This is a genomic window from Pseudoalteromonas luteoviolacea NCIMB 1944 (assembly GCF_001625565.1).
Classification (GTDB): domain Bacteria; phylum Pseudomonadota; class Gammaproteobacteria; order Enterobacterales; family Alteromonadaceae; genus Pseudoalteromonas; species Pseudoalteromonas luteoviolacea_F.
In genome coordinates this window covers 57,672-173,014 of the sequence record NZ_AUXS01000097.1, presented here as the reverse complement: position 1 = coordinate 173,014, position 115,343 = coordinate 57,672, and the positions used below count along the sequence as shown (strand labels likewise).

General features: G+C 42.5%; 88 protein-coding genes and 1 tRNA gene (2 of these 89 cut by a window edge). 43 read left to right on the top strand and 46 right to left on the bottom strand.

Features of this window, described 5'->3' with window-relative positions:
* Both N483_RS25755 and N483_RS25750 read right to left on the bottom strand, forming a co-directional pair.
* Nucleotides 1–858, bottom strand: the 5' portion of a protein-coding gene (locus N483_RS25755) for a tryptophan halogenase family protein (RefSeq protein WP_023400423.1). It extends 639 nt beyond the left edge of the window; 858 of the gene's 1,497 nt are visible here — the first part of the coding sequence; it begins with the start codon at nucleotides 856–858; the stop codon falls past the left edge of the window.
* Between the two features lie 74 nt (nucleotides 859–932).
* The gene (locus N483_RS25750) at nucleotides 933–3,734 is read right to left on the bottom strand and encodes a TonB-dependent receptor (RefSeq protein WP_023400422.1); all 2,802 of its coding nucleotides are present in this window, start codon (nucleotides 3,732–3,734) and stop codon (nucleotides 933–935) included.
* A gap of 655 nt (nucleotides 3,735–4,389) precedes the next feature.
* Here N483_RS25750 and N483_RS25745 point away from each other — a divergent pair.
* Nucleotides 4,390–6,012 carry an alpha-glucosidase family protein gene (locus N483_RS25745; protein WP_023400421.1) on the top strand — a complete coding sequence of 541 codons (1,623 nt, stop codon included), beginning with the start codon at nucleotides 4,390–4,392 and terminating at the stop codon, nucleotides 6,010–6,012.
* 40 nt (nucleotides 6,013–6,052) lie between these two features.
* On the opposite strand, the gene N483_RS25740 is transcribed toward N483_RS25745, so the two are convergent.
* The 7 genes from N483_RS25740 to N483_RS25710 all read right to left on the bottom strand — a co-directional run bounded on the left by N483_RS25740 (nucleotide 6,053) and on the right by N483_RS25710 (nucleotide 14,584).
* Nucleotides 6,053–7,510, bottom strand: a complete 1,458-nt coding sequence (locus tag N483_RS25740; RefSeq protein WP_023400420.1) for an EAL domain-containing protein — start codon at nucleotides 7,508–7,510, stop codon at nucleotides 6,053–6,055.
* Nucleotides 7,511–7,791: 281 nt separating this feature from the next.
* Nucleotides 7,792–8,091 (bottom strand): integration host factor subunit alpha, encoded by a 300-nt coding sequence (gene ihfA, locus N483_RS25735; RefSeq protein WP_023400419.1) that lies wholly within the window; start codon nucleotides 8,089–8,091, stop codon nucleotides 7,792–7,794.
* A 2-nt stretch (nucleotides 8,092–8,093) separates the two neighbouring features.
* The gene (gene pheT, locus N483_RS25730) at nucleotides 8,094–10,481 is read right to left on the bottom strand and encodes a phenylalanine--tRNA ligase subunit beta (RefSeq protein WP_023400418.1); all 2,388 of its coding nucleotides are present in this window, start codon (nucleotides 10,479–10,481) and stop codon (nucleotides 8,094–8,096) included.
* Nucleotides 10,482–10,494: 13 nt separating this feature from the next.
* Nucleotides 10,495–11,475 carry a phenylalanine--tRNA ligase subunit alpha gene (gene pheS / locus N483_RS25725; RefSeq protein ID WP_023400417.1) on the bottom strand — a complete coding sequence of 327 codons (981 nt, stop codon included), beginning with the start codon at nucleotides 11,473–11,475 and terminating at the stop codon, nucleotides 10,495–10,497.
* An 84-nt stretch (nucleotides 11,476–11,559) separates the two neighbouring features.
* Nucleotides 11,560–12,264 (bottom strand): DnaA regulatory inactivator Hda, encoded by a 705-nt coding sequence (hda, locus tag N483_RS25720; RefSeq protein WP_023400416.1) that lies wholly within the window; start codon nucleotides 12,262–12,264, stop codon nucleotides 11,560–11,562.
* Nucleotides 12,264–13,322 carry a DUF2066 domain-containing protein gene (locus tag N483_RS25715; protein ID WP_023400415.1) on the bottom strand — a complete coding sequence of 353 codons (1,059 nt, stop codon included), beginning with the start codon at nucleotides 13,320–13,322 and terminating at the stop codon, nucleotides 12,264–12,266. Before N483_RS25715 ends, hda begins: the two co-directional genes overlap by 1 nt.
* 74 nt (nucleotides 13,323–13,396) lie before the next feature.
* Nucleotides 13,397–14,584, bottom strand: a complete 1,188-nt coding sequence (locus tag N483_RS25710) for a GGDEF domain-containing protein (RefSeq protein WP_023400414.1) — start codon at nucleotides 14,582–14,584, stop codon at nucleotides 13,397–13,399.
* Between the two features lie 160 nt (nucleotides 14,585–14,744).
* Between N483_RS25710 and N483_RS25705 the strand changes: the two genes are divergently transcribed.
* From N483_RS25705 to gloA, 4 genes are all read left to right on the top strand, one after another.
* Nucleotides 14,745–16,244, top strand: a complete 1,500-nt coding sequence (locus tag N483_RS25705; protein ID WP_023400413.1) for an ethylbenzene dehydrogenase-related protein — start codon at nucleotides 14,745–14,747, stop codon at nucleotides 16,242–16,244.
* Nucleotides 16,241–16,918, top strand: a complete 678-nt coding sequence (locus N483_RS25700; protein WP_023400412.1) for a DUF1566 domain-containing protein — start codon at nucleotides 16,241–16,243, stop codon at nucleotides 16,916–16,918. Before N483_RS25705 ends, N483_RS25700 begins: the two co-directional genes overlap by 4 nt.
* 5 nt (nucleotides 16,919–16,923) lie before the next feature.
* Complete coding sequence (locus tag N483_RS25695; RefSeq protein WP_023400411.1) at nucleotides 16,924–18,873, top strand: pre-peptidase C-terminal domain-containing protein; 1,950 nt, start codon at nucleotides 16,924–16,926, stop codon at nucleotides 18,871–18,873.
* Nucleotides 18,874–18,947: 74 nt separating this feature from the next.
* Entirely contained in the window at nucleotides 18,948–19,388 is a 441-nt protein-coding gene (gene gloA, locus N483_RS25690) for a lactoylglutathione lyase (protein WP_023400410.1), read from the top strand.
* Nucleotides 19,389–19,419: 31 nt separating this feature from the next.
* On the opposite strand, the gene N483_RS25685 is transcribed toward gloA, so the two are convergent.
* The 4 genes from N483_RS25685 to N483_RS25670 form a co-directional block, all read right to left on the bottom strand.
* Entirely contained in the window at nucleotides 19,420–20,139 is a 720-nt protein-coding gene (locus tag N483_RS25685; RefSeq protein WP_172642418.1) for a transporter substrate-binding domain-containing protein, read from the bottom strand.
* Nucleotides 20,140–20,254: 115 nt separating this feature from the next.
* Nucleotides 20,255–23,044 carry a collagenase gene (locus tag N483_RS25680; RefSeq protein ID WP_023400408.1) on the bottom strand — a complete coding sequence of 930 codons (2,790 nt, stop codon included), beginning with the start codon at nucleotides 23,042–23,044 and terminating at the stop codon, nucleotides 20,255–20,257.
* Between the two features lie 262 nt (nucleotides 23,045–23,306).
* Complete coding sequence (locus N483_RS25675) at nucleotides 23,307–23,621, bottom strand: hypothetical protein (RefSeq protein WP_023400407.1); 315 nt, start codon at nucleotides 23,619–23,621, stop codon at nucleotides 23,307–23,309.
* A 155-nt stretch (nucleotides 23,622–23,776) separates the two neighbouring features.
* Nucleotides 23,777–25,252 carry a metal-dependent hydrolase gene (locus tag N483_RS25670; RefSeq protein WP_023400406.1) on the bottom strand — a complete coding sequence of 492 codons (1,476 nt, stop codon included), beginning with the start codon at nucleotides 25,250–25,252 and terminating at the stop codon, nucleotides 23,777–23,779.
* A 318-nt stretch (nucleotides 25,253–25,570) separates the two neighbouring features.
* On the opposite strand from N483_RS25670, the gene N483_RS25665 reads away from it, so the two are divergent.
* The 5 genes from N483_RS25665 to N483_RS25645 all read left to right on the top strand — a co-directional run bounded on the left by N483_RS25665 (nucleotide 25,571) and on the right by N483_RS25645 (nucleotide 32,173).
* Nucleotides 25,571–26,293: a metal-dependent hydrolase gene (locus tag N483_RS25665; RefSeq protein ID WP_023400405.1), complete on the top strand. Its 723-nt coding sequence runs from the start codon at nucleotides 25,571–25,573 to the stop codon at nucleotides 26,291–26,293.
* A 148-nt stretch (nucleotides 26,294–26,441) separates the two neighbouring features.
* Nucleotides 26,442–27,857: an alanine/glycine:cation symporter family protein gene (locus N483_RS25660; protein ID WP_023400404.1), complete on the top strand. Its 1,416-nt coding sequence runs from the start codon at nucleotides 26,442–26,444 to the stop codon at nucleotides 27,855–27,857.
* Between the two features lie 215 nt (nucleotides 27,858–28,072).
* A complete protein-coding gene (locus tag N483_RS25655) occupies nucleotides 28,073–29,083 on the top strand; it encodes a CobW family GTP-binding protein (RefSeq protein WP_023400403.1) in 1,011 nt (336 codons plus the stop codon).
* Between the two features lie 136 nt (nucleotides 29,084–29,219).
* The gene (locus tag N483_RS25650; protein ID WP_023400402.1) at nucleotides 29,220–31,676 is read left to right on the top strand and encodes a M1 family metallopeptidase; all 2,457 of its coding nucleotides are present in this window, start codon (nucleotides 29,220–29,222) and stop codon (nucleotides 31,674–31,676) included.
* Nucleotides 31,676–32,173: a DUF6702 family protein gene (locus tag N483_RS25645; RefSeq protein WP_023400401.1), complete on the top strand. Its 498-nt coding sequence runs from the start codon at nucleotides 31,676–31,678 to the stop codon at nucleotides 32,171–32,173. The genes N483_RS25650 and N483_RS25645 overlap by 1 nt, the downstream gene beginning before the upstream one ends.
* 60 nt (nucleotides 32,174–32,233) lie before the next feature.
* Here the strand turns inward: N483_RS25645 and N483_RS25640 are convergent, their stop codons facing one another.
* Nucleotides 32,234–33,619: a fibrinogen-like YCDxxxxGGGW domain-containing protein gene (locus N483_RS25640; RefSeq protein ID WP_023400400.1), complete on the bottom strand. Its 1,386-nt coding sequence runs from the start codon at nucleotides 33,617–33,619 to the stop codon at nucleotides 32,234–32,236.
* Nucleotides 33,620–34,002: 383 nt separating this feature from the next.
* Between N483_RS25640 and N483_RS25635 the strand changes: the two genes are divergently transcribed.
* The 5 genes from N483_RS25635 to N483_RS25615 all read left to right on the top strand — a co-directional run bounded on the left by N483_RS25635 (nucleotide 34,003) and on the right by N483_RS25615 (nucleotide 43,070).
* Nucleotides 34,003–34,079, top strand: a tRNA-Pro gene (locus N483_RS25635).
* 257 nt (nucleotides 34,080–34,336) lie between these two features.
* Nucleotides 34,337–34,537 (top strand): tetratricopeptide repeat protein, encoded by a 201-nt coding sequence (locus N483_RS25630; protein WP_036976703.1) that lies wholly within the window; start codon nucleotides 34,337–34,339, stop codon nucleotides 34,535–34,537.
* An 856-nt stretch (nucleotides 34,538–35,393) separates the two neighbouring features.
* Nucleotides 35,394–38,057 carry a hypothetical protein gene (locus N483_RS25625; protein WP_063383414.1) on the top strand — a complete coding sequence of 888 codons (2,664 nt, stop codon included), beginning with the start codon at nucleotides 35,394–35,396 and terminating at the stop codon, nucleotides 38,055–38,057.
* A gap of 22 nt (nucleotides 38,058–38,079) precedes the next feature.
* Nucleotides 38,080–42,174, top strand: coding sequence for a DUF637 domain-containing protein (locus N483_RS25620; RefSeq protein ID WP_023400396.1), 4,095 nt, complete (start codon nucleotides 38,080–38,082; stop codon nucleotides 42,172–42,174).
* A gap of 5 nt (nucleotides 42,175–42,179) precedes the next feature.
* Nucleotides 42,180–43,070: a hypothetical protein gene (locus N483_RS25615; RefSeq protein ID WP_023400395.1), complete on the top strand. Its 891-nt coding sequence runs from the start codon at nucleotides 42,180–42,182 to the stop codon at nucleotides 43,068–43,070.
* 213 nt (nucleotides 43,071–43,283) lie between these two features.
* On the opposite strand, the gene N483_RS25610 is transcribed toward N483_RS25615, so the two are convergent.
* The 4 genes from N483_RS25610 to N483_RS25600 all read right to left on the bottom strand — a co-directional run bounded on the left by N483_RS25610 (nucleotide 43,284) and on the right by N483_RS25600 (nucleotide 46,538).
* Nucleotides 43,284–43,646 (bottom strand): VOC family protein, encoded by a 363-nt coding sequence (locus N483_RS25610; protein WP_023400394.1) that lies wholly within the window; start codon nucleotides 43,644–43,646, stop codon nucleotides 43,284–43,286.
* Nucleotides 43,647–43,793: 147 nt separating this feature from the next.
* A complete protein-coding gene (locus N483_RS25605; RefSeq protein ID WP_023400393.1) occupies nucleotides 43,794–44,672 on the bottom strand; it encodes a CPBP family intramembrane glutamic endopeptidase in 879 nt (292 codons plus the stop codon).
* 140 nt (nucleotides 44,673–44,812) lie between these two features.
* Complete coding sequence (locus N483_RS27170) at nucleotides 44,813–44,971, bottom strand: hypothetical protein (protein ID WP_023400392.1); 159 nt, start codon at nucleotides 44,969–44,971, stop codon at nucleotides 44,813–44,815.
* A gap of 439 nt (nucleotides 44,972–45,410) precedes the next feature.
* A complete protein-coding gene (locus tag N483_RS25600) occupies nucleotides 45,411–46,538 on the bottom strand; it encodes a DNA alkylation repair enzyme (protein WP_023400391.1) in 1,128 nt (375 codons plus the stop codon).
* A 457-nt stretch (nucleotides 46,539–46,995) separates the two neighbouring features.
* On the opposite strand from N483_RS25600, the gene N483_RS25595 reads away from it, so the two are divergent.
* A complete protein-coding gene (locus tag N483_RS25595; RefSeq protein WP_023400390.1) occupies nucleotides 46,996–47,316 on the top strand; it encodes a hypothetical protein in 321 nt (106 codons plus the stop codon).
* 80 nt (nucleotides 47,317–47,396) lie between these two features.
* On the opposite strand, the gene N483_RS25590 is transcribed toward N483_RS25595, so the two are convergent.
* A complete protein-coding gene (locus N483_RS25590; protein WP_023400389.1) occupies nucleotides 47,397–49,040 on the bottom strand; it encodes a hypothetical protein in 1,644 nt (547 codons plus the stop codon).
* A gap of 227 nt (nucleotides 49,041–49,267) precedes the next feature.
* Here N483_RS25590 and N483_RS25585 point away from each other — a divergent pair, with 227 nt between their 5' ends.
* Both N483_RS25585 and N483_RS25580 read left to right on the top strand, forming a co-directional pair.
* Nucleotides 49,268–49,966, top strand: a complete 699-nt coding sequence (locus N483_RS25585) for a response regulator transcription factor (protein ID WP_023400388.1) — start codon at nucleotides 49,268–49,270, stop codon at nucleotides 49,964–49,966.
* Complete coding sequence (locus N483_RS25580; RefSeq protein ID WP_023400387.1) at nucleotides 49,963–51,228, top strand: sensor histidine kinase; 1,266 nt, start codon at nucleotides 49,963–49,965, stop codon at nucleotides 51,226–51,228. The genes N483_RS25585 and N483_RS25580 overlap by 4 nt, the downstream gene beginning before the upstream one ends.
* Nucleotides 51,229–51,364: 136 nt before the next feature.
* On the opposite strand, the gene N483_RS25575 is transcribed toward N483_RS25580, so the two are convergent.
* A complete protein-coding gene (locus N483_RS25575) occupies nucleotides 51,365–51,790 on the bottom strand; it encodes a hypothetical protein (protein WP_023400386.1) in 426 nt (141 codons plus the stop codon).
* Between the two features lie 368 nt (nucleotides 51,791–52,158).
* Here N483_RS25575 and N483_RS25570 point away from each other — a divergent pair, with 368 nt between their 5' ends.
* Entirely contained in the window at nucleotides 52,159–53,283 is a 1,125-nt protein-coding gene (locus tag N483_RS25570; protein ID WP_023400385.1) for an FAD-dependent oxidoreductase, read from the top strand.
* 489 nt (nucleotides 53,284–53,772) lie between these two features.
* On the opposite strand, the gene N483_RS25565 is transcribed toward N483_RS25570, so the two are convergent.
* The 3 genes from N483_RS25565 to N483_RS27645 all read right to left on the bottom strand — a co-directional run bounded on the left by N483_RS25565 (nucleotide 53,773) and on the right by N483_RS27645 (nucleotide 56,799).
* A complete protein-coding gene (locus N483_RS25565; RefSeq protein ID WP_063383413.1) occupies nucleotides 53,773–55,464 on the bottom strand; it encodes a nucleoside recognition domain-containing protein in 1,692 nt (563 codons plus the stop codon).
* Nucleotides 55,464–56,585 carry an NAD(P)/FAD-dependent oxidoreductase gene (locus N483_RS25560; protein ID WP_023400383.1) on the bottom strand — a complete coding sequence of 374 codons (1,122 nt, stop codon included), beginning with the start codon at nucleotides 56,583–56,585 and terminating at the stop codon, nucleotides 55,464–55,466. Before N483_RS25560 ends, N483_RS25565 begins: the two co-directional genes overlap by 1 nt.
* 88 nt (nucleotides 56,586–56,673) lie before the next feature.
* The gene (locus tag N483_RS27645) at nucleotides 56,674–56,799 is read right to left on the bottom strand and encodes a hypothetical protein (protein ID WP_269201491.1); all 126 of its coding nucleotides are present in this window, start codon (nucleotides 56,797–56,799) and stop codon (nucleotides 56,674–56,676) included.
* An 86-nt stretch (nucleotides 56,800–56,885) separates the two neighbouring features.
* Between N483_RS27645 and N483_RS25555 the strand changes: the two genes are divergently transcribed.
* Nucleotides 56,886–57,935, top strand: a complete 1,050-nt coding sequence (locus N483_RS25555) for a hypothetical protein (protein WP_023400382.1) — start codon at nucleotides 56,886–56,888, stop codon at nucleotides 57,933–57,935.
* A gap of 704 nt (nucleotides 57,936–58,639) precedes the next feature.
* Here the strand turns inward: N483_RS25555 and N483_RS25550 are convergent.
* Nucleotides 58,640–58,966, bottom strand: a complete 327-nt coding sequence (locus N483_RS25550) for a phage virion morphogenesis protein (RefSeq protein ID WP_023400380.1) — start codon at nucleotides 58,964–58,966, stop codon at nucleotides 58,640–58,642.
* A gap of 77 nt (nucleotides 58,967–59,043) precedes the next feature.
* Here N483_RS25550 and N483_RS25545 point away from each other — a divergent pair, with 77 nt between their 5' ends.
* The gene (locus tag N483_RS25545) at nucleotides 59,044–59,454 is read left to right on the top strand and encodes a TraR/DksA family transcriptional regulator (RefSeq protein WP_023400379.1); all 411 of its coding nucleotides are present in this window, start codon (nucleotides 59,044–59,046) and stop codon (nucleotides 59,452–59,454) included.
* Between the two features lie 48 nt (nucleotides 59,455–59,502).
* On the top strand, nucleotides 59,503–60,711 hold the full coding sequence (gene zigA, locus N483_RS25540) for a zinc metallochaperone GTPase ZigA (protein WP_023400378.1): 1,209 nt from the start codon (nucleotides 59,503–59,505) through the stop codon (nucleotides 60,709–60,711).
* A gap of 52 nt (nucleotides 60,712–60,763) precedes the next feature.
* Here zigA and N483_RS25535 read toward each other — a convergent pair whose 3' ends face one another.
* Nucleotides 60,764–61,156: a hypothetical protein gene (locus N483_RS25535; RefSeq protein ID WP_023400377.1), complete on the bottom strand. Its 393-nt coding sequence runs from the start codon at nucleotides 61,154–61,156 to the stop codon at nucleotides 60,764–60,766.
* Nucleotides 61,157–61,398: 242 nt separating this feature from the next.
* Between N483_RS25535 and N483_RS25530 the strand changes: the two genes are divergently transcribed.
* The 6 genes from N483_RS25530 to N483_RS25505 all read left to right on the top strand — a co-directional run bounded on the left by N483_RS25530 (nucleotide 61,399) and on the right by N483_RS25505 (nucleotide 69,938).
* On the top strand, nucleotides 61,399–63,957 hold the full coding sequence (locus N483_RS25530) for a serine protease (protein ID WP_023400376.1): 2,559 nt from the start codon (nucleotides 61,399–61,401) through the stop codon (nucleotides 63,955–63,957).
* 369 nt (nucleotides 63,958–64,326) lie between these two features.
* Nucleotides 64,327–66,393, top strand: coding sequence for an LruC domain-containing protein (locus N483_RS25525; protein ID WP_023400375.1), 2,067 nt, complete (start codon nucleotides 64,327–64,329; stop codon nucleotides 66,391–66,393).
* A 9-nt stretch (nucleotides 66,394–66,402) separates the two neighbouring features.
* The gene (locus N483_RS25520) at nucleotides 66,403–66,924 is read left to right on the top strand and encodes a hypothetical protein (protein ID WP_023400374.1); all 522 of its coding nucleotides are present in this window, start codon (nucleotides 66,403–66,405) and stop codon (nucleotides 66,922–66,924) included.
* Nucleotides 66,925–67,516: 592 nt separating this feature from the next.
* The gene (locus N483_RS25515; RefSeq protein WP_063383412.1) at nucleotides 67,517–68,311 is read left to right on the top strand and encodes a substrate-binding periplasmic protein; all 795 of its coding nucleotides are present in this window, start codon (nucleotides 67,517–67,519) and stop codon (nucleotides 68,309–68,311) included.
* Nucleotides 68,312–68,464: 153 nt separating this feature from the next.
* On the top strand, nucleotides 68,465–69,484 hold the full coding sequence (locus tag N483_RS25510) for a fibrinogen-like YCDxxxxGGGW domain-containing protein (RefSeq protein ID WP_023400371.1): 1,020 nt from the start codon (nucleotides 68,465–68,467) through the stop codon (nucleotides 69,482–69,484).
* Between the two features lie 271 nt (nucleotides 69,485–69,755).
* On the top strand, nucleotides 69,756–69,938 hold the full coding sequence (locus N483_RS25505) for a hypothetical protein (protein WP_155250782.1): 183 nt from the start codon (nucleotides 69,756–69,758) through the stop codon (nucleotides 69,936–69,938).
* A gap of 71 nt (nucleotides 69,939–70,009) precedes the next feature.
* On the opposite strand, the gene N483_RS25500 is transcribed toward N483_RS25505, so the two are convergent.
* Genes N483_RS25500 through N483_RS25480 form a run of 5 tightly spaced genes read right to left on the bottom strand, consistent with a single transcriptional unit; the run spans nucleotide 70,010 to nucleotide 75,611 of the window.
* On the bottom strand, nucleotides 70,010–71,044 hold the full coding sequence (locus N483_RS25500; protein ID WP_023400369.1) for a sugar phosphate isomerase/epimerase family protein: 1,035 nt from the start codon (nucleotides 71,042–71,044) through the stop codon (nucleotides 70,010–70,012).
* Between the two features lie 16 nt (nucleotides 71,045–71,060).
* Nucleotides 71,061–71,978: a myo-inosose-2 dehydratase gene (iolE, locus tag N483_RS25495; RefSeq protein ID WP_023400368.1), complete on the bottom strand. Its 918-nt coding sequence runs from the start codon at nucleotides 71,976–71,978 to the stop codon at nucleotides 71,061–71,063.
* A gap of 59 nt (nucleotides 71,979–72,037) precedes the next feature.
* The gene (locus tag N483_RS25490) at nucleotides 72,038–72,541 is read right to left on the bottom strand and encodes a D-sorbitol dehydrogenase (protein WP_023400367.1); all 504 of its coding nucleotides are present in this window, start codon (nucleotides 72,539–72,541) and stop codon (nucleotides 72,038–72,040) included.
* Nucleotides 72,538–73,692 (bottom strand): ferritin-like domain-containing protein, encoded by a 1,155-nt coding sequence (locus N483_RS25485; protein ID WP_023400366.1) that lies wholly within the window; start codon nucleotides 73,690–73,692, stop codon nucleotides 72,538–72,540. Before N483_RS25485 ends, N483_RS25490 begins: the two co-directional genes overlap by 4 nt.
* Nucleotides 73,689–75,611, bottom strand: coding sequence for a GMC family oxidoreductase (locus N483_RS25480; protein WP_023400365.1), 1,923 nt, complete (start codon nucleotides 75,609–75,611; stop codon nucleotides 73,689–73,691). The genes N483_RS25485 and N483_RS25480 overlap by 4 nt, the downstream gene beginning before the upstream one ends.
* 433 nt (nucleotides 75,612–76,044) lie before the next feature.
* Between N483_RS25480 and N483_RS25475 the strand changes: the two genes are divergently transcribed.
* From N483_RS25475 to N483_RS25465, 3 genes are all read left to right on the top strand, one after another.
* Nucleotides 76,045–77,481, top strand: coding sequence for a glycoside hydrolase family 15 protein (locus N483_RS25475; RefSeq protein ID WP_023400364.1), 1,437 nt, complete (start codon nucleotides 76,045–76,047; stop codon nucleotides 77,479–77,481).
* Nucleotides 77,482–77,829: 348 nt separating this feature from the next.
* Nucleotides 77,830–78,660 carry a Zn-dependent hydrolase gene (locus N483_RS25470; protein ID WP_023400363.1) on the top strand — a complete coding sequence of 277 codons (831 nt, stop codon included), beginning with the start codon at nucleotides 77,830–77,832 and terminating at the stop codon, nucleotides 78,658–78,660.
* 38 nt (nucleotides 78,661–78,698) lie between these two features.
* Nucleotides 78,699–80,354, top strand: a complete 1,656-nt coding sequence (locus tag N483_RS25465) for an alpha-keto acid decarboxylase family protein (RefSeq protein WP_023400362.1) — start codon at nucleotides 78,699–78,701, stop codon at nucleotides 80,352–80,354.
* 84 nt (nucleotides 80,355–80,438) lie between these two features.
* Here N483_RS25465 and N483_RS25460 read toward each other — a convergent pair whose 3' ends face one another.
* Complete coding sequence (locus N483_RS25460) at nucleotides 80,439–81,671, bottom strand: DEAD/DEAH box helicase (protein ID WP_023400361.1); 1,233 nt, start codon at nucleotides 81,669–81,671, stop codon at nucleotides 80,439–80,441.
* 143 nt (nucleotides 81,672–81,814) lie between these two features.
* Here N483_RS25460 and codB point away from each other — a divergent pair, with 143 nt between their 5' ends.
* Entirely contained in the window at nucleotides 81,815–83,044 is a 1,230-nt protein-coding gene (gene codB / locus N483_RS25455; protein ID WP_023400360.1) for a cytosine permease, read from the top strand.
* Here the strand turns inward: codB and N483_RS25450 are convergent.
* Together N483_RS25450 and N483_RS25445 are read right to left on the bottom strand one after the other, a co-directional pair.
* Nucleotides 83,023–83,751 carry a hypothetical protein gene (locus N483_RS25450; RefSeq protein WP_023400359.1) on the bottom strand — a complete coding sequence of 243 codons (729 nt, stop codon included), beginning with the start codon at nucleotides 83,749–83,751 and terminating at the stop codon, nucleotides 83,023–83,025. The genes codB and N483_RS25450 overlap by 22 nt on opposite strands.
* A gap of 9 nt (nucleotides 83,752–83,760) precedes the next feature.
* Nucleotides 83,761–84,369 (bottom strand): hypothetical protein, encoded by a 609-nt coding sequence (locus tag N483_RS25445; protein WP_023400358.1) that lies wholly within the window; start codon nucleotides 84,367–84,369, stop codon nucleotides 83,761–83,763.
* Between the two features lie 440 nt (nucleotides 84,370–84,809).
* Between N483_RS25445 and N483_RS25440 the strand changes: the two genes are divergently transcribed.
* The 4 genes from N483_RS25440 (at nucleotide 84,810) to N483_RS25425 (ending at nucleotide 90,497) form a co-directional block, all read left to right on the top strand.
* Nucleotides 84,810–87,437 carry a TonB-dependent receptor domain-containing protein gene (locus tag N483_RS25440; protein WP_023400357.1) on the top strand — a complete coding sequence of 876 codons (2,628 nt, stop codon included), beginning with the start codon at nucleotides 84,810–84,812 and terminating at the stop codon, nucleotides 87,435–87,437.
* A 138-nt stretch (nucleotides 87,438–87,575) separates the two neighbouring features.
* Entirely contained in the window at nucleotides 87,576–88,439 is an 864-nt protein-coding gene (locus N483_RS25435; protein WP_023400356.1) for a bile acid:sodium symporter family protein, read from the top strand.
* Between the two features lie 563 nt (nucleotides 88,440–89,002).
* Nucleotides 89,003–89,869 (top strand): hypothetical protein, encoded by an 867-nt coding sequence (locus tag N483_RS25430; protein ID WP_036976700.1) that lies wholly within the window; start codon nucleotides 89,003–89,005, stop codon nucleotides 89,867–89,869.
* Between the two features lie 214 nt (nucleotides 89,870–90,083).
* Entirely contained in the window at nucleotides 90,084–90,497 is a 414-nt protein-coding gene (locus N483_RS25425; protein ID WP_023400353.1) for a hypothetical protein, read from the top strand.
* A gap of 208 nt (nucleotides 90,498–90,705) precedes the next feature.
* Here the strand turns inward: N483_RS25425 and wrbA are convergent, their stop codons facing one another.
* The 3 genes from wrbA to N483_RS25410 all read right to left on the bottom strand — a co-directional run bounded on the left by wrbA (nucleotide 90,706) and on the right by N483_RS25410 (nucleotide 93,625).
* Nucleotides 90,706–91,302, bottom strand: coding sequence for an NAD(P)H:quinone oxidoreductase (gene wrbA, locus N483_RS25420; RefSeq protein WP_023400352.1), 597 nt, complete (start codon nucleotides 91,300–91,302; stop codon nucleotides 90,706–90,708).
* A gap of 437 nt (nucleotides 91,303–91,739) precedes the next feature.
* The gene (locus N483_RS25415; RefSeq protein WP_023400351.1) at nucleotides 91,740–93,071 is read right to left on the bottom strand and encodes a dihydroorotase; all 1,332 of its coding nucleotides are present in this window, start codon (nucleotides 93,069–93,071) and stop codon (nucleotides 91,740–91,742) included.
* Between the two features lie 65 nt (nucleotides 93,072–93,136).
* Nucleotides 93,137–93,625 (bottom strand): Fur family transcriptional regulator, encoded by a 489-nt coding sequence (locus N483_RS25410; RefSeq protein ID WP_023400350.1) that lies wholly within the window; start codon nucleotides 93,623–93,625, stop codon nucleotides 93,137–93,139.
* A 160-nt stretch (nucleotides 93,626–93,785) separates the two neighbouring features.
* On the opposite strand from N483_RS25410, the gene N483_RS25405 reads away from it, so the two are divergent.
* Nucleotides 93,786–95,165: an alkaline phosphatase PhoX gene (locus N483_RS25405; RefSeq protein WP_036976698.1), complete on the top strand. Its 1,380-nt coding sequence runs from the start codon at nucleotides 93,786–93,788 to the stop codon at nucleotides 95,163–95,165.
* 73 nt (nucleotides 95,166–95,238) lie between these two features.
* Here the strand turns inward: N483_RS25405 and N483_RS25400 are convergent, their stop codons facing one another.
* The 5 genes from N483_RS25400 to N483_RS25380 form a co-directional block, all read right to left on the bottom strand.
* Nucleotides 95,239–95,754 carry a PepSY-associated TM helix domain-containing protein gene (locus N483_RS25400; protein WP_023400348.1) on the bottom strand — a complete coding sequence of 172 codons (516 nt, stop codon included), beginning with the start codon at nucleotides 95,752–95,754 and terminating at the stop codon, nucleotides 95,239–95,241.
* An 8-nt stretch (nucleotides 95,755–95,762) separates the two neighbouring features.
* Nucleotides 95,763–97,643 carry a TonB-dependent receptor gene (locus N483_RS25395; RefSeq protein ID WP_023400347.1) on the bottom strand — a complete coding sequence of 627 codons (1,881 nt, stop codon included), beginning with the start codon at nucleotides 97,641–97,643 and terminating at the stop codon, nucleotides 95,763–95,765.
* Nucleotides 97,644–97,836: 193 nt separating this feature from the next.
* Nucleotides 97,837–101,109: a VPS10 domain-containing protein gene (locus N483_RS25390; RefSeq protein ID WP_023400346.1), complete on the bottom strand. Its 3,273-nt coding sequence runs from the start codon at nucleotides 101,107–101,109 to the stop codon at nucleotides 97,837–97,839.
* Nucleotides 101,110–101,467: 358 nt separating this feature from the next.
* Nucleotides 101,468–102,475 carry a protease SohB gene (gene sohB, locus N483_RS25385; protein WP_023400345.1) on the bottom strand — a complete coding sequence of 336 codons (1,008 nt, stop codon included), beginning with the start codon at nucleotides 102,473–102,475 and terminating at the stop codon, nucleotides 101,468–101,470.
* A 279-nt stretch (nucleotides 102,476–102,754) separates the two neighbouring features.
* A complete protein-coding gene (locus N483_RS25380; RefSeq protein ID WP_023400344.1) occupies nucleotides 102,755–105,208 on the bottom strand; it encodes a VolA/Pla-1 family phospholipase in 2,454 nt (817 codons plus the stop codon).
* A gap of 251 nt (nucleotides 105,209–105,459) precedes the next feature.
* Between N483_RS25380 and N483_RS25375 the strand changes: the two genes are divergently transcribed.
* A complete protein-coding gene (locus N483_RS25375; protein ID WP_023400343.1) occupies nucleotides 105,460–106,203 on the top strand; it encodes a YciK family oxidoreductase in 744 nt (247 codons plus the stop codon).
* A gap of 68 nt (nucleotides 106,204–106,271) precedes the next feature.
* On the opposite strand, the gene rluB is transcribed toward N483_RS25375, so the two are convergent.
* Genes rluB through rnm form a run of 5 tightly spaced genes read right to left on the bottom strand, consistent with a single transcriptional unit; the run spans nucleotide 106,272 to nucleotide 110,046 of the window.
* A complete protein-coding gene (gene rluB, locus N483_RS25370) occupies nucleotides 106,272–107,132 on the bottom strand; it encodes a 23S rRNA pseudouridine(2605) synthase RluB (protein WP_023400342.1) in 861 nt (286 codons plus the stop codon).
* Nucleotides 107,129–107,716, bottom strand: coding sequence for an SMC-Scp complex subunit ScpB (scpB, locus tag N483_RS25365; RefSeq protein ID WP_023400341.1), 588 nt, complete (start codon nucleotides 107,714–107,716; stop codon nucleotides 107,129–107,131). The genes rluB and scpB overlap by 4 nt, the downstream gene beginning before the upstream one ends.
* A gap of 50 nt (nucleotides 107,717–107,766) precedes the next feature.
* A complete protein-coding gene (locus N483_RS25360; RefSeq protein ID WP_023400340.1) occupies nucleotides 107,767–108,573 on the bottom strand; it encodes a segregation and condensation protein A in 807 nt (268 codons plus the stop codon).
* 2 nt (nucleotides 108,574–108,575) lie between these two features.
* On the bottom strand, nucleotides 108,576–109,196 hold the full coding sequence (locus N483_RS25355; RefSeq protein ID WP_023400339.1) for an L-threonylcarbamoyladenylate synthase: 621 nt from the start codon (nucleotides 109,194–109,196) through the stop codon (nucleotides 108,576–108,578).
* Between the two features lies 1 nt (nucleotide 109,197).
* On the bottom strand, nucleotides 109,198–110,046 hold the full coding sequence (gene rnm, locus N483_RS25350) for an RNase RNM (RefSeq protein ID WP_023400338.1): 849 nt from the start codon (nucleotides 110,044–110,046) through the stop codon (nucleotides 109,198–109,200).
* Nucleotides 110,047–110,550: 504 nt separating this feature from the next.
* Here rnm and N483_RS25345 point away from each other — a divergent pair.
* The 5 genes in view from N483_RS25345 to trpB are tightly spaced (at most 10 nt apart) and all read left to right on the top strand, a layout consistent with a single transcriptional unit that may run on beyond the window.
* Nucleotides 110,551–112,131, top strand: coding sequence for an anthranilate synthase component 1 (locus N483_RS25345; protein WP_023400337.1), 1,581 nt, complete (start codon nucleotides 110,551–110,553; stop codon nucleotides 112,129–112,131).
* A complete protein-coding gene (locus N483_RS25340; RefSeq protein WP_023400336.1) occupies nucleotides 112,121–112,705 on the top strand; it encodes an aminodeoxychorismate/anthranilate synthase component II in 585 nt (194 codons plus the stop codon). The genes N483_RS25345 and N483_RS25340 overlap by 11 nt, the downstream gene beginning before the upstream one ends.
* A gap of 8 nt (nucleotides 112,706–112,713) precedes the next feature.
* A complete protein-coding gene (trpD, locus tag N483_RS25335) occupies nucleotides 112,714–113,718 on the top strand; it encodes an anthranilate phosphoribosyltransferase (RefSeq protein WP_023400335.1) in 1,005 nt (334 codons plus the stop codon).
* On the top strand, nucleotides 113,711–115,075 hold the full coding sequence (trpCF, locus tag N483_RS25330; RefSeq protein WP_023400334.1) for a bifunctional indole-3-glycerol-phosphate synthase TrpC/phosphoribosylanthranilate isomerase TrpF: 1,365 nt from the start codon (nucleotides 113,711–113,713) through the stop codon (nucleotides 115,073–115,075). The genes trpD and trpCF overlap by 8 nt, the downstream gene beginning before the upstream one ends.
* Before the next feature lie 10 nt (nucleotides 115,076–115,085).
* Nucleotides 115,086–115,343: the 5' end (the start) of a tryptophan synthase subunit beta gene (trpB, locus tag N483_RS25325; RefSeq protein ID WP_023400333.1), read on the top strand. Its footprint extends 924 nt past the window's final position; the window shows 258 of its 1,182 coding nt (coding positions 1–258); it begins with the start codon at nucleotides 115,086–115,088; its stop codon lies beyond the right edge, outside the window.

The window sequence follows — 115,343 nt, the reverse complement described above, 5'->3', positions numbered from 1 at the left end:
CGAAAATACATACCCGTTCCCAACTCTGTGTTGCAATGGAATTTGCCATTGCCAACCGGCTTCTTTAGCAATAGCACGCGTATAAGGCTTAATATCGCCATCGAGCTGCTCACTGGGTAACGCCCAAGCGCTATCACAAGGAAGCCAATGTGACCAATCCTCAAACCCAACATTCAATGTCTGCTCAATTAACAGTCCTTTAAGTCCACTACAATCTAGATACATATCTGCACTATGGCGCTCATCATTTTCCATCACGACTTCTGTAACATACCCTGTTTTTGGATCTGTTAAAACTTCAATGATTTTCCCTTCGACTCGCTTAACCCCTTGATTTTGAGAGTGTCGACTTAATAGCTTGGCATATAGTCCCGCATCGAAATGATAGGCATATGTCAGACCTGGTAACTGCGTATTTGGGATCTGCTGAAGATGTGCAAACCGGTTTGCCTGTGCCGCTTGAGTATTTAAAGAGTATTCAGCCAAAGACTCCGTTAGCCCTTGTTGCTTTGCTTTGAGCCAAACTTGAAAAAAATCACAAAAAGGAAAGCTTTTTCCTAACTCACCAAAGGCATGCATGTATCGGCTATCTTGATATCCCCACCCTTCAAACTCAATTCCTAACTTATAGGTCGCTTTAGTTTGTTCGATAAAAGTGCGCTCATCTAGACCCAGTGCAGCATTAAAGTTCACCATTGGCGGAATGCTGGCTTCACCAACTCCAACTGTGCCAATGTCATCAGACTCAATCAACGTGATGTTGATTTGATCTTTTAGAATACGCTTTAGTAGCGAAGCACTTAACCAGCCAGCTGTGCCGCCGCCAACAATTAACACATTTTGAATTCGCTTAGTCATTCTCACCTCTTTGGCAAAAAAAAGCCTTATCGCTACACGACAAGGCTTTTTCTATTCTCAAGTCAAATCTCTACTTAAAACTTGTAACTTGCGCCTAGCAAGAATACTCGTCCATAGTCTTGATAATCTCTAATTTGTAGATGATTGTCACCAGATAAAGAAGTGAATGGCTCTTCAGTGATATTCTGAGCCTGTAAAGTCACAGCTAATCCTTCTAGAGACTTAAAGCCCGCCTCTCCGAAATCATACCCAATCTGTGCATCCCAAATTGTCTCACCTAGGATATCAACCTGCTCCGTCTTAAAGCCTGTTCCATACACATCGCCTTTAAAATCTGAGCGTTTACGCATGCTAGTTCTAAATTGGAAACCATTGTTTTCGTAGAAGAAGGTCAGGCTCTGAACTTTTTCTGACAAACCTGGCAACTTAAACTCTTCACCATTGTGATCTTCCACGTCTTGGTGGATTCGAGTATGACTCGCGATTAAACCAAAACCCTCTAAACTGCTGTGGATTAAAGTAAATGGGAATGTCACAGCAGCTTCGTAGCCCCACAAGTTTCCGCCGCCGCCATTGACTTTAAGCTTACGTGTTGCAGTTGGATTCTCCGGAACTAATCCCGTTTTAGGATTAACAACACCCGTTAGATCTTCTTCAGTGTTCGCATCAAAGATCCAGTTATTAAGATCTTTGTAAAAAGCACCTACTGAGAAATAACCTTCTGAGTGGTAGTAGTTTTCATAGGTTAAATCAAAACCATCAGCCTCTTTTGGCTCAAGCTTCGGGTTACCACCTGTGATCTCCCAGAAATTACCATTGTCATCCGGAACATCTCTATACGATCTGATGATAGATGAGTTCATTTCTGACATTTTCGGACGCGAAATGGTTTTTGCGTAGCCAAATCGTAGCATTTGCTCATCATCAATGGAGAGAGACAAGTTTAAGCTTGGTAACACATGGCTGTAATCATGATTTTCACGGCTGTCTTCAAGTACAACTTGACCACTACTATCAACGCCTGCTTTTGCACCCTTGGTTTCAACTTCAGTTTTGACATAACGTAGGCCTGCATTACCCTTTAACGGCATGTCAGCTACTTCCATGTCAATATTCGCTTGTACAAATGCAGCTGTCACTTCTTCGCTCACAGACCAAGTTCTTGCGGCATGGCTTGTATCCGTTAGGCTTTCAGCAAGCAATGAGAAGTAACCATCCGCGACCATTGCACGCGAGTCATAGGCTATCATGTCGCCCATACCGATGAAGTCCAGATTTGCAGTACCCAAGCGATACTGATCTGGCACTGTCAATAGACCTGTATTATCTGGATACGAGAAATCCTTTAAAGTCATAAAGTAACCTTCAGATACTTTTGACTTTTCACGATCTTTGTAAGAAACACCTGCTTCTACTGAGCTAATGTAATCGTTATCTAATGCATGTTTTGCAGCAAGCTTAAGTGCATTAATTTCGTCCTCTAATACAGGGGCATTAATGAAACCATCTTGCAAGGTATTTTGGAACGGGTGATCCTGCACATTTGTACCGTACTTTTCGTTAAGCGCTGTGCTGCTTCCCCAAGACAACGGCCCACCCACTTTGATTAAGTCGTAATCACTGTAATCCAGCTCATGAGTAAATTGTGCTCCGGTGTTGCCATCATTAAAGGTATAACCGATATTGTCAGCAGCACCACGCAAATCACCACGACCAGTGCCAGAGTAACTCTCTAAGCTCCAAATTTTGTTTTCAACGCTAGAGTGACTTAAGTCAACTTCAATCGTAGTTGCCTCTGTCAACTCATAAGTTGCATTGAAGCCAAATGCCTGCATTTCAGCGTCTTTAGACTCGTAGTCATTACGTACAACTGCTCTTTGGCCTTCCGTTATTGCACTGGTAATAAAGCCAGAAGCTTCGTCTATCGACACACTTTGCGGGTTCAGCAGACCTTGGCCCCAAGCAAAAGGAATTTCAATACCGCGTAAAATTTTATCTTCTTTAAAATCGATGTAGAGCGCGTCAAACACCATAGACAGCTGTTCATTTGGTGCAGCTTCAAAAACAAACATCACAGAGTCACGTTCAAGCGTTGTCGAGCGAACAAATGGCTTTGCCCCACCTAATATTGAGTATTTTTTGCCATTCTCTTCAAACTCAGGGTAGCCCCACGAATTCCAACGTTTTTCTTGGTTAGGTGACGAGCTCGTCGTCAATGCTAGTGCAACACCATATTTGTCATCGGCAAACTGGTCAATGTATGAAAAAGTGCCACGTACACCCGAGTCATCCGCATCTGGGTTAAGCTTGCCCAAATCAGACTTTTCATAAAGTGCATTAACTTGTAATACTCGCTCGTCCATACTCAAAGGACGCACTGTCTGCATATCAATAACACCCGCGATCCCTTCTGCTTCAAGGTTCGCACTCGGCGTTTTATAAACGGTTACACCGCTCATAATCTCTGATGGGTATAAATCAAACTCCACACCACGGTTATCATTAATTGATACTTGCTCGCGACCATTGAGTGTGGTTGCACCTTCATTCTCACTAAATCCACGTACCGTCACTTTATTTGAACGACCGTCTAGTCGTTGTGATGTAAGACCTGGTAGGCGTGCGATTGATTCTGCTATTGAAGAGTCTGGTAGTTTGCCTATGTCTTCTGCAGAAATAGACTCTACTACCTCAGATGAAAAGCGTTTTGTATTGATTGACTTTACAACACTTGCACGGAAGCCGCGTACTTCTACAACTTCCACTTTCTTTTGGTCATTTTTTACCGATTCTTCATTTTGCGCAGCAATTGCATGATTGCTTAAACCCGCAGTAACGAGTGCCAAGGTCAACATACTTGGTTTGAACGTAGACATAATGTTTTATCCCAATTAGCTTTTTATACGTCGCTTTGATGTTATTTATTCAATACAGATATTGATTCTAAAGCTGCAAAAATAAATTCATTTGACGTTAATTTTGTTGTCACCCGCCATATTAGCGCTGTGACTGAGCTGGTCACAACTTTATGCATACGTATTCAAATAAAGATGAACAGCCATGCTCCTTAAAAAAGCGACCTTTTAAAATATATAACTCCATGCTTTTGCTAACTTTATTTGAAAAACATCCAAATTTAACAATTTAAGCAATGCATTCAATTATATTTTACAAGCTTGTAACTCATGTACTGAGCGCACAGGGAATGACACAAAAAATAGCACGTAGATGTGCGTTGAATAAATGAATATTAAATTGGTATTACCAATTTAAGCATATCTAAAGCCCATTATGCCTGATATCTAACATTCGTAACTATAAATTGGTAAAGAAGGTTAAGTAAATGACCTTTTGCCTGATATTTGTCAAAAAAGAATAGATTTTCACATGCATACGTATGCAGTTTTTTTACTCAAATGCATGCATGCCGTATGCTTTTCGACAATATTAACGACCAGAACCACTTTATATAGCCGGTTTAAAACCACGCAATTAAAAGTGGCTTCACTGCACATAGCTGGAGAATCGTGCATGGCTCAAAACGAATGGTGGAAAGGTGCGGTCATTTATCAAGTGTACCCACGCAGTTTTAATGACACCAAAGGTGACGGTATTGGCGACCTAAACGGCATCATCGAACGTCTTGACTACATTAAGTCATTAAATGTCGATGCTATTTGGATATCCCCTTTCTTTAAATCACCTATGAAGGACTTTGGATACGATATTAGTGATTATCGCGATATCGATCCCATGTTTGGCTGTATTGATGATTTCGACAACCTGATTGAGCAGGCACATCAACGTGATATAAAAATCATAATCGATCAAGTGCTTAGCCACACATCAAACGAACACCCTTGGTTTGTTGAAAGCCGTCAAAATAAAAAGAATGATAAATCTGACTGGTATGTATGGGCTGATGCAAACCCTGATGGCAGCCCTCCTAATAACTGGCTGTCTATTTTCGGTGGTGTTGCATGGCAATGGGAACCTAGAAGGTGCCAATACTATTTGCACAATTTCCTAACTGAGCAACCAGACTTGAACTTCCACAACCCTGACGTGCGCCAAGCCGTGTTAGACAATGTCAAATTCTGGTTGGACAAAGGTGTTGACGGGTTCCGTTTGGATGCCATCAATTTTTGTTTTCATGATCAAGAGCTCAAAGACAACCCAGCTAAACCTGAACACCTTAGACAGGGCCGTGGTTTTAGTGAAGACAATCCATATGCATTCCAATATCACTACTACAATAATACTCAGCCTGAAAATCTAGATTTTATGGCTGAGATCAGAGCACTATTAAATGAATACCCAGGTACAGTCAGCCTTGGCGAAATCTCTTCTGAAGATTCGCTTAAAACAATGGCAGAATATACCTCTGGTGGTGATAAGTTGCATATGGGGTATAGTTTCGAGCTACTTACCAATGATTACAGCGCCAAATACATTCGCGAAACGGTCTCGCGATTAGAGTCCGTAATGACCGAAGGTTGGCCGTGTTGGGCGTTTAGCAATCACGATGTTGAACGGGTTGCTAGCCGTTGGGCTAATAATGGTAAAACAGTTGATACTCAACAGGTAAAAATGCTAACAGCCCTACTTGGCTCACTGCGTGGCAGCGTGTGCATGTACCAAGGGGAAGAGCTTGGACTTGGCGAAGCCGAAGTGGCCTTTGAAGATCTACAAGACCCTTACGGCATCACTTTCTGGCCAAACTTTAAAGGTAGAGATGGTTGTCGAACGCCAATGCCATGGTCCCACGCGCAAACCCACGCGGGCTTTACCGATGGCAAGCCTTGGCTGCCTGTTGCACAACCACATTCTCTCGCGTCCGTAGATATTCAAGAGCAAGATCCAAACTCAACACTCTCTCAATATCGCGCATTTTTAGCGTGGAGGAAAACACGTCCGGAACTGCTAACAGGCACAATCGAGTTTATTGAAACAAGTGAGCCTGTGTTAGCCTTCTATCGCACATTAGGCGACACCAAACTGCTATGTTTATTTAATTTAGCGGAACAAACGACTGAATTTGTTGTCGAACAAAGCATTAAGGACAGCATGGATGACCTTGCCCACCATACCGGTGAGCTAAAAGCAGGTAAAGTAACCCTGCCCGGTTACGGTTGCTATTTTGCATCTATTTAACACAGATGACCCCTAAAGCCCCTTTTTGGGGCTTTCTCAATTATCTATCCTCCAGTGCTAACTGATTTTTAAAGGTTTCTATTCTGAGGGCTTTAAAGTAATACCATCCTTGATGTACAGACACGCCGCGCACTTTTAGATACTTAGCTTGTAGTTCAGTCTCAACTCCTTCAGCTATGAGCTTTTTGCCTAACTTTTCAGCCATTTCTATCACCGCATTCAATACTGGCGACTGTAGGTTATCAAGCCCAATAGACGCCACAAAACTCTGATCTATCTTTAATAAATCGATTGGAAAGCTTTGTAAATATTGCAGGCCACAATACCCAGTACCAAAGTCATCTATGGCGATTTCGACTCCGAGATCAACCAGTTGGTGTAATACTGATTTAATTTTTGCTTGAGACAACATGTCCCGCTCTGTCAGCTCAATGGTAAGACGAGGAAATATTTCTTTGGCTTCACACAATTTTTTTATATAACTTGGGCAGCCCAACAAAAAACCATTGACGTTAAATGACACTTTAAAATTTGGATTAGCCACTAAAATAGGCCTCAGATCGGCAATGGCTCGGTCAATTTGATACAGAGACATCTCTAATATGGTTCCATCACGCTCTGCTTCAGGAACGAAATAAGCGGGACCAAGTTCACCTTCTAATGGATGCATCCACCGGATCAGCACCTCAGCGCCAACTATGTGTTGATTATGTGCATCGACCAAAGGCTGATATACATTGAATAGCTCATCACGATTTATCGCACTTAGCAGCAATACCCGACTACTTAGAAGGCGCTGATCATAGTAATTGAGCAGCAATACCAACCCAACCCACGAAATCACATACATTAAGCACAATACAACCAGCCACATTGGGCTCGGAGTGAGGATACGTCGAGTACTCTTGCTCACAATAACAGATAGTTGAGGCACATTTTTAAATGGCTGTATGTACATAAATTTGCGTGACTGATCATCAAATCCCCCTTCAAACTCACTGCTTTGAGATGATGGAAAGAGGCTGTGGCCCAGTGGCAAGCTATATCGACCTTGCAAAAATATTGGCACACCAGAGTCGCTGTCAACGATGGCAATATAATCTAATTCACTATATTTACTTAGATGCAAAAGGTCATTGATCCAATCTGTCGGCAATAACGCATTGACTTCATACCCATCATGGCGAGTTCTAGCGAGCACAAAAGCGGAGACCTGTAAAAATTCAGAAATGATGGGGCCATGATACCGCAGCCCTCTTTTTTTAGGCGGCTCTTCAATGAACATAGGTGAAGTCAACACGCCAAATGAATTACACACCAACTCACCTTTAGGTGTCACAATACCAATTTCACTGATTGCTGGGTGCTTAAAGACAAACTGCCTCATTCGTCTGATAGTGGTATCGGAACATGTTACATCAATACTGTCTGACTGGCGCAAGAATGTATCAACGCTATCTAACTGTGAGCCGAAGTCAATGAGTACTCTCTGTGCCATGGACCTGACATCCGCTTTTTCTGACTCAGTGTGTTGGATATAAATAAAAGTAGTGAGAAGACCAAAAAGAAATGAGCAAATCAGCCAAGAAACAACAATATTTTTTGTGCGGCTTGTCCAACCAGATACTCTCTGACGCAATTCACATTTCCAAGCTGATAGGGGTGACGAAAGTGTAGATTCTTATTATTACCAATATATGACAAAGGGTTTACCCTTGCGAGTAAACCCTTTGAGGGAAGCCTCAATTACCCAGCATTAAATGCCAGTAACTTAGCTTATTACAGGTTTTTGCTTGTGCCTACTTCAACACGAGTTTTTAACTTCTGTCCTGGTCGAAAAGTTACAACACGCCTTGCAGAAATAGGTATATCTTCTCCAGTTTTTGGGTTCCGACCCGGACGTTGTTTCTTATCACGTAGGTCAAAATTGCCAAAGCCAGAAAGCTTTACCTGCTCTCCATTTTCAAGCGCTGAGCGGATTTCTTCAAAAAACGCTTCAACTAAGTCTTTGGCATCCTTTTTATTTATCCCCAGTTTTTCAAATAGGTGTTCAGCTATGTCGGCTTTAGTAAGCGCCATATCTAGTCCCTCAACGATGCATTAAATTGTTTGGCCAATTCGGCCACGACTCTGTCTACAACTTCATTGATATCTTTCTCTTCGAGCGTTTTATCAACGTTTTGTAGGGTTAGGGCGATGGCTAAACTCTTATAATCGGGTTCAATACCTTTGCCCTTATACACATCGAATAAGTTTAGGTCAACTAATTGATTTCCGCCAACTTTCTCAATGCTTTCTAAAATATCGCCTATTTTTACATCATCTGCAACTAAAATAGCAATATCTCTGCGATTTGATGGAAATTTTGAGATACTAACGGCTTCTGGCAGCTTTCTTTGTGCAATTGCATCAACTTCTACCTCAAAAACATACGCTGTATCATTTAGTTCTAACGATTTTTGTAGTTGAGGGTGTATCGCGCCAATAAAACCTACTTTTACGCCATCAGCATAAATTGCCGCTGACTGACCAGGATGTAGTCCATCACTCGCTTCTGCTTTAAAGCTAAATCTAGCAGGGTCATTACAAACTGCAAGTAATGCTTCAACATCGCCTTTAATATCAAAGAAATCAACCTTGCGGCTTTCAATGCCCCAGTGCTCATTATGCGTATTGCCGTAAACGATGCCGCCAAGTACCGCACTTTGACGTACGCCATTTTCTGCACTGTCATCTTTAATGAACTTTAAGCCATGCTCAAAGAAACGAATACGCGATTGCTGACGATTTTGGTTATAAACCAATGCATTGACTAAACCAGGCATTAAGCTCACACGCATTGCAGACATTTCTACTGAAATTGGGTGAGGTAGCACAAGTGCATCACTGCTAGGGTGAAGAAGTGCCTGTTTCTTAGGGTCTACAAAACTATAAGTAATGGCTTCTTGATAACCTCTGGCAACTAATTCATTGCGAAAACGCGCTACTGGTACTGATGCTTCTTGGTGATCAGTCATTTTAAGTGCCGCTGTCGGCGCAACATTTGGAATGTTGTTGTAACCGAATACACGTGCAACTTCTTCAATTAGGTCTTCTTCAATGCTGATATCAAAGCGATAGCTTGGTACCTGTGCTTGCCATTGACCAGACTCAAATGACACATCTAAACCAAGGCGAGTCAAAATGTCCGTTACCTTAGAATCTTCGATATGATAACCAATTACGCGGTCTAAACGTTCGCGACGTAGCGCTACCGACTTAGACGCAGGTAAGTCTGCCTCAGATACAGCTTCAACCACAGGGCCTGCTTCACCGCCTACAATCTCTAGTAACAGTGCTGTAGCACGCTCCATTGCATCACGTTGCAATTGATAGTCAACACCACGCTCATAACGGTGCGACGCGTCAGTGTGTAATCCATAGCTACGCGCTTGACCAGCAATTGCTAATGGATTGAAAAATGCGCTTTCAAGCAGAATGTCTTTAGTACCTTCTTTCACACCCGATGCCTCACCACCGAAAATGCCCGCCATCGCTAGCGCTTTTTCGTGATCTGCAATCAATAATGTAGAAGTGTTTAATTTAGCCGTATTGCCATCAAGCAAGACTAGCTCTTCATTTTGCTGCGCTTTACGTACCTTGATTCCACCAGAAATCGCTGCAAGGTCAAATGCATGCATTGGATGTCCAAGCTCAAGTAGTACGTAGTTCGTCACATCAACAACTGGGTCAATAGAACGAATGCCAGAGCGGCGTAGTTTTTCAACCATCCACAGAGGTGACTCAGCATCAAGGTTAATGCCCTTGATCACACGACCTAAGTAGCGAGGACATGCATCGCTATCTACCAGCTCAATCTCTACTTTGTCGTCAATCGTTGGTTCAACGGTGTTGATTTCAATTTCTTTAACGTCAACACCATTTAACACACCAACTTCACGTGCTAGACCTTTTATGCCTAAACAGTCACTGCGGTTTGCCGTTAAATCAACGTCAATAGTAACGTCATCTAACTGAAAATACTCGCGAATACTTTGACCAATAGCCGCATCTGCCGGTAACTCTAGAATGCCGTCAGAGCTCTCAGCCATGCCCAGCTCTTCAAATGCACATAACATACCGTGTGATGGCTGGCCTCGTAGCTTTGCTTTTTTAATTTTGAAGCCACCAGGCAAAACAGCGCCAACTTTGGCAACCGCAACTTTTAAGCCTGCACGACAGTTTGCAGCACCACATACAATGTCTAATAACTCTTCTTCGCCGACATTCACTTTTGTTACGCGCAGTTTATCAGCGTCTGGGTGTTGACCACATTCGACAACCTCACCAATCACTACACCGTCAAAATCGCCTGCTACTGGGTCAACACCGTCTACTTCTAAACCCGCCATAGATAGCTGTTCAGATAGAGCATCCGTATCGATAGCTGGATTAACCCATTCTCTTAGCCACTTTTCACTAAATTTCATTTTTGGTTCGCTCTTATCTGAATTGGTTTAGGAATTTTAAATCGTTTTCGAAGAATGCACGTAAATCGTTCACGCCATAACGCAACATTGTTAAGCGCTCAACGCCCATACCAAAGGCAAAACCAGTGTATTTTTCAGGGTCAATGCCAACCGAACGCAATACATTTGGGTGCACCATACCGCAGCCCAATACTTCTAACCATTTACCATTTTTACCTTTAACATCAACTTCTGCTGATGGCTCTGTAAATGGGAAATACGATGGACGGAAGCGAATTTCCATGTCTTCTTCAAAGAAGTTACGTAGGAAATCATGCAAGATACCTTTCAATTCAGTAAAGCTCACATTCTCATCAACCATTAGGCCTTCAACCTGATGGAACATTGGCGTGTGTGTTTGGTCGTAGTCATTACGGTAAACACGGCCAGGAGAAATAATGCGAAGTGGCGGCTGCTCTGCTTCCATAGTACGGATCTGAACACCACTTGTCTGCGTACGTAACACTAACTTTGGATTAAAGTAGAACGTATCGTGGTCAGCACGCGCTGGGTGATGCTCAGGAATATTCAAAGCATCAAAGTTATGGAAATCATCCTCAATTTCAGGACCAGATTTCACGGCAAACCCGAGCTCACCAAAAAATGATTCAATACGCTCAATCGTGCGAGTTACCGGGTGTAGTCCACCAGCTGGTGCTGCGCGGCCTGGTAAAGTCACATCGATGGTCTCTGCTGCAAGTTTTTGCTCTAGTGCGGCGTTTGCAAGTGCTTCACGCTTTTCGTTAATTGCAGTTTGTACCTGGTTTTTCGCTTGGTTAATTACTTGGCCTGCTTCTTTGCGTTCTTCAGGCGCTAGCTTGCCTAGGGTTTTTAGTAGCCCAGTAATCTCACCTTTTTTACCAAGGTAGTTAACTCTGACTTCCTCAAGTTGCGCAATCTCACTCGCACTTGAAACGGCTTCAAGCGCTTGCGCTAAAATATTCTCTAAGTTCATTCTATACCTGATCTGGTTGAGGTAATTTGCCTTTTCTGAATCAGTTATGATAACTGAAAGATAGGGCTAGATTCTAGCCCAAATTCACAGCTTTAGGGTGGCTTTTATAAAAGGAATGGTAAGTTTTCGCTGTGCAGCCATAGATGCATGGTCTAACTTGTCTAAAACATCCAACAATGCGCGCATATCTCGACTTAATCTGGTCAGTAAAAATCGAGCACATTCGTCACTTAATTCAAGCCCCCGCATGTTCGCACGCTTAACCAATGCTTCAGCTTTATCATCATCACTCATCGAACGAATTTGAAACGTGGTCCCCCAAGTAAGGCGCGATTCTAAATCCGGCAGTGTAATATTGAGCATGTTAGGTAGTAAATCGGCGGTCATAACAAGACACTTTCCAGCCTCGTTAAAACGGTTAAAAAAATTAAATAGTGCTTTTTCCATCGCGTCATCACCAGCGACTAAATGAACATCATCTATGCAAACAACATCCAATGCATCTAACCCTTCCAGCACATCCGGGCCAAATTTAATTACTTCACGCAGCGATAACAAAATAGTTGAGAGCCCGAGCTCCTGCGCATGAATACATGTTGCGTACAACAAATGCGATTTGCCAGAGTCAGCTAAACCGCACAAATAAGTAAACTGAAAGTCTTTTTGAATATCACTGAGTGCTTTTTTTAAATGTGTTACTTCCAGTGATTTTTCACCTCCAAAATAGGAGGTAAAGGTTTCATCATCAGGCAAAGTAACAGGTAAAGCTAACTGCATAGGATCTAACATTATTGCTGCCCTACCCAGCTGTACCTTAAATTCGAGGAGCTTACCACTTGGTGAAAGGCTCGTGGGTCAACATAAACCTCAAAAGATTGCTCCAATTTGAGTGACTTTTGCAAATCTGATACCGACGATAAATGTTCTACTTCAAACTGCACTTGTTGTTTGTTGCGATAAATCACATCGACGCTATTTACTGTACTAATGGTCAATAACTCTCTTTTAGCTCGTTCTATTTTGTCAAAGGTCCTTAGCCCATCCACAGTGATCACTGTGCTGTTCGTCGCATATGATTTAGTTGGGTCAATAATATATTCGCTCGCCAACGCAGCTGACATGTCGTTGACCATGGCGATAAGTAGTTGTTGTTTATCGCCAACCAGTTGCACCGATTCAAACATATCCGCGTCTGTATAACGCCAATCTAATTGCCAACTGCTTGAGTTCGGTTGTTTGAAAAGACGTCCTGTGATCACCCGCTCTGCGTTGTAACGCGCCGATGCCGCTTCAACAGGCTCTGAGAAATTTCCCCACACCTCTGCAATTCCAACTTGAGCGCGATCAGTTAGATCCATCAGTGGCACAACCACTGGGATCCCCCACTCCGCTGCTGTGTCGTATATTAGACGCTCTAACTGCGGATAACTTTCTTGCGTGACAAAGTCTCTTCGTAGGTTGTCTTCGATGACGAGCCAAATAGCAATTAGTGGGCGTCTATTTCCCCACAAGCCAAAGCCGCTTTCTCGAACTAAATTCTCAACTTTTTCAGCTTCAAATCGCACTCGGATCTTAAGTTCTTGGTTGCTGTGCTCTATGTACTCATACTTGAGCATATAGTCAGAGATCCGCCGCTTACTTTTTTTGATCAAAGGGTGATTGCTGTGTCCCGCCTTGCCCGTGAGCTTTTTAATTACTTGATCAAGGGCATCTTGACTCGCTTTCGCTCTGGTCGCACGGGTTTTATCATCCACCACAAGCGTTGCTTCATATAGATCTGTTACTTCTATCGCGATCGCGGATCCGCACATCCAAAATAGACAAATTAAGAAGAGTTTTTGTGCCATTAGCAACCATCTAAACAAAAATAAAGTTTGATCCTAATGCAATCATACACGCTGGTAAAGCTGTGGCGATACATTTACTTGGCAAAATAGATCTGATTTTTCCCTCTGCCTTTTGCTTCGTATAGGGCAAGATCCGCATCATGGATTAATGCCTGAGCATCAAATGATTGATTAATGACTGATGCAATACCAATACTGCACCCACACTGCACCTCAATACCCGAGTCTAATTTAATTGGTGCAGAGAGTGATTGTAACATGCGTTCAGCAAGTAAAGTCAGTGACTCGCGCTCTATTTGTTCTGTCAACATTACTACAAACTCATCACCACCTAATCGGCAAATAAAGTCGTAGCTTCTCAATGTTTGAATTAAACGATCACTTACCGTTTTGAGCACAAGATCGCCACTTTGATGACCATGGTTATCATTTACAGGCTTAAAATCATCAAGATCTAGATATAAAATATAAACTAACGTGTCATTACGCTGTGAACGTGCTGACAGTCGCTCCAACTCCTTAAATAAGTACTTTCGATTGGCAAGTCCCGTAAGGCTATCATGCAAAGAGTCATGCTCTAATTGTTGTTGGAGTGATTCCCTGACTTCTATTTCGTGTTCCAATTTGTTTAAGCTTTCTTTTAACTCTGAGGTGCGCTCTTGCACTTTCACTTCCAACTCAGATTGGTAATTTTGCAACGCTCGATTGGCCTCAATTAAGGCCTGTTGATTATTGAATGCATCAAGCGCTGAGGAGATCACATGACTAATGGTGTACAGCACGTCCACAATCATTCCCGAATATTCATTTTCTTTTCGATAAGACTGAATAATAAACGCGCCAAGATGTTGATTGCGGTTAACTAGCGGAAAACAAAGCCACTGCTTTGGCACCGAGCCCAGTATGCTGACCTCATTTGATTCAATTAACTGCTCTATGTCTTTTTGTTTAAAATTACATACCTTGTGAGACTTTAACGCAAATGCAGTCAACGAGTGCGAAATATCGTCTAAGGACAGATTATCCAGCTCTTCTGCTTGAATATCATCTTTTACATCGTGAAAGTATGGGAAAGATAAACGGCCATTCTCTTGATATAAAACAACATAAAAATTATCTGCGTAGGTTACTTTTTGTAAGATGCAATGAATATCCAATAAGAAGCGTTGAATTGAATCAGATGTATTCAAACACGCTACTATGTCCGTCATGCTATCGATCACATAGCCGCTATCTACAGCCTCTACAGCTATTTTTTCCATCGCGTATCCCTCTGTAACTTGTTGACGCTATTCACTAAGCCTAACTGCTCAAAGTTTAGTCAAAACTTTAACCTTTTGCAGTATTTGAAAAATGACACATTTATGTAAACATTGTAATTTACACTAAATTTACAAAAACAATAATTATATGAACACCTTCATGGACCGACAAACATTCATTGTCTTGCATGTGGTTGCCATTCTTGTGGTTATCGGCAACATCATAACAGGCTTTAGAATTGCCATCATTAGTCAAGATTGGTTAACACCTATCTCTGTCTTGTTACCGCAAGGTGAGATGCATATATGGCATCTGGGCTTTGCAGTGGGTATTACACTCCTAATTATATACTACGTTTGCTATTCCATTCGTAGCCCCTTGCGAAGCTATCCTTCAACATATCACAAATTGATCAACTACCTAGGTTATATCGCACTGCTGTCTGCTACGCTATCTGGTTGGTGTATTTGGGCAAATATTTACAGCCAAATTTTTCGGCCTATCCACCAAATTGCAATGTGGCTGATGATCGCCTATTTCGTTTTGCATGCGTGGATGTACATATTGCAAAAAGGTCGTACCGTACTGTCAGTATTACTTCCTAAACGCTTAAATTTGCGCCACTGCAGTGGGATAGTCTGCTTGGTCGCAGTTGGATATTTTATCCATACGTTGACCCTAAATGCCAGCCATCAGCTAAATGTATTAACCATTGAAGATTCGGTACTCATCGACATTGATGGAAAAGCCAATGAACCTCAGTGGCAACAAGCTCCCACCTTTACTGTGACTACCATAGGTGGCGCAAACTTTACCGATGGTGCAACGCAAGTGTCCATAAAAGCGCTGGCAAATCAATATGAGAGCTACTTTCTGATATCTTGGCTAGATGAGTCTAAAAGTACCAATCACTTACCCTTGCTAAAAACAGACAATGGTTGGCAGGTACAGGAAAATGGCTTTTATCGATTTGACGAGCGCACCTTTTACGAAGATAAATTTGCAGTGATGCTTTCAAGTGGATGCGAAATCGCTGGAGACAAAACCTTTCATTCTGGCGATAAGCCAATCAAAAACAAGCCTAAAAACTGGCACGGCAAAGGTTATCACGCCAGCTTAGACGGCCATGTTCGTGACTTATGGCACTGGAAGGCGGTTAGGACCAATGACATGTACCTAGCCGATGATAATTTTATAGGTCCACCTAGTGAGCACCTCAAGGGCAAGCGCAGATACTCAGCAGGATATCAAGCAGACGGAAAAGAAAGCGGTGCTTATGTAATGAATTGGCAATGGTACAGCGCCAAAGGCATATCGCCAAAACGCTTGCCTAATACGCCGCAATCACACCTAGAAGTACTGCCTTGGTTTGGCTCTAAACCCTATCAGGAAACACAAGATACCTATCCAGTTGGTACTTTTTTACCTTCCGTTTTGTATCGTTCTAATCGATTTGAAGGCGATCGAGCTGACGTTCGAGCCCGAGGGGAATGGTCTAACGGGCGTTGGACGCTGGAACTAGTTAGAAAACACAATACTCACTCTCAGTATGACATTCCACTGCAAACAGGCACATGTATGTGGGTATCGGCGTTTGATCACGCACAAATTGCGCATACACGCCACATAAAAGCAATCAAGCTGAGGTATTCACTGTGATCCGAAGACTCATACTATCCGCCATAATCGTTACCCTATTCATCGGTATTTGCTTATTGCCGCAAGCTCAACCCAAATTGAGCCAACATAAACGCTTTACCAAAGTGACCTATGACGGTGTACACCTCTCGCCTTGGCAGGGCCCTTGGGCCTGCGTATTAGATAAACAAAATCAATTATTGTGGGAAGTAAAAACTGACAACGAAAGCATCCATGATGGTTATTGGACTTACTCTTGGTTTGATGGCGTGCAAGGGAAGCGCAACTTCGGTGACTGTTACTATGAACCCGATCGCTGCGATACCAGCGATCTGATCCGTCGCACCAATGAACAAACACTCTGTGATCAAAGTAATTGGCGATTGCCCACGGCCACCGAGCTTAGCAGCTTAATTCAAAACCCAACATCGCCGGCTCAACCTCATATCGCCAATGACTTTTTTATTCACATCAAACAGGGAGACTATTGGACATCCGAACATAATCAGCCTTTGCCAAAGCAATATCGACAGAAAGGGGTTGGCGCTACCGCAATTAACTTTCATTTTGGTAAGCGCTATACACTCCCATATCGAAACGCCGCATTTGTGATGCTGGTCGCAGATCTACCAGCAGCAAATACTTCACCGCAGATAAGTCGTCGCACAACTATTACACAACATAAACAGGAATAAGCACTATGAGAGCGCTTTATTTAGGCCTCACGTCAACGATACTCATGGCAGGTACCAGCTATGCTGGTAGTGATTATCATCGTATTATTTGGGATGGAAACCCGAGTAGCCAAGCTACTATTGGATTTACGCCTGCCGGCGGGTCAAACCATGTCGTCAAATATGGCACAAGTACAAACGAGTCCAGCTGGACAACCAAATCGGTAACCGCTAGCCATACCTTTGACGGCAGTTTAAGTAGCCAATTTGTCAAACTAACTGGGCTGCCTGCTGACTCAGCCATCTATTATCGTGTCTGTGATAGCACAGGATGTGGCCAGCACTTGTGGTTTAAAACTGCGCCAAATACAACATCAACTGGCTTTGTTGCCATAGCTGGCGGTGATACTCGCACCGGTTGGACAACACGTCGTGCCGGAAATCAAATGGTCGCGAAAATTCGTCCCCTGTTCATTATGCACGGTGGTGACTACACCAATGCCAACTCAGCTTCAGAGATGAAAGAGTACCTCAAAGATTGGCAACTGACTTTCTCTAGTGACCAAATCGGCGGACAAAGTTATAAACGAGTTTACCCATTTATTGCCACCCATGGTAATCATGAAGACGATAACTACAAAACGTTATGTCAAGTATTTGGTGTCGATTATGATAGCGATGGTCAATGTACCAATAAGGACACCTATGGCGCATTTAATGTGACCAATCTCTTACGTGTTTATACGTTAAATAGCCAATATAAAAACAGCGGCTGGTCAAGCTATGCGACAGCCATGAACAATTGGCTAAAACAAGACTTACAAAGCCAAGGTGGCAATGCTAAATGGCGCGTCGCGCAATACCACAAACCTATGTACCCGCACTATTCAGGCAAGTCGGACAACACCATTTTACATACTTGGTGGGCAAACAGCTTTTTCGACAATGCAATGAACTTAGTGGTTGAATCAGATACCCATATCAACAAAATTACCGAAGCGTTAAAACCTTCGGGCAGCAACTTTGTCAAAACCACAACCGGCGGTACAGTTTATGTTGGAGAAGGTAGTTGGGGAGCACCAGCACGCTCAGCCAATGACCCAAAATCATGGACCATTGACCTTGCAAGCATACAGCAATTCAAAGTTTTGTCCGTTACCCCGTCAAAAATGGAAGTGAGAACTGCTCAGTTTGCTTCTTCCACGAATACTTTGACTCGCGAACAACGTGCTGCGGATCCTCTTGCACTGCCAAGTAACGTAAACTGGTGGTATGCAAGTGGGCTAGGTGACGTATTACCTCTGGTGCAAAGTGCAACAGGATTATCTATCATTGATACACCAGATAAACCGCTTCCCAATGTGCTTGAAAATGACGTACCTGCCACAGGTTTGAGCGGAGCAAAAGGCAGCAAAGTCATTTACACCATGGACGTGCCAGCCAATGCTAATCAATTGTCTTTCACATCCAGCGGTGGAACTGGTGATGTCGACATGTATGTTAAGTTTGGCGCAGAGCCAACAACATCCAGTTATGACTGTCGTCCATATAAAGATGGTAATAATGAGTCTTGTACTATCTCAACAGTTCAAACTGGTACTTATTATGTCATGCTTAATGGATATGCCACGTACAGTGGTGTTTCTTTGGTTGGCTCCTATAGCACAGTAACTAACCCGGGTAACAAGCAGCAATGGACAGGTCTTTCAGCGAACAAATCTAATTGGAACTTCAAAACTTTTGAAGTACCCGCAGGGGCCAGTAAGCTCACAGTTAAAATTAGTGGTGGTACGGGGGATGCCGATCTGTATATTCGCTTAAACAGTCAACCTACTACATCAAGTTATGAGTGCCGCCCTTACGAAAATGGTAATACTGAAACGTGTACCATTACCAACCCTGGTGCGGGCACATGGCACTTAGGTGTTAGAGCGTATGAGGCATATAGTGGCGTAACACTCAGCGCTGAATATTAATCAAAGCACAATTTGCCTCTTGTGAAGTTGAAGATTGCCCATATTATGTTGGGCATAATCACAAGGGGCAATTTATGAACTTTTTACATACCATGGTGCGCGTAAAAGATTTAGACGCATCACTTAAGTTTTACTGCGACCTATTGGGGCTCGTAGAAATCAAACGCAAAGAAAGCGAAAAAGGTAGATTCACTCTGGTTTTTTTAGCAGCACCAGGTCAACTTGAACAAGCAAAAGAAACTTTCTCACCTACCATTGAGCTAACATACAACTGGGATACCGAAGATTACACTGGCGGTAGAAACTTCGGCCATCTAGCATTTGCAGTCGATGACATTTATGCCCTTTGTGAACAAATTCAACAAGCAGGGGTGACCATTAACCGCCCGCCTCGATGCGGCCATATGGCATTTATCCAATCACCTGATGGGATCTCTATTGAACTGTTACAAAAAGATGAGCCACTTCCCCCTCAAGAGCCTTGGCTTTCAATGCCAAACACGGGTTCTTGGTAACTAAATCAAAGCGGGTATCAAGCCCGCTACATCAATCCGCAATATGGTAAGAACTCACCAACTCTTTCATGTATTTTTTGAACCCTATCGAGCCCGTTGTATTGAGTAGCTGGGTAAATTTTTGCTTTTGCGATTTTGGCACAAGTAGTGCTCTGTAGTACTTTTGATGAGCTTGATGTGACAGTGACAGACTCGTCCACCAGCCGTTTTTCTTAGCAAAGTAAAAAAATGTCGGTCGGCTTACAACCGCAAAGTCCAGTTGTTGCTGTAAAATAAGCTCTAGCAGCTGCTTTTCACTTTTTGCATTAACACGTGTGAGCTTTTCGCGTCGTTCTGCTTCAGCTAATTTTGGATAAAAGTACCCTTCAACACCGCCATATTTTTTGCCATGTAAGGACGTTTGATCATGGTACTCAAACGGGGTTTTGATACTCGAGACAAATTCATCTGTATCGTAAAAAAGCGGATCGCTCCAAATAAACTTTTGCAGCTCAATATCGCCAAACCATGCCGGGTTTACACCTAATACAGCTCCTTCCAAGCGGTCTCTATCCAGAGCTTGGCGGATCTGCTCTTTTGTTAAAAGCACCAGCTCATATTTTATATTTGGCTGAAACTCATTCAGCAAATTGACGATATCAAAATACAGGCCTTTTTTAGCAGTTAAGCTCTCTATATAAGGCGGCTTATCATGATATGTATACAGATTGAGTCGTTCAGGTTGCGCCCCCATCACTTTTAATGACGTCAAGACAACCCCACACAGCAAAAGTATCTTTAGCAACATAAACTCTAATAATGACTAAACGGTTCTAAGATTAAATTTATCTTGTCGCCGTTCAGTCATCAAGTTTTAAACAATAAAGTTAGCTGCAATTCCCCTCATTATACTTAACAAGTAGCGTTGCGCCCTGATGGGTACCGGATACTTTGAGATACCCCCAGTACTGACTTTGCCCAGATAAGTTGATGCACTCCCCATTGCCCTCATTTGTCGAACGAGCTTCCACATTTGACTCATTTGGCCAACCTTGATTGCTATATTCTAAACTAAGGTCTCCACTGCCATGCGCAGTTTCAATACTAATTGAGCCTTGTCCTTGAACATTCTCCAAGCTAAACCACAGTGACTCTTGGCTTGCCATACAAATTGGTGTGCCCGCTGTCACTCTTCCACCAGATAAACCGCCTTGAGTTTTACATACATCTGGTAGAGTTGCACTAGGCCCTGTGAAATCGGCAACTAATGTGACGTTGTCAAATGCATTGTAACCACGCAACATAACGAAGTAGTCACCACTTACTGGCAGTGCAATGTCGCAGCGCTCAGCATTGCCGCCGACATATGGACGACAGTCATAGTCATTCAGTGTGGGGAGTTGCCCATGTCTAACATAAAGATCTGCATCACCAGTTCCTCCAGACATTGCCACTGACAGATCCGTCGCACCAGCAGGTAGGTTAATCTTGAAGTATTTTAACGCATCTTGCTGTCCAGCTACCGAAACTGCCTGTGCCTTTTGTAATACAACGACTTCATCACCGCTTTGAGATACTGAAACGGTAGTCGATGCACTGGTTTGCGCACCTTGCGGATCACTCACTGTTAGTGAAACATTGAAAGTTCCTGCACTACGATAGCTATGTCGTGGGTTTGCATCCGTACTTTGATTACCATCACCAAACTGCCACAAGTAAGACAGAGCTTGACCTTCCGGATCGGAACTACCTTGGCTACTAAATACTACGTCACTGCCGACGCTTCCAGAATAAGGACCATTGATTGATACAATCGGCGCTTTGTTGTCACTACCCCCAGCGAGCTCCTGCGTCCACTGCGTAAACTCTTGATCATAACGCTGTGCCCACTCATCAACGGTGGCTTTGTAACCTGACCAATTTCCCTGCCGAGTTTGAGAGAGCATGACTTTGAGCTCTTCAAAGTGCCGTTCGAACATAAAGCGGACAGCCAGATAACCCCAGCGATAGATCCTATCCTGATCGAACCCAGCATACGTGGTCGCAAAAATTTCATTCAATCGATAAGTGCTGCCATCTTTAATGGTATCAATGGCCGCTTGATTGTCATTTAAGTTAGCAACATATTCAGCCACCCCTTCACTCCACCACACGATGGCTTCTGTTGGCGCATTGAAATCTCCATATAAATCAAATCGGCCATCAAGATAGTGAACATACTCGTGCTCTAGATTCCATACAAAGTGATCCGCTTTTGCATAGCTCGCTTCATAGGCTACAAAGTTTGCTTGGTTGCCGACTTTACTCGGATCACCTTCGAGATACATACCGCCATTATTGGTGTCTATTTTAAATATCGCTTTGGCGTATTTGCCATAATCACCACTGCTATCAAAAATATTAACTTGCAGCATGGTGTTATTGTCATCGGCTACAGGGATTTGATTGGTAGCTAACATGTTATGAAAGCGGGTCTCTTCTAACGCCATTGTTTGGCAAGCCGAAAGATGTTGCCCCGGTGTCATATTTTGTGATCTAATCCTTATCGTGGGGCTACATTGATGAGTTTGAGACAGCGCCTTTTCCGTCAGTGCTTGTTCAAAATTACATATGCCAAACGTTTCACAATCCGCATAGTAAGTGGCGACATCGGCAGCTGCCAACCATATACCATCACCGTAGCCAAAACTTTGGTAACGGCTAAAAAGCCCTTTTAGAGCAGTATCGATAAGCGGTTGTATAGGCGCATTCTTGTAAGTTTTTAGTCTCGCCAGCTCGCTGGCTGAGTTTACTATCAAGTATTCTGCGTCTGAACCAATCATCCAACTTTGCTTAGTAAATGCTTCTAACGTTGCGACTAGATCGGTATCCGATTGCACCAATGTCACAAATTCATTGTTCCATTGGCCTCGATAAAGAATGGTAAATACTCCATTTACCGCACTACGCATATGCCACTTGTCCGCATAACTCTGGTCCCATTTTTTTAACCAAGATTTTACAACAGGTAGGTAAATGTCTTGCATTTCTGACGAGTCCATTGTGGTGATGACTTCTTTGAGCACCTCACCGTGGGCATCAGAATTGTTATAAAAGTGCTGATTATTAACAAAACCGTCTATGGCACTGCGCACAACCGCCTTTAACTCAGCGCCAAAACTGACTGAATCATTGTAAAACTCAACATAGTACCCTGCTCGAATAAAGAGAAATAACGCTTCAAGTTCCGCACTGCCGTTGCCATCGTAGTTAGCAGCCAATGACTTTGCATATTGTGCAGCTGCGCTCATTTTAGCTGTGGTAAATACAGATGTTTGAATCGTACTGGAGGCACTAAATAATTCATTGACGCAACTTGCACCTTGTTGCACTACTGCTGCTGCAATATCACCAGCACCAGCCTGCGCGAGTTGATTAATATCGCATTGAAGTACAGCGACATTGCTCGCAGATACCATCATAGGTGTTGTTAAAATAGTTTGTGTGCTATGCCTATATTCAGTTTGCGCCGTTGGTGAGTCATCACGATGCTGTGACTTATGCTCGTCACCATGGCTTAATTGAATTGGCTGTGATGTTGTCAATGGTTTAAACGTACGCTGTGCAGCGTCATGAGCATGTATTTGTAAACTACATGCCAACAGCGGCATTGATAAAGCAATTGCTTTTAGTTTCATAATATTACCTTTTTATGTGTGTATCCAAACCCGCTAACCGGGAACACTTTTTTAACATAAACGCAATATTGCATACAATATATTTTATATATTATTATTTCATAAACAGCGTATTAAATTCTTTATTTTGGTATTTAGAAAACTGAATTATTCTTCAAAAGACACGTGTTTTAGCATCGATGTTACTCAGCTAAAACAGGTTAAACGAGGAGTTTATAAACACATATCAGCCCAATAGGTATGCGATGTTAAGTTGGACAAATTACTGCGTCATTGAGTTATCTATATATTGAATATGAACAATACCTTGGTTTCGCATGGTGACAAGCAAAGTCTGCTTTTCTAGCCGCAATGGGTAGTCACCATCAGGTAAATTTCTTTTAGTCAGATTATTTAACCCTGTAATTAAACCATAGGTATCAAATGAAGTGCTCTCAGAGGTATTCGCTTGTCCGCGATTTTTTAAATAGTCGACTCCTTTATCGACACACCCATCCACCACGGATTTAGCTATTTTTCTACTAGCTTCATTCTTCAAAGCTTTAAAAAATAATGATTTAAATATAGTTACAATCATAATTGCGCCCTAGCACTGAAACTTAACTTCATTGTGACATATGAAATTATTACACTCCATTACAGCTTAAATTTAAGCACTTTTTTGATTGAAGATCCGTCACGAATTGGATACAAATCGTATCTAAATGTGTTTTTGAATACATTCGCTACAATCTAGAGCAATGTGACCTTGATATCACGCCATTTTTTTTTATCACAAAGCGGATCACCGTCAAGTTTCATATAATGTGCAGCGCCGCCTTCAGTATTAAAACTAGCTATTTTTGCATGCCATGCGGCACCGTGGGTAACGGCCCTAAGCGCTTCTGTTGGAGTAATACATTGTCCAGGGTCAAGTGTCCGCTCATCACAAGAGTAGTTGTGGGGCATAGCCTCAATGTCACGCTCTGTTGCTATCTCTGCTAGCCGGAGAGGGCTAACAGGCTCTCGAGGAAAGTCACTGTGTAAGCACAAATTACTGCCGTTGCGTAAAATACTGCTACAGGGCACAAATAGCTCGTCATAGTGATAGTCATGTACCCATTTATACCCACACGTGGCTAAGCGACCCACCGTCAGAGCGACGGAAGTGGTCTTATTCAAACGCGTTAACTGGGGAGTCTTCATCACCTCACAGTGATCCAAGCGAGCCAATTCATCTATGTAACTTTGATATGTATAGTAAGCTGAAAAAGCCCGCTGAGAGGGCTCATTCGATACCAGGTTTTTGAACAAGAGATCAACAAAGTGGCTTTGTAGTGCCACTTCAAAGTGACTCACACCTTGTTTACGCCCAAGTTCAACTATGGCACCGAATGTTTCTGGCAAAGCGGTCAAATGCCATAATAACTCTTTTTCACTGAATGCCCACGGCAACATAGACATTCCCTCAGCGTTGACGTAGCCATGCTTGTTTATTGAATCAATAAAGCTCTTGAACGAAGGTGAGTGACCAATCGCACTTTGCCTGATTTGGTTGATTAGCGCAGAATTGACAAAAGCCACTGAAAAGTTATTGCTAACAATACAAACTGGACGACCCAAATCAAGCGCATCAAGCGCCGCTACATTCAGCTCCCCCAAAGGCTTGCCCCAATTAAGCAAATATGGATCTAAACCAAAGCAGAATAAGCAGTCATGTTTGTCTAAACTGCAATTTAAGTAATCAAGCGCGTTGTGTACATAATCTAAGTTATAATCTTGGAGTACCCGCTTTGCACTGCCACACAAGCCAAATAAACCAAGATCTGCATAATGTCGACACAATGCAGACTCCACAAGATAACAGTGCACGTTAACGCAACTCGGCGCAATGGCTTCCCCGGGCGGCAACCGATGCAGTCTCACCATCGCCGAATGAGATTTAGCACTGCCATAAACATCAGCAAATGAGCCAAAACCCAGTAATTGACCATTATAGATAGAGATTGCCTCAACCGTGTTTAAAACCTCTGAAAACTCTCGATATATGACGCTGCCATGGCGAGCGTCGTAAATATCAATATAGGGACCAGATTCAACGTGGGCACAGACGTTATCATAAGATTGAATTAGAGACGGTGTGTATTTATCCGCAAGTCGATTAAGCCATGTCTGAATAAATGAGCTTTCCATCGGGTGATTTTGCAACATGGGGTTGAGAAAGTGCATTGTAGGCTCACTCCTAGTGTCATTTATTGACAGGCTCAACATGGAATTTCGGCTAATACGCTTGTCTATGCGTGCTTAATTGCTTTAGGCTAGCCAACTGTATGAATAAAGAACATTACACCTTATTACAGTCCCAAGTGTAAGCTATACACCTCAATGCAATATCTTTGACGATAAACTCAGCATACTTTCGCAATTACTCCTTCAAACTACTTCATGTCACACTTAGGCGTGTGCGCAAGGTCACTTTTGCTGTACACTAGACGAAAATCAAAAGTGTCCTTTATTCGTTAACTTAATCAATTACTTGGAAGTAAAATGGCAAATTTTTCTACTCACCTTAAAGCATCGACTGTAGTGAGTGCGACTTTGAGCTCTGTGTTGCTTAGTATGGGAGAGATCAATGGTTTTGGGGCACTTGGACTGTTCATCGTTGGTGCACTTGCAGGTCTATTGCCCGATCTTGATTCAGACAAATCCAGATCCTTGAATAGTCTGTTTAGCGTATTTGCAATTTTGGTTGCTGGTATCCTTATACTCAATTACAAATTTAGTTCGGTGACTGAAACGTGGTTAGTAGGATTGCTGGTCTACGTCACCTTTATGTATCTCATAAAACCCATTTTTGAACACTTTACGGTCCATCGAGCAACACTGCATTCAATATCTGCCGTTGTGATGTTTAGTTTGCTTACATTTCACGGCTCTATTCTGTTCGGTACCTCATTACACACCGCATTGTTGACCAGCATTTTTGTATGCACGGGTGCGCTAACACACCTGATCTTAGATGAGTGCTATAGCGTCGACATTGACAATAAAGAGCTCAAGGCTTCTTTTGGCACGGCAATGAAACTGCTCGATTTAAGGTACCCTATTACCTCCTTGTCACAGGTCGCTGTGTCAGCTGGCTGTATTTACTTTGCTATGCCTTATTTTGCAGACATTACATCACTGCTCATTGACTGGTCAGATAAACTGCAAGCACTCAGCTTTTTTCCTGACTTAGAAAATCTATCTTGGCCTAAACTGTTTTCTTAGTCGCCGCATTGCTGCCAAAGGCCCTGTAAATGAGGTCTATGCAAACTTTACTGTACATTTGAATTCGGCGTAGTAATTTCGTATACATGCCAATTTGTGGTAAGTTACGCCCTCAAAATTATTCGTTACCTTAAATAAAGGATATCCGATGGCTGAGTTTTTTAACCAAATCAGCGGCCTGTTGTGGGGACATATTCTTATATATCTACTCATCGCAGCTGGTGTTTTCTTTACAATACGACTTGGGTTTATTCAATTTGCCCAGTTTCCACACATGATCAAAGTCATGGCCAATAGCCGAAATAACGCAGGCGAAGGGATCTCCTCTTTCCAAGCCTTTTGTACATCACTCGCAGCACGTGTTGGCACTGGTAATATGGCGGGCGTTGCTGTTGCACTCTATTTAGGCGGCGCTGGCGCAATCTTTTGGATGTGGTTAATTGCACTCATTGGTATGGCGACCAGCTTTGCTGAAAGTGCACTAGCTCAGCTTTATAAAATCAAAGATGAAGAGGGTAACTACCGCGGTGGCCCTGCTTATTATATGCAATACGGCCTTAACAAGCGTTGGATGGGGATCTTGTTCTCACTCTGTCTTATCCTAGCTTTTGGCTTAGTATTTAACGCAGTACAATCAAATTCCATTGCAGCAGCTTTTGAAGTGGCATTCGATGTACCTAAGTATGTAATGGGTATTTTGCTGGTTATTGGCTCTGCTGTCATCATTTTTGGTGGCCTTAAAACCATCGCTCGTTTTGCTGAGCTTGTTGTGCCATTTATGGCATTGGCTTACTTGATGGTGGCACTTTATGTTTGCTTCAGCAATTTTGAGTTGCTCCCAGAAGTATTTATGCAGGTCATCAATAGCGCCTTTGGACTCGAGCAAGCCGCTGGTGGTGCAGTAGGCTACGCAGTCATGCAGGCGATGATCCAAGGTATTAAACGCGGCTTATTCTCTAATGAAGCAGGTATGGGTAGCGCCGCAAATGCTGCGGCCAGTGCAACGCCTAACCCAAACCACCCAGCATCACAAGGCTATGTACAAATGCTTGGTGTATTCGTAGATACCATTGTTATATGTAGTGCGACGGCGGCACTGGTTTTACTTTCAAACCAGCTTGTGCCCGACTCAGGCGTAACTGGTATTGCGCTTACACAGGCCGCGTTGGTTGAACACGTAGGTGAATGGGGTGCAATCTTCATCGCAGTGGCTATTTTCTTCTTCGCATTTACGTCTATCGTGGCAAATTACAGTTACGCTGAAACCAACTTGATGTTCTTACAAGAGAACAAAATGGCGATGATGGTGTTCCGTATTTGTGTGTTAGGCATGGTGATGTTTGGTGCCGTAGGTGAACTAGGCCTTATTTGGACACTTGCAGATATCTCTATGGGCCTAATGGCCATTGTTAACGTCGCTGCGCTATTTATGCTATCTGGCATTGTTATTTGGCTTGCCAAAGACTATAGGGCACAGCTAAAAGAAGGCAAAACGCCTAAGTTTGACCCTAGTAGTCGACCAGAGATAGCTAAAACCCTACCTAAAGGAATTTGGCGCAATTAATATTTGCTCTTTAAAAAAAGCGGCGGTCAATCTGCCGCTTTTTTGATTTCCCCGCATTCCCTCACTGTTTCAATCACAACGTCTCAGCTGCCATTTATGAAAGCCAACCACCAACTCCATTACTATTCGGTGAATAACAACAATTGTTATAGTATAACATTTCAAATATACTAGAGCGCAATCGTCACTCTAATGAGCATAATTTGGAGCAAGCAATGCAAAGTAACAAAGAGCCGATCACCGCGATCCCAACCAACATCATCACTGGCTTTTTGGGTGTAGGCAAAACATCTGCCATCACACATCTTCTTAGTCACAAACCCGAAAACGAGAGGTGGGCTATTCTTGTTAACGAGTTTGGAGAAATTGGTATTGATGGCAACTTACTTAGCAAACCAAAAGATCAACAAGTGTTTATCCGAGAAGTCCCCGGCGGTTGCATGTGCTGTGCATCGGGCTTACCGATGCAAATTGCCCTGAATCAATTGCTCAAAGAAGCCAACCCACACAGGTTACTTATTGAACCAACGGGGCTTGGGCACCCTGTAGAAGTGTTACAGTTGCTGTCTAATCACTATTACCAGCAACTACTCAGCCTCGAAAAAGTTATCACGCTAGTCGATGCTCGCAATCTAGAAGACAAACGATTCACAGATCATCCTACTTTTAATCAGCAAATCTCTATCTCAGACGTGATTGTTGGTAATAAACTAGATTTGTACAACGCACACCATAAAACAACCCTTGAGAACTATTTAGCAGACAAAAACTTTAACGACAAAACGGTGCAGTTTTGTTCGCATGGTCAGTTAGACCCTCGGTGGTTGAGTGGTAAAACGCAAAATACTACCAAGCCGCCCTGCCACCACCATCATCATCACCAAACAGATTCATCTCGTGATATTAATGCTGAACCGTTTCCAGAAGAGGGGTTTCTTAGCGCCCAAAATGAGGGAGAAGGCTTCGCAAGCGTTGGATGGCGATTCGCACCGGATCAAATTTTTGACCGAGCTAAGTTACGCACATTTATCACAGGTGTAGATGCTTTGCGATTAAAAGCCGTGTTTATCACAGCACAAGGCATTTTTGGTTATAACAAAACCGCTGATGGCACAACGGAAATCGAGTTGGATGAATGTAGCGAAAGCCGCATCGAAGTTATCGGCAATCGTATTTGTCCAGATATAGAGGCCACTCTACTTGATTGCTTGGCGTCCCATCGCTAATTGCTTAACAACAACACCGTATTAAATTATTTTTAACCAATTTTACAAGGCATGTTAAGGAGGGACAACACGACATAAATCACAAACACAGCTGTAAAACAGCTTTTTAGTAAGCGGATCAAAGAAAGAAAACAAAATGAAAACAAACACATCAATCCTGATTGCCACCTTTGCAACACTGATTTTTTCCAGTGTGGTAAGTGCATCAGCAATTAATCAAACGAAAGGGGACTTCGAAGACAAGTTCCGTCAATTAGATGAAGTATTGCCTACACCAAACGTGTATCGTAATGCAGCGGGAGAGCCTGGGCAGCAGTACTGGCAACAAAAGGTCGATTACAAAATCAAGGTGTCACTAGATGAACAAAAGCGTCGTCTAACTGGCCATGAGAAAATCACCTATCATAATAACTCCCCCTATCGATTAAAGTACCTGTGGGTGCAACTTGATCAAAACATCTTTAAAGATGATTCGATAGCAAATATGGCCAATAATTTCGGCGGTGTTGGTCGACGAGGACCTTACACTAAGCCGGGCAACGAAAACAAACCTGCAAAAATCAGCCTTGGCGAACTAAGACGCCAGCAGTTTATGGCTGACAATGAATTAGGTTATGAAATTAGCGCTGTGACTGATCACCGAGGCAAAAAGTTGAGCTTTACACTCGTTGGTACACAAATGCGTATCGACTTGCCCAAACCGCTCAAGTCAGGAGACTCGGTAAAATTTGCCATTGATTTCGCATTTAACATTGTCGAAGAAGATGCCGTATCTGCGCGTTCTGGCTATGAGCACTTTGCCGATGATCCGCGCCCCGGTGGCAACGATATTTACCTCTTAGCGCAGTGGTTTCCAAGACTACACGCCTATACCGACTACGAAGCCTGGACAAATAAAGAGTTTTTAGGTCGAGGTGAGTTCACCTTAGAATTTGGTGACTACGAAGTTGAGATTGATGTACCTGCCGATCACATCGTCAGTGCAACAGGTGTTTTAACCAATGCCAAACAGGTACTAACAAAAACTCAGCGCAAGCGCCTCAAAGAAGCAGAAACAGCTAAACGTCCAGTGTTTATTGTCACAGAAGAAGAAGCACTAGAAAACGAAAAAGAAGGTACCAACAAACGCAAGACGTGGAAGTTCAAAGCCGAAAACGTGCGTGACTTTGCATGGGCATCATCACGTAAGTTTATGTGGGATGCACGCGGCTACCAGCAAGGTGGTGAAGAGATGCCAATGGTGATGGCCATGTCTTTTTATCCAAAAGAAGGGGGCGACCTTTGGAAGAAGTATTCAACCGAGTCCGTGATCCATACCATGGAAGTATATTCACGCTTTTCTTTTGACTACCCCTACCCCACAGCGCAATCTGTAAACGGCCCGGTTGGTGGCATGGAATACCCAATGATCACCTTCAATGGTCCACGTACAGAGCTGCAAGACGATGGCACTCGTACCTACTCTCAAGCAGAGAAACGCTTCCTTATTGGCGTTGTGATCCACGAAATAGGTCACATCTACTTCCCAATGATTGTTAACTCCGACGAGCGCCAGTGGACGTGGATGGACGAAGGTCTCAATAGCTTCCTAGATGGTGTCGCGGGACGTGAGTGGGATCCAAACATTCCATGGGGTGTAGAGCCAAGAGATATTGTTGGATATATGAAGTCCGAGAACCAAGTTCCGATTATGACTCAATCTGACAGCGTATTAAATTTAGGCCCTAATGCCTACACTAAACCAGCTGCGGCTTTGAATATTTTACGCGAAGTCATACTTGGTCGTGAGCTATTTGATTTTGCTTTCAAAGAGTTCTCTGAGCGCTGGCGATTTAAGCGCCCTACCCCTTCTGACTTTTTCCGCACCATGGAAGAAGCCTCGGGCGTTGATCTAGATTGGTTCTGGCGCGGTTGGTTCTACTCGACTGATCATGTTGATATTTCAATCGACAAGGTATATCAAATGCGCTTAGATACCCACGACCCTGATATCGACTTTTCGCGTCAGCGACAGTTTGAGAACGATAAACCATCTTCGTTGTTCGTTGAGCGCAACAAAGCCGAGGGCAAAAAACTATGGGTTGAAATAAACCCTGATATCAGAGACTTTTATGACGACAATGACCGCTTTACCGTAACCAATAAAGAGCGCAATGAGTACAAAGAATTTCTCGATTCTTTAAAGCCTTGGGAGCGTAAAACACTCTCTCGTGCTTTAGAAGAAGACAAAAACTACTACGTACTTGAGTTTTCAAATATAGGTGGCTTGGTGATGCCAATCCTGCTTGAACTCACTTATGAAGACGGCAGTAAAGAGAGCCAGTATATCCCGGCAGAGATTTGGCGCAGAACCCCTAAACATGTTCGAAAGCTGATTGTCACAGACAAAAATAAGGTGCTGACACAAGTTGTTGTCGACCCTGGTTGGGAAACTGCCGACGTTGATGTAGAAAATAACCATTACCCGCGTCGCATTATTCCTTCTCGTGTAGAGGCCTACAAAAAAGAAAAAAGCACAGCCAAAGTGAAGCGCGATATTATGCAAGATATCAAAACTGAACTAAAAAGTGATGAAAAAGAAGAGGATAAATAATGATTAAGTATCTTCAACTGATCATCACAGCCGCTGCTCTGCTGCTCAGTACAGGTGTCTTCGCACATCAACAAAAGGCCGCGGAAACAACCGTTTTATTCAACAAAAACTCTGGGCAATTGGAGATCATGCATCGCTTTTATCTGCATGATACCGAGCATGCCGTGCAATCGTTGTTTGATAAAAAAGCTGATATCCTCAATGCCAAAAAAACACAGCAGCAGTTTGCTGATTACGTCGCTAAGCATTTTCAACTGAAAACACTGAGTGACAAAAATATCAGCTTAACTAATGTAGGTTTTGAAGTAGAGGGTAAGTTTTTTTGGGTCTACCAAGAAACCCAGATACCAAGCGCAGTGACTGGCATAAAAATGTATAACGGCTCGTTACGCGACTTGTGGCCTGCACAGGTCAACATGGTAAACGTTGAGGGGAAAGGCAAAGTCCGTACTTTGTACTTTAGCCGCGACGACGAGTGGCTTGTAGCGCGTTTTTAAGTTGCTGTTGACACGATAAAGATTAGGGAGCCTCCCGCCAGGTTGCTCCCTATTTTTATATTATCTAACAAATATATATGTTGTTTGCTCTACGGCAATACCAGCTACGTTGCCAGCTTTGTACACGCCACCTGCATATGCATAGATATTGTGGTAGTTAAGCATCGAATAGTCTGAGCCGGATCCACTACAACCTGATGCTTCATGCCAGAAGAGTCTAAACTGATGCTCGCCCGTCATACCATGATTTCGACCCAATGTATCTTGCAATGGAATACAACTCGCATTATTTAGCACTGCAATATCAGCGATAGCAAACACACCCACATCACGCATTGTGATCATCATTTCTTGGCTGTTGTTTTTATAATGAACCCACTGTGGATCCGTTAAGTGGTAGTTGTCATCAAACGATGTAATGTTTTGTGTTGCCGTGAAAAGTACTTCAAAGTTGTGAATATGGTTGTAAGCTTTACCCGGCACATAACGGATACCCATTAAGGTCCAACCGCCGCCTTCCATTTCCATGTCACAGAAAGTAGTAAACTCAGGCAAGCCGCCAGCCCCATCCGGATCTAGTGTGTAGTAGCCAGATTGTGAAGCTGGGTCTTTATCTAAAATTGCCTTACAACTCGTGTTGCCAAACGCTGGTTGAACATTTTTATTTGCACGGATTGTGGCCGTATCACCCCCAATCGACGTAATATCTTGAGCGAATAAATGGCCATTAATATCAAGCACGTTAATCACTTCATGTACATGTTCAAGCTCTGCATCACGAGACTGCTCCTCTTGTAAAAACAGCTCATGGCTTTCAAACTGCACTGGTAGTTCATCCACTTTAATCTGGTTAAGTTTATACACTTCACCTGTATCCAAATTACCAGACTTACTTGGTGCATAAATCGCTAAATATGAAACAGTTTGATTATTGCGCGTATTTGCGCTAGTTTGCAGCTCTTGAAACTGAACCTTGGCATTAAAACCAATTTGATTGACACTGCTTGCTCGGGCAACATACGCAAACCCACCATTGTCAGACTGAGGACTTAAAAATAAGTAAGGGACTTGGTCGTACTGCTGTGCAAAATTAAAAGTTTGGCTAGCCGTACTCAAATTGACCGTACCCACTTCCCAGATTGAACCGTCTTGCATCGTGTGCGTACCAACACTCATAGTAAGTGTCGATATCGTCTCATCTGCGTGAGCGCCATCTAGGTACTCCCACTCCTTAAAGCTTATTGTAAATGTACCATCCTGATTATTTTGCAGTGCTACCGCACCAGGTTGTTGATCAAGATTGCTAGCTACCCCTGCAATCACAACTTCATTCGCAGCAGCATTAACAATAGTACCATTGCTATTTGCGGTGTTCTCAACCAGAACAGTAGCACTGGCCGAACATACTGCGAGTATAGGTGCCATCAGCAAAGCTTGTTTTAACATATCTTTTCCTTTTATATTTGGGTATTTAAGCCGTTTCTTCAGCCTTTTTCTCGACCGCATTCTAACAAAGCCAGTGACCTTGACATATATAAATTGGAATAAGCTATTGAATTATCCTTAAAATTAGGATTATTGTATTAGAAAAATATGGGAGTTGCTTGAAACGCCAACGGTCAGTTAAATGAATGTGAGTACTAACTCAGTTTCAAACTGGAATATCGCAATCACGCGAGCAACACATGAATCCGATAATCTCATTGATAATAAAGCAACCTAAAATAGACTTTGAATTGCGCAATTTTCGTATTGTGATGATTTAATGTCCAAACAAACCAATTAGTTATTGCCTTTTCAAATAAAATCATTATAGTGACAAACCAAGTCGGCATATAGCGCAGCTTGGTAGCGCACTGTCATGGGGTGTCAGGGGTCGCAGGTTCAAATCCTGCTATGCCGACCAGCTTTCCTCTCCCTATTCAATTACTTATCTTTTTGCTTTCAATATTCAGCTTCTTTGATTTTTAATTTTTCTCCAAACATTTATAGCATCATGATTGTTTTCTACGTTTAAGCTCGTTTTTGTGGGTTAACTTTTGGACACAGCCAATAGTTGCAATGAGTTGTCAGTTTTTCAATATTGTTGGAACATTAGCTTGGTAGTCCATCGAGATCTGCTACGTACCAGGCTCAGTCATCTACAGCTTTGATTTCAAATCATTGACTCTGACCCCTTTGATTGCTGACCCCTTTGATTGCAAAGGTGACTATGATAAGGCCATTGCCTACTTTGAGTTGGCACTAGCTCAAAATCAAAAATTGCTTGGAAAGGAGCACCCCAGTACAAAAGTAGCAGCAAAGAATTTAGAATATGCCAAAGAGCTAGCAATGACGCAGCAAAAAGCTTCAAAAGGGTTATAACGCAAGCAAAATAATATTCTATATACCCTTTTTAAGGCCTGCTAGAATCGGACTTTGTTTACAAAACAAACTTAAAACAAAAACTGTAGGCCCAGATATACTATTCAACCACCCTGCTCTAGCTTAGGCAATCAGCAAATGAAGTAGCATCTATATCCGCTGCTAGCTTGGAGCCTAACAAACGTCATTAAATGCGTTACACGGTTTTTACTCACTAGTTTGCGGTTGCCTTTTTGTTGAAGCCATAGATTTTGAATGTTCGCCTGTTCACTCGCTTAAGATCCACCTCTAAGCGTTTTACTTCATCACTTTCTGTGTGTTTGCTCGAATGTTCCTGCCTTGTTAACCCTGCTTTGGAGTGTTCTATCCGTAATACCAGCATATGGGTAGCACCTTTATTTAATTAACCATTGCCAACGAATCTACACACATCTTCGTCATTAAATTACTGGCATATTTTTCTCATAAAACCGATTTTTCTAACTCATTCCCCAAACCAAATGTATCTACTCATTAAGCGGAATTACTCTTCATAAATAGAGTGAAAAACTCGTTTTATTTAGAATAACCCTTGTATCTCGATGTCAAAAATACAATTAATTTACCAACACAAACTCGAACACAATGAAATATAAAATTTACAAAAAGAACAATTATTAACCACAATTAATGCCACTTGAAAGCATACCAACCCAACTAATAATTGACGCTTGAAGTATGAATAATTTTATAAATTACAAAAAATAAATAAATTTAAAATTATTGCTTTTAAGTTAATGCCAGTACAAATAAAATAACCTATGGGAAACACCCATTAACCAAAGAATCAACATAAACCAATATGTGAAATTACTGTATGAATCGAGTCATATTTATTATATCTGCATGGTTGTATGCGAGCGTGACGCACGCAAATACCTTGTCTAACTTAGACAGCATGTATGCAATTACTCCCGAGGGTACTTCATCTACTGTTAACTTAACACTTACTAATCTTAATAAGCCTCTAATTATCTATAATGGTGATGCTAAACGAGACATGTTTCATCTCAAGTTCTCTGGCAGCATTAATATCAACTCAAAAATAGAAGTTTTAGGTCACCCTGCAAACCTGTTAATTACTTCGGCGAATAAGGTTACTTGTACAAATTGTAACTTCGAAAACGCAAAGCGAATTAGTATTTCTTCAGGTTCATTTTACTCAAATAGAATAGTCGCCAGTCAAAGTGGTCAAATTGACATCAAAACGTTAAATGCCAGAGGTGCTCAATCCCTCGAGCTTTATACAGATAATCTGATTACGTCAAGTAATACTCGTGTCGATATCAATTTAAAAGCTCTAAATCATAAAAACGAATACCTCATTATGGATGAATCAGGAGATATTGAGGTGGGCACAGGTGGTATTTCCCTTTATTTAGGGGGATATAGCGTCAATTATTCTGACGGTAAAATAACAGGCCCTAGCCTTCAAATGCTGCCATACAACTCAAGAACTTATAATGCAACGATAAACGGTCAATACAAAAGTGCTGGCTTTTCAGTTGCAACAAATAAGAACCTCACCATTGCAAGTAATACCAATATAAACACAGTAACCGAAGCGCTATCTTCTAGTAACTCAGACAATGGCTTGTTTGTCCCTAGTGAAGGCATTGCTATTTCACACATTGGCAAGCTCTCTGTGGGTGACCCATTTAATTTTGAGCCACGAGGGGTAGAACTACAAAGCGCAGCAATAGAAGACACTCAATCCTGGGGTCATGGTCGTGGCTTTTTCGTAAATCCAAATATTGTCAACTACGGTAAACTATACTCTGATGAAAACCTTAAGTTAGTTTCTCTATCACGTATCATTAACCAAGGTATCATATACTCGGGGGCCGCAGAGTTTATCTCTCGTTCTGGAGTAAGTAATTCAGGTCAAGTTGAAGCAACTGATATTAAAGTTTCAGGTTATTACTTTACAAACCAGAACAACATCAATGCTCGTACCCTCACCATAGAAACGCAAAAAGATATTGCCAACGGCTACGGTGGTATCATCAGAGCTAACTCACTTATATTGAAATCAAGAGAAGGAACTGTTGCAAATGGTACTCGTCGCAGTGGGCAGAACTTAACCTCGACACGTCCATTTTTGGAGTTAACCAGAGATCACGAAAACCTATCCCAGGGTATCTACCATAACTCTCAGGTTCAAAAGATAAAAGAAGTTAGCCATTCAAACCTGTCCGCTAAAATCTATGCCAACTCAATTCAAGTCGATGCACAAGCCTTTGAGAATATTAATTCATACAACATTCCAAGAGGTGCATCTGATTGGAGTTCAGGCATCAAGGTAAGCTCAGCAAGGTCTAACGATGTTGTGTTCCAAGCCGAGAACAAGCTTGAAATTAAAGCACCCAAGTACATATTAAACTCATCTGCAATTCTAAGCCTAAGCCAGTCTGGTGTCTTTGATATCAATAGTAATAAAGTATTTAACGAACGCTATAGATTAGATGTAGAGACAGGGTACTATTCGGGTGTCAGTTACACCAACGACTCTAAAACTGGCGTGATCTCATCAGAACAAGGGAGCCGCTCAAAAATCAACCACTACTCACCTCCTGGTCGAATCATCGTATTCGGTAAATTAAGAGTCAGTGATGGCACGCACAATGCTCGCTCGACACAAGAGTTCAACAATATGTTCTCTTATACAGAAGTATTTTCAAAAGCTTATTTCAATAATTTACAGCTTTCTTCAATTGGACTGCGTCTATCAAAAGACACGTATACGGCCACTTATGCTGACACTAAATATTGTCAAACAACTGGACGCTGCCGCTTCGAAAAAATAGATACTTTTGTAGAGTCTGAAACGCTGCTGTCTTTCCATGGCGGTGTATACGGCGTCAAAGAAGATCTGCCTTCGAGTAGTGATTTAAATGTGACAAATCTAGATGCACTGGGTACCGAAAAGAAAAATGAAGGTATCAAGTATATGAAAACATTTGAATATAACTATGGAATTGGCAACACTGCAATCGTCTCCTCTCAATCTACCAACGGCGATATTTTAACTTTTGTTGTGACTACCTGCCGCATGGTTATTCTGCCAGGCGATGGTGAAGTTTTACAGCCTGCGTGTAGTAATCAAACCCATACTGTGAACTTAAAAACTTTAGTAGATCAGAAGAATAAAGATAAAGACATCGATGGCACGAATTATACCGCAAGACAAATCGAAGACGCGCTGAACAAGCGTATTCAAGGTTATCTAAATACCCCTCCACCAAACACATTTGGCTCTCACTGGCTACCAACCTCTATTGTATTGACTGGTTATGAAATTAGTGCAGACAAGAAAGAGGTTAATTACTCATACCGTAAGTCTGGCTACAGTGCGATTGACGACATAGGAAAGCCTAGTGTTAAAGATTGTGAAACAAACAACAATACAATCGGCATAAATTGTAAGTTTGAAAGCGAGCATGTGTATACCTCTGTAGTGCTTGCAACCTTAATGAAGTGATAGGCTTGGAATTGCAAATATCATGAAAGAAAAAAACATAGAAAAAGAGTCTTGGGAACAAAAGGTTCCCATGTGGCAAAAAGTGACGGCCTGCCTCAACATATTCATGTTGTTAGGCCAGCTGATGCTCCCCACAATTGGTTGGGCAATCACCAATGAGCAAGTAGCTGCGGAATTGTCAAACCCACAATACACCCGCTCGTACGTTAACGATGGCTACTGGTACAAAAAGTCAGATTACGTTGAGGATAAGGTTAATACCTCAACCACACAAAACATTGGAACTTTCTTTAAGCGACTTAAAGATAATTACAAAGTGGCTTTACAGCCTCCTGTTATGATACCGATCCAAGTCCAAGGAATAACGGTAATTATTCCACATTACCCGCTGCAAGAAATGGTCGGTGACAACTTTGTACAGTCTCGCTTTATTCGCTCGCAAATATATAACGAACTAAATCGTAATTTGCTGATTGGATACACCAGTGAATCAAACCAAATAAATGATTTATATAATAAGGCATATGAATTCTCTAAAACAGGTGCCGCTAAATTTGGAGATGCCATATCACAGGCGCAAATTGATAAATTTGGCAAAAACTTTATTTGGCCTGAATCGAGAACAATCGGCTCAGTTAACGTGCTAGTACCAGTTGTACACTTAACTTCAAATACCATCAAAGCGCAAGAAGTCAATGGCCACCAAGTAGAGTTCCACGGCGAGAGCAATGAATTTAAATCAATCAATGTTGATACTGCTAACCTATACACGTACCGTAATGCGTTAATAAGATCTGTTGAAAACATTACTGTCACAGACGGCAGTATAATCGCAGATGGCGACTTAAACCTCTTAGCCGGTGGTACCGTTGCAAATCTGTCTAGTCACTTTTCTGCGTCGAAAAACGTTAAAATTTTCGCCAACAATTACGTACAGAAAACACTTGTTCATCGATATGAAACCCCCTACTCTCAAGGTACACGCCTAGGAAAAATTGCCAAGCTAGAAGGCAATAATATCTATATCAAAACCAGTAATGATATTGTGCTAGAAGGCGCTCAAATTTCAGGTAATAATATTGCACTCAATGCCGGAAACAACATCATTATTAAGTCGGCTAAAGAGACTTATGCTGGTAGTCAAACACGACCAGGTTACTCTGAAAACACGCAAACAGTTGAACATCTCGTATCTCGCCTAACCGCTGAAGACAGCATCAAACTGCTTGCTGGCGGTGTTGTCGAGCTTCATGCGGCAAAATTACACGCAGATAAAGGCGTCATCCAAATCCTCGCAAATAACGGGGTTTACATCGCAAATGAATTTAACGAATATCAACGCGATATGAACCGTAAGTGGGGGAAAACAACAGAAACAGAACAAGAGTTCGAAACCATTGCTATCCGCTCTGCATTGGATGCGGGTAAAGGTGTTCTCATTGCGTCTCAATATGGCGATATCACACTTAAAGCAACTGAAATCACGTCAACCGACGGCACTCACATCGATGCTCGCAATGGCAGAGTTAATCTTCTCATGGCGAAGCAGCAAGATCATTACTTTTACCACAAAATAAGGAAAGGTACTTGGAAAATCAAAACAGAGACTATCCAAGATACTGAAGATACAGCCGTATACAATGAAATCGTTGGTGGCGTAAAAATTAACGCAACACATGGCATCACTATTGAATTTGGGCAACAAGAAGGCCAGTCTGTCTCTAATATTGTCAATGGCTTTGCATCAAGTAAAAGCTTGAGCTGGATGTCTGATCTTTATAATGACCCTGAATATGCATGTCCTCCACAATCATTGACCTCAGCGCCGAGAAATATCAATCCTTATGCGTTTGAAGCAATAAAAGCTGATCCTGAGTTCAAGCAGTGTAACAGCATGCTAGATGTCGTGTATACCAAGCTTGAAAGGATCAAAAAGCATGAAACGACCAGTGCACTAAGCCCAGCAGCAATGGCAGTCATTGCGATAGCAGTTTCTGTTGCAATGGGACCAGCAGGTGCCGGAATTACAGGTTCTAATGGTGCTATAGCCACGGCTGTTGGTAAAGGTACTTTCTCGGCTGCGGCTTTATCAGCAGGTGCTGCAACGCTTACTACCCAAGCAGCTGTCAGCTTGGCAAATGGCGAAGGTATTGATGGTGCCATTAAGTCTATTACTGAAAGTGACAACTTGCGTTCGCTTGCGATTTCAATGGTCACCGCTGGTGTGATGCAGGAGTTAGATGGACTTGATTTCTTCGAGTACGATCCTAACGCTCCTCTTATGAGCACAGACACATTAATCTCTCTAGGCAATCAATCACTGCAAGTTGTTATCGAGTCTGCCGCAAAAGCGGGTATTGAGACCGCTATTTCAGGCGGCAGTATTGACGACCTATCAGATTCGTTTGTCAATGCACTCAAAGCAAGTGCTGTCAGCGCTCTAGGAGAAACTTTAACGGCCAATATAGAAAGCACCTCTTTGTCAACTGCTGCGAAATACATCGCGCACGCAGCAACAGGATGTTTACTCGCTAATGTCAATAGCCAACACTCTAACCGCTCTCAGCAATGTGCAGCAGGTGCCGCAGGTTCTGTAGCAGCTAAGTTTGTTGCAAGTCAATATGACCCTCAAGTTGACAAGCTCACAGCACAAGGTGAAGCGACAGCAGCTTGGGTAGAGAAGCATGTTGGTATAGATGCAACGCAAATGTCGCAGGAAGAACTGTATGCGTATATGAATACAGCACGCCTGACGCCTCAAGAAATTTATCAATGGGGTAGCATGAAACAAGCGATGAAAGAGCTTGGTGCAATTCAAGCGCAAAGTGCTGATTTAGCTAGATTAGCCGCGGGTCTTGCAGCTTTCGTCGCAAAAGGCTCAGCTGAAGTCATCAATAGAACGGCAAATCAAGGTACAGCCATCACTCGTTCAGCATTGATCAGAGAGATGTCACCTCAATACCAAAGAGCAACAGCATTACTTGCCGTGCTAGAGCATCACAATATTTTACTGCATGCTCGTGCACACCGCTTTACTGTAAAAGAAGCATTAGATGCAGGTGTACATATCCCGGACGCATTTAAAGGTGTTCACTATCAAAACATACCACTGACAGGCGCCGATCTAGAGTTACTGCAAGACATCGCCATAATGGATACTTTGCAAAACGGAACACCTGAACAAGTTGCTGAACTGACTAAGCAATATGGTGCATCTGTGGTGGCCAAATACAAATCTACCCAAGGGCAAATTATCCACTACGACTGGGGGGCACTGGCCAAGCGAGCACGAGACACAGATCCGTACACCGCCTTTAAACAAGCTAAAAAGGATATTTCAGATAAACAGTATGACACAGTACAAGGTATTACCGAGTTAAGAACGCTGTTTGATAGAAAGGAAGAAAACTATATAGCTTATGTTCCGCTGATTGATAGCTTGAGAAATTTCTCAAGTGCACCGCTTACAATGGTGTTTGGCGGGGTTAAATATGTTGGTCATTTGTTGAAGAAAAATAACATAGAGCAATATAAGAAAATTGATCTTGAATTAGAAAAAACCAATTTTGCGAAAGCTCTACAAGCAAAAGCAAAAGACTTGTTAAAGAACGGAGATGGTAAAACACCATTGCCTCATAACCGTAAGGCTATTTCTCAAGCATTTGCACCTGGTACCAATTTAGCTAAATCACCTGAGTTCTTTAACTTTACTGGGAAACCAAGTGAAGTTGGGAAAATGGTAAAAAAAGCTGAAACACATGTTGAATGGAAAGAAGTCAATAAAAGTATACTTGTCAAAGACCCTGAACAGTACGTGAAGTACATAGAAAAAGAGTTCTACAAAGGAGAGGAGCCACTGCACCCTATTATCAAGCAACGGATTTTAGATTACCTAAACACCGAGCTGAAAAAAGGCAATGGCATTGCTACGCAGGCTGGTGCCCCAGGGCTACACGCTGAAGTGCGAGCGGCAAATTGGTACTTGAACAATACATCCGCAACAGTCGAAGATATTACCCTTGCAACATACAAACTTTATGACAAAACGGGTAACCCGTTCCCTGCTTGTCAGAACTGTTCTGGTATACTGAAAGGGTTCAATATAATTACGGATTAAACACTATGATTAATAAAGGACATTTGCTCGTTATACATAACGCTTTAGTTGAGCAAAATGGTCTTTTACACTTTGATGGCACGCCGTTTAGCGGCGTTGCTATCTTTACCGAGAAAGGTAAAGTTGTGAAAAGACACTTTGTTGAAAAAGGTGTTATTGGCGATGTTTATCTAAGCCCTTTTTCTAAACAGGCGATAATCAATCAGCACCTCATAACCGATGAGTTAGTAGCAGAGCATATTGAGCCATTAATGGTCGAAGAAGACGTTTTTACGGGCACTCTGTATTCTCCACATCACAATGGCTGGGTCGAGTCAGAAAACGTCTATCGAGAGGGTATTTTAAGAGAAGGTATTTCATACCACATGAATACACCTCTTTATCATGAAGTGGCCATTGATACAGACAACACATCGCAAACATATGAGTTTTGTGAAAATGGCCATACTGTTTATTGGGATGTGGCGCCTTTTGATCACGAATTGGAACAAGAAACTGGAAGAATAACCTGTCAAAGTGATGATGATGAAAGCCTGACCGTGACATTGAGCCGATCTTTTTTAGATATCGTCGCGTTTCAAGAACAGGTTGTATTTCCCTCTATTCAATACTTAAGTTTAGACAATGGCATCAAGTTCTTTGATATAAACATTGATACTTTGTATTTGACTCAAATACCAGAACAATGCATGGAATTTGTGCATGACCTTTTCGCAAATCAACATATTAAATATGTGCATATTGACGGGTTTTGTGATGCTTGGTTAGAACCACTTAAGGTGGCCTATACCAGAGGGTTAAAAAAGCTGGATGTCAGATTCGATTGTAATATGGATAGCGCTGAATTACTTGCGTTTCGTGATACATACCTCCCAGACTTGGAAGTTATTCAGTAGCTGATTGCCCAATCAGTAATTTGGTTTCTACTGTACACTGACTAACAAACAAATAGGCTATACCAAAGCTTTATCGCTGGTATAGCCTATTCTTCTTTAACGATGTCAAAGTGCGTTCTTTAAATAACGATAAGAAATATCTGCTGCTAATTCACGTTGAGCTGACATGCACAGATTTACTTTTCGCTGTAGACACCTTTACTGTCCACGGACCTAATCTCCAAAAACCAATTTGTTGTTATCCAAGTCTCTAACGTAAGCTGAAAACTTAGGGCCTCGCTGTCTTGGCTCACCTTCACAAGTACCACCTAGCTCTATTGCTTTATTATAAAGCCGTGTCACCTCTGCAGCAGAGTCGACATTAAAACCCAACATAGTGCCATTGCCATTTGTTGCAACCTCGCCATCAAAAGGTGTGGCGACTGCAAAAGCCGAATCAGGATCATCGCCTTGCCAAAAGGTCATTCTGTTATTTGTAATTGTTTGTTTAAAAGGTGTCTGTTCAAATAGCGCATTATAAAAGCCCATCGCGGCTGCCATATCATTTGTACCGACTACGAAGTAGTTCATTTTCATCCCTAGATTCCTTTTACGACTTAATCAATTAGGCGGGAATGATAGATCAGCGCACTGACACCCAATGTCAGGAGCCTTGAAGTTGCAGTAAGACGAGAAAACTACGCTGCACCTTAGACAAACTGAGCATGTCTAACCCACTGTACCTCAGGCTAAAAACGGGTAAGTAAATAAGCAAAAGTGCAGCAGATTAAATACAAAGTGGATATATATGGGCACTAATATGTTATTGGTCTTTTGGTAACCATACGCACAACCAATGCCCAGTATCGTTGCAATTAAAGTATAGGCAAGGCCACCAGGAAAATGCACAACGCCAAACAGCACACCAGAGCAAAAGACCGTTAGCTTGTCACCAAGGTGATGATGTTTGAATGTATTTTTCATCTGCGTTTGTATAAATCCTCGAAAAAAAGCTTCCTCTGCGTAGCATGTTACAAACAAATTTGTGATTATCCACCCCACTAAAATTGGACTTAATTTAGGCTCCCACTCTACCAACCCTGACAATACGCCACCAGCTAACCCAGACACGATTGCCAAAGAGCTCAAAACAAACACCTTACCACTGTCTTTGCCCATTGACGTTCTGCCGCGAGGCACCACCAGCGCCAACAAAGCGATAGCAACCATTAGCTTGTCAAAGTTCAAATACTTTGAAAAAGGCACAGCATTGTTACTGACCATGTACGACTCAATCACTAACGGGTTGTTGAACCCTGGAAATGCATGAATAAAAAACAGAATTGAAAAAACGAAAATACCTATCCCTAGCAACCATTTGATCGCTTTGTGCTTGAAATGATTAAACCCGTAGCTCATTAAAAATAAGCTGGTGATACCAAAGGCCGCAATCATATTAATCACTTCAAAGTAGTAGCCAAGTAAGACTGACACACTAGCTAAACCAATAGCGGTACGGCGCATCAAAAAAGTGAGCGCTAAAAGGGCCAATAATGCTGGAAAGAAGGAAATAACAGTGCTTAGGGTAAGGGTTAGTCCAAACAGCTCAAAAGGTGAATTCATCTCAAACGCTACTTAACTTGTGCTATTGACACACAAGCGCATAAAAATGGTTAGTTGAGCGATATTGTACGTTAATTAATCCTATGAATTATATAAATTTTTAATATGGTTCTAGCCCAACTAAGCTGGGCTAGATCTTATTAGCAAATAATTTTAGTGGGACAAAACACAGGTGCGGTATGACATGCACCAAAGTCTTTGCTGTAAGCCGAAGCGCCACCACCGATTTGGCGTGTTTGCATGTTATTCAAATTTTTATTGCTGCTTAGTTTTTTTAAACTTACTTTGTTGAGCTTCATAATAATTCCTGTTGTTAATTTTCAACTTTTATCAAATAAACAAGCACGGCCTATTGCTGCGCTTGCCTGCATGACTGTGTTCAAAAAACATACACAATGCAAGCTAAAAAAGTTCACAATACATGCCAGAAGCTTTACATGTTTGTTTTATAAGTTATTTATTATATTGAAAATTTATCATAATACAGAAAAATGACAGCGCTAGACAACAATCTCACTTTTGTACTCATAATTGCAAGCAACAAGCATAAGATGCAAAAACTTAGGAGATGAGTAATTACTCAGCGTTATGATCTCTTCGCTATTGTCTTGCTTTAGCCCCCCACGACACAAATTAGCATCTTGTTTAAAAGTTATATTATGCAAATTGCTAACCGCGTATTGGAGCGCTCTTGTTGGAAACGTTTTTAACTAAAAAACGTGAATCAAAGATCCCTGTTTACATCACCAGATCAAACTGAGTATTTGCAACAACTTTACCATTAATTTGCAGTTCAACCTTGTGTATACCTGGGTAGTAGGTGCGAGTTGTAATCGCCTTGACAGCATGCTTCTTTGTAAGCTGTATCGACTCACCTGGATGAAGCTGAATTGACTTCCACTTGAATACTTTAGGAGACGTCGTGCCATTGGCTTTTTGATGATGCACAATATAATCTACTATCAAGGATTGCATCGCCGTACTATTACTTAGGATCTGAGCAGTCAGTTCGATATGAGCGCCAAAATTAAGCACAGGTGATGAAGTATTTAACGCTACCGATTGCAGTTTCACATCGCCATATCCAAACGCATTTAACGTCTTCATATGACCTTTTTTAATTAAGGTTCGACAGGCATGTTTGACCAATGCCTTTCGCTCCGCGCTGGCATTTTGAAGCCACGCTAAGGCGATGTCAGACACTCTATCTTGATGATCTTTAGCAATATCATTCAGATTGTTTGCTACAGATCGCCTAACATATTCGCTGGGATCGTCTTTCAATATTTCCAATAACTCAATCACAGGTTCAGGATCTACAATATACTGCTTTAATTGCAAGCCCCAAGGTAATCTCGGCCTACAACCTTCGCTTGCCAGCCGCCGTACATTGATATCCGAGTCAACAGCCCAGGTTTTCATCACTTCCAAGGTGCGCTCAGGCTCAGCAATTAAAAAATGCCGTATGGCGAATTCTGAGGTATTTCGCTTAGTCAGTTCTTTAAGTAAGTGCATCGAAAGCTCAAAATGGCCTTTACCTTTTGTGGCTACATAATCACTCATGGGGATGATTGCCCAACCAGAAATTCCATTCTCATTGCAAGCTGCCAGACTCCACTCCCCTTCAATTTGATCTCCTAAAGATCGCTCAATGATCTTCGCTGAGGCTTCAAACTCTTCTGGAAGATATACCTGCATCGCCTCGCAAATGCATTGACTGCGCTGCTTGAACTCTAGCTTATCTAAATCTCTTTCAATGTCATAAATGAAGTTTTCAGACTTAAAATCAGGGAATACACGGCGAAAATGAAACGCCATAAGACGAACAAGTTCTCGATCAAATACATTTTTAAATGGTTCTGGCATCTCGGTTTAATACTCAGCTGTGAAAATCGGCTCATTTATAGGCTAAACATAACATGTTATCCAATCTCAAAAAAATACCTATTCGACGCACTCTCAAATATGAAATTTATAAAAGATAAAAACCAACAAATAAATAATAAATACAATTGGTCTATCAAAAGCATTAACCCATTATCAGTTATTCCTTTTTAGGCATGACGATTTTTATTGTCATTAATATCTCGCTATTAATCTAGATGTATAATGGAGTTGAATTTCCTTTTCGTTTTTTCATCACACTACGTTTTGCAATTACATATAAGCAACTTGCACCTAAGAGCGAAAAAGCCATCACTTCGACTTTTTCGCTGAACTGCTTAAGATCAAAACCGGGTTACATTTCGCTAAAATACCTTGAATCTTAAACCACTCACAATGTAAAATAAATGTAACACCAATATTTGGAAGGGATATTCGCATGGGTAAATCCAAGCAAGACAGTACAGCGCACTACACAGCAGAACAACCTTCACAGCTGCATACCAATCAAAATAAAAAACGCTTGCCCGACAGACCTATTACCAGTGGTAAATTTTTCGAGGCTCTGAGAGATATTTATGTCCGTTACTGTGGCACAACTGCTGAACTAGACGCACCTGAGAGCAAAATAGTCGCTTTCAGTGTCGATTATGAAACAAGAAAAACAGATGGTTTATGGAGCACACACCCATGCTACAGAGTACACTTTTCTAATCAAGATATTCGACCTTTTTCGATACCAACTACAGTGCCGTCTTAAGCCAACCCTGTGCACTCTATCTTTTACTTCTTATCACTATGATGCCAGCACCTGAATAGCTGGCATCACCTATTAATTGCTTATTCCTCTTCTACTTTGAATGCAGTAATTGGTGGCACTGGATCGCCGTTTTCGTGGTCACCTACAATATAGACGTGCCCATCACGAATTGCGATATCACTGGGCTCCATCACATCCTCTTCATCGAGGTCAATCACCGCTACAATTTCGCCTTCAAGGTTTAACTTCAATACCTTGGTAAATTGCTCAGAGACAACATAAACAAATCCGTTATTGAAGTGTACCCCTTGCGCATCAAACTGGTAAATGCTGCCCTGTGTGTCTCCCGAATAAGTGATCGGGTACTTGGCTTTTACGTTAAACTCGCCATCTAAAACAATCAATATATCAGCCTGCTCTTCGCCGTTCTGATCTGGCACTACGTAAAAGTCACCGGACGTCGCATCATGTCCCAAACCCGAGTAACTATAGAGCGCACCTTGTTCGTCTGTCACCTCAATCTGAAACTCTTGGTGCAAAACATAGCGCTCCCCGACTCGATTAAATTGACCAACTAAGCCGCCATCAGCTAATGCAAAAAATACGTTATCAGCCCCTACTATTGCCTCTGTACAACCTTGATTGCAATTCACACTGTTAAAATCGATCTCATGCCGCTCCAACAACTTAAAATCCCTATCTAGGTGGAAAACTTCAGCTTGATCTGTGATCAAAGTCCACGACTGATCTTGGTTTGGCCAAATCCCGGAAGGCTGAGCAATCGCTTCATCTAACTCATATCTCTGCACAACTTCTAGGATAGCGGTATCCTCGATGGGACCATCTCCAATTAATTCAGATTTATCAGCTACAAGATAAATATTATTTTCCACATCTGGTGTACTTAAGACAACACGACCATCTGGCGCAAGCGCTATGTCATTAAATTCTTTCCCTTCAAAACCAGCCAGATGCCATGAAGCAATATGCTCAACTTCAGCACCTTGTGCTTGATAAGCCATTACCATATAGTCACCGTGGTCATGGGCGAGCACTATCAGCTGATCGTCGGCCAAAGCCAATCCAGCAATTGTGAACTCGCCAAGTAGCATAAATTTGGTCGCTACATCAGTTGACGCGTTAAAATAGGTGAGTGCATGTTGAGTTTGATCATACATCCAAATGTAATTTGGGTTTGATTCATCTATAGCAACTTCGGTGAACTCATCACTGTCTATCAACAGCCAGTGGTGGCTGGTATTGTCCGTTAAATTTAGCCGGTGAAGTGTACTGCTGCCTGTTACAAACCACACTAAATCATCGTGTCTCTCAAGATCTGTGGCCGCATTAGCAATGCTGCTATTCAAAGGGCTTGCATAGTAAAACAATTCAGACGCATCAACATCTATATAGCCATACTCTTTGCCAGCTTGATGCACATTAATCTTGGGCCAATTTACATCAATACTGGATATCGAATCTATATTTTGTTGGTCATCTGGATAAGTCACATATTGCGCGATAGGAAAATCTTCAACCATGATTTCATCCTGTTCGGGCACTTCAAGCCTGAGTTCTCGAAGCTGGGGCTGCACTACCGGCGACACTATATCTGTGTTCTTTGGAATAGTCCCCTTTAGCTTTTGTTGAAGATCATTGTCGCTACCACAAGCGCTAAGCAGTAGTGCAATCGATATTGCAGTGATTGATTTAGAAAATTTCATTACATTGGCTCCTTGTTAAAATTGCCACCAATGTAAAGGGGTGAATGTCAATAAAGTGTCGATAGAGCAAACATATTTTTTATTTAAAAAAACAGCACTTAAATGCGCGAGAAGGGTCAAATAATACTTTCGGGATCTGACGACACTTTATTGACATTTTAGTGCGTATACTAAGCAGCATAAGGAAGCGCAGCGACCGTAGCCTGTAATAATACTGCTGAGGATATATGACCAAATTGAGAATACTGATCGCCGAAGACCATTTAGATATCGCCGAAAATATTGGTGACTTTCTCGAGTTAAGCGGCCACCACGTAGACTATGCATATGACGGGAAAATGGCTGTATCGCTTATGGAGTCAGAGGTATTTGATGTGCTCATCATGGATGTTATGATGCCAAAACTCGATGGGTTACAAGCCACTCAGCGTATTCGTACTCTACCCTGTGGCGATATTCCTATTTTGATGCTGACCGCTAAAGATACCCTAGACGACAAGCTGCTCGGATTCAACTCAGGTGCTGACGACTACATAGTTAAACCCTTTGACATGCCTGAGTTATATGCGCGAATTCAAGCACAGGTCCGAAAGAATCAAAAGCAGTATCAGCACCATATCGTCGTAAATGGCATCGCGCTCAATGAAAAGACGCAATCAGCCGATATCGACAATGTCCCGCTTAATTTAAACCCAAGCACTTTTAAGATTATGTGGTTACTCACCAAAGCGCATCCTGAGCTAGTCGCCAAAAGTGAGATCGAGTTTGCATTATGGGGCGACCTACAACCACAGCGGGATATTCTCCGCAGTCACATCTACAACTTACGAAAATCTCTGAGTAAATGTAGTCATGAAGTATCTATCATAGGTAAACATGGTCAAGGGTATCGGCTTGAGCGAGCGTCAAATAAGGAACAAGAATGACACATTTTAGTCTCAGTCAACGGATCAAGCTGGCATATTCAGTGAGTTTTGTATTGCTATCATTGGTGAGTGTATTACTCGTGTTTGCAGCATCAAAAAAAATTGAAGATCATATTTTTGAAAAACAGTTACAAATAACCATCGCTCATTATTTAGCATCAAAGGAGCAAGGCGCTGTGCCCTATTTACCACCTCATATCAGTGTCTACCCGTCCATTTCAGATCTTCCCAATAATTTTAGCCAATACATAAATAACTGGACAGCAGGTGTCCACGAATTGAATCACCCCAATGAATTGGACTACCATTACGCGATTATTAATCACTCCCCTCAACAGTTTTTGGTTTTTTTATCTGATGTCAATGAGGTTGAACTGTCAGAAGAAACCGAGCAAATGATGATGCAGCTCATCCTCGTCGGCTTTTTAATTTTATTGCTGGTGTTTTTATTCTTTTTCCATGTCATTTTAAAACGGGCACTGGCGCCTATGTACTTGCTTATCGATCAAATTAATGCCCGTCAATCCAACCCGCAGCAACCCATTTCGTATCATTATCCCCAAGACAATGAACTCGGGTTATTGGTAAAAACACTTGTAGAGTACAGCCAACGCATTGAAAATTTTATTCGTCGTGAGCGCGAATTTACTGGCTTTGCTAGCCACGAGTTACGAACTCCGGTGACAGTCATTAAGGGGGCTTTATCTTTGCTACAGATGCAAGAAGTCACTGACAGCAAGTGGCAAAAGCCCCTAAAGCGAATTGAACGCGCCACAGGAAGTATGAGCGATATCATTGAAATGCTGCTCAGTTTGTCTCGAGAGCAACGAAGTATTGCGTGCGAGCCTGTTTGTTTGTCTGACGTGCTGTCGGCGGTTATTGCCAACTTTTCAGAGCGTGCAGCGAGTCAGGGTCAAGTGATTTCTCAAAACGGTGATTTCACTGCGCTACCAATGGTAGACAAGATCCCCGCCGAAATTGTCATGACAAACTTGCTGAGAAATGCGATACAGCATGGTTGCCACGGCCAAATCACCTTTGAGGCAAACGACAGTAATCTAAGTATAATCAACCCAATTAATACTCACCAAGATAGCAGACAGTCTGCTAGCTTTGGGCTAGGGAGCGTTATCATTCAACGTATATGTGAGCAACATCAGTGGCGCTATCAGGGTGATAAACGAGCTGAAACGTATAAAGCTATGATTGAATTCCAGCCACTTCAAGCAAACTCAACGGAGCTTAATAACACTGCATATTAAGCACTTCACAAAAATACGCATTTAGAGGCGAGTTTAAATTCATTGAGGTACAACTTAAACACGCTGTGATTAATAACTTATCAGAAAACAGGATTCGGATGATGGCATTTGGTTTACAGTCTTATTGCTTGTAAATCTAGCCAACACAGCGACCTAAATTAGACACCAATATTTGCCCGCCTGGCAGCCAACTATGCATAATGGCTAGCACATCGCCATTTTTGGTCTGAATTTTATATATACCTGATAACGCATACTCTTCGAACTCTAGTTCATGAAGCTCATACTTTGTTATTGCGCCGCTCTTATGATAGTAAACTCTATTATTTTTGATGACAAAATGGACCCCATAGTATTTTAAACACCGTATGTTCATAAACACGGTAAACACTAAATAAGAATAAAAAATCGCCTTTGCAACAATCAATAAGGTTAATTCAAAGCCTGTATAGATCCCAATATATGTAAAGCTTGCGATTACAATCGAAAATATACACATGACAGCGAGATGTAGCGCTTTAAACCACCCTGGTGTATCAATTTTTACTTCCTCGTTTAACATACCTCACCCACTTTAATGCCAACGTTCACTGTAACGATTGAGTTGTACCAATCACCACTACACACCTATGAAGCTAACAAAATAGGAGCTCAAGGCGCAATAACCTGAAAATACGTAAACAACAAAATTATCAAATGTTTCCATATATGCTTAATAAATTCAAAGCAATACCACTTATTTTTGCCAGAGTTTCACCGTAAACGAATGTAAAAATTAGCATATTTACTTTAACTATTATGAGCCATTTGATGATTACTGGCGCAAACACAAGGTATGGTCGAAAGAGCCGTGTGTCGTATTACGCTTTACTTTTTTATCTTTTTAGGTACAACGTTATAATATAACAATGCAAAAGGAGGTGTTCTGCAATGAATAGACGAGAACTTTTAATTGGTGCAGGGTATGGAATTGGCGCACTTGGCCTAGCTTCCTGCTCGGCTGTCCCCAACGTGATCCAATCAAAACAAAGCCGCTATCGCCATTATCATCCGGTTAAAGCTTCGATGCAAAGAGTGACCTACTCTATTGTCGGCCTGCGTCCATTTAGACCACAGGGTTATCGATTGGAGGCTGAACGACTTGGTAATAAAACCGTAGTGCACAACTATGGTCATGGCGGCGGTGGGATTAGTTTATCTTGGGGTACTTCTATCGTGGCAGCCCAGCTTGCAAGTAAACCCTTATCCCGAGACATTGCCGTGATCGGTTCTGGGGTTATGGGGATCACAACAGCATTGCTACTCGCACAACAAGGATTTAGTGTCACAATTTACGCTGAGGATTTTCCACCTAATACTACCTCAGATATTGCTGCCGCTGTTTGGCTACCAAGTAGCTACTTCGATAGAGAGATAGTATCTGATAAGTTTTTAGCACAAGACAAACACATTATCCGCGGAGCATTTTCGCGTTTTCTCACCTATATCAATCGGCCTAAGTATGGTGTCTATTGGCACAATTACCATTTACTTTTGCCAGAGATTCGGCACTTTAAAAGACCGTTGCCAGGGGGTAATGATTTGTACCCAGAGCTTGCGACAAGCACTGAAGACAACTTATTTGGTTACACATTTCAAAGCTATATGAAAGCGCTACTGATAGACCCTATGCTATACCTGCCAGCATTATTGCAAGACGCACAACTTGCAGGTGCGCAGTTAAAACAGACAACATTCAATAACCGAGATGAAGTCTTGGCGCTCAAAGAAAAAGTGATTGTAAATTGCACTGGATTGGGGGCAAGCAAACTATTCGATGATACCAGCATGTATCCTATACAAGGCCAAATGACGCACCTATTGCCACAGCCCGAAATAAACTACTCCTATGTTGTACCCACCTCTGAAGGTTACCTTTATATGTTCCCGCGCAAGGGCTCCATTGTGCTAGGAGGTACAGCGGTCAAACATGCTTATGGCATAACACCAGATGAAAAACTCACGAGAGATTTAGTCACAGGTCACGCAAATCTTGCAACTAAACTACATTTGTAAGCGAGGCCAAAACCCCTTTAAGTTTCATTTTTATTCTAAGATCGGGCCTTGATTGCAATGGCACAAGGCCCGCACACAGTTCCCTACTTCAATATAAAGGCGGCTCGCTGCCCGGCATCAATTAGCTGCTGTTTTGGCTGCACCAAACTCACATAAACACGCCCAAGTGACTTAGGCAATGACAAAGAAATGACGTACTAATTTGAACAGCGCTCCCCCTCTTCCACAACCAATCAGTGATAAAATTTACAGAGAAAAACCGCTTAATTGCACCCTTCTTATTGAAATTTCACACATTAAAACTGAAATACTATATTCCACCCACCTAAAGCCAGCTGACAACTATATTGCGAAATATGCACATAAAAAGGAAATATGCCCTCGCTCCTATTGGTTCACTGAATTACCAAACAACAACCAAGTATTGCAAGACAACTTGCCCCAACTTCTCAGCTCAGATGAGCTGTTCAATACTTCTCTCTGGCCTGTTTACAGCCAATACATAACCCAAGCAAATCCCCAAGATATAGACATGGTAAATATAATCGCCCAAGATATTTGACGTATCACCATTTGCGTTGCAAATTGCCATCGCATTTCGCGAATGATGGTCAGAAGCGATACCAAACAAGGTAACATCACGCCCGCTAAATAAACGGTACACAACAATTGAAGATCGGTTACTTCAGCCAACTTTACACCTTGAGCGCCACTATCAATCAAACCAATGGCCAATCCATCTTTTCTAATTGCACCGAGGATCACCGCAATAGCTGCACCTTCAGGTAGATTTATCGCACTCATAAAAGGGGCAATTAACACTGTGAGAAACTCGAAAACACCAAGCCAAGCCAAAAAACCTGCCACAAGGCAAATAACAATGAACAAAGGAAATGCAGTGGTAAAAAAGGAGCGGATAACGTCACTCATTTCGTTCATGGCAAAACGCCAATTTGGTGGTTGTAAAAAACCTCGATTTAACAAGTTTTGAGATGCTGCTGCTTTTCTCTGTGCTGATGACGTGGTGACAATTAAGTAAATACAAGTCGTCACAGCCAAAATAATTAAATAAGGCAAGGTTAGATAAGGTTTACCTGCCGCAGAAAACACCGCCACAGTAGCAGGCAATTGATAAGAGCAAGCAGAGCCAAAAGAGATTGCTGATACGCAACTGCCTCGTGTACAACAAGAGCAATTGCGGGTTTGGATAATCGCAGGCACATTGCACCCAAATCCCATAATTACTCGCACCAAGTCGCGACCACTTAAACCAATTTTATGCATCACTGGGTCGAGTCGATAAGACAGCCTGTCTATAAGCCCAGTCGTTTTATATAGTGAAATAATAATGGAAAAAATCACCACGGTTGGCAGCGCATACAAGATTAAAAATGGCAACATTGCGACTAGACCATAATCCCCAATCATCATTTGATTTAACGGCTCAGGTAACAGTGACAGCTTGTTTTTAATTAAATTAACTGGCTGCTCAATCGTTGGGTACAGCCAATCGGCAAATGCATTCGCGTTTGTCACTGCAAACCAAGCGGGTAACACCAATATCAGAAAAGATATAAGCGGCGCCAACCCTGTTTGTTCAAAGAACAATATTTTTGGTTTGACTGACCAGCTCGCCAACAGTTTAGGTGGATGTTTTGGAAACCGAGATGGATTGCCCAGTGCATGCTCGATTTCTTGAAGTTGTTGAGATGAAATATGTCGGTTGTCAACGGTGATCCAAGCAAGTTCAGTACTTTTCCTGAGCTTTACCAGCTCTTGTTGCACGTCAGCTCTATGCTTTACCATGTCCCAGTGAGTTAATATCACTATCCCACTTTGTCCTTGCACCAAATGCCAGAGATCAGATAGATCACTGGCCAAATCAGACGCTTTAACGGTCAAAATAATATGCTCACTGACCTTTAAACGACTGAGCACTTGAGAGGTCACTACGCTGTCCATCTTGGTCTGGATACCTGGTGTGTCGGTAATCGTTTGACCATTCCAGCTGTACTCTTGGCAAAACAAAGAGCTGCCCTGAAAATTGCTCCTATTTGACTTTTTTCCTACGAGGTTTTCTGTTAACGCGGTTTTACCAACGCTTTCCTTTCCTATTAGTAGCCAATTGTTTTTTCTTTTTTTCTCAGGGTAAAAGGTCTGTACATCAATGAATTGCTCCATTAGCAGAAACACTCCTGCTGCTGACAGCAACTCAAATCTTCTAACAACATACCAGCCTGTCGATAATGCTTTAAGATGGACATATCTAGCTCTAACTCCGAGCCAATAACACTACAAGGTGCAGCAAACCGGCCTCTAAACTTATATATAAAGCACAACAGTGTTGGGTCATGAAATAACCTTGGTCCAGCCAAAAACAAGTTTCTGAGCTTCGTCGATTCATCAAAAGCACTCACCCATGGATAACCGTTATCTTGATAGACAAAAAACTCACTAACGGGCCCTAAATCGATCTCAAACCCAGTACAGTTGATTGGTGGAAATGGAGTGCGAATTTCCTCGCCGTCTGTCGACTGCACCACAAAAGCGTCTCCTTCTTTGTAGACGGCACTTACTTCAAACTCCCCGTTAAAATCAATGTCAGTATTCTTTGCTATGCATGACATACGCTCTGCGGTGTAAGGTGATAGTACTTTGCTAGGGTCATAAGTCTGTTCGCTATCGTGACTACATTCTAACAACGTGACTTTATGCCCCAATTTGGCGAGATTGAAAGTTGCATCAACGCCACTTTCGTATCCGCCAATCACAACATAATGGCCTTTTTCAAGGGCTTCCCAGCTACGAATATGCGTATTGTGAATGCATAAGTCAGCACCAGTGAAGCTTTGAGTATTAGGAGATTGAAACTCTCCACCAGCCCAAATTAAATACTGGCATCGAATATGTGAATTATGTGTTTGCAACTCAAAACCGTCACTGGGGCCTAAAGAAGTCACTTTATTCAGCTCTGTATGAGTTTCGACGTCAATTTGATAGTGCTTTACAACCATCTTCAAATAGGCCGCATATTCTTTCCCATTCAAATGTTCTTTCCCTGCATTAAATGCGGGAGAGGTATCAGGTGTAATCGCATTTAAATCCGTTTGATGATAGCCATTACTTGGAAATGAAGGGGTGATAAAGCGCATGCTTTCGGGCCATCTTAAAAAGCTCTCCCCTATTTCACCGCGCTCAAGGACGATTAAATCTTTGTCTTCAATCCCCATTTGTTTTAATAACGCCGCACAGCCAAGACCTGCGGGTCCTGCGCCAACAATCACAACTTGCGTTTCTATCATTTAAGATCCACCTGCATTCTTAACAATCAATAATTGATATAATATAACAAAACAATGATACACAAATGGTAATGAGAATTCATCGTATTTATAAGGTAATCCTTTTAATGCCAAATGGCCCAGTTGGCTGATTTGATAAAACTGCCAACAAAGCCCCGTCCATAGGGCGAGTGCGTCCTGTTTGCTGCTTGCGGTTTCTCGTGGGGTTATTCATCGCTGACACCATGTGTTTTTCAATAGTGTCAGTTTCTAGTCTAAGCTAAAAAATGTATTTTAAACTGGATTAAAAAAGGTTCTGTAATGGAAGGAAAAAACCAAAAGAGCATCGCTAACATTTATTTGTTTGAGTCTAGCGAGCACCCCATAAATGAAGAATGTCGAAAACATAAGTTGCAGCTCATGATTTTCACATCTGTAGTTTTGTTCTTAATGTACTTAACATATAAAAATACGAGCGTTTCTTCAGTTTTTGGGGTTAGAGTAAACCCTGATATGAATAGTTTTGAACTTGCCGTGGTGATGAGTTTCCCTGTTATGTATCAGGTATATATGTACTACCTGACCTTAAGTGAGTCCCTAACAGCTTGGAAATTTAGAGTTGCCCATGGAGAACAAACAGCTACTCAGTTAGTAAAGATTTTTGAATTTATTCCTGAGAATAAGATTCCAATCCGGTTAAGTGAAGATACTAAAAATATAGGGCCAATTGACTTTTCAAAATATGAAAATGCACTTATGAAACAAGAAGAAATGTCTGACCTACAGTCTAGAATCGCTACCCTAAATAAATTTTTGCCCAATAGGAATGACTTTCAAGAAACTTTACACCCAGAAAATTTCTATCAAGAACATGACAAGTATATGCGTCAGTTACAACACAGCATTGATTTTATTGAATCAACTCGCTCAAGTTTGGAAAAAATTGATTTTAGTGCACCAAACGTTAGACCAGCGCAGCACATGATGTCCATCGACAGCACATTGCGAAGTTTGAAAGATCGACTTAAAAGGGATTCAGCCTGGATCAATAAAAATTACAATTTGTTAGATGGGAAATTTATGCAAGGTTATGAAGGAGTCTATAAGGCAACCGACATAGGTATGCAATTATTAGAAACTTTGAGTGCTGTTGAAAAGTCTCTTAATCGAGAGCAAAAAATTAGACGAGATACATTTGAATTAATGATTAAGGAATATGAAGGCTACATTGCTGGTATGGTTGACTTTTTGGGCAAATTTTCATTAAAAATGGATTGGAAAGAGATTTATATACCTTATTTCGTTTTGCCTTTTGGGTTTTCTGTGGCAACCCTAGGAAGTGTATTAGTATACGGTTTTTTCTTTTTATAGTGTTTAACAACTTTTGTTTGACCATCTACACTGGATTTAAAAAAGTCATCAGGAACCACCTACACGCTAGGGCTTACATCGCTGTCATCATTCTCAATGTCAGTGACTTTGCGAATTGCAGTACCAATCGGTCCAGTAGGTTGATTTGATAAACCCACTATAGAAACTTTTCAAAACAGAGTTAACACCCCGAATGTCATTCAAATAATGGAAGCTCTATCAAACGGATTTACTTGCCGATTAATTTTCAACTTAAAGTAGTTGCGCGGAGCATTTACTTCTATTTGGATTAGTAGGTCGGTAAAGTCCGCGAAGTGAGCAACCAGCTCAGAATTATGTTCACGTTGCCTCCGTTTACTGCTAACTCGCATGTAAATGAGGGGGACTTACTGATGATCATCTGTTTCTCAGCTTCGATGTAAGTTCTTGGGTAATTTGGTGTAAATTTTCTAACATAGCGGCGTCCTTCTAATTTTTAGGTTGTCGTATCTACACTAGCACTTACGAAAACGTTTCAAAACGGGGTTAACGCTCTTAACCTGACCTCAATCATGCCATCGCCTTTGCGCCTCTCAGAGGCGCACAGCGCCCATCATAAAATCTTCTGTTAACTGCATAATTTCGTCTTGACCCTCGTTGCTCAGTCCTAAAAACTGACGACTAGGCGCAGCCGCCGGACCTGATGCCATATCATCAGGGACACCTCATTGCATGAGCGCAACTTGAACGCGGTTAGAACCAAACTCAACGCCACCATCATTGGCAAAGTAAGCCAACGTATCTCGAAGGAAATCATACTCTCGAAGAATCGAGTTTTTGTTTTTAGTCTTTCGCTCCTTGGTCGACTCTTTTAACCCCTCCCAACTTAAACCGTCGGGCGCTTGCTCTTTATCCCATCGCTCTGCTGTTGATAGCTGAAGGTATTCGCTAATGTCTTGGTGGAGCGCTTTTGGGTTTGAGAGTTCAGAGACCATTTGATTGAGCTGTGTTGATAACTGCCGATCATCAATGAACACCTTTAGAATAGGCATCCATTGCAAATCTCATGGTTAAAACCTTAATTTATGTTATAACATAACAATTAACTCAAAATAATGGCTAATTGGTTATGACCTTATCTACAGAAGAAAAAATGATTCAAGCAGCAGAATCAGAGTATATGAACCAAGAGCAACTCGCTTTTTTCAAAGACAAGCTCATTGAGCTACATGACACGACCCGAGAAAGGATCAAAGAGGCTAAAGAAGAAATGCTTAACCCGCCTGATCTGCCCGACTTTAATGATCGCGCATCGTGGGAGGAACATTGTGAACTACTCATGCGTATTGTCGAGCGAGAGCAAAAGCTCCTGCCCAAAATTCAACTTTCTCTTGAGCGAATTCGATTAGGTACCTATGGATATTGCCTTGAAACAGGCGAGCCGATTGGTATTCAGAGACTAATGGCAAGGCCAACGGCAGAGTATTGTATTGATGTCAAAGCCTGCCAAGAAATGAAGGAACATATGATCCGCTCGTAGCTAAACGCTACGGGCCTCTTGTCACAGCAACTAAGAGGGTAGCAAGTTATGCCACATACACCGTCAAAATTACCTGTTACAGTGCTTTCCGGTTTTCTTGGAGCGGGTAAAACAACACTACTTAACCACATACTCAATAATCGAGATGGGTTAAAAATTGCCGTTATTGTAAACGATATGAGTGAGATCAATATCGACGCCGCAACCGTTAAAAATGAAATTGGCTTTAATCGTGCTGAAGAAAAGTTAGTCGAAATGAGTAATGGTTGTATTTGTTGTACACTGAGAGAAGACTTACTCGAAGAGATAAACCAGCTTGCTAAAGATGGTAAATATGACTATCTAGTCATTGAGTCGACGGGAATTTCAGAACCTCTGCCAGTCGCTGAAACTTTCACATTTATGGACGAGCAAGGACAAAGCCTCTCTCACATCGCAACTTTAGATACCATGGTCACTGTGGTAGATGCACTCAATTTCTTAAATGACTACGATCAAGCCAGATCATTGCAAGAAGTTGGCGAAAACTTAGGGGAGGATGACCTCCGTAATGTCGCTGATTTATTGGTAGATCAAATAGAGTTTGCAGATGTGATTGTCATTAGCAAAACCGATTTGGTCTCTCCTACCGAGCTGCGCCGCTTGCAAAGTATCTTAAGTACCCTCAATACTGAAGCCAAGCAAATTCCAGCGCTCAATGGTCAAGTTCCCCTAGAACAAATTCTCGCAACTGGAAAATTTAGCTTTGAAAAAGCGCAGCTAGCGCCAGGCTGGCTAAAAGAGCTTCGCGGCGAGCACGTGCCGGAAACCGAAGAGTTTGGGATCAGCAGCTTTACGTACACCGCCAGAATACCTTTTCATCCACAGAGGTTTTATGAGTTTCTGCATAATATAGACAAAGAAGGTAAACTCATACGTTCAAAAGGCTTTTTTTGGTTAGCCTCGCGTCCTCAATATGCTGGCAGCTGGAATCAAGCTGGAGGCATGGCCCAATACGGCATGGCGGGCCTATTTTGGAAAGCGGTACCACAAGAGCAATGGCCGACAGATCCTGACTATCTCGACGCAATACAAGCGATGTGGGAAGAACCTTTTGGAGATATGCGCCAAGAGCTTGTATTTATTGGTCAAAAGCTTGATAAACAAGCAATCATTGAGATGCTGGACAACTGCTTACTCTCTGAAGAAGAAATGGCGCTTGGAATGCAGTTATGGACCACATTGCCTGATCCTTTCCCGCAATGGGTAAATAATTAGTGTTATTAAAGGCAGGTTCAGTTTAACTGCCCTGCCTTTTTAAAATGCCGAGTTATAGTTCAGCTTCTAAAATAGCCAGCGCGCGTTGCTCTGCTTGATCCACATTCCCATCGGCTTCAATCACTTTGATTACAAGTTCTTTTACAAACTTTCTCATAGGCGCATCCACAATATGACGCATTCGATGCTGAATAAATGACTCTATGTCATTTTGTTGTACTGCCAAAATGGATTTACTTAGGCTGTCTTCCAAATAATCTTCTAGTGCGATTGTTGAATTCCACTGCAATTGATTGGCCCATTCATATACAACACGCTTTTCGCTTTCATCAATTTTGCCGTCAACACCGATAAATAGTAAAGCCAAGTCCAATAAGGACTCCTTTTGCAGCTGATCAATGCAGATACCGGTATCAAAGTGGCTCAATAATTGTTCAAATTTCATTCTTTCTCCTTGAGGTCTTATTTAACCTAACTGGCATTTAATACAATTTATACTGTGCCTAACATAATCTAGTTTTATATATTTGTCATAAAAATTGATGCGGATTTAGCAATTGTATCTTTAAATGGAACATATTAGATTGTAGAATAAGCAATAAACATAATTCAACAACGACTTAACAAAGCACACACAAGTGTAAATTACCCATGAAATTCAACACATTACAATTTAAAGGAAAAGTTATGCTCGGTAAAATACAGGGAGTTATTCTTCTTGCCACGGCGGCAGCACCAATTGCAGGCTATGCCATTGATAAAATCTCCCCTTTAAAACAGGTTTCGACTCAGAGTACGTCTCAGTTGATGAACCATATGGAACCTCGCATTGTCGGTGGAGAGGAGGCTGCTCCTTTTTCATATCCCTTTATGGGGAGCCTAAACCTTAATGGTACACATTGGTGTGGTTTATCCTTTATAGGCGACAATAAAGTACTGACTGCTAGTCACTGTGTAGAACACTGGCAAGCCAATGAATTTACTGTAAAATTTGAAGGTCATGATCTTTCTGAAGCATCACAATGGCAAACATATCAAGTCACCAAGATTGTGATGCATGAGCAATACAATCATTCTTACCAATACAATAATGATATTGCCGTTTTGGAGCTAGACCGACCAGTTGAAAACATAGCACCAATTAAGCTAGCAGATGCACAAGTAAGAGCGAGCATCTCCTCCGGTGAAAATTTAAAAGTCATGGGCTGGGGCCGACTTAGCTCTGGCGGTGAAAGCCCCTCTAAGTTACGTGAAGTTGACGTTCCCTACGTGTCTAACGAAATTTGTAATGATAGCAACCATTACAATGGTGATATATCAGATACCATGATGTGTGCTGGGTTAGAAGATGGTGGTAAAGACTCTTGTCAAGGTGACAGTGGCGGGCCTCTTATAGTGCAGCGAAATGACGAGTGGGTCCAAGTCGGAGTTGTTAGCTGGGGTGAAGGTTGTGCACTACCAAATAAACCTGGTGTTTACGCCGATGTCGCATCTTTAGAGTTTTGGACTCAAACTAAATTAACTGACTTTGGATTTAATACAGACAGCACCATCGCTATTATTCCAGACCAACCTTCGGCACAAATAGACGGGACATTTAAGAATACCCTAGACTACGCTATCAGCATTTCTGATTTTAGATTACAAAATCACTCAGACAATCTCGTGATTGGCCATAACTGTTCAAATTCAACACTACAACCTAGTCAAGAATGTACCTTTTCTATTCTTACACTTGATGAGGTCAAGTATGGTAATTACGATATCGATGTAACGATAACAGCACCAACAGACAGTGTATTCACTGAAAACTTTAGCTTTTATAAAGTCGCTCAGACTGACAACAATATAGCTGAGCACATGTCTACCTCCACAATTATTCAATGGTCTACTGGTGGCGATGCGACATGGAAAACAGATATCACTAACGCTGGCGAACATGTATTGGTCAGTGGTGACATTTCAGATCAAAACGAAAACCCAGAAATCACATCAGGCACGCAAACGACTTATTTAGTCGCAGAAGCAGAAGTTAACGACTCTCGCATTAACGAGTTTAATTTTGATTATCTCATCTCCAGTGAGCAAAATTTCGACTTTCTAACTGTGCATCATAACGGTAAAGAGCTAGTTAATATTAGTGGTGATCCGAGCACATTCGAGAGTTTAACAGTGAATTTAGATGAGGGTCTCAACCGTATTATATTTAAGTATTCAAAAGATGGTTCCGTTTCTGCAGGTACCGATAATGTTATCTTAAAGAATATCTCTACAAACTTTTTAAACGCAGATCCGCAAGTTGTGCTCACACAAACTGAAATTAATGTACGAAGTGAACATGAATTTGTACTCGATGCAAGCCAGTCTGTAGATGCAGATCAAGATCAAATCTCATATCAGTGGGTCGACTTGGCTGATTCGGAAACTGTGCTAGGTGAAGAGGCCATGCTCGCCATCACTGCAGAAAAAGTAGCCCTTGATGAAACTAAAACATATCAGGTAACTGTCACTGACGAGTATGGTGCAGCGACCAGTGCACAGGTCACAGTCTACATCACCGCGAATAAAGCCCCAGTGATTATGTTTGCACAAGACGAAATCAACGTAAGAAGCGAAGTAGAATTTACATTGGATGCATCACCATCGACAGATCCTGAGGGGGATGCAATCACTTATTCTTGGGTTAAATTGTCAGCGCAAAATGAAGTGGTTGGCGACAAAGCCAGTGTGGCTATGAAAGCTGACAAAGCGCTTCAAGATTTGACAATCATCTACCAGTTAACTGCAACTGATAGCTTTGGGGCAAGCACCACTGACTTGCTTAAAGTAAACATCAGCAAAAATAATGCCCCTGTAGCCACTGTAACAAGTGAAACTCAAAGTGTTTCGGTGGGCGATGAGGTTACCATTATTGCCACGGCAGAAGATCCTGATGGTGACGGCATGGTTTATAGTTGGGTGCAAAACTCAGGTACAGCAGTAGACCTACCGGAAGACGAAGCGCAACTCACGTTTAAAGCACCAGCTGTGACTCAAGACGAAACGCTTGAATTTACATTCACGGTGACGGACTCATTTGGTCTTACTCACTCGCAGAATATGAGCATCACAGTAAAAGCGCCTGCAGCTAAGGCTAATGACACGACTCAAGCAGTTGAAAAAGATAACGGTTCAAGTGGTTCTTTTGGCATTATCAGCTTGTTCATTCTCTCTTTAGTAGGGTTCAGACGCTTGATGGTAAAATAAGCTCTCTAAACTCGAGATAAATAATAAAAGCCTTCTGTTCACGATGAAGGCTTTTTTACCTTATCACCGCACTATTTTTTCAACTCCTACCCGGCTTAAGCAGGCAAGGCTAGTTTAAGTAAACCACCTCCCTTTTTAGAAAAAGTCACCAAACCGTTAACTCAAATATTTTGTATTATTTTTAACAACTTAACCGTTTTTTTTGGTGCATTCCCTTTTTATCAAAATGATATTCTAAATTTTTAAATGGCATCGCAAATTGCAATTTCATTTTAAAAAAACAAAAAAAATACAAGCAAATTCAACAACTTAAATTTGGCATCTCAATTGCAAACTCAAACGTAGCTAATTTATATGTTGGAGAGAGACATGAAATACAGATTACTCAGCTTATGTTTGCTGTCGGCAGGTGTCAGTGCAACCCCTTTCGATACGTGCCCGTCTAAAGCGTTCTTAGTGCAAGGCAGTACAGCCTCTATGTATGGCGTCAATTTAGTTTCAGGGGCTTACAATGAATTTGCCCAAAATGTAGGAACTAATAACAAGTTGAACGGCTTTGGCTTTAGTCTTCATGACAGATACTTATACGGGTGGGACTATAGTCGCAAAGATGTAGGTCGAGTCGGGAAAGACTACAATTTAGAAGCAGTTACCACAACTGGGTTCCCTGATACCAATTTTTATGTCGGTGACGTCGCTATCCATGAAAATGCCTACTATGTATATAAAAAGGGAGGTTCATATGGCTTATACCGTGTATCTTTGGACGAAAACAGCGGCGACTACCTGCAAGCCACACGCGTGATCAATGGCAGTGCGCTCAACTTAAACATCTTTGATATGGCATTTGCACCAAACGGAGAAGCAGGCCTTGCATACAGTGTGGACAGTGCGGGCAATTTACACCGTATCAATGTCACTACAGGCGCTAGCACCTCCCTTGGTAACGTCGGACAGTCAGGCACTTTTGGTGCTGTGTACTTTGATGTTGAGAACAACTTCTACATTAGTCGTAATCAAGACGGTCACATTTACCGAGTAAACATTGAAGATCCATCAAATACACAGTTATTTGCTTATGGTCCAATCTCAAATACCAATGATGGTGCACGCTGTGCAACTGCACCTATCATTGACGAAGGAGAAGACCCCACGATGGATTATGGAGATGCGCCTGACAGCTACGGCACATCATTGAACGAAAACGGTGCTCGCCACAGCGTAGGTGACCTCTATTTTGGTGACAGTGTTAGTGCAGAACATTTACCAAAAGCGCAAGATGACGACAATGGCGTAAGCTTTGTTACAAGTATTGAAACTGGGTATGACGCACTGATTTCATTCACTCTGTCAACTAACGGCTTTGTCAATGCGTGGATAGACTGGAACCAAGATGGTCAATTCCAATCATCTGAAAGAATTATCAGCGGGTTTTCAGGTGTGACCGGTGAAAACCGCGTGTTAGTACCGGTCCCGGTTGATGCTGTTGAGGGCAACACTTGGGCACGGTTTAGAGTATCAAACAACAGTGACATTGCGCCAACTGGTGGGGTCGGCAATGGTGAAGTAGAAGATATTGCCGTCAGCGTAGTAGCGAGCAGCTTGATTGAATCATCTACCGCGTGGCAAACAGCAGCATTTGAAGACCTATGGCCTCAAACTGGTGACTACGATTTCAATGATGTTGTTGTCAGATATAGAACGACTACAGGTCAAGTTGGTAATCAGGTTGTTCAATACAAAGTAGAAGGTGCACTTATGGCCGTCGGCGCAGGATACCACAATGCATTTGCAATCCGCTTCAAAGATATCGCTCGTAGCCATGTAAATGAGGCTGGGTTACAACTGACAATTGATGGTTCTGCTGCACAACATAGTCCACTTGAAGCGAACCGCAATGAAGCTATCGCAGTCATTTTTACAAACACAAGAGACATGGTGCCAACTCAAGAAGGATGTAAATTCTTTAGAACAGAAGAAGGTTGCAGCGACATCCAACGCTCACCCATTCCGTTCGAATTAACGCTGCCGCTCGCTACTAGTTACAACGCAAGTATTGCAACTGTAGACAAGCTAGACCCCTTTATATTTGCGGTAAACGGTCACTATCACGGCCCCTATGTTGACTCAAATAATGGTCGCGGATGGGAGGTGCATTTAAAGAATCAAAGCCCAACAGAAGCATTTGACAACAGCTACTTAGATCAAGGTGATGATACATCAACAACCAATGGTTATTTTCAAACAGCCAGTGGCTTGCCTTGGGCATTAATCATCAACACAGATTGGCAACACCCAAAAGAAAGAGTCGACATGTCCATAGCATACCCAGAGTTTGTCGAATTTGCCTCTTCTACTGGTGAAAAAAACGTGACTTGGTTTGAAAACCCAGTGGCTAATTACCAGTACACCATTAATAACGCAGCTCAAAACTAGGAGTAAACCATGAACAAGTTCATCATCACTTTAATGACTTTTACATTAACTGCATGTGGCGGCGGTTCTGGTGGCGCAGACGGACAAAGCAACTCTAGTGCATCAGTCGCTTCGAATACTGTAACTTCCACACCGACAAAAGCAAATGGCGACACAGCTATACCGGAAAATGCACAAGCTAGCGACAATACAAGTGAAACTAGTCAGGTAGAGGGGATCGGTAGTATGGAAGTTGACCAATCGTTTGACTTTAGAAGCAATGTATCGTTACAGGTCACCTTAGGCGAAAATTTAGTTAGTGAGCGTGCATTTGTTAATATCTGCAAACAAGGAGAGAGCATTACCAATGCAGACAACTGCTTTTTACGTGCCCCACTCGATAGCTCAGGCTTTTCAGCTCAGATCCAATTGCCTCATGCTGAGCAAAAACTTAAAGCGGAAATTTGGTTTTACAGCACAACAAAAGAGCCTTTAGTGTATAGCTGGGAACTAGACGCCAGTCAGCAAGGCCAATCTTGGCTCATTAACTAGCACTGATAGTAGAGCATGCCAGTGCATGCTCTACTTTAAACACTTACCTGATTGAACCATTGTTTCAATAAGGTCGACCTAGAAAACAGAAATAAAGCTAAAACTCTACCTCGCCACAATCCAAACCCGACCGAAAAGCCGATATCCATTGTTTATGACGAAAAAACGCCTTAGCGTGCTCAACAACCTGAAAAAAATGAAATTAATGAATTAACGCTCTTCGATAGAACGATGCACTTCGCACCAAAAGAGCCATTTCTATCCACAGATTTTGTTAATAGGCTGTGGTTAACTTTCTTAACCTCTCTCATGGGATGACACTACATTGCATAACGTGGTCCAATTTCCTGTCTTCTTTCCCAACCTCCAAGTACGAGAGGTATGTCCGTAGAAAACATACATCATAGTTTTATAAATATAAAAGAAGATATTTTTCATAAACTTAAATTACCTCCACAATTAGCAGTGTGCTGATTAAGACGATTTTTTAATCACAACATTTGACTTGTTTATAATTAGCTTATGATCTTCACATCATAGTTATGAACTAAACTTGCATAGATATATAAAGGTTATTTTTTGAGCTACCCTTATGTTCAAACGCTATGTTTTATTGGTTTTTTTGTCTTTTCAGGTTATATCAAGCGATAAACCCCTTCGCGTTGCAACTGGCAACTACCCTCCATTTACTGGCAACCAATTAATCGACGACGGGTTCGTCAATCACATTATTCGTCTTGCTATGGCTACACAGGGAATACAGGTTGAGTTTGTATACTTACCTTGGAAACGAAGTTTTCAATCCGCAAAGCTGGGACAATTTGAAATGGCATCTTATTGGGTTTGTGAACCGCAATATCAACAAGACTTCTACTGCAGCGATCATGTTTATCAAGGCACACTAAAACTTTATTTTAGAAAAGAGACACCTCTCCCTAAATGGCAGACAATTCGAGACTTACAACCATACCGTATTGGCGCAATACTCGGTTATGAATATGTCCCCGAGTTCCATCAAGCCATTGTTCAAGATGATTTGGATGTCATAATGGTGAGCAATGATCAACTCAGTTTAAATATGCTACTTAACGAACGCGTTGATTTGGTCGTACTTAGTGAAATAGCGATGCAAACATTACTCAAGCAACACTTTTCTCAACAACAGGCTAGCAAAATTCAAGTTCACCCCAAACCTTTTCTAGAATACCAAGCACACATCCTTTTTCCAAAGGTAAGAGAGGGCAGTACAGCAACCAAAGATAGTTTTAATCGAGGCTTAAAAAAGTTAAAAAACTCGGGTGAATTGCAAAAACAGTGGCAACGTATGCTGGAGGGCGAGTTTTCCGCGAAAAAAAACATGCAAGCTGAAAAAGAGCACAAAAGATAGATTATTAATTAATTTCTAGATAAGTAATATATCATTCAAAAATGAGACTGCGGTACAGAACAAAAGCCACAGCAGATCATTATGGTTAAAGCAGAAAGTGGTCGTACACCGCCCGACTCCATTTTTAACACCAGTCATTCCTAAAGGACAAATATGAAATTACTCGTACTCTCTGTAACTTCCTTGTTAGCAAGCCACTTTGTTTTTGCCAATCAGACAATTGAGGGCAATTATGTTCTCACAACTGATAACATACATAACGGTGTTATTGAATCAGGCTCAACGCAAGAGGTCACATTGTTAGGGGATAAATCCCATTTTATGGCGCATACTAGTGCTCAATTCCTATCAGGAAAAACCGCGCAAGGCGGCAATATTATTGATTTCAAACTATCAAATAAAGTGCCTTCAAATACTCAGTACTTTTTAGGTAATGTAGATGCTCAAGGGACTTATAGTGGAACTTGGTTTGCCGCAAATGGCAGCAAAGGTGACTGGACCTTAACTGCACTACAACCAAATACTGTGACAAGTTGTCGAGATATCCTTGATGCAGGACTTAGTCAAGGTGATGGTGTTTATGAGATAAGTACTTATACTGGTGAAAAGTTAAGTGTGTATTGTGATATGACCAGAGATGGTGGCGGATGGACGCTAGTTGGTAGCTATCCACGCCTACAGCCAGGTGGCATACACCGCATTGAAGAGTATGGTAATACTCCTGAAACCGACCCAAACAATGTAACAAAACTGTGGCTTTATAAAGGTGACTTGAGCGTTTTCTCTGACGCAAAAGAGCAAGTTAGTTGCTCAACAACAAATTGCACGGATGGCTACAGCGTCTATGGCCAGAACTTTACAGCAAGAGAACTAGAACTGGTTCGTTACAACTGGGGCGCGTCAGATCGTGTTGAAAAAATGCCTAAAAACTCTGATAAACCAAGCTGTACAACATCATTGGAACCTGGTGCAACCGTTTATGAGGGATGTGTTGGCACGGCTTACCTGGGTGGCAACGTCGCCGACTCTACCGTAGGTTGGCAAGGTGATATTCTTGCACCATATTGTTGGGTTGCACGAGGCACCTATAAACCACACTCCTCAGGATCCTCGATTTGTAGTTACGGCAAAGAACCCAATGGGTCTCAATGGGCACTACTTTGGATGAGATAACACAGTGGGTTTGACGCTATCTGCGTCGCCCAACCTTGCGCCGCCCCATCGCGGGCGTCGCTTACTCTCGCTCATTCATTTCGCTAATACAATTTGGACATATAACAATACCTTTTCCACTTCTGAATTCGCTCCCCAAAACGCTATTTTATGCTTCAAATCAAATAAAACAGTATTTCCCACGTAAACATAGGGATAATTTATTCTAAATTTAAAATTTTATGGTAATTTTGATTCTCAGCATTGTGGCTGACATTCATAAAGGAGTTATATGATGAAGAATATAAAACTTAAAAAATCTAAGTTAAAAACACTATCACTTAAAGACAAAGGTTTAGCACAAGCTAACACACCTGCTGTAGGAGGCGGCGCTTCAGCCACCATGTGCATTACGCTATCGGTCGATGACTGCTGTACCATTCCACCAACGAAACCGACAAGAGACTTTTGTTAAGTCGATAAAAAAGAAGTGACGTAAATTGTCACTTCTACTAATTGGCAAATAAACTTAAAGCCTGAGCGATCTTATTTACACTGATTTAAATTCAATTTTTTGCGGATATTCTCTAGCTTACTTTGCGTAAAATCAAATGCTTGTTTTGCGATTTGATAGGCATCCGGGTATTGATTAGGCTGATCAACTTCAGGTATCCAAAACTTTCGTCTAGTCAATCGAAGTCCTTGATCAAATGCACCTACAGCATTAAAAATCTCTACTGCAATGGGACCATTAAATCGCGATAAAATAGGAGTAAACATCTCTTCCCATGGCAACCAGCAAGTTACCAAATCACCTCTATCTGGTGGAGACGCTTGCGCATAGTGCAGGCGACCTTGATCGGCAATATAGTTAATTTGCTGTGCAAACACCTCTGGGCCATCTCCATCTAAAGTCTCTTGGGCGCTATCAAGCACCACACCTACTGTCGGATCATCAATTCCATCTAAGAAAGAGATCAATTGGGCCAATTTATTAGGCCCGGGCGTCTCCCAATGACTTATCGGTTCAATTGCCAACTTTACCCCTTTTGAAGATGCATATTGGCCTAATTCAGTAAAGCTCTGTTGTGCCGTTTTATAACGCACAGCCAATTCATCTTGCAGGTCATCACTCCATACTGCTTCACCATTAGGCGCTTTAAAAACAAATCCACCATAGGGGATAACCATGGGTCCCATCATGATTTCACCACCGAGTGCGGCTGTTATGTCGACACGAGATTTCAGGTATTCAATTCCGGCACGACGTACTGCTGGATCCGCAGAACTCGGATCGCACTGTGTCGTTGCCCCCACATTTGTTGCAACTTTAATATGAGCGAACCCCTCTTCGTCCATGCGTTTTCTAAACGCTTTATAGGCATTGAGTTCCGCTTCATAAGTCGAGAATGCATAAGCAGTCGTATCTTCACGGCCAGGGTGAAACTCAAACCCCGTGTAACCCATTTCAACCAACCTACGAATGTGTGTCATGGCTTGATCTAAAAATGCATCATCTTCTATTGAGAAGTTTGAACCAAACATAAAGAAGCTGAAGTACATATCTGTGTTGTGCTGCATTTGCTCACCCCTTTGTTCAAAGACCCGTCACTTCCTCGAGGTATTTACGTGCCATTTGTGCATACAGCAGCGGAGTTGCAACAGCAGGGTTCTGCTCTGCCTCAACAATGAGCCAACCTTCAAACTGTTTATCAGCAAGCGCTTGCAGGATTTCTTTAAAATCCAAACAACCTGCAGGATCCCCTGGTACTGTGAATACACCTTTTAAAATCGCTTCTTTAAATGACAAGTCGTTCGCTAAGCTGTAATCCATTACCTCTTTGCGAATATTTTTCAAATGGACATGCCTGATCCGATCACCATAAAGCCTAATAAACTCTAAATTGTCGCCACCTGCAAAAAACAAGTGACCTGTATCCAAACAAAAATGAACACAGTCAGGGTCTGTGAGCTCAGCAAAGCGCGCTATTTCATCCATTGTCATTACGCCTGTTCCCATGTGGTGGTGATAACACATTTTGACACCATGACAATTGGCTTTATGGCCTAACTCATTTAGGCCGTCGGCCAACTTACGCCAATGCTCATCACTGAATTTGGGCGCATTAGGGACCAAAGCAATAGGCTGCTGATGAGATGAGCCGCCAAGTTCAGCCAATACCAAATCACCACTTTGCATTTCTTTTAAAAACTGAATTTCTTGCTCAAAACTCTTAAACGTCTGCTCTTTCATATCATTTATAGTGAAGTAAGTGCTTACCCACGGCTCTGATATTACCAATCCGCGCATATCTAGCGCACGCTTTAAGGTAGCAGTATCGCTTGGATACTTATGCCCTCGACTACATCCTTCAAACCCCGCCAGCGCCATCTCACTGACGATTTGCTCAAATGGGATGCCGATATCGATATCTAAAAAATCGTCATTGACCCACCCAGTTGGAGTAATACCAAACTTTACCGCACCCTTTGGAAACATTGTTTGTCTGCTCATTTTACACATCCTGTTGATGACATAAACGAAGTAAGCACTTACATTTATGCAGATTTAAACTAGTGCTGCCTTACAAACTGCCAGCTATTGTCGAAGTTGATCCTGGGCGCGTCACTCCACGAACCATACCCTGGCCCCTTGGCACCTGATGGATTAGCATCTATGGCCTGCCACAATAACCCTTCTGTGTACGCTGCCGAACTAACGAAAAAAGTAACGTCATGCTCACTTTTACCAAAGCTTTCACGCCAAACATGAGGCAACTGATACCAAGTTCCCGTATACCAAAGTTTAATGATGTTGCGCGCAATCGGACCCAACTTCACATCACCCAAAATTTGCTTTCTAATGCTCGTGTTAAACATCTGTTCGTCACACGCACTCTTATAAACAACTTCAAATACATTTAGTAATTGTTCAACGATATCCTTGCCGACAATATCGTTGAGTGTTTGGAAGTAATTTTGCACTTGACCCGTACCATGCAACGCAAATGTATTGAAGTCTGTCAGCGCGCCCGATAATTCCGTAAATTGATTAACTTGGTGCTGTTGATTATTCATTGCACGGCTTCCTTACGCTCATGATTTCCCTGAGTTACTGTTTGCGATCTGCTGGTACTGCCTACCCTGCCCTCTTCAATTTCAAAAGTGGGGCCGGCGTGCAATTGCGGATTAGTTGGTATCGGGTTGCGGATCAATTGACTGGCATACTCTTTTAATTTAAACATGCCACATACTGCGCCGAGCAATAGGTTTTGCTGACCGCTAAACGCTGCATTAATAGTCACCAAAAACTTTCTATAATTTTGATTGAAGTCTTGTGCTGCCTTTAATAATGCTGAATTGTCAGGTAAATCAGCTAGCTTAGGATTCGACTTTATTGGATAGACCTTGTCATAGTCCACATCAAACTTAGGCCCTGTCGGCTTGCCCGGTTCATCCCCAAGTTGGTAATAGCGACCGAATTTGAGTTGTTCAAATCGGTAGTAGTGGGAGATCTCTCCTTCAGAGTCAAAAATCTCTTTTGACAGCCCTTCACCTTGCTCGATAACCAGCTCTAGGGCTCTGATAGCTGAAGCTTTATCCGTGACTTCAACGACACTGCCCCCACCTGAGTAATAGTATTTGTTAGATACTTGAAACTTGGGATCTCCAATAAATATGGTTTCTCCGCATTCATTGGCCTGTGCTTCTAAAAACTTTATGCCTTCTATGATGGCATCATAAAAGTCACCAATACTGTAAAAACTATATGTCGAAGACTTCAGTGGCTTAATTGCATCGAGGTTAAATTTGCTGTGGTCCGCTCTGGTAACACACCCTTTAGGTCCCCCACTTTGCGTGTTTTGCTGAAGCATCCCCGGCCGCTCAATTTTCAAAAACGTCTCTAGCGTGTCAGCTGAGAAACAGCTAATCGAAACTTGGAAGTCGCGTTCGCCATCAGGCAAATAGGTTGGAAACGCCGGAACAAACCCGTCGCTGAGTAAATTGGGATGCCGTCCAAGTGCATTTAGCACATTAGCGGACAGCGTCATGTGCAGCATTTCTTCAACAAGCACTGCGCGAATGGTCGCAGCTGCTTCTATGTTTGTCTCTGGGTAAATACTGTAAAGCGCGGTCAAATAAGGTGGTATTGTCGCATGCTCTAATTGAATAGCAGCATCAAGCATTTGGTATAAATCTTCGATTGTGTTTACTATGCGCTCGCTCATTGACTGGCTCCTTTCACAGTTTTAAACGTCGTATCAGACACCACATCCACTTGATAACTGCCTAGTTCCGCAACTATATATTCCATCGTTTTGAAGCACAGCGCTGCGAGCGTTAGTGTGGTATTTGACGTGCCAATGCTGGGCATACTGCCAGAACCGATAAGATATAAATTACTGTGATCCCAAGATTGCTGGTGCTCATTCACAACTGAATTTGCCGAGCTTGTCCCCATAACATGTGTACCTGAAAAATGATTGCCGCCTCGGAAGTAATAGCTCTCTCCTTGATATTGAAAGGAACCATAGTCAAGTAATGAATAACTAGAAAAATCCTGTGCACCTAAGCGCTGAAAGAATACTTTTGAAGTTTCACGTGCATATGCAATGCCTGCCTTTGAATAATCAGACAAATTGTAGTTAACGATGGGCCGCATATTACCGAGCGCATCTTTGTATTCTGGATCGACTGTGATCCGATTACTTTCATCTGCTGCTTGCTCAACCATATAGGCAAACAATAACTGATTGGATATTCTGTCAACGGTACTTTGACGAAGCTCCTTGCCAAATTTATTTTGCGTATCGACCAAGGTTTCGATGTCAGAGAAAGGTGAACCTGTTGCCCAGCCCCAGCCGTCATTGTGAATGTCGACACCAAATGGGGCTTGTTTAGCGCGGCTTTCACCATATCTGAAATCTGCGATACCTGAAGTACACTTCGTACCTCGCATAGTACCGGCGGCTTCTGGCAGCAACCCCCAAGCAAGTAGATAGGTATGGTCCATTAAATTTTTCCCCATCAATCCACTTGAACTGGGCAGGCCTGAAGCCAACATCAGTCGTGCATTTTCCACCGCATTGGTCGCTAAGATAAAAGTTTTTGCACAAACCTGACCAAGCGTGTGCTCAGGTGAACTTGTTTTTGTATAATGTTTAAACTCAATGTGGCTTATTTTGTTGTCATGCTTTCTTACGACCACCTTACTGGCGACTGCTTGGGGCAAAAAATCCATTTTGCCTGTTTTTGCCGCATCAAATAATGTTTTACGTGCATCATACTTAGCTTGAACCGGGCAAATAGGAACACAATTGTTATTCCCTTGGCAACGACCTCCTTGTTCAACTTGCACCGCGCCAACTGCGCCGACAGGCGTAAACCCTGAACCACTTTGATAGCGCTCATTTGGAATGCCATTTCGACCTTGTGGAAAGGGTCTAACTTTTACCGTGTGAGTCTCCCCAAACAGCTCAAACTCTGCACCATCAATGCCCTTTGCTACCACCTGATCTAGGTAAGATGGCGGTAACCCGTACATCGGATATACGTAGCCTTTTTCATACTTAATACCGTAAAACCCCTGCTCTTCCACGTTGGCCGACACACCTATTTCACGCTCAGCCATACGGTAATAGGGCATTAAATCGTCATACTTAATTGGCCAATCTAGTCCTACGCCATACTTGGTTTTAATAGCGAAATCATCTGGTAACATGCGCAGGATCTTGGCCTCCCAGTGCATCGTTGTGCCGCCAGTAACCCGCGTATATGTGCTGTCGAGCGCTAATGGTCCGCTTTGCACCATATAGCCCTTTGAATTAGTCTGCCCCAAATAGAGCTTGCTGACATCTGTCGATCTAGGCATCGGTGCATTCGGGTTTGCCGGGTACGGCGCATTATTATCTTTTGAGGCATTGGCATAATAATTTGAGAGATACTGCTTAAAGCCGTCATAACTTAGGCTTTTTGCCGGTGCAGCTTCAAGCACTAAAACTTGAAAGCCTTTGGCGGTAAGTTCTTTGGCGGCAATTGCACCGCTTATCCCTGAGCCGATGATCACTGCATCATATTTACCATGGTTTGAGTTTTGAACTGCCTGCTCAGGTGTTATTTGCTCTATTGTTGAATTTGCTTCACTCATTCAAGCGTCCCCGTCCTATTCCATTAACAACAGCATTAACATTTAAGCTAAAATTCAGTGTAGCAGATAAAAAATAAATGCAATTAAAAAATAAAAAACATCAAGCTGATCATGTCTAAATTGCAGAAACAGGTCTCTAAAATAAGTAAATATGTAGATAAAAACACCATTTAAGTGCAAAAGCTCAAAATCAAACTTAGGTATCCAAAGCCCTTTTTGAAACATTCGTGTTTTTCTTATTAAATTAATAACTTGTTAAAAAAATCAAAATATTTAAGCGACCGGCAATTTTTTGTGTATATACTTTCTGATGCACTCAGTGCGACTACAACGGATTGCTAATGTGAGACAGTTAGTGAATGAACTAGGTTGTATGTTTGAATTCTCACACCGACATTCCGAGACAGTAAACTGACTTATTCTTGGAACACTTATGACAACTCAAACGAATACGTTGCTCAAAACAGAGCAAGAATACCTCACATCTATTGATGCTCAGCCCCTTGATAAGTGGTCGAAAACAGCCCGACAACATGTTTTGGAGAGAATGATCTCGAATATTTCACCTGACGATGGAGAGCGCGGTGCTGTTTTGGCCTCCCCTTCGCGTACTAATCCTAACTATTACTACCATTGGGTTAGAGATGCTGCCCGTACCATGAGCGAAATTGCAAAACTAAATGGGTTGGACCATAGAAACTTTAAAGACAAATACTATGACATGATGATTGATTATGTTGAGTTTACAAAGATCAACCAAACCACTCCAACTGTCAGTAATAGCCTCGGCGAGCCCAAGTTTTACGTCACTGGACAAGCGTTTAATGGGCCGTGGGGCAGACCGCAAAATGATGGGCCAGCACAACGTGCACTCACCATTACACGCTGGGCAAACATCCTGCTAAAAAATGGTGAAAAAGACTACGTAACTGGTACCCTGTACGATTCCAAAGAACCCTCATTTAGCATTATCAAAGCAGATTTAGACTTTGTTGCTAATCACTGGCAAGACCCTTGTTTCGACTTATGGGAAGAAGTTGACGGAACACACTTCTATACTCGAATGCTACAGCGAACTGCCTTACGAGAAGGCGCCGACCTTGCCAATATACTCAATGACCCAGGCGCTGCCGATTACTACAATCGACAAGCTTCGCTCATTGAAAGCGCAATGGACGATTTTTGGAGCGAAGAAAAAAGTCATTATTTAACAACTTTAAATCGTGTTGGTGGCTTGGACTATAAAGCGTCTAATCTTGATGTCGCAACGACCTTAGGTATTTGCCAAGCACTGTCTGATTCTCACCCTTTTATTAACCCACACGAAGATAAAGTACTGGCAACTGCATACGCACTCCATCAAGCATTTGATCCTCTTTATTCAATAAATGCGCTTGAAACCACCACTTCAGGAGATCCGATTGCACCGGGAATTGGTCGTTACCCTGAGGACAAATATGCAGGCAGTGCACCGCTTGGGCAAGGCAACCCTTGGTTTTTGTGCACCGCCTCGCTAAGCAGTATTTGTTACAAAGCCGCGGCCTTATTCACAGAGCAGAAAAATATTGAAATCAACAAATACAATATCGGCCAGTTAGCACTTGCGGTCAAACTTGTTGATACAGACTGCAAGCTTGAAACAGGCGAATGTTTTAGCAGCCGCACCAAGACCTTCAAGACAATTATTGCCGGCTTAAAAGCATTGGGTGATGCATACCTGAGACGAATACAAATCCATGCTGGCGAAGAGACCTCTTTATCCGAGCAATTCAGTCGCTACGATGGGTTTATGACCAGTGCCGAGCACTTAACTTGGAGTTATGTTTCGGTTGCCATTGCCATTGATTTACGAAATGCCCTGAAGATTTGAACTGACCGACAGCCACCAGTGCTCAACTGGTGGTCGTTTAAACACTTAATCAAGACGTATTTTGCCAAAAAGCATCGCTAAAAATGCTTTTAGGACGTGGTAGAAACTTAAAATGGACGTTGCAATGAATACAACTCAGTCACTCGAAATACTGCACAAGAGCTCGTGTTGTCGCCCTTGTGAAAAAGCTAATTCAGTCAACTCCAATACCACAGCAATCCCCTTTGGCAGATCAATTACCTCAGACAGTTTTAGTCTGAAACATACCACTGCTTCACTATTTCAGCTGGCGCAAAGCACCGGGCAATGGTGTTTTGTCACTTTTATCTTTTACAGCGAGTAAATGCCATGAACATACCGATCACTAACCCCATTAAGATTGTCGTTAAACAATCTGGTCAGGTGAAAATCCATACTTTTATCTCTTCGTACGAAGGCGACAACATCGCCAATGCCACACATATCATAGAGAGCGAAAATGTACTGGTGCTCATTGATGGTCAGTTTTTAAGCCCGTATGCGAAAAAATTCCGCGATTATGCTGATAGCTTAAAAAAGCCTATTGAAAGACTGTATTTATCTCATCGCCATCCAGATCATTGGTTTGGCCTTGGCGACGCTTTTTCGGATGTAGAAATTTACACATTGCCAGAAACCATTGAGTTCCTCAAAGAACACGGAGAGGAGTCTCGAGAGGATCACATGGGGAAATTAGGTGACTTAGCACCTGAGAAGGTTGTGATCCCACAACATGCCGTGTATCCAGGTGTGGAAATTATCGATGGGGTTAAATATGTAATTGAACGGATCATAGATACTGAAATTGATTATGGTATTACCTTAAAGTTACCTGATTTAGGTGTATTCATTGCACAAGATCTAATTTATAGCGGCACACATTTATACCTGACTAAATACCTCGACCACTGGATGGAGCAGTATGAAGATATGCTGCTCTCAGATTACGATTTGTTTTTGCCCGGTCACGGCGCTCCTGCAGACAAAAAAGAAGTCACCGAAAACCTTAAGTACCTCATTGCCGCCAAGCAAGCAATTGCTGATGGGCTTAAAAATGAAGCATTTAAGGAGTTTATGCTGCATAAATTCCCAACACGGCAATGCCCTGCCATTTTCGATATTTACTTACCCAGATTGTTTGACGGTGCTAGTGAATACTAACAAAGCTTGATGTTAACTCATTTTATAGGTGGATCAGCATGGATACACAATACACAGTAGGACAATATTTAACTCAACGGCTTGAAGAGCTTGGACTCGGCCACTTATTCTCTATCGCGGGTGATTACACAATTGAGTGGATCAACAAACATATTGAACCTAGTAGTATCGAATTAGTCGAAGAGGTCAACGAACTAAACGCAGGGTACGCTGCTGACGGCTATGCCAGATTAAAAGGCATCGGTGCCATGTGCTTTACGTATTCAGCGGGTACCTTAAGTGCTGTCAATGCAGTTGCCGCCTCATACGCAGAACGCATACCTGTGGTCGTTATTAATGGAGCACCTAGTATTCAGAAGCGCCTGACCGCGCAGCAAACGGGATTTACATATCACCATATGATAGATGGTGAAACAGATTTAAATATCTACAAAAATATCACGGCCGCCGCGATAAAATTAGATAACCCAGAGTTGGCACCTAGGTTAATTGACTATGCCTTAACTGAATGTATCTCGCAAAAAAGGCCTGCCTATATTGAACTGCTAGAAGACATGGTCGAACAACCTTGTACAGCTCCTGTCGGCAAACTCGCACCACTTACGCCGATCCCACTGCAAGAGAACGTTGACAAAGCCGTTGATAAAATTCAGCAATCACTGGTGGGGGCCAAACGGCCAATTGTATGGCTTGGTGCTGAAGTAGATCGAATGGGGCTTCATGATCAAGCAAATGCATTAATCAGGAAACTGAACCTTCCCTATGTAACCGAACTTATCAGCAAAGCCGTATTTTCAGAAAATGACCCACTTTTTGCTGGTGTTTTCGACGGTCAGGCTTCATCAGCTATCACTCAAGAGCTAGTAGAAGAATCCGACTTTATTTTGGGGCTAGGTGTATGGCTTTCGGATATCAACTCTCTTGGCCAAACCGTCAACTACGACAAAACAGCCTTGGTAGCTTGGGACACTGTCAAGCTAGGTACTTATTTTGAACCCCAAGTACCACTGGCCAATTTTATTGAGGCGCTCAGCCAGCAACCTTTGAGTAACTTACCATCGTGTGCTATTCCCAGCGATGTACCAAATATCTGCGAAAGCCTGAGTGGCTCCATCACATATCAGGGTTTTTACGACTATATCCAAGATAAAGAGTACATAAATGACAATGTGTTGATCGGTAGTGACGCCAGCTTAAACTTTTTTGGTAGCCTGCTTTTAAAAGTTGGCACTCCTAGAGGGTTTGTCGCGCAGCCAACGTATTCGTCTATTGGCTATATTGGGCCTGCTGCAACGGGCATGAGTCTTGCCAAACAAGACCACCAGCGTGTATTTGTTTTCTCAGGGGATGGTGGCTTTCAAATGACACCACAATGTCTCTCAACACAAACAAGGTTTAAGCTCAACCCCATTATATTTGTCATGGATAATGGCGTATATGGCGTTGAACAATGGCTGTACGATGCAGAGATTTTCTCAAGTGATCAGCCATTTTTTGAATCATGTATTTTGCACCAGTGGGACTATTGCAAGCTCGCAGATGTATTTGGATGCAAGGGCTGGACTGTCAACACCTATGAAGAACTCAATAACGCAATTCTAGGTGCGCTTGAGAACTTAGATAGTCCTTCGTTAATTCAAGTCAAAGTGCCGCCTAAATCTTTGCCTGATAACGCAAAGTGGAAGAAAAAATAAGTGTGAATGCCCGGTCATTTTTTAAGTGCAATTAGTATATGAAAAAACCAGCGAAAAGCTGGTTTTTTGTCCTCGGACGGCTGCTTATTTTTTTCTTCGCCTTGTTCGCTGCCCCAGAATCCGTTTCTTGTCTCGTTGTTTCCTCGACTTGCTGGTATTTTTACGGTTGTCTTTAGGCTCTTTTGTCAAATCAGGCTCATAACCCGTTAACCACTGAGGTGTTAATCTGGTATCTAGCAATACTTCGATTTCTTCCAGTAGCCATTGCTCATCAATACTCACTAAAGAGATCGACTGACCGCTATTTCCTGCACGACCAGTACGCCCGATACGGTGAATATAGTCTTCTGCAACATAGGGAAGCTCTGCGTTAATTACGTAGCTTAGTGCTTTGATATCAATACCTCGTGCAGCGACATCAGTTGCCACCAATACCCGTGTTTTTCCTGATTTAAATTGCTCTAACGCACGCTCACGTGCCCCTTGAGATTTATCACCATGAATGGCTAATGTTGCCAACCCGTCTTTGTTTAGCTCGCTGGCATAATCATCTGCTGCTTTTTTAGTGCGGGTAAATACCAACACTTGCTGCCAGTTATTCTTACCAATTAAGTAGGCAATCAACTCACGCTTTCTATCTTCATCAACCGCATAAAATATCTGCTCCACATTATCCGCGGTGCTGTTTTGCTGTTCAACACCAACACGTTCAGGGGTGTTCAACCACATTTTCACCTGAGATAAAATACTGTCATCCATGGTTGCAGAAAACAGCATTGTTTGTCGTTTTTCAGGCATTTTACGCATAATGCGCTTAATTTCACCAATGAACCCCATATCCAGCATGCGGTCCGCTTCATCAAATACTAGATGGGTAATGGCATTCAAAGACAAGGTGCCTTTGATCATATGGTCCAGTAGACGTCCAGGTGTAGCAACAACAATATCAACCCCTTCTTTTAAGGTCTTTTCTTGCGGTCCAATATTTGCGCCGCCATATAAACAAGCGACCTTGAGATGACTAAACTTGGCCAAACGTTTTGTATCTTTTGCAACTTGCTGAGCCAGCTCTCTTGTGGGAGCCAAAACCAATGCACGAACAGCAGAGGTAGCAAAGTCACTCTGCACTAAACTATTTAAAATAGGCAGCATAAATGCAGCTGTTTTCCCTGTTCCTGTCTGTGCAGTTGCAAGTAAGTCTTTACCTTGCAAAATAAGTGGGATACTCAACGCTTGAATTTGTGTTGGTTCAGTGAATTCTAAGTGCGCTAAAGCTTGGTTTAATTCATCTGCAAGATTTAAAGATTGAAAAGACATGATAGCCTATAAGTACTGCCAAAGATGCGCGCAGTATAGCAAAACTGAGCAACCCTTGTGTACACCGCAGAGGCAACCGCTCTCCATATTTGTGCTGCATTTGCATTTTACACTTAGTCATCACTCAGTTAATTGGAGTACCAATGGCGACCCATGAATTCGAATTGAACCCAGTACCAACTGCAGCGCGACGCTCCTCTGTTGCAATGACAATGCTGATGCTTGGCCTCACCTTTTTTTCTGCAAGTATGTGGACTGGCGGTAAACTCGGGGTCGGATTGTCTCCCAGTGACTTTTTTACAGCAGTTTTAATAGGAAACCTTATCTTAGCCTTCTATACTGCATTTTTGGCTTATATCGGGGCTAAAACAGGTCTTTCAACCCATTTACTAGCGCGCTTTTCTTTTGGTATTAAAGGATCATGGTTACCTTCAGCCCTACTTGCTGGAACTCAAGTCGGTTGGTTTGGCGTCGGAGTTGCCATGTTTGCACTCCCGGTCAATAAAATTACAGGAATTGACATGAATTGGTTAATTCTTGGTGCTGGCATACTGATGACAATCACGGCTTACATCGGAATTTCAGCACTTGTGGTACTCTCCGCCATCGCTGTTCCGGCAATCACATTGCTTGGCGGCTTTTCCGTTTGGCTGGCCGTTGACGGCGCTGGAGGTCTATCAGCTTTGGCCTCGCAACCAATTGCAGCACCGCTTAGCCAGACTCAAGCGATCACTTTAGTGGTGGGTTCATTTATCTCGGCAGGCACACTTACAGCAGATTTTATGCGTTTTGGAAAAAGCACCAAAAAAGCGGTGATAATCACGATTGTGGCATTTTTAATTGGCAACAGTTTAATGTTTGTTTTTGGCGGGGCTGGGGCCGCAGCAACAGGCAAATCAGATATTTCCGAGGTGCTGATGCTACAAGGCCTGATCCTCCCTGCCATCATTGTATTGGGCTTAAACATTTGGACTACTAATGACAATGCGCTGTATGCATCTGGGCTTGGGTTTGCAAATATTACGGGACTTCCGAGTCAATACCTCAGTGTGTTCAATGGCATCATAGGGACAATTTGTGCACTTTGGTTATACAATCATTTTGTCGACTGGTTGGTATTTTTGTCCGCCGCAATCCCTCCCATCGGTGGCGTCATCATCACTCACTATTTTACCCACAAAACACAATATAAGGACGTTGACATTGCAAAAAACAAAAATGTTAATTGGTTGGCTATTACCAGTGTTCTCATCGGGGTAGCGGCAGGCCATAGTTTGCCAGGGATCGTGCCAATCAATGCTGTCATTGCCAGTGCGTTAAGCTTTTATCTCGCAACATGGTGCTATACAAATCAATTGGCGCGGACAAAATAATTACCGCTGGAGAGCATCGGAAAGTCATCTGAGATAGCATATATTTCAACACGATACTCTCCACTTTGCCACTGGTTTCGAGACATGTTGATATAGTGCAAACGATCCGAAGACTTTATTGATATATTCTTAAACGCAAGCATTTGATTTGTGTCTTTATTAAACCATTTAACCAACACTTTGTGGCCATGATCTGCGCCAGTTTCAAAGGTAGCAGTAACCTTTTTCACCTCAGCGTCAAATTCATTTTGATTGGCATACCCTGCAAGTCCCTCCTCTCCATTACTGAAGTAAACACGTGAAGGTCCATGGTTAAGCATTTCTACATCATCATCATGATTTTCACCCAGCGCTATCTTACTGAGTCGCTCTGCCGCTTGTTTTATGTCAGATATCCGTTCGATACTGTCTTGGTCTAAAATCCCTTGCTGCAAAGCAAACTGAACAATTTCTTCGTCGCTTGCAAACTTCAAAGCAAAACTAGATGCTGTCGATAACACATCAGGTACAGTCTTTGTCTTGTGTTGTACTGGTGGTAACTTTTTTGGATCCGTACAGCTTGGCGTTAGCGTATCCTGCACAGGTTTTGAAGCTGTTTCAGCTATCGCAATTGCTTGCGTTTGAGGGGCTGACTTAAACCACAGCCCACTCAGGAGAACTCCCGCAAACAAGCCCAGTGAAAAAACGATCAAGCTTTTTATGTTCACGGGTAGCTACTAGCTGTTAAATGCATTTTTCAGCCACGTGTCTCGTTCAGAGATACAGCTTGCTGAAGAGTCGAAGCTTTTTAGGTAGTTAATTCTGTTATCACCACACTGAGTATCAAACTTTTTAACCGGACCAAAACATGATGCAAGGGCTTTTTTACCATCTTCAATGTAACCTACACACAGGTTGTATTGGTCAGGTTGATTGTCTGGCAACTGGATCCCACCGCCAGAATTACCCGTAGAGTTGCTGCCACAATTCATTTGATCAACAACTGTCAGCGCGTAATTTGCTGCTTTTTTGTATACGTCATATGTATCTTTGTAAGTGGTTGTACGGCCAGTTTCAGGATCCGTACCTGTTTCACCACTTCGGCAGGCATTCATTGCTGCGGTAAAATACACATCCGCATTAGCGATTTGAGATGACGCTTGAACCCCACAAGCATTTGCAGCTTTTCGATCAGCATCAGAGATCAACTCGGTTAAATTACAGCTGTTCCCACTGCTACTTAAATCAACCGTCGTCTCATCTTCTCCGGTCCCTTCAGTACATGCAGAAAGCAGCCCTACACATGAAAGCACAGCTAATAGTGTCTTTTTCGAGGTTCTAATCATGTTTTCACTTCATCCCAATAGTATAAAAGCGCCGCATTCTATTGCCAAAAGAACAACAAAACAAGAGGTGAAAATCGATGAGAAACGCCACAAATTAACATGAAATAAAACAACATTATGAAATGTAAGCACTTTAAAAACTAAAAAAGGAACATGATTTAACTGCGGTATAAAGCCACTGTCTTTATAGAAATATCAAGCCGTTTAAAAAATAGACTGAAGATATTTAAACAACTAATTAGATATACTATGACAAATAAATAAAGCTTTTAGATTATTTTTTAGATCACAACCGATTATTCCAAAATTAACAATTCAAATGAATGGTTTCGTATGTTGTTTACACATAAAGAAAAAAACGGAAAGTGCGACAATTTGTCACATCTCAATGGCGCTTAAGTTCTTTATACTCGCCGCAGTTTTTTTCGTGAGTTGTCTTAATGTTTTTGTATTCTAAAATTTCTCTTACGCTTTTGGGCCTAGGCCTTTCACATTGTGTTTTTGCACAACAAACCACACAAATTGAACGTTTTTCTGTCACCGGCTCAAAGATTCAAAATATTGATTTGGAATCCGCAAGCCCTATAACCACTCTCTCATCTGAAGATCTTGCCGCCACTGGTGTATCTAATATAGAAGAAGTACTACAAAGTCTAAGTGCCTCAGCAGGTCCCGCTGGAAACGCCACCAACGCCTACTGGACCAGTAATGGCTATGCTACTGCACAAGTAAATTTACGCGGTTTAGGGATAAAACGCACCCTAGTTTTACTCAATGGCAATCGTGTTGTTGCTGGCGGTACAGGCGCTAATGACAGTCCAGATTTAAATATGATCCCAATGGGCTTGATTGAGCGCATCGACATCCTCAAAGGCGGTGCTTCCGCCATCTATGGCGCAGATGCTGTTGCAGGTGTTGTTAACATAATTACCAAGTCAAACTTCGAGGGTACGAAACTCATTGTCAAAGCCGGTCAAAGCAGTAAAAAAGATGCCGAAAATGCTGAGCTCAACCTTTCTTTCGGCAGACGCTTTGAAAAAAGCCACGTTACAGTCAATATCAATTATGTAGACAATGGTAACGCCCTTCAATCAACCCGTAACCACTGCCCCCTAACAGAAGAAAATGGCGAGCTAGTTTGTACTTTATCAGGCACAACCGTAGGCGGTCGGGCCTTATTGGCCGATGGCCAAGAAGTGCAGTTTAATCAAACTGGTGGACAAAATGGCGACCACTTTGAGCACTATGACAATCGTAAACATGGCTATAACTGGTTTAGCACACTTAATTCATACAGCCCGATGGAACGCCTTAATCTGGCAACATTTATCTCTGCTGAGCTTTCAGAGTCGGTCCAATTCGATACGTCGATACTTTATGCCAACCGTCAATCGGACCAAGTTGTCACACCGAGAAGCTTCCAGTCTGTGGAAGTATCAAAATATTTTGCCTACAACCCGACTGGGCAAGATCTTACTTTAAAGCGCCGCCGAAATGTTGAAGTGCCAAACCCAGAGTTTTATCAAAAGACCAATACCACCCAATTGACCTTTTCTTTGTCCGGGGAGCTATCAAATAATTGGCTTTGGCAAGCGAGTTACAACTGGGGAAAAAATACAGGCACAGATGGCTGGCGCTATGATTTTGACGATGACCGAGTTGCACAAACCCTCAATGCAGATATTTGCAGTACACAAGCAGGCGCCGCGATTCCCTGCGGGGATTACTTTGGCGTCGCAGAGCTCACTCCTGATGTCATAAACTATGTCACATATCAACGCGAAGGGACTGGCGGCAATCAGCTTCAATCTTTCAGTGTTGACTTAAATGGTGATATCGCCGAGCTGCAATCCGGGACAATGGCATTTGCCACAGGCCTTTCCATGCGTAAAGAAAAGGGGTGGCGCAACCCTGATGCCATCGCGATACGCAATAACGAGGAAGATGCCATCGCGGGTAACTCAGAAGTCACAGAAGCATTTGTAGAATTGTCTATCCCAGTGTTAGGTGAGCTGCCTTATGCTCAATCAGTAAAGACGGACATTGCGCTGCGCTACTCTGACTACCAAGATTTTGATGCTGAAACCACGTATAAACTCGGTTTAACTTGGCGTGTCAACGACCAGTGGCTGTTAAGAGGCGTGCGCTCCAGTGCCTTTAGAACCCCCACTATCACCGAACAGTTTGGCGGTACAAATATAGAGAACCTCATCACGGTAGACCCCTGCGATGGTGCTACAGGTTCACTATTACATAACTGCATAGCGGCGGGCGTACCCAACGGGTTTGTACAAGATGGTTCAACCGTTCGCACCGGCGTTGGTGGTAACCCGGATGTTGATGCAGAAACTGCAAATACTTTTACACTGGGTGTTGTTTATCAAAATACGTTGTTTTCAGTCTCGTTGGATTATTTTGACATTAATGTAGACAATGCTATCAATGCTGTATCCGGATCTAACATGCTGCGTCTGTGCTACAGCGATCCTGTTGCCTATCAAGCTTACTGTGACAATGTAACCCGCGACTCTACAACATACCAAGTTGTTAAACTTGAAAAGCGCCCAATGAATGCAGCCAGTGAAGAGGTTTCTGGCATAGATTTAAATATCAACTTAACCTCAACATATCAGGATGTTTCGTATCGGATCAATTGGGATACAACCCGCCTATTGAAGCACAACAATACTGCTTTTGAAGGCGCGGAAACTGAAGTGCTACTAGGGAAAATAACGTCTGATAGAGGAATTTTTGCAAAATGGAAATCTCACCTTGCTGCAACTGTAAACCTTGGACAGTGGCAAGGCATTTACAGCATCCAATACATAGGCAACGCTGAAGATGAAAATGGCGGCGGTCCAATTGGCAGCCAAGTCCCTAGCGTGACATATCACGATATGCAAGTTGGTTATAGCGCTTCGGACTCGTTGACTCTGGCATTTGGTATCGACAACCTATTTGACAAGCGACCCCCCTTCTTAACGTCTTGGAATGATGCCAATACTGACGTATTTACGTACGACACTGTCGGTAGGCGTGGCTACGTAAAAGTCTCTTATCAATTCTAACCCCTTATGGTGACAAGTGTTCACTTGTCACCAATACCTCCTCGCTTTTATCACATCGTACCTGTCTAATTTGGATGTGACGACATGTCTATTCACTTGTTAAGATAAGTGCGTTTCACCTCAAACAAGGACTAATAAATGCCACCCGCTTTAATCGAAATAGGTTTACCAGTCGCGCTAATATTCATTATGGCGGGCGTAGGACTAAGCCTTAAGCCTGATGATTTTAAACGTGTTTTATTGCAGCCTAAAAGCTTTTTCATCGGTGCTTTTTGCCAGCTTGCTGTTTTGCCATTATTGGCCATCGCTACCATCGCCATCACGGGCTTAACAGGAGAACTTGCTATTGGTCTGTTTATCTTGTCATTGTGCCCCGGCGGTACTACTTCAAACCTCTATTCATACTTAGCAAAAGGGGATGTCGGACTTTCGGTATCTTTAACCGCTGTGGTTGGCTTTATAACACCCTTCACCTTGCCATTTTTGGCAGCATGGGCGATTAGCCACTATGGTCAAAATGGCAATGTAATTGAGTTCCCAATCTTAAAGGCTTGGTTACAGCTCATAGTCGTGGGTGTACTGCCAGTACTTATTGGTATGAGCATTAATGCAAAATGGCCTGAATTTGCTAAAAAAGCGAGTCCATATATTAGCTGGTTCTCTATCGCAGTACTGCTTCTCGTTATCGTCAGTATCTGCTTTAAACTGGGATCTAAGCTGGTCGATTACTTAATCATGGCTGGCCCCGCAGTGGTACTACTGAACCTGATCTCAATGATCGCAGGGTATGTAATCGCCGCAACTTTACTGCACAATGACACTCAAACTCGCACGATTACGCTCGAAGTTGGACTTCAAAATGGCACACTGGCACTGTTAGTAACGACCAGCCTGTTAGGTAATGAAGTCATGTCAATTGCGCCAAGCATATACGGATTGTTTATGTTTATCAGTGCGGGAGTGTTTACAGCTTGGGTAATCAAAAAACATAAAACAAGCTGACCACCAGATTGGCCCTGAAATCAAAAACAATACTACCAAAGCGCTCTCATGCGCTTTGGTAGGTTCCCAACACCATATCTTCGTTCAACAAAATCCAGTGATAAGAGATCTGCATATGTCACCGGGAGATGTGTCTGCCAAGTTTTGGGCCTAGCACTGCTGATTTGTAAAACTACTTTGAGCATGTCCGTTTCTCAGTTCAAAAATAGTAGTTTGAGACTGTTTTATCAGCATTCAATCAAGGACTTTTACGTTTCTACTTTTAGTTTTCGTTTTGCAAATTCGAACCAACTTTTCGTTAAACCTTAAAGAAGAAAAAAAATAAAGCACTGATATATAGATACTTATATAAAAGTGAATTATGGCACAGGTTTCGCACTCTTGTGTATAAATCATGAGATCAAAAGTGCAACCACAGAGAAACAACCTAAACGTAAGCCACGCAACAAGCGAACACATGATGCGATTTGTATAAACTTTTTTGTATCTGTTACCTGTGTGGTCTGAACGTCATCTGTTCTTCTACTTGTTGTTACTCTAGGCACAATGTGGGGTCAACCATAATGAAACTAGATAAAAGAGAGCTGTCGCTGCAGACAATGTATTTGAAACACGGGTTATTAGCGTTTCAAACTATGTATTCACAAAAAACAATTGACCGCTGGAATCACCTTTTAGACCCCATTTTTCAAAGCCGTAAATCTGAAGAACCTAGCTACGTGCAATCGAATGAGCTATTGGATCTTGGTATTCTCAATGAAGTAATATCTACAAAGTTGCTTAGTGCCATCACAGTACTGGACCCTTGCCCCGTGCTATTTCAATGTCATTGTATGGAAATAGATTGGGATCATATTGTCAGCAACAATTATTATAGTGATTTTGATGGTTGGCACAGGGGTGAACGCGATCCCAATATTAAGTCAGTTTATGGCTGTAGGCCATTCTCGATATACATTTACTTGACTGATGTAAAGCACACTAATGATGGCGCTTTTGAAGTCATCCCTGGATATGAAACTGGGCCACTCGAAAGTAATCTAAGTTGCTGCAACTTAACTGGCCGCAAAGGTACTTGCTTCTTATGGAACCGAGATTTATACCACCGTCTAAATGAGCACAACTCATCAGTAAAACAACGAATATTAAAATTATCCTTGCAGACCAATGGCTGGGCGAATTCGAGAGTACAGCTTGATGAATTTAAACGCGCACGAACTATCTTAAATGGTATTAGCCCAGCTTTGTCATACCTTTTTGGTAGTCATTTTAATAACAATCTCTCAATCAAAACAATTCCCTTCACTCGCAAAGGAGATCTTCCTCAGCTAAAGCCACTTGATTATTCGGCAAAAACAGAGATCCCATCTAAAGCTTCAATCATGTTGCGTAAGTTTAAAAACAAAGTTGATCAGGCGCTGGGGTTTTAATTTTTACGGGTGCCAATAATGAAAAGAGCGGCCACAACATCAAACAATTCTGCTTATTATGTTGAAGGCCTACAATCTCAAAGAGTAGTTCACAATAAGGTTTTGTGTGGGATTAACGACTATTATTGATATGTGATGACTGGGTGTACCAAACCCATTTAAAAGTATTAACAGACACGGCATTTTCACCTGACTTTATTGCTATGGAGGCGCGATGACACTACATAAATCCAAGCAACGGCATACGCATGTCAAACAGTTGCTTAGTAAAATGGACCCTGAAGCTGCGGCGAGCTTTACGTACAAACAGCGAAAAGCACTGGACAAAGTCATCAATACTCGCGGATGGAATAATCATAAAATTGATTTTAGACCGACACTTGCACTGCCATTTTTGCCTTGGAGCTTCTATTTTGTTTTGCTTGGAGGGGTGAATAAACGCAGCTTGAGCTCCACAGAGCGCTTCACCGCTGCACTGATATTTTTGACTCTTTTGACCCTTGTTGGATTGATAACACTGGGGCTTGTTATGGCGATCCTTTATTTGTTTAAGTCTTGGCTCGGTATTGACCTTTTTCCAAATGAGTCATTAGGTATTTGGGACCAATTCAAAGCGCTGTTTAAATAGATTGAGAGAAAAACAACTTTGTATTTCAGTATATTGTCTAAATCCCCCTTTTCCAATGGCCAAAAAGTCACTTTTCATGGTGGGTATTCTTGCTTAACACTTTCTGATCTGTGCAAGACTTGCCAAAATTATAAGCATGACAACGCAGCCCTGCTCTGTCGATAGAACGCTAAAAAGGCGCAATTACCGCGCCCTTGCCTACTAACCCCTAACTCAATTGAGTAGCAATGCTGGCAACGTGTTTGCCTTGAAATTGCGCTAGAGCTATTTCTTTTTCTGAAGGCGCTCTACTGCCATCGGCACCAGCAATACAGGCAGCTCCCAATGGCGAGCCACCTTTGACTTCTGAAATATCCGTTAGCTCTGGTGCCGCATACGGCAGACCAACCACCACCATACCGTGGTGAAATAACGTAGTATGAAATGATTGAATTGTGGTTTCATTACCCCCGCCAGTGCCTGTCGATGTAAATACACTGCCCACTTTACCAATAAGTTTTCCACCAGCCCAAAGCCCGCCTGTTTGATCTAAAAAGTTGCGCATTTGTGACGCCATATTGCCAAATCGCGTCGGAGTCCCAAAAATAATGGCATCATACTGCTCAAGTTCAGCAGGCGTTGCGAGCTGCGCACCTTGGTCCAATTTAACACCCGCGCTTTTTGCCACCTCATCAGGCATTAATTCAGGTACTCTCTTGACCGAGACTTCAACTCCATCAACCGACTGCGCCCCTTGTGCAACAGCATTTGCCATCGTTTCAACATGACCATAGCTTGAATAATAAAGTACTAAAACCTTCGTCATTTTTCTTTCTCCTCTTGAGTCAATCTCGCGACTGACAAAAATATTTTTTAACCAATCAAACACGATTTTTATTCCCTCGTCATAGGTGTGTAATCAACACCCATTCAAACTCGACAGAGATAGATTAAGCCAAGAGCAAATTGCCTGCTTCGCAAAAAAAAGCACACATCATTCCAAAAAAAAGAATATAAAAATGCTATTTAAGTCATATTCGAACTATAAAAACGAAATTTAATTGGGCGACATTAGGCGTTGATAAGTACACACAATAAGTGCATCGGCCACTAGACCCACTCATGTGAATTTAAATCCGCCAAAAAAGCATAGAGGAAAACGGTAAGTGGTATACGCAGAGGTGCCATCTACAAACGGCAGTGCATTCTGTATGATCACAAAGGAGAGTGATAGAACTTCCACCACTCTATAAAAACTAAAAATTAATCTCGCTCAAAAACCAGTGGCATGGCGTTGTTTGGCACGTCAACTACAGCACCATCTTGATATACACATTGGCCATTTACAAAGGTATAGCGGATCTGATGAGAGAACTGATGACCAACAAATGGTGACCACTGACAATGATACAAGGTGTTATCGTGGCGCACAGCTTCACCTGGTTTTGCACTCACAACTGCCAAGTCAGCAAAATATCCCTCTCGAACGAAACCACGCTGCTGAACTTTATAACGCTTGGCTGGGTTGTGAGCCGTCTTTTCGACCACTTGTGCCAAACTCATGGTGCCGCGCTTAACTTGGTCAAACAAGGTCAATAAAGCGTGCTGAACCAAAGGTAAGCCAGCCGGCGCTTGTGCAAAAGCTTGCTGCTTTTCTTCCCATGTGTGTGGCGCGTGGTCGGTCGCAATGATATCCAAACGACCATCATTTATCGCATTGATCAAAGCAAGTCGATCCGATTCAGCTTTGATTGCTGGATTACATTTTATTAAATTTCCTAAACGTTCATAATCGTCTTGGTTGAACCACAGGTGGTGTACACAAGCTTCCGCAGTAATTTGCTTGTTATCAATCGGTCCTGACTCAAATAAATCTAGTTCTTTGGCAGTGGTTAAATGCAGTACATGAAGCTGTGTGCCATATTTTTTTGCAAGGCTCACAGCATAGGAAGAAGACTGATAACAGGCGTTGGCATCACGAATAACCGGATGATCTTGTATTGTTAGATCCTTCCCTCCTAATCTAGCTAGGTTGTCACTGATCACATCACCTTTTTCACAGTGGGTCGCAATTAACACCGGACATTCTCTAAAAATGGCTTCAAGTGCGCTGGGATGTTCAACGAGCAAGTCTCCCGTTGATGCACCCATAAATACTTTTACCCCACATACAAAACTGGGATCACACGCCTTGATCTCATCTAGATTGTCAGGTGTTGCGCCAAGGTAAAAGGAGTAGTTTGCTACAGATGTCTCAGCAGCAATATGATGCTTTTGGATCACTGCCAGCTTGTCTGTCGTCGCAGGACTCACATTGGGCATCTCCATGAAGCTGGTTATACCACCAGCTACCGCGGCGCGTGATTCTGTTCCTATCGTACCTTTCCAATCTAAGCCTGGTTCTCTGAAATGCACCTGATCGTCAATCATGCCGGGAATTAGGAAGTCACCTCTCAAGTCAATAACTTGCTCTATCCCTGTAGGTGTAATATCAACTGCAATTTTGTCAATCCGTTGCCCGACAATTCTTACATCACAGCGCTCAACTTTGCCTTCATTTATTAGCTGAGCATTTTTTAATAGGATATTCGCCATTTCTACTTCACCTTTAAACACGCGTTAAAAAATCTATTTAGACAATACAGCAAGCTAGTCACTAACTAAGCGTTGGCCATTTGCCCTTCCTCCAGCGCCTGACAAGCAGTACAAATACCTTGAAACTCAAACTGGGGTGAGTTCAACTGATAACCATGAGATTGGATTTGCGCAGACAGTTGTGCCATCAAATCAGCAGGCATATGTACTTCTTCTACTTTTTGACACATGGAGCAAATTAAAAACTGGGTATGGGGGTGAGGCTTATGGCAGTCGATATGTGTGCAGCAGATATATTTGTTCACAGTATCTAATTTGTGCACCAAATCTGCCGCAACAAGTAAGTCGAGAATACGATAGATCGACACAGCAGGCAGCGTTAAGCCCAAATTCTGCTTACAATATTGAACTAACTCGTAGGGAGATAGAGCCTTACCAGCCATCTTCAGGCCTTTGAAAATCGCGATTCTTTTCTCTGTTGGTTTGATTCCTGCGTAATTAAAAATTTCCACAAACTCATCAGATTGGTTATTTTTATTATTTTTTTGACTCATATAGACTAATTTCCTTGCCACCCCGCAATTAATGTTACAGTATAACATATCACAAAATACCTACATTAAGTACTTATTTTCGTGTATCACGGCAAGTGACACGAAAGCATCATTAAGCACCGTTAAGATTATTACGTTAATTGCTTTGGGAGTATTAAGCATGGTCACACGTAGACAATTCACAAAAAGCACCGTGGCATTGGCATTTTTAGGCCTCAATAGCAGCATACTAGGTTGCGCACGCAAACAAGGTATCACGCCAACCCCAACTACCACGGGGTATGGTCCTCTTATCCCTGACCCAAAAGGTTTATTAGACTTGCCAGAGGGATTTAGTTATCAAGTTATTTCTGCGTTAAATGATAAAATGGACGATGGTTTGAGCGTGCCTGACAACGCGGATGGTATGGGTTGTATTGCTCTTAGTAGCAATCGTATTGCTTTGGTTAGAAACCATGAACTAAGTCCAAAACATTTGCAAAATGCGGCATCAGATATTGCCGCACATAGAACAAAAAAAGCCTACGATACATTCAACCAAGACGTCGCGCTGCCAGGTGGTACCACAACCTTAGTTTATAACCTTGATACACAACAAATCGAACAACAATACTACAGTCTTGTCGGTACCATTCGTAACTGTGCTGGCGGAACAACACCTTGGGGTACGTGGCTAAGCTGCGAAGAAACAGTGCGTTTAGCAGACAGTGAAATTGATAAAGATCACGGTTATATATTTGAAGTCCCGGTCGACCAGCCTGGTTTATGCGACCCTATACCACTGGTAGACATGGGGCGCTTCAACCATGAAGCCGCAGCAGTAGATCCCAGAACAGGTATAATCTACCTGACTGAAGATAGAGGCGATGGCCTTTTTTACCGTTTTATACCTCACCAAAAAGGTAGGCTTGCGCAAGGTGGCATATTGCAAGCATTGGTATTTAAAAGCCTAAATAAGTTCGACACGCGAAACTGGCAACAACAAAATATGCCGCTTTCAAATTGGTACGAAGCTGAATGGGTAACACTAGACAATCCGCAAAGCCCAGAAGACGATCTTAGAATACGTGGATATGACCTTGGTGCAGCAGTATTTGCACGCGGAGAAGGGATCCATTTTGGTGACAATGAACTGTACTTTTGCTGCACAAATGGCGGCGGGAAACAGTTAGGCCAGATCATGCGCTATCAACCCTCAGCATACGAAGGCACAGATAAAGAGGCTACTTCGCCCGGTCAAATTCAGCTGTTTTTAGAAAGTAGCGATAAATCCCTGTACGACTTTGGCGACAATCTGACCGTGACACCGCAAGGACACCTACTGGTATGTGAGGACCAGTATACATCCAACCCAAGCAACCACTTGAGAGGCGTTTCACCACAAGGAGCTGTTTATCCTTTTGCTAAATTGCGAACCACTACCGAATTGGCAGGAGCCTGCTTTTCTCCAGATGGTACAACGTTATTCGTCAATGTCTACTCTCCGACTAAAACACTAGCAATTACCGGAGATTGGCAAAATTATCACAGTGTGGGATAAGGACTATTGCAGCCAGTTTTCGCTGGCTGCAAGACGCACTCTCAGTGCAAAAATAGACTTAATCACCTCAACGTTACGCGTGATGTCGTCTATTACGTCGTCTTTTCAGGTAGGGGAAAAAGAACAGCACTAGCCCTGTTACAGAAATCACTAAGGTCGCAAAGGACACAGGTAACATTAACCAAATATTGGCATTTTTCTCAAAAAAGGTGCCATCGTGAAGGCTTTCGATTAATTCTGAGTTACGTTTTGCGACATGCAAAATTTCACCGGTTTGGTTGTCGATCTGAATTTCTATTTTATTGTTGCTACGAATTTTAGTGATCCCTTTAGCTGGTCTCACATCCAAACGGTTAATATCATCCCAACTCTCGATTTGAGCCGCGTCGACTGACTTTGCAGCTGTTAGTATTTGCGTAAAGCTTAGCGTTGGTACAGTACCAACTCCCTGTGCCGAGGGCGGCTGAATAAAACTAAACTCTTTTCTTACCAGCAACAAAATACCGGTAATAATGATCACAAGTAACGGCAACGAAATAATAAAACTCGCCCACCTGTGAATACTTCTATTTTTTCTATTAAAGCTCATTGTTTCTTTTAGAATTGCATACTTGTTGATAGTTTAAAACTGCGCTCTGGCTGCAAAGCGGCATCTTCATCCAGACTCCCGTAGTAACGCTCATTGGTGAGGTTATTAACTCCGATATTAACAGTTTGCTGACTGTTAAGTTGATGCGCAAGAGATACATCCCATACTGTAAAAGATTCTCTCGACAATTCAGAATCCCCCACTTCATCCACTTTAAAAGTATGGCGGTAGGAGTTAGACAACGACCAATTGCCAAAATTCACTAATAAGGTCCAGCTGAGTTTTCTTGGGTGTAAATCATCAAGCTTTTGCTGACTACCATCCTCGCCGCTTTGTCGCTGATAAGCAAAGATATGCTCTATGTTGTCACTGGCATACCACCGTAATTCAGCCTCAAAGCCAACAATTTCAGCTTGATTTAAATTACGATAACTCAAATGACCAGCTTGGGTCTCGTAGCGATCGATGTAGTTATCTAAGTCGTAGTGATAAAGCGCGCTATACAGGCTCAGTTGCTCCGACGCATGCCAGTTTAGTGAGAACTGCTTACCAACACTGGTTTCTGGCTTGAGCGACTGGTTCCCAACAATAAGGCCCCTGGGAGTTTGACCGTAAAACAGCCGTTCTGATAACGTTGGATAGCGAAACCCACTGCCCACGTCCAGCCCTAATTCCAGCGTATCCGAGAGAGGCAACATGGCTGCAAACGAGGTATTCAAACGACTATCTGTTGTATCATCTGATTGTAAGCTTTGCTGCGTCAACCAGTCATACCTCAAACCAAAATCAAAATTAACCTTACCCCAATTCCAATGTGTTTTACCATACAATGCAAAGTTATCTTCTTCTGCATTCAACTCATTATTTATGCTGGTTGAATTACTGTTTTTTGTGTCTTCGAGCAACTCGTAATCACTGGTAATTTTGACACCTTTTCGAGATAGCCAATCAATGCCCCAGTGACTTTCATTTTCCCCCATGGTTACTTGCTGCAACCATTGGCCACCAATCGTGTGGCTTTGATACTGACTCAGGCCATCATAACGTTCAAATCTAGCTGTCCTGCTGTCCCAATTTTGATAGTGGTGATAAAACTTTGCCATCCAATCTTGATCGCCATTCAAATGCACTTGCGCTAATGAATGCAGCTCTTCAGGATAGCCGCTGATCTGCTTAGTAGGATATTTCGCGTTACTTTTACCAATGTCGCGACCATAACTAGGCAGCCAGGAATAAGTTGTGGTAAAACCATCATGTTTGGATTTGTATCTTACCAACCCAGAGAACCGCTCAAATTGTGTATGTAGTTCATCCCCATTGGCCGCATGGGCATTGTTCGCGTGTTGATATGCAATAGCTGCGGTAAAGTCATTGCTTTGATGCTTGAGATTCAAATCAACACCTTGGTTATAACTTTGTCCAGACACCGTGAGCTGTGTTTTATCGGGCATTTCTGTACTTAAACTAATAACCCCCCCCATGGCTTGGGAGCCATATAGCGTCGAACTTGGGCCTTTAATAACATGCCCTAGATTAAAGAGCGCAGGGGAAATAAACGAAGCCGAATTACCTGCTCGCCTATCTGTAATGATTGGAATGCCATCAATCTCAGTACGTATTCTTCCACGACTGAAGCCTCTAATCGCATAACTTTGAAACTGACCACCTTGGCCGTTTAAACTCACCCCAGTGAGCGATGTCAGCTGATCTGCAATGGTCCTATTTAAAGAAAAAGTAAAGCGCTCATCTAAATACGACGAGGTATGATTGGATGTGGCAATAGTAAGAGATTCTTTTGGCGCTAAAATCTCGATGACTTCAAGTTGCTCACCATTTGCAATTACCACCACCGGCACACAAAGGCAAAAAAATGGAATTATCGTTTTCATAGTTAAGGTACAGCTCAATTAACTCATTATGCGTTTTGTTATCGTTGTTTCATCAGGACTTCTTCATTGTTAACTAATTAAAAGGCTAAGCATTTTTCGTCCTGGAAATATGCCAAATTACTTGATTAACATAAAGCTTAGCATTTGATCGCAAAACGGCGTCGCTAAGTACGACGCCGTTGAAAGGTAAAGGCTACTTGGCAATAACCGATGCACCCTTAGTCCAAGGACCGCCCGCATCAACAATTGCTTGTTGAATACTCGGGATAGTTTCTGCTTTTAAGGTAGAAACACGCTTAATAACGTCTTCTAACCCTTGTTGAGCAAAACCAAACTGCTGACGATGCTGTTTAGTTGGCCCATACGTTGACCACAGCGCAGACATGGCATAACCCAAGCGGCTTGAGATATTGGCTGGCTTTGCACCCATTCTTGTACGCGACTTCAGGCCGTTTAACTCAAAGTTAATCGCATTAATATCAGCTTGGGCTTGTGCATAAGCTGATTCAAGAGCGTTAATATTACCCGGAGTACGATCGATTGCGGTACGCAATACTTCCATTGTTTTTGTCATTTCGCCTAATACAGCGGTTGTGGACGTGTAGCGTCTTTGTACATCTTTAAGTTGCTTACTGAATCGCGCGATTGATTCTGCTGTTGGACCAGATACTGCACCTTCCGTAATTGGTTGCAGTTCAAACTCTACAGGGCTTGCTAGTTGCGAGATTTCCCCTTTCACGCGCTTGTAAAGTGTTGCAGTGTATTTACCTGGCATAACCATTGTACTCATCGCAAACGGGTCCCACATGGACGCTTTTTCGCCTGTAATTGCTTGGTTAGCTGCGTACTCCATGTCCCAAGTCACACGGTGTATCCCTTTACTTGCTTTGCCTGCAACACGGTCGACGAACTGACCTTGCGCATCGCGAATTTCAAGATAGACCACAGGTTTTGGTTCTTGGTTTTCTTTTTCGATGTCTTCCCATGCTGGATACTTAGGATACTTCTCATCTTTAACCATTTCTTTTTCAGCTTTTTGGCGCTGCTCTTTAGCTGTTAGTAAGCTGTCTTTTAAGAAATAAGTTAAGGTAGCACCATGATCAGGATTTTTCGCCACATATCGATCATCACCATCCGTATTACTGTGGTTTGTATCTAGTTGGAACCATTTAACCGGGCGGCTTGGGCCCATCAGGATAGCCTCTTGCTCCATGGCTTGCTCTGTCAATGCACGCAGCGGTGCGTAATCATCAAGAATATAAATACCACGGCCAAAAGTACCCGCCACTAAGTCATTTTCACGGCGTTGTATTTTTACATCACGGGTTGAAATCGTTGGGATCCCGCCATTTAACTCGATCCACTTTTTACCGCCATCCACGGTGAAGAAAATACCGAACTCAGTACCAATAAACATTAAGTCTTTGTTGACGTGGTCTTGTACAATTCGCCACACTAAGTGATTCTCAGGCAAGTCTTTAGCAAGTGACTTCCAAGTTTTACCTAGGTTTGTCGACTTGATCAGATATGGTTTGAAGTCACCGTACTTGTGATTATCAAGGGCCACATAGACAGTATTTGGATCGAACAAGTCTGCACGGATATCATTGACATAAGCAGTTTCAGGTACACCTTTCACACGCTTCAAATCAATCTTTTTCCAATTTTTACCACCATTGCTGGTCACTTGGATCAGGCCATCGTCGGTACCAGCCCACAATATATTTTCGTCAACAGGGCTTTCTGAGAAGTTCGCAATCGTATGATACTCAGACATGGCGTAGAGATCCCAACCGGCTTCTACCGACCAAGTCCGTCCCATCATTGGGATATGCATACGGTTGCCGTTTTTAGTCAAGTCACCAGAAATAGGTGTCCAGCTATCACCGCGGTCATCAGAGCGCCAAACTCGTTGTGAAGCAAAATAAACGCGTTTGGGGTCGTGCGTCGAAACATTTACTGGCGCATCCCAGTTGAAGCGCTCAGCAGGATCACCTAGACGCGGCTGAGGTTTGATATAAACATTCTCACGAGTCTTGAGGTCATGACGAGTTAAATTGCCCTGCTGCCATTGAGAATACATGATATCAGGGTTACCAGGCTCAACAGCTGGTTGATGTCCATCACCACCAAGGGTTAAGAACCAGTCTTTATTCTTGATACCTTCTTCACGTAGGGTGCGCGAGGGGCCACCTTGTGTAGAGTTGTCTTGCGCACCAGCATAAACTTTATAAAATGGCTTAGAATCATCAGGCGCGACCTTATAGAATTGCGTCAATGGTAAATTAGCCATAAAGCGCCAGTTCGCCATACGGTCATGAGACATATAAATACCACCATCGGAGCCGATCAACACAAAATCAGGATCTGTGGGGTGAAATGCCATCGCATGGTCGTCTACGTGTTTACGCTTAGTATTGATAGGGGTCCAAGTTTTACCACCGTCATCGGAAACTTTACTGTAGTTACTCGCGATGTAAATACGATCAAACTGGTGCTTGTCCGCAAAGATCTCTTGGTAATAGTGGGGACCTGTACCGCCACCAACTTCATCAGACATCTTCGTCCAGCTCTGACCTCGGTTTGCCGAGCGATATAATCCGCCCTTGCGGTTGTCAATTTCAACCGCTGCATATACGACATCTGGGTTGATAGGCGAAATCGCTAAACCTATTTTACCCATATTGCCAGTTGGCAAGCCTGTCTTTAGCTCTGTCCAAGTCTCACCGCCATCATCTGATGTGTGAATGCCTGAAGCGGGCCCAGTTCCAACGTAAGTTGCTACTTTTCTTTGTCGAGACCAAGTGGCTGCATACAGTTTATTAGGGTTTCTTGGATCAATTAATAGTGAGGTAACACCTGTCCACTCATCTTCTGGTTTGAGCACCAACTTCCAAGTTTCACCACCATCAGTGGTTTTATATAACCCGCGCTCTCCACCACCAGTCCAAAGTGGACCTTGCGCCGAAACCCAAACTGTATTTGAGTCTGTCGGATGAACAATAATGTCAGAAATACGCTCGGACTTCTTCAAGCCCATGTTTTTCCAAGTTTTACCGCCATCCATTGACTTGTAGACACCATCACCAAAGCTGATGTGTCGGCCCCCATTATTTTCTCCGGTACCAACCCAGATTATGTTTGAGTTACTCGGATCTATGGTCACATCCCCTGTTGAATACACCGCTTGTTTGTCAAAGATAGGTGTCCAGGTTGTGCCCGCATTCTCTGTTTTCCATACACCACCCGATCCCACCGCAGTGTACCAAGTAGATGGATTTTTTTGGTCAACTTCAATATCTGCAATACGTCCGGACATATAAGCCGGGCCAATATTGCGCAGTTTCATCGCTTCAAAGGTTTTGCTGCTAAAAATTGACTTTTCCACATCTGATTTCGCGGCCAGTGTATTCGAACTAGCGCACGCTAAAGACACAGCTACAGCTGCTTTTAGTAGTACATTCATTTTCCCACCGATGTTGATTTTAGTTTTTATCCTCGTCAACATTAACTTAAAAAATGATAGACGTATGTAAATATTCGCTGAGGTTACAGAAATTAGAGTCTAAAGTTATATTGTAACATTTTATGTCCCCAAACAGCCGAAATGAAATTTAAGCACCTGAAAACGGTACTTTTTCGCGAACACTTTAAAAACGCAAAATCGGAAAGAATAGAACTTTCAATAGTCCTAGTTACAAATGGCAGTATTTACTTGCTGTAACAAGTGATTATATTGTTGAGGTGAGAAATGTCAGGTTCTGCGCTTTCGCTTGTTTAAATTGGCCCGTCAAAGTTTCAGGAACGGGCCAAAAACTAAATGTTTACTTATAAGTATTTGTTTGCAGTTGAGATAGGAGCTTAATGCCAAGTTTTTCAGCAACAATACTCAGACCAAGCCCAAAACGCTCAGCCAATGCCTTTTTGGTTTTGTACTTCACACTGAAAAGCTGGTGAGTTTCGTTTAACTCCAATAGCAAATCGTCACTTGTTTTGATTTCATCTACCAAGTCAAATTCTTTTGCATGAGTCGCAAACCAATGTTCACCCGTTGCAACCTTATCAATATCTAGGCTCGGCCTGTGTTCGCTTACAAACTGCTTAAATAGCGTGTGGGTATGCTCTACTTCACTTTTGAATTTATCACGACCTTGGTCGGTATTTTCACCAAACATGGTTAACGTGCGCTTATATTCACCCGCTGTGATCTGTTCAAAATCCACGTCGTTCTTTTTCAAAATTTTATTGAAATTAGGAATTTGAGCCAGTACGCCAATCGAGCCAACAATCGCAAAAGGTGCAGCAACAATTTTATCTGCCACACACGCCATCATGTAACCACCGCTTGCAGCGACTTTATCGACACTGATAGTCAGAGGCAAACCCGCTTGTTTTAAACGGATCAATTGAGATGCGGCTAAACCATATCCGTGAACAACGCCACCACCACTTTCCACATTAACAAGCACTTGGTCTTTGTCCTTGTTGGCAATGGTCAAAATTGCAGTAATTTCTTCTCTTAAGCTCGACACCTCATGCGCATCAATGCTACCAGAGAAATCAATGACAAACGCTTGCTTCTCTGGTTTTTCATCCGTCTTCTTCTTGTTTTCTTTAAGGTGTGCTTTTAATGCTTTTTTATCTAATGTTTGCTGTAAAAACTCTTCTTTCGTTTCTGCTAACTGAGAAGATAAGTCTTTGACTTCAATCTCTCCAGATTTGCTCTTTGGTTTTTGACTTGCGCCCACAATTAAAACGATAATGGCACCAATAGCAATTACGATTGTCACCGCTTTTGCCAAAAATAAGCCATATTCAAACAAAAATGCCAATGCTATCTCCCGACCTTTGCTGTAAAAGTATTTAATTAAAAACCGCTCAGCGGTAATTGTTCATCTTGTCCTAAATAAGATTACTTTGCAATAACAGCGCTAATTGCGATACCAATTATCGGTAAATCAGCCATATTCAGAGGAATATTTAGTCAATCGCTGTAGTCTTTCATTCACACCACACTCTCCAAAATAAATTTAACAAGTGTCAGCGCGATTTAGGACGGATCACAGGCATAAAAAAAGCCGCTACTTAGCGGCTTTTTTTGATGTTTCATATTACTTCGCAATTACACTTGAGTCCGTAACTGGTAACTGTAGCCCTTTAGAAGCTAAGTAAGTCGCAACTTGCTTCTGCATCTCAGCAGTCGCTTGTGCGTGGCCTTGAGCCGTTCCACCAGTTTGCTGATCAAATGAAGGGGTTAGCAGCGAGCTATGATGGCCTTGTGAGAAGTTAACCACATATCGTCCAGCAGTGCCGTCAGTTGACTGCTGTGACTCTGTGACCGTTTCTAATCCCATCATTGCGGCCAAAGGTGTGCTGCCGCCAAGCGGGTTGCGCGGTAATGTTGTCGCAGGAATAACTTGGTCACCCTTATTCTCACCTTCACCGCCAACCACTACACTCATATACATTGGTGTATTTACTGCGCGTACAAGCGGCGCGTAATTGAGAGGATCAGCGCTGTCCAACACGGTTTGTGATGCGTAGGCAAATTGATCAACTGTCGCGTTAATCGCACCTATAGACGCCAAGTCACCTTCCGCCTCTAAATTAGCAACAAAGGTATTGTATGCACATGCTGCAAATGCACTTGCACTGCCTGCAAACGCGCTACAATCAGCCACTGCACCTTCTTGGAGGTAACCGCTAAACTTTTTAGACACAGCTAAATCTGACGCACCTTGCAGCACAGCAGTTTTAACAACCGGTCCAAAAGAAGCAGACTCAACTAGGAAGTTTGCAATGCCCGCACCACCACTAGACAATGCCGCAGGCCCTACCTTAAACAGCGCCTCAGCTTGTTTCAAACGTTCATCAGTAAACGGTAAATTAGCGTGTGCAATAAAGCTTGGCGCAACAATTGAGCCCAGTGACTGACCAACAAAGCTCACGTCGTGTGTATTAAAGTTAAGTGGCACTTGAGATGCCGCGTTAATAGCATGCAAGCCCAGTCTTAATGCTAATAAATCAGCTGTAGATTGACGTAAGTTATCACGCGCAACTAATAGTGACTGCAGATTCATGTAGTGCAGCACGCTTTTTGTCGACGCATTGAACTCGTCGTTGCCATCACCATCAACATCAATACCGCGCTCGCCATGTAATGGGTGGTCAATAGCGACCGTTGCAAAGCCAGCTTGAGACAGTGCTAACGTTAGGCCAAGCATATCTTCTTTTTTACTGGTAATTCCATGCTGCATGATCACAACAGGGAAACCAGTTTCGGGTGCTGGTGACAACGGGAATGTGATTTGCACTGGTGCATTCGCAACCCACTGCTCTTCAGGAATAGGATTGTACTTAGTAACAAACTTTTGTGCATCCAAACCAAGGTCACGAAGTTGACCTCCGGACAGTTGTTGACACTGTTCGTCTAACGACCCAGCTGCCGGCTCTGGAAGCTGGCCACCCGCTGCAGCCGTTGCGGCCATAACAGCGACACCATTGTCACATTTTGCTTGCCAATAAGTATCAGCCAATGCAGCGCTTTCACCATTTTTCGGTCTTGAAAGATATTGTGGTAACTGGATGTTACCTTTTAGATACCTAATACCACCAGCTGCTTGAAGCAACTCAGGAGGCAGTGTTGCAGCAAGACCAAACTCTTCAAATTTGTCTGCAACCGAAACAAAGTCTTGCTCAGCTACCGTCACCATAGGTTGGCGCTCTGTATTAATCGTTGCGGCAAGTAACTGCTTGATGGAACCAACAACAGCACCTGTAGACTGAGTTGTCATTGCCGCTGTATACACAATCTCTTCAGCGCTAATTGATTCACTCGCAACCAATGCTCGTTCATAGCTGCGAATGACAGCTTGAAGCGACTGCTGAGCGTCGGTCACCAGTGGTGCTTCTTGTCTTAGCAATGTATAGGTCGATGAAGGAGTTAGACTACGTCCACCGTCGATGCCATCTTTAATATTTGTCGTCAAGACGGTAATGTACGTGGTATTCGTCTTAAATGGCTTAACAGGTATAATATTAATGTTCTGGCCATCGCTACTTAACTGAGATACGAAATCCCCAGTTGGACCAAACGTCAACTCACTGACGACACGACAGGCAAGTGCAGGCGTTAACTGAGCACACGCTTCAGTTTGACCATCATTACCCATCGCAACTTCAAAAATTCTTACCGCGCCTGGGGCTGCAACCGTCGCGGCGTCAATTGTCACGCCTGAAGGAGTATTCAAGCCAATTTGATATGGCATTTGTGTAGACCAACCGTCTAAACCACCGAGCGCTAGAGAAGGGTCTGCGTAACTCGCACGTGATACCTGGGGCTTTGAATCACCATCTAGCTCTCCTGGTATATTTAGTGTGCCATCTTGTGTCCCGCTAAACAGAATATCATTGGGGACGGAAATAACACCATTTGAGGGATCAAATTTAACCGATGCAACCGGTGTTACAGGTTTGGTGTCTTGCTTTACATCTTCTAGCGTTTCACCGCCACCACAGCCTGCGAGGGCGGCTGAGACAGCAAGTGGTAGTAACAGTTTCTTCATTGTTTTGGCTCCGACATAATTTTATTATTATTGTTTCTCGGTCAGCGCCTACATTTGCCTCTATGTTGTAAGCACAAATAAGCCGCCGAGAATAATTCGTTAAAACTATGTAATTTTGCTTTTAATAAGACATTAGACCAGTTTAACTTAACGCAAAGTGTAGCCTTTCGCCACTCCTATTTGCAATAAATTCGATAACTTGCGCCATGACTATGATAAAATATAGCAAATGTATTTGTTCGAGGTCCAATATGCAAACATATAATGCAGCTAACAACGCGTTAGAAAATAAAGTGATTTTGGTCACAGGTGCGGGTGATGGTATCGGCCGTATTGCCGCAATTAATTATGCGAAACATGGCGCCACTGTGATTTTGTTAGGGAAAACTACCAGCAAATTAGAGGCTGTATACGACGAGATCATTAACGCAGGTTACCCACAACCCGCAATTGTACCTTTGGACTTAAAAGGCGCGACAAAACAACACTACAGAGACTTAGCTTCTACGATTGAACAGCAGTTTGGTAAACTGGATGGCTTGCTTAACAATGCGGCAATTTTGGGAACAATGGGCCCTCTAGAACATTTCTGTGTATCGACTTTTGAAAGCGTGATGAAGGTGAATGTCACTGCACAAGCCATGATCACGCGTTTTCTTTTCCCGGTTATGCGTAAGGCCCCAAGCGCATCTATAATTTTCACATCCTCTGGCGTTGGTCGCCAAGGCCGTGAATTTTGGGGCGCCTACGCTATCTCAAAATTTGCGACTGAAGGTATGATGCAAACTTGGGCCTGTGAAGTGGGAAAAACAAACATTCGTGTCAACTGCATTAATCCTGGGGCAACTCGCACCAGTATGCGTGAAGCCGCTTTTCCTGGCGAAGACAGAGACAAGTTGAAGACAGCTGAAGACCTTATGCCAACTTATTTATATTTGATGTCTGATGACTCACTAGAAGTAAATGGCCAATCAATCGATGCACAGCCAAAATAGACATCTTTATTTAATCAAAAGCTAAAAACAAAAAAGGGCCTAAAGGCCCTTTTTTAATGTGCTTAATATTATCGACGCTTGTTTTGCTTCAAACGTTGATTGTGCTTGTGTACTGCTTTTCTAATACGGTTAACTTTTGCGCGTTTATCTTTGCGCTTTTCAGGCATAACAGACAACTTAGTTTGCGTTTCAGGTCTCAAGCTCACAGATTTGCGCAAGTAATTGACATCTTCTAACTTGAGCTCTTCCCACCCACCTTGTGGTAGACGTTTATTCAGTTCAAGCTTACCATAACGCACACGGATCAAGCGTGACACTTCAACTTCTTGTGATTGCCATAAACGACGTACTTCGCGATTACGCCCTTCTGTTAGCGTTACATTAAACCACTTGTTGATGCCTTCACCACCACGCGGCTTAATTGATAAAAACTTAGCTGGGCCATCTTCTAATTCAACACCTTGTGAAAGTGTTTTCAATGTTTGATTCGTGACTTCACCAAATACACGTACCGAGTACTCACGCTCTACTTCGTACTTAGGGTGCATTAAACGGTTGGCCAACTCACCATCATTGGTAAACAGTAGTAGGCCTGATGTATTGATATCTAATCGGCCGATTGCAATCCAGCGATCACCTTCTAAACGCGGTAGTCTGTCAAATACCGTACGGCGGCCTTCAGGGTCTTTACGCGTACACAGCTCACCTTCAGGCTTGTGATACATTAAAACTCGGCAAATACGCTCTTCTTTTTGCTCGATCTTAACCACATGGCCATCCACTCGGATCACCGCATTTTCTTCGACTCTGTCGCCTAACTTAGCAACTTTACCATCAACACTGACACGGTTTGAATCGATATATTTTTCCATTTCACGACGCGAACCTACACCCGCGCGCGCTAATACTTTTTGTAGCTTTTCACTCATTCTGATGGTTCTCTCACAGAAGGATCATTTAACATCTGATCTAGCTTCTCACTCTGCAACTCTGGTAGTTTTGGTAACCCATCCAGACCCGACAATGAAAAGTAATCTAAAAATAATTTGGTTGTCGCATACAGCGCCGGTTTACCGGGGACTTCTTTATGACCAACAACTTTTATCCACTGCCGCTCTAACAAACTCTTCATAATGTTGGAGCTGACAGTTACACCTCGTACCTGCTCTATTTCACCCCGAGTGATCGGTTGACGGTATGCAATCAACGCAAGTGTTTCTAAGGTAGCGCGTGAGTACTTCGGTGCTTTTTCTTGCCATAGCATATTGAGCCATGGGCTCAAGCTTTGACAAGCTTGAAAACGGTATCCTGTCCCAACTTCGACTAATCTGACACCTCGCGTTTGATAGTGCTCAAAAATTGTCTCGATAGCTTGATTTATTCGTTGATCAGATACATGGATATCTTGCAGCACAGTTTCTTTCATATGCTTTTTAGATAGCGGCTTATCTGCCACAAATATTGCAGCCTCAACCAACTCGACAAGTTGTTCATCACTGACTCGGCGTTTCATGTCACTTTAACTTCAATAAGGCTAGTCGAAAGCGCGGTATTATGACAGAGCTAGGACGACTCTTGTAGCTTTAATGACAAATAAATTGCACTGCCTAAGTTGACTTGTACAATTGAAATTAATTGCTCTTTAAGCAATTCAAGCATAGCGATAAATGTCACAACTACACCGCTTCGTCCCTCTTGTACACTAAATAAACGACTGAATTCGACCGGGTTAGTGTGCTCTCCTAAATATTGCAAAATCATCGACATGCGCTCCCGCGTTGACAGAGCTTCGGCGCTGACTTGATGATGCTCAAACTGCTTCGCTCTTGCCATCACCTCAGTCATTGCCAACAGCAGTTCTTTGAGTTCGACATCGGGAAAAGATTCATCACTTTGTTCGGTATCTTCAATCAATGCACGAGCAACAAAGATATCGCGTTCCACACGAGGAATTTTATCTAAGTTTTCAGCGGCCACCTTAAACTGCTCATATTCTTGCAACCGTCTCACTAACTCCGCGCGAGGATCTTCTTCTTCTTCAAGCTCTTCATGGGTTGGTAATAGAAGCCTCGACTTAATTTGGGCCAACAGCGCAGCCATCACCAGGTATTCGCCAGCCAGTTCTAGCTGCAATTCTTGCATCATTTCTACATAGCGAACGTATTGCTGCGTGATACTCAAGATAGGCAGCTCTAAAATATCCAGCTTATGCCGCTTTATTAAGTACAACAAAAGATCCAGAGGACCTTCAAAACTCTCGAGGATCACTTGAAGCGCATCAGGGGGAATATAAAGATCTTCTGGCTTTTCTAATACGGCTTCACCGTTTAAAAAAGCCAGCGGTGGTATTGGCGAAGTAACGTCAGTCATATCTATTCGAAAGGTGCGGCATCGCCACAGCCATGGCGTAATATCTCAACACTATCCTCTGACATATCAATCACTGTTGTCGCTTGCTCTATTAAATAGCCACCATGGACGATGAGATCAACATGCTTTTCTAGCTGCATGCGAATATCATCGGGATCAGATTCTGTAAACTGCTCTCCTGGTAAAATCAATGAACACGACATAAGCGGTTCATCCAACTCTTCTAAAAGCGCGCTCGTAATCGGATGTTCTGTAACTCGTATTCCGATGGTTTTTTTCTTATCGTTAATCAATCGTTTTGGTACCTCTTTGGTACCTTTTAAAATAAACGTATATGGACCAGGAGTATTGTTCTTAATTAGTCGGAACATCTGATTGTCGACACGAGCATAAGTAGATAGCTCAGACAAATCACGACACATTAACGTAAAATTGTGGTGCTTTTCGATGCCTCGAATGCGCTCAATTCGTTCTTTCGCCTGTTTGTTGCCCAAACCACACCCAATGGCATACCCTGAATCGGTCGGATAAACGATTACCCCTCCCTTTTGGATAATCTCAACTGCTTGGCGGATTAATCTAGCCTGCGGGTTATCTGGGTGGATATGAAAAAATTGACTCATGCTAACATTCCTCTGTGGCTCCCCAAAATTGCCAGACGCCTTGGCAATCTTTTGGTAAGTATAGGTTTCTTCCTAGATCTAACCAGCTGGTTGGATAATGAAAATCAGATCCTTGACTGGCCAGTAAATTATATTCTTGAGATAACTGGCCAAGAAATTGTCTTTCACTAGGCGCTTGTTGAGGTTGCGCAACTTCCATGGCTTTACCACCGACAACAGTGAATTCATCCAACAGTTTACGCAACCATTTGTTGGACATTTGATAACGCCCGGGGTGTGCTAATACAGCAATTCCACCAGCCCCTTGAATAGCATCTATGGCTTCGCTCATTGAACACCAACTGCTGGGAACATAACCTGTTTTGTTGCGTGCCAAAAACTTTTTGAATACGCCTTGAATATTTTTCGCCACTCCGCGTTCCACCAGCGCCTTTGCAAAGTGCGCACGGGTAATTTCAGCTCCGTTAGCCAATTCTAACGCTTGCGTATATATACCTTCATAGCCTCGCTTTTCTAGCCTTGCGCCTATCTCTTTTGCTCGTTCTCGACGCTTTTGTTGCTGTGAAGTCAAAAGTGCTTGCAATTGAGGGTGGTTAATCTCAATATTAAGCCCAACAATATGGATCTCAAAACTCTCCCACTTGGTCGAGATTTCAACGCCAGAAACAATTTTTAAATCAAGGTTTTGCTGGGTAATATAGTCTAGTGCGACTGGTATTCCTGCAACGGTATCGTGATCGGTTAAAGCCAGTACATCAACGCCCTTTTCTGTTGCCCGCTCAAGAAGCTCAGGTACCGTTAAACGCCCATCAGAAAAAGTGCTATGACTGTGTAAGTCATACTTAATCAAAGTTTTCCCCTTAAAAACAAACACCCGCAGTATACCATGGCAAACTTATCCAAGTACGGTTTTATTTACCATATACATAGCGAGGTCTGATTACTCGGACTCCTTTACTAGGTCAAAATGCTTATTATTTATAAGTAAACCATGCTATTGGTTATTTTTTAATAATAGTGCTTGACAGTTTGCACCTGAGTAGGGTTTACTGTAGGTACTTAAATTGACATAACGAAATCTTTACAAATGAATCTAACACAAAAAACAAAAATCGTTTGGTGGTGGCACTCGTAACTGCGGGTGTGATTCGTTGTGTCTAACGACTTTAAACCCGCGCTGAGTACGCGGGTTTTTTTATGGAATTTTTATAGTGATTAACAATTTTTGCAACAATTCATCTACAAAATCTTGGTGGTGGTGCCTGAATTAGCGGGAAGGCATTGTTGTAACTAAATACACCCCCCGCAAGTTAAAATACTTCGGGGGGTTTTTTGTACTAAAGAGGAATGAGGTTTGATTTTTAGTCATATAACTACAACACCGGGTGAGGTGACGAGTATAAGGCAGCGGCGCGATTATATCGCAAGCCCCCTGTCTTTATATGCGGCCCTGAATAAGCCCAATTCACTGTTGTTGGAGTCTGCAGAAATAGACTCCAAAGACAATGTCAAAAGTATTATATTGGCCGATGCCGCACTGCGTATTGAGTGCAATGGCCTTGAAGTGAAAGTACGCGCGCTCTCAAACAACGGTGAGCAGCTGTTGAACTACTTGGCAGACCAAGTAACCAACTGCACTGTTGTTAAAGAGTACGCGGTACTGACACTGACATATAATGCCCAAGACTTATCTTTAGATGAGTACAGTAAACTGAAGGCCGACAACGCGTTTAGTGCTTTACGTACTTGTATCAATTCAATAAAAAGTAACTCAGACACGCCATTTTCTGTTTTTCTGGGTGGTGTCTTTGCCTATGATATGGTTGCAAACTTCGAAACTTTGCCAGCTGTACCTGATGGTAAAAACGACTGTCCTGATTACGTATTTTATCTGGCTGAAACTTTGGTCATGATTGACCATCAAGCCCAGACGACAGAGTTAATTGGCAATGTATTTAATGGCCCAGATGTCCATGCAAACTGTTTCGAAGTTGGTAAACAACTAGAAGAGCTCAATCGCCAGTGTGATGCATATGAGTCTTACAAAGAAGACCCTGAGCAAATATCACATGATGTGACTGTCGACATCTCAGATGATGTATTTAAAGCTCAGGTAACTCAGCTTAAGAAGAACATTGTTGATGGAGATATTTTCCAAGTTGTTCCATCTCGCACTTTCTCTTTGCCTTGCGAAAAGCCGTTAGCTGCGTATAAGCACTTAAAGAAACAAAACCCAAGCCCATATATGTTTTATATGCGTGATGAAAAATTTGTGTTGTTTGGCGCGTCTCCGGAATCTGCACTCAAATATTGCCAAGATAGCAATCAAGTTGAAGTATACCCAATTGCTGGCACGCGACCTCGCGGTAAGTTTGCCGATGGCTCTATCAATCCGGATTTAGATAGCCGTATCGAACTAGAGTTACGCGACGACAAAAAAGAACGTGCCGAACACTTAATGCTGGTTGATTTGGCTCGTAACGATGTCGCTCGTATTAGTGTACCTGGCACTCGTCATGCGAAAGAATTATTGAAAGTTGACCGCTACTCGCAAGTTATGCACTTGGTATCTCGTGTCGTTGGTCAATTGAAACCTGATCTCGACGCGCTTCATGCATATCAAGCCTGCATGAACATGGGCACCTTAGTAGGTGCACCAAAAGTGAAAGCAGCACAGCTGGTTCGTGATACCGAGCAACAGCGCCGAGGAAGTTATGGTGGTGCCGTGGGGTATCTAACCGGTGACGGTGCGATGGACACGTGTATCGTAATACGCTCTGCGTTTGTGAAAAATAACACTGCATATGTTCAAGCTGGTGCAGGGGTTGTTTATGATTCAGATCCGCAATCTGAAGCAGACGAAACCAAAGCAAAAGCGAGCGCTGTGATAAAAGCTATACAGTCTAGCTATCAAGGAGTGGGTCATGACGCCTAAAGTATACTTTTTAGATAACTTTGACTCATTTAGCTACAACTTAGTTGATGAACTATCTCAGCTTGGCAGTGAGCTTGTAGTATATCGTAACCATATTGATGCACGTACCATCTACGACAAAATGTGTAATGAAACTGCACCTGTGGTATTGGTATTATCGCCAGGTCCAGGTAAACCAACCGAAGCTGGTTGTCTGCTTGAACTGATTGAACTGTGTAAAGGCAAGTTCCCAATGCTTGGTATTTGTCTTGGCCAGCAAGCGCTGACGCAAAGCTATGGCGGTACAGTTGGTCATGCTGGTGAAACGGTACATGGTAAATCTTCCCAGATTGATGTGGAAGAGCATCCTGTTTTTGCAGGGCTAGGTAGACGGTTCCCAGTGGCTAGGTATCACTCTTTAATGGCTACAAGCGTGCCTGATTGCCTGAAGATCATCGCTAAATACCAAGATATCCCAATGGCCGTATATCATGAAACTGACAAGGTAATTGGTTACCAATTCCACCCAGAATCAATTTTAACGCCAGATGGTGCCAAGCTATTAAAGCAAAGCATCGATTACTTGACCTGTTAGGAGGCAACATGGAAAGTTTAAATCAACTAATTGACCAGCATTCATTAAGCTTTGAGCAAGCTACTGAGCTTTTTGGCCAAGTAATGCAAGGACAGTTATCTGAAATTGAATTAACTGCTGCACTTATTGCGCTAAAGATAAAAGGTGAAACGGCATCTGAAATAGCGGGTGCGGCGAAAGCGATGCGCGACCACGCCGTCGCTTTTGATAATCGTGGGCTTTACTGCGCAGATAGCTGCGGTACGGGTGGTGACGGAACGAATACCATCAATGTCAGTACGACGGCTGCAATTGTTGCTGCGGCGTGTGGTATCCCTATGGTCAAACACGGCAACCGCAGTGTCTCAAGCAAGTCTGGATCAGCTGACTTGCTACGCACTTTGGGGATTAATCTAGAGATGAGCCCTGAACAAGGAGCAAACTGCCTTGAAAAGACCAACTTCGCCTTTTTATTTGCCCCGCTCTATCACAGCGGTGTGAAACACGCGATGCCAGTTCGTACTAAGCTAAAAACTCGCACCTTGTTCAATATTTTAGGTCCGCTAGCAAACCCTGCAAAACCGCAACTTCAATTGCTCGGCGTCTATGACCCTAGTTTGTGTCGCCCAATGGCTGAAACGCTAAAAATGCTCGGCACTGAACGTGCAATGGTTGTGCATGGCGCTGGGTGTGACGAAATTGCACTACATGGCACAACCTTGGTGACAGAGCTAAATAATGGCGAAATCACTGAGTATGCCCTGACACCCGCTGACTTTGGGTTAGATAATTATTCTTTGGAAGAAATTGCTGGCGATACGCCAGAGTACAATGCCCAAGCAATTCGCGATATTTTAGATGGCAAGGGTAAAGCGGCACACAATGCAGCTATCGCAGCGAACGTAAGTGCACTTTTAGTTATGTCCGGTAAAGTAGATAACTTAAAAGAAGGTACTAAGTACGTACTTGACATATTAGCTTCAGGAAAGTGTGCGCAAACACTAAAAGCCATTGCGGAGGTTAGTCATGGCTAATGTATTAGAAAAAATTGTTGCGGACAAAAAGATTGAATTAGAAGAGCGTAAAATGACTCTGCCACTCAGTGAATTTCAATCTTTAGTAAAGCCGAGTGAACGAGACTTTTATGGTCAAATGTCTAAGCCGGGCATACAGTTTATTTTGGAGTGTAAAAAAGCCTCTCCTTCAAAAGGACTTATCAGAGATAACTTTGATCTAGATGAAATCACTTCTGTCTATGCCAAATACGCAACGTGCATCAGCGTGTTGACAGACACTAAGTATTTCCAAGGCAGTTTTGATTACTTGAGCTATGTGCGTAGTAAAGTTGAACAACCACTCATCTGTAAAGACTTTTTCATCGATGAATACCAAGTCTATTTAGCGCGTTTAAAAGGTGGCGATGCAATTTTACTCATGTTGTCCGTTTTAGATGACGAGACATATGAAAAGCTAGCCGCGCTTGCACACTCTCTAAATATGGCGGTATTAACAGAAGTCAGTAACGAAGAAGAAGTACACAGAGCGTTGAAGCTGGATGCAAAGCTTATCGGTATCAATAACCGCAACCTTAGAGATCTCAGCACTGACTTGGCAACCACTGAGCAATTAAGAAAACTCATCCCGAATAATAAAACAGTTATCTCGGAATCTGGGGTCTATACGCATAGCGACGTTAAACGCCTTACTTCACATTGCAATGGGTTTTTAGTCGGTAGTTCTTTAATGGCTGAAGATGACTTAGAAGGTGCATGTCGTAAGCTTATCTTAGGTGAGAACAAAGTATGTGGCTTGACTCGCATTGATGACGCAGTTGCAGCTTACCAAGCGGGTGCTGTATACGGTGGTTTAATTTTCTATCCTAAATCTCCAAGATTCGTAGATTTCGATTGTGCAAAAGCCGTTGTTGACAGCGCCCCTCTCAAATATGTCGGTGTCTTTGTCGATGCGCCTATTGAGCAAATTGTAGACTATGCACAAAGCTTGAGATTGAGCGTTGTACAACTACACGGTCATGAATCACAAGCGTTTGTAAGTACATTGCGCAAACAACTACCTGTCAATTGCCAAATCTGGAAAGCACAGGGAATTGTCGATGAGTTTCCGGCACCTTTTGACGAAGTTGATAAGCACCTTTACGACACCAAAACTGCATCTGCTTTTGGCGGTACCGGTAAAGTTTTCAATTGGCAATTACTTAAGAGCGCTAAAAAGCCATTTATGCTTGCAGGTGGCCTCAATGCTGACAATGTTAACGACGCATCCTATTTAGGTGCAGCAGGTTTTGATCTTAATTCAGGGGTAGAAACGAGCCCCGGTAAAAAGTGTCCAGAAAAATTACGCGACGCTTTTAACAATATTCGAAAATACTGAGGTGGATAGAATGAATACAGGATATTTTGGTGATTTTGGCGGCATGTACGTCCCAGAGTTACTCGTACCAGCACTAAAGCAACTGGAAAAAGAGTTTGAAAAAGCGCAGCAAGATGAGAGCTTTAAAGAAGAGTTCTATGCACTATTAAATGAATATGCAGGTCGCCCGACGCCACTAACGCTGTCTCGCAACTTAATTAAAAACCCAAAAGTTAAGCTCTATTTAAAACGTGAAGACTTATTGCATGGTGGTGCTCATAAGACCAAC

Bases quoted from the DNA above. Each gene is read 5' to 3' on its own strand.
- N483_RS25750 (WP_023400422.1), bottom strand. From the start codon at position 3,734: ATGTCTACGTTCAAACCAAGTATGTTGACCTTGGCACTCGTTACTGCG.
- N483_RS25745 (WP_023400421.1), top strand. From the start codon at position 4,390: ATGGCTCAAAACGAATGGTGGAAAGGTGCGGTCATTTATCAAGTGTAC.
- N483_RS25740 (WP_023400420.1), bottom strand. From the start codon at position 7,510: ATGGCACAGAGAGTACTCATTGACTTCGGCTCACAGTTAGATAGCGTT.
- ihfA (WP_023400419.1), bottom strand. From the start codon at position 8,091: ATGGCGCTTACTAAAGCCGACATAGCTGAACACCTATTTGAAAAACTG.
- pheT (WP_023400418.1), bottom strand. From the start codon at position 10,481: ATGAAATTTAGTGAAAAGTGGCTAAGAGAATGGGTTAATCCAGCTATC.
- pheS (WP_023400417.1), bottom strand. From the start codon at position 11,475: ATGAACTTAGAGAATATTTTAGCGCAAGCGCTTGAAGCCGTTTCAAGT.
- hda (WP_023400416.1), bottom strand. From the start codon at position 12,264: ATGTTAGATCCTATGCAGTTAGCTTTACCTGTTACTTTGCCTGATGAT.
- N483_RS25715 (WP_023400415.1), bottom strand. From the start codon at position 13,322: ATGGCACAAAAACTCTTCTTAATTTGTCTATTTTGGATGTGCGGATCC.
- N483_RS25710 (WP_023400414.1), bottom strand. From the start codon at position 14,584: ATGGAAAAAATAGCTGTAGAGGCTGTAGATAGCGGCTATGTGATCGAT.
- N483_RS25705 (WP_023400413.1), top strand. From the start codon at position 14,745: ATGGACCGACAAACATTCATTGTCTTGCATGTGGTTGCCATTCTTGTG.
- N483_RS25695 (WP_023400411.1), top strand. From the start codon at position 16,924: ATGAGAGCGCTTTATTTAGGCCTCACGTCAACGATACTCATGGCAGGT.
- gloA (WP_023400410.1), top strand. From the start codon at position 18,948: ATGAACTTTTTACATACCATGGTGCGCGTAAAAGATTTAGACGCATCA.
- N483_RS25680 (WP_023400408.1), bottom strand. From the start codon at position 23,044: ATGAAACTAAAAGCAATTGCTTTATCAATGCCGCTGTTGGCATGTAGT.
- N483_RS25675 (WP_023400407.1), bottom strand. From the start codon at position 23,621: ATGATTGTAACTATATTTAAATCATTATTTTTTAAAGCTTTGAAGAAT.
- N483_RS25670 (WP_023400406.1), bottom strand. From the start codon at position 25,252: ATGCACTTTCTCAACCCCATGTTGCAAAATCACCCGATGGAAAGCTCA.
- N483_RS25665 (WP_023400405.1), top strand. From the start codon at position 25,571: ATGGCAAATTTTTCTACTCACCTTAAAGCATCGACTGTAGTGAGTGCG.
- N483_RS25660 (WP_023400404.1), top strand. From the start codon at position 26,442: ATGGCTGAGTTTTTTAACCAAATCAGCGGCCTGTTGTGGGGACATATT.
- N483_RS25655 (WP_023400403.1), top strand. From the start codon at position 28,073: ATGCAAAGTAACAAAGAGCCGATCACCGCGATCCCAACCAACATCATC.
- N483_RS25650 (WP_023400402.1), top strand. From the start codon at position 29,220: ATGAAAACAAACACATCAATCCTGATTGCCACCTTTGCAACACTGATT.
- N483_RS25645 (WP_023400401.1), top strand. From the start codon at position 31,676: ATGATTAAGTATCTTCAACTGATCATCACAGCCGCTGCTCTGCTGCTC.
- N483_RS25640 (WP_023400400.1), bottom strand. From the start codon at position 33,619: ATGTTAAAACAAGCTTTGCTGATGGCACCTATACTCGCAGTATGTTCG.
- N483_RS25625 (WP_063383414.1), top strand. From the start codon at position 35,394: ATGAATCGAGTCATATTTATTATATCTGCATGGTTGTATGCGAGCGTG.
- N483_RS25620 (WP_023400396.1), top strand. From the start codon at position 38,080: ATGAAAGAAAAAAACATAGAAAAAGAGTCTTGGGAACAAAAGGTTCCC.
- N483_RS25615 (WP_023400395.1), top strand. From the start codon at position 42,180: ATGATTAATAAAGGACATTTGCTCGTTATACATAACGCTTTAGTTGAG.
- N483_RS25610 (WP_023400394.1), bottom strand. From the start codon at position 43,646: ATGAAAATGAACTACTTCGTAGTCGGTACAAATGATATGGCAGCCGCG.
- N483_RS25605 (WP_023400393.1), bottom strand. From the start codon at position 44,672: ATGAATTCACCTTTTGAGCTGTTTGGACTAACCCTTACCCTAAGCACT.
- N483_RS27170 (WP_023400392.1), bottom strand. From the start codon at position 44,971: ATGAAGCTCAACAAAGTAAGTTTAAAAAAACTAAGCAGCAATAAAAAT.
- N483_RS25600 (WP_023400391.1), bottom strand. From the start codon at position 46,538: ATGCCAGAACCATTTAAAAATGTATTTGATCGAGAACTTGTTCGTCTT.
- N483_RS25595 (WP_023400390.1), top strand. From the start codon at position 46,996: ATGGGTAAATCCAAGCAAGACAGTACAGCGCACTACACAGCAGAACAA.
- N483_RS25590 (WP_023400389.1), bottom strand. From the start codon at position 49,040: ATGAAATTTTCTAAATCAATCACTGCAATATCGATTGCACTACTGCTT.
- N483_RS25585 (WP_023400388.1), top strand. From the start codon at position 49,268: ATGACCAAATTGAGAATACTGATCGCCGAAGACCATTTAGATATCGCC.
- N483_RS25580 (WP_023400387.1), top strand. From the start codon at position 49,963: ATGACACATTTTAGTCTCAGTCAACGGATCAAGCTGGCATATTCAGTG.
- N483_RS25575 (WP_023400386.1), bottom strand. From the start codon at position 51,790: ATGTTAAACGAGGAAGTAAAAATTGATACACCAGGGTGGTTTAAAGCG.
- N483_RS25570 (WP_023400385.1), top strand. From the start codon at position 52,159: ATGAATAGACGAGAACTTTTAATTGGTGCAGGGTATGGAATTGGCGCA.
- N483_RS25565 (WP_063383413.1), bottom strand. From the start codon at position 55,464: ATGGAGCAATTCATTGATGTACAGACCTTTTACCCTGAGAAAAAAAGA.
- N483_RS25560 (WP_023400383.1), bottom strand. From the start codon at position 56,585: ATGATAGAAACGCAAGTTGTGATTGTTGGCGCAGGACCCGCAGGTCTT.
- N483_RS27645 (WP_269201491.1), bottom strand. From the start codon at position 56,799: ATGAATAACCCCACGAGAAACCGCAAGCAGCAAACAGGACGCACTCGC.
- N483_RS25555 (WP_023400382.1), top strand. From the start codon at position 56,886: ATGGAAGGAAAAAACCAAAAGAGCATCGCTAACATTTATTTGTTTGAG.
- N483_RS25550 (WP_023400380.1), bottom strand. From the start codon at position 58,966: ATGCCTATTCTAAAGGTGTTCATTGATGATCGGCAGTTATCAACACAG.
- N483_RS25545 (WP_023400379.1), top strand. From the start codon at position 59,044: ATGACCTTATCTACAGAAGAAAAAATGATTCAAGCAGCAGAATCAGAG.
- zigA (WP_023400378.1), top strand. From the start codon at position 59,503: ATGCCACATACACCGTCAAAATTACCTGTTACAGTGCTTTCCGGTTTT.
- N483_RS25535 (WP_023400377.1), bottom strand. From the start codon at position 61,156: ATGAAATTTGAACAATTATTGAGCCACTTTGATACCGGTATCTGCATT.
- N483_RS25530 (WP_023400376.1), top strand. From the start codon at position 61,399: ATGCTCGGTAAAATACAGGGAGTTATTCTTCTTGCCACGGCGGCAGCA.
- N483_RS25525 (WP_023400375.1), top strand. From the start codon at position 64,327: ATGAAATACAGATTACTCAGCTTATGTTTGCTGTCGGCAGGTGTCAGT.
- N483_RS25520 (WP_023400374.1), top strand. From the start codon at position 66,403: ATGAACAAGTTCATCATCACTTTAATGACTTTTACATTAACTGCATGT.
- N483_RS25515 (WP_063383412.1), top strand. From the start codon at position 67,517: ATGTTCAAACGCTATGTTTTATTGGTTTTTTTGTCTTTTCAGGTTATA.
- N483_RS25510 (WP_023400371.1), top strand. From the start codon at position 68,465: ATGAAATTACTCGTACTCTCTGTAACTTCCTTGTTAGCAAGCCACTTT.
- N483_RS25505 (WP_155250782.1), top strand. From the start codon at position 69,756: ATGATGAAGAATATAAAACTTAAAAAATCTAAGTTAAAAACACTATCA.
- N483_RS25500 (WP_023400369.1), bottom strand. From the start codon at position 71,044: ATGCAGCACAACACAGATATGTACTTCAGCTTCTTTATGTTTGGTTCA.
- iolE (WP_023400368.1), bottom strand. From the start codon at position 71,978: ATGAGCAGACAAACAATGTTTCCAAAGGGTGCGGTAAAGTTTGGTATT.
- N483_RS25490 (WP_023400367.1), bottom strand. From the start codon at position 72,541: ATGAATAATCAACAGCACCAAGTTAATCAATTTACGGAATTATCGGGC.
- N483_RS25485 (WP_023400366.1), bottom strand. From the start codon at position 73,692: ATGAGCGAGCGCATAGTAAACACAATCGAAGATTTATACCAAATGCTT.
- N483_RS25480 (WP_023400365.1), bottom strand. From the start codon at position 75,611: ATGAGTGAAGCAAATTCAACAATAGAGCAAATAACACCTGAGCAGGCA.
- N483_RS25475 (WP_023400364.1), top strand. From the start codon at position 76,045: ATGACAACTCAAACGAATACGTTGCTCAAAACAGAGCAAGAATACCTC.
- N483_RS25470 (WP_023400363.1), top strand. From the start codon at position 77,830: ATGAACATACCGATCACTAACCCCATTAAGATTGTCGTTAAACAATCT.
- N483_RS25465 (WP_023400362.1), top strand. From the start codon at position 78,699: ATGGATACACAATACACAGTAGGACAATATTTAACTCAACGGCTTGAA.
- N483_RS25460 (WP_023400361.1), bottom strand. From the start codon at position 81,671: ATGTCTTTTCAATCTTTAAATCTTGCAGATGAATTAAACCAAGCTTTA.
- codB (WP_023400360.1), top strand. From the start codon at position 81,815: ATGGCGACCCATGAATTCGAATTGAACCCAGTACCAACTGCAGCGCGA.
- N483_RS25445 (WP_023400358.1), bottom strand. From the start codon at position 84,369: ATGATTAGAACCTCGAAAAAGACACTATTAGCTGTGCTTTCATGTGTA.
- N483_RS25440 (WP_023400357.1), top strand. From the start codon at position 84,810: ATGTTTTTGTATTCTAAAATTTCTCTTACGCTTTTGGGCCTAGGCCTT.
- N483_RS25435 (WP_023400356.1), top strand. From the start codon at position 87,576: ATGCCACCCGCTTTAATCGAAATAGGTTTACCAGTCGCGCTAATATTC.
- N483_RS25430 (WP_036976700.1), top strand. From the start codon at position 89,003: ATGAAACTAGATAAAAGAGAGCTGTCGCTGCAGACAATGTATTTGAAA.
- N483_RS25425 (WP_023400353.1), top strand. From the start codon at position 90,084: ATGACACTACATAAATCCAAGCAACGGCATACGCATGTCAAACAGTTG.
- wrbA (WP_023400352.1), bottom strand. From the start codon at position 91,302: ATGACGAAGGTTTTAGTACTTTATTATTCAAGCTATGGTCATGTTGAA.
- N483_RS25415 (WP_023400351.1), bottom strand. From the start codon at position 93,071: ATGGCGAATATCCTATTAAAAAATGCTCAGCTAATAAATGAAGGCAAA.
- N483_RS25410 (WP_023400350.1), bottom strand. From the start codon at position 93,625: ATGAGTCAAAAAAATAATAAAAATAACCAATCTGATGAGTTTGTGGAA.
- N483_RS25405 (WP_036976698.1), top strand. From the start codon at position 93,786: ATGGTCACACGTAGACAATTCACAAAAAGCACCGTGGCATTGGCATTT.
- N483_RS25400 (WP_023400348.1), bottom strand. From the start codon at position 95,754: ATGAGCTTTAATAGAAAAAATAGAAGTATTCACAGGTGGGCGAGTTTT.
- N483_RS25395 (WP_023400347.1), bottom strand. From the start codon at position 97,643: ATGAAAACGATAATTCCATTTTTTTGCCTTTGTGTGCCGGTGGTGGTA.
- N483_RS25390 (WP_023400346.1), bottom strand. From the start codon at position 101,109: ATGAATGTACTACTAAAAGCAGCTGTAGCTGTGTCTTTAGCGTGCGCT.
- N483_RS25380 (WP_023400344.1), bottom strand. From the start codon at position 105,208: ATGAAGAAACTGTTACTACCACTTGCTGTCTCAGCCGCCCTCGCAGGC.
- N483_RS25375 (WP_023400343.1), top strand. From the start codon at position 105,460: ATGCAAACATATAATGCAGCTAACAACGCGTTAGAAAATAAAGTGATT.
- rluB (WP_023400342.1), bottom strand. From the start codon at position 107,132: ATGAGTGAAAAGCTACAAAAAGTATTAGCGCGCGCGGGTGTAGGTTCG.
- scpB (WP_023400341.1), bottom strand. From the start codon at position 107,716: ATGAAACGCCGAGTCAGTGATGAACAACTTGTCGAGTTGGTTGAGGCT.
- N483_RS25360 (WP_023400340.1), bottom strand. From the start codon at position 108,573: ATGACTGACGTTACTTCGCCAATACCACCGCTGGCTTTTTTAAACGGT.
- N483_RS25355 (WP_023400339.1), bottom strand. From the start codon at position 109,196: ATGAGTCAATTTTTTCATATCCACCCAGATAACCCGCAGGCTAGATTA.
- N483_RS25340 (WP_023400336.1), top strand. From the start codon at position 112,121: ATGACGCCTAAAGTATACTTTTTAGATAACTTTGACTCATTTAGCTAC.
- trpD (WP_023400335.1), top strand. From the start codon at position 112,714: ATGGAAAGTTTAAATCAACTAATTGACCAGCATTCATTAAGCTTTGAG.
- trpCF (WP_023400334.1), top strand. From the start codon at position 113,711: ATGGCTAATGTATTAGAAAAAATTGTTGCGGACAAAAAGATTGAATTA.